Raw genomic sequence first — 110,096 nt, 5'->3', positions numbered from 1 at the left:
TCCCCAAGCTCGAGATCATCGCCAATTTCGGCGTCGGCTACGACTCGATCGACACCAAGGCAGCCAAACAGCGGAACATCCGCGTCACCAATACCCCGAACGTGCTCAACGATGCGGTCGCGGAGCTCACCCTTGGCCTGATGATCGGGCTCGCCCGCCGTATCCCGCAGGGCGACCAGTTTGTCCGCCAGGGCAAGTGGCCGAACTCGGGCTTCCCGCTGCTCACCGAGCTCAACGGCAAGACCGTCGGCATCCTCGGGCTCGGCCGCATCGGCAAGGAGATCGCCACCCGCTGCCAGGCCATGAAGATGCGCGTCGTCTATCACGGCCGCAGCCGCCAGCACGACGAACCCTACATCTTCTACGACAAGCTCATCGACATGGCCCGTGACAGCGATTGGCTGGTGATCATCGCCCCGGGCGGCAAGGGCACCGAGAAGATCGTCTCGCGCCAAGTGCTCGAGGCGCTCGGCCCCGAGGGCTTCATCGTCAACGTCGCCCGCGGCACGCTGATCGACGAAGCGGCGATGCTGGAACTGCTGCAATCGAAAAAGCTCGGCGGCGCGGCGCTCGACGTGTTCGAGAAGGAGCCGCAGGTGCCCGAGGGCTTTTTCGCCCTCGACAATGTCGTGCTGTCGCCGCACCAGGGCAGCGCTACGCACCAGACACGCAACAAAATGGGCGATCTCGTCGTTGCCAATATCGTCGCGCACTTCGCCGGCGAACCCCTGCTCAGCGCGGTGGTCTGATCATGCTGATTGATCTCAAGGGCAAAGTTGCCATCGTCACCGGCGCCGGCCGAGGCATCGGCCGCGTCATCGCACGGACCCTCGCCACCGAAGGCGTCACCGTCGCGATCATCGACTTCCGCCAGGATCTGCTCGACGATGCCGCGATGGAGTGGACCGAGGCCGGTTGGCCCGGCCTCCGTATCCTCTGCGACGTGCGCGAGGCGGTCCAGGTCAACGCCGCGGTGAGCGCCGTGGACGAGGCGTTCGGCCGGGTCGATATCCTCGTCAACAATGCCGGCGTCGCCAGCGGGGCGCGCGTCGACAAGCTGGCCGAGGCGGTATGGGACGCCAATTTCGATACCAACACCAAGGGCACGTTCCTGGTGTGCCAGGCGGTGGCGCCGATCATGCAGCGCCAGGCCTCCGGGCGTATCCTCAATGCGGCGTCATTCGCCGCCATCATCCCCTCGATCGGCAGCGCCGCCTATGCGGCGAGCAAGTCGGCGGTGGTGCAGTTCACCCGCGTACTGGCGGGCGAGCTCGGCCCGTTCAATGTCACGGTGAATTCCTACTCGCCGGGGATGATCCCGACCGAGATGAACAGCTTCGCCAAGCTGCCCGACGCCCGCCAGCAGCGGCTGCTCGACACCCTGACGCTGCGCCAGTGGGGTAACCCCGAGGACGTCGCCAACCTCATCTGCTTCCTTGCATCCGACCAGGCCCACTACATCACCGGCGCTTCGATCGACTGCTCGGGCGGCAAGTACGCCACGCAGTTCCCAGCGGCGGCTTACGAGAGCTGAGACACGGGTGGCGGGGCCGGCCCGGCCCCGCACTCACCCAACACTGGATGTCATCCCTGCGAAAGCAGGGACCCAACTCGCCACCTGAGCCAGCCGATGCCGGACGAGGGCGGAGCCCTCGCCGAGGGGGCCCAGCTTTCGCTGGCATGACATCGCGTTTGTGGCAGATGCAACGACCGGCCGAAGTGCCCGACCTACCAACCACGTTGACCCCGCGCACAGACGGGTATTTGCTTGTCGCGAGATTTCCGTCGGAGTTGGCGCCAATGGAAATAGTCGAGCTGCTGCAGCAGACACCGCTGTTTCACGAGCTGAACGCAGCGGACCTCGAGGAGCTGATCCCGTCGACGCGCCTCGAAACCTACGAGCCGGGGCGGGTCATTCTCCGGGAGGGACGCGTCGGCGCCGCATTCTTCCTTATTGTTTCTGGCAGCGTCGAAGTCATCAAGGCGCTCGGCAAACCGGAGGAAAAGCGCGTCAACGAGCTGGGAGTCGGCGACTTTTTCGGTGAGATCGCCAACATGAAGCACACGACGCGGATCGCCAGCGTCAGGGCGCTCAGCGAGACCAAGTGCCTGATGATCCAGCGGCTGCATCTCGATTCCTACATCGAGCGGTTTCCTGCCGTCCTCGCCAAGGTGGAGCAGGCGGTTGCCGTCCGCGGCGACGAGTGACGGTCAGCCCCGTACCGCCCGTGCATAGTCCGACGGCGCCCGCCCGACGATGCGGCGGAAATCATTGCTGAAATGCGCCTGGTCCGAGTAGCCCGTCGCTACCCGCCAGCCGCTTCCAACTCTCACAGGAAGCGCCAGGCCGCCACTACCGCCAAACCGCCAGCAGCGCCCCCATCAGCACCAGCGCAATCAGGTTGTTGCCGAGGTTGATGGCGATCAGCTTCAGCGAGCGGTTCTCGTAACCCCAGAGCGACACCAGCAGCGTCGCCATGAAGCCGAGCCAGACCCAGAAGCCGGCCAGCCCGCCATTGAGCCAGTCGGCGATGTTGGCGCCGACGATGATGTTGGCGAGCGCGAACGACATGATCAGCGAGGCGATGACATCGACCACCATCGCCTTGCCGAGCCCCGCCTTCATCGTCTCCGGCGTCACCCCGGTGAGCGCCTGCCACGGCTTCAGCAGCAGCGGCGGCGAATACCAGGCAAAGCCCACGGCCATGCGGATGATCGCGGCGACAAGCACGGCCAACCAGTTGATCGGCAGCATTGTTTGAACTCCCCAGGGCGCCCCTCGCGCCCGGATAAATTCTACCGCCGAAGCAAACTGCGCCGCAATCGACGCGGAACCCCCATGCCGTCAAAGCGATTGCCTTTCCGGTGGCCCCTCGCGACACTGCAAATACGAAACGGCGGAGACTTCGATGACGGATTGGTGGCGCGGCGCGGTGATCTATCAGGTCTACCCACGCTCGTTTCAGGACAGCAACGGCGACGGCATCGGTGACCTGCCCGGCATCATGCGCCGGCTCGATCACATCGCCAGCCTCGGCGTCGATTGCATCTGGCTCTCGCCGATCAACCAGTCACCGCAGCGCGACATGGGCTACGACGTTTCCGACTACAAGGAAGTCGACCGCCTGTTCGGCAGCCTCGAAGACTTCGACGACCTGATCAAACGCGCCCACGCGCTGGGTCTCAAGGTGATCATCGACCAGGTGCTGAGCCATTCCTCGGACATGCATCCGTGGTTTCGCGAGAGCCGGCTCAACCGCACCAATGCCAAGGCCGATTGGTATGTCTGGGCCGACCCCAAGCGCGACGGCTCGCCGCCCAATAACTGGCCATCGGTGTTCGGCGGCCGCGCCTGGGAGTGGAATCCCAGCCGCGGGCAGTACTACTTCCACAATTTCCTGATCGAGCAGCCCGACCTCAACTTCCATAACCCCGACGTGCAGGATGCAGTGCTCGACGTCATGCGCTTCTGGCTCGAGCGCGGCGTCGACGGTTTCAGGCTCGACACGGTGAACTACTATTTTCAGGACAAGCAGCTCAGGAACAACCCGCCGGCGCGGCGGCCCAAGCACCTGCCTTATGCCGTCAACCCATACGACATGCAGGACCACAAGTTCGGCAAGAGCCAGCCCGAAAACGTCGGCTTCCTGAAGCGGGTGCGCAAACTCCTCGACCAGTATCCGGGCACCACCACGGTCGGCGAAGTCGGCGACAGCCATCGCGGCCTGCAACTGATGGAGGAATATACCTCCGGCGGCGACAAGCTGCACATGGCCTATACCTTCGACATGCTCGGCCCCGAGTTCACCGCCGAACACTTCCGCACCAAGATGGCGAAGTTCTTCGCCGGCGCGCCGAATGGCTGGCCGTGCTGGAGCTTTTCCAATCACGACGTTAACCGCCACATGACCCGCTGGGCGCCGTATTCACGGAACCCGGCCGATCTCGCCCGCCAGGCGGCGGCGATGCTGCTGAGCTTCAAGGGTTCGGTCTGTCTCTATCAGGGCGAAGAGCTCGGTCTACCCGAAGCCGATATCCTGTTCGAGGAATTGACCGACCCGCCGGGCATCCGCTTCTGGCCCGAATACAAGGGCCGCGACGGCGCCCGTACCCCGATGCCGTGGGAAGAGGGCGACGCCCCCAACGGCTTCTCCAGTGTGAAGCCGTGGTTGCCGGTGAAGCCGAACCACTCGGCTCTGAATGTCGCCGTCCAGAACGCCGACCCGGACTCGACTCTCAGCTTCTACCGCAAGGCGCTGGCTTTCCGCCGCGCCCACCCGGTCTTCGCGTCAGGCGATATCGAATTCCTGAAAGTCGCCGAGCCGTTGCTCGCCTTCCGCCGCACCGGCAAGGACGGCGCCATCACGTGCCTCTTCAACCTCTCCGCCGACCCGCTCACCGTGACGCTCGACGGGGGCGAAGGGCTAGAGCCGCTGGAGCTCTCGCACGGCGCCGAGCGCCGCAAGAGCAAGCTGAAGCTCGAAGCCAACGGCTTCGCCTTCTTTGCGACCGGGGAAATGAAGGTGGCGTTCGGCGGCAGAAGGAGGTCGAAGTAAGCAGCCTGCGGTGCGGGCTGACCCACTGCGACCACCCCAACTACGGTGTCATCCCAGCGAAAGCTGGGACCCCACGGCGAGGGCGCAGCCCTCGTCCGGTTATCCACCTGCTCGGGCTGTGAGTTGGGTCCCTGCTTTCGCAGGGATGACAGCCGGTGGGTGGAGCGAGGCCAAGCCAAGCCAAGCTCAGCTATTGGGCCGGCACGGCCCGGCGATGAAATGCGCTGGCGCGATCTAACCCTCAGTCCACCTGTTCCCAGGTATCGGGGTCATAATAGTCGCTGTGCCAGGTACCATCGGGGTACTGCACGAAGGCCTCGACGCAGCCGTCCGACGCCAAGCTCACCGAGCGGGCGTCGACGCCGCGCCGGCGCAGTTCCATCTTCACGACCTCCTGGTCGAAGCTGTCGCCGTCGCCGCCCGACTTGCCACCCGCCGAGAAGCCGAACTCGATTTTCAGCCCCGGCAGGTTGTCGTTGAGGTTGCAGTTTTCGCGCGCCATCGCCGGGCCGGCCGCGAACAGGGTGGCGGCAACGATGGTGAGGACAAGCGGACGCAGCATCTGAGTCTCCAATGGACCGGGAGGCATGTGCCGGAGGATTTGGGCAGGCTTGCGGCCTACGGCAAGTCCTTGTCGCCTAGGGCAACTCTTTGTCCCGAATAAGCATCGCGACCACCGGGATGGCGAAGGTGAGCATCAGCAGCCGGCTCACATGGTGCGCCGCGATGAACGCCGTATCGAACCCCAGCGCGATGCCGAGCGCCCCCATCCCTTCGAGTGCGCCGGGTGAGAGCCCGAGCCAGATCTGCCCGAACGGCATGTCGACGAACGGCGCCACAGCCAGCGTCACCCCCGTGGCGATGGCGACGGTCAGCGCCGTGCCGGCCAGCCCGCCGATCGCTGCCTGCTTGAACTCGGCGCGGGTGATGCCGTTGAAGCGCGAACCGATCAGTCCGCCGATCAGGATGAAGGTCGCGATCAGCAATGGCTGTGGCATTGCCCCCTCGAACAGCCCGGCGAACTTGGCGCAGATCGCCACCGCCATGGCGCCGAGCACATAGCCGGCCGGAGCGCGGAGCTTGGTCAGGATGAACCCCGCGATGGCGCAGGCGATGGCCACCGGCAGCAGCGTCTCGAACCCCATCGGATCCTGCACCGGCGCGCCTTCGTAGTGCCCGATCGGCAGGAACAGCGCTCCGATCGGCACGCAGATGGTGAGGATCAGGATGCGGATCACCTGGATGATGATGATCTGCCGAGTATCGCCGACGCCCGCTGCCGCAATCGACATCACGAAGCTCAGATGCCCGGGGAAGGAGCTGAGATAGGCGGTGCCGCGGTCGAGTCCGAACAGTTTGCGTAACAGGAACCCGGTGAGCGTGATGATCAGGATCAGCTCCACCGCCAGCGCCGCCAGCGTCACCGGCCATTGCACGATCAGCGTCAGCGAATCGCGCGCCACTGCCGCGCCCATCGACAATCCGGTCAGCACGAAGGTCGCGTCGCGCAGCCAGGTCGGCAGCATCACCTTGACGCCCAGCAGCGCCGCGATCGCCACCGCGAGCGCCCCACCCATCAGCCACGCGGCGGGCAGATTGACCAGCGCCGCCAATCCGCCACCGGCCGCCGAGATCAGCAATGTGACGAGTGTCCGGCGGACAATGGTGCCGGCGGGCAGGGGGGAGGTCATTTGGCGGAACGAGTCGAGATGGCTAGGACGCTAACTATCGACGAGTTTGCCGCGTGGGGGAAGCAGGCCGTTGGGCGAATATCGAGTGCTTGGCGCCCCTCACCCCGCGGTGAGGCCCTTGGCCTCATCCGCCTCCCTCTCCCCAGAGGGGCGAGGGGACGCGTGTGGCACCGCCGGTGAGCCCATCGCCCCCTCGCCCCTCCAAGGGGCGCAATAAGCGCTCCCGGGGGAGAGGGCCGGGGTGAGGGGTAGCCCCAAGCACTGCTATCTCTGCGACGCACCCTCGACCAGCTTCACGAAAAAACTCACCCCAACCGGGATGATTTCGTCGTTGAAATTGTAGGTGTCCGAGTGCAGTTCGGAGCTCGGCCCGTTGCCGAGGAATACATAGGCGCCCGGCCGCGCCTGCAGCATGTAGGAAAAGTCCTCGCCACCCATCTTGGGGTCGACATTGGCGTCCACCCGGTCCTCGCCCACCACGGTCGCGGCGATGGCCGCGGCATAGGCCGTTTCGTCCGGCGTGTTTTCCACCACCGGATAGCCGCGACGGTAGTTCACCTCGGCCTTGCCGCCGAAGGTTTCGACGATGCCCTTGGTCACGGCCTTGAGCCGCTCTTCCATCAGGTCGCGCACTTCGTCGTTCAGCGAGCGCACCGTGCCGGTGAGCTTCACCTTCTGCGGGATGATGTTGAACGCCTCGCCGCCCTGCATCATCGTCACCGACAATACCGCCGAGCGGATCGGATCGATATCGCGGGAGACGATGGTGTGCAGTGCCGTGATCAGCTGTGCCGCGATCATCACCGGGTCCACCGTGTTCTGCGGCCAGGCGGCATGTCCGCCCTGACCCTCGATCACGATGTTGAACTCGTCGCTCGCCGCCATCAGGCCGCCGACCCGCATGGCGATGCTGCCGGCCGCCTGGCCGGGCATGTTGTGCAGGCCATAGACCTCGTCGACGCCGAAGCGGTCCATGATCCCGGCTTCCACCATGGCGCGCCCACCGGCGCCGCCTTCTTCCGCCGGCTGAAAGATCAGCACGGCGTTGCCGTCGAAATTGCGCGTCTCGGCCAGGTATTTCGCGGTACCGAGCAGGATCGAGGTGTGGCCGTCATGCCCGCAGGCGTGCATGCGGCCGGGCGTCTGGCTGGCATAGTCGAGGCCGGTGCGCTCGAGGATCGGCAACGCATCCATGTCGGCGCGGATGCCGATATTCTTGCCCGGTCCACGCCCCTTGATCACCGCCACCACGCCGCTCTGGGCGATGCCGGTAACCACTTCGTCGACGCCGAACGAGCGCAGCAGCTCGGCCACTTTCCCCGATGTGCGGGGCAGTTCGTACTGAAGTTCGGGGTGCACATGGAAGTCGCGGCGCCATTCGGCGACCTCGTCGGCGAATTCCGCGATACGATTGATAACGGGCATGAAAGACCTGAACGCTAGTAAGCGCGCACTGTGCGGGGGAGCAGGGTAGGGCGTCAACCCGCCGAAGGTACGATCTTGCGGATGGGGTGCGCGGACGCCTGGGCCGGTGGCTGCGGACCCCCACCCCTGTCCCCTCCCCGCAAGGGGGAGGGAGACGCATACACTGATGTCAGCGTTTTAGTCGCCCTCCCCCTTGCGGGGAGGGGACAGGGGTGGGGGTCACCACGCGCCGGCCTCTCCTGGAGCGAGAGGCACGCCATTCTCCCAACCCACTCTCCAGTAGTCAGAAATTCCCCGTCCGAACTTGCCCCTCTCCGTCATATTTGCCAAACACCCGGCAACACTGGAGGAACCGATGAAAATCCTCGTTGCCGTCAAGCGCGTCGTCGATCACGCGGTGCGCGTCCGTGTCCGTTCCGATGGCTCGGGCGTCGAGACCGAGAACGTGCGCATGTCGATGAACCCCTTCGACAAGCACGCTGTCGAGGCCGCGGTGCAGCTCAGTGAAGCCGGCCACGCCACCGAGATTGTCGTCGTCTCGATCGGGCCCAAGCAGAGCAACGACGTCATCCTCACCGCCCTCGCCATGGGCGCGCATCGTGGCATTCTGATCGAGGCCGATGGCCGCGTCGAAACCCTGGCGGTGGCCAAGCTCCTCAAGGCCGTCGTTGCCGAGGAACAGCCCGATCTGGTGCTGCTCGGCAAGCAAGCCGTCGACGACGACTCCAACCAGGTCGGCCAGATGCTGGCCGGCCTGCTCGACTGGCCGCAGGCGACCTTCGCTTCGGAGATCAAGGTCACGGGCGACGGACTCGAAGTTACCCGCGAGGTCGACTACGGCCGCGCCACGGTTGGTGTCTCGCTGCCCGCCATCGTCACGGCCGACCTCCGCCTCAACACCCCGCGCAACGCCGCGCTGCCCATGGTGATGAAGGCGCGTTCGAAGCCGCTGGCCGTGCGCCCTGCCGCCGAGTTTGGGGTCGATCTCACGCCGCGGCTCAAGCTCGAGAAGGTGAGCCCGCCGGCCGAGCGCATGGCCGGGCGCCGGGTCGCCGATGCTGCCGAACTGACCGCAGCAATTCAGTCTGAACTTTCCGAGCTGGAGGCGCTCTGATGGCCGTCCTCGTTCTCGCCGAACACGATCTCGGCGTGCTCTCCGCCGCCACGGCCCGTATCGTCGCTGCCGCCGAAACGCTTGGCCCGGTCGATCTGCTGGTCGCGGGACAGGACGTCTCGGCCGTTGCCGCCGAAGCCGCAAAGCTTGCCGGCGTTGAGAAGGTGCTCGTTGCCGACAGCGCCGCGCTTGCCAACCAATCGGCAGAGGCCGTCGCCGCGCTGCTCGCCCGCCTCGCCGAGCCCTACACCCATATCGTTGCCGCCGCTGCCGCCACCGGTCGCGACGCCATCCCGCGCCTCGCCGCGCGGCTCGACCTGATGCCGGTGACCGATGTCGTCGCCATCCACGGCCCGACCCGCTTCGATCGGCCGATCTACGCCGGCAATGCCATCGAGACGGTATCTTCGGGGCAGAGCAAACAGTTGCTGACCATCCGTGCCTCGGCCTTCCGCCCGGCGGCGACAGGCAACAATGCCCCTGCCCATTCCGTCGATGCCGACGTGGCGGCGGTCGCCCGTTTCCTCGCCGCGCACCGCACCGAGAGCGATCTGCCGGAACTCTCGACCGCCCAGGTCGTCGTCGCCGGTGGTGTTTCCTTCGGCTCGGCCGAAAAGTTCGCGCTGGTCTCCGACCTTGCCAAAGTCCTCGGCGCTGCTGTCGGCGCCACCCGCGCTGCGGTCGATGCCGGCTACGCCCCCAATGACTGGCAGGTCGGCCAGACCGGCAAGATCATCGCGCCCGACCTCTACATCGCCATCGGCATCTCCGGCGCGCTGCAGCACCTCGCCGGTATCCAGGGCGCCAAGAAGATCATCGCCATCAACAAAGACCCCGAGGCGCCGCTGATGAAGATCGCCGATATCGCGCTGGTCGGGGACCTATTCGAAGTGGTGCCGCAGCTGATTGCGGGGTTGAAACGGTAGGGCTGGTGTCTGTGGCCCACCCCCACCCTTGATCCCTTCCCCACAAGGGGGAGGGAGACGCTCACGGCAGCGTCGGCTCTTGCCTCTCCCTCCCCTTCAAGGGGAGGGTAGCGCAGCTTGGTCCGTAAGGACCGTAGCGGAGCTTGGTGGGGTGGGGCCACATGCACCAACCCAGACTATCCGCCCCGTTGCAATTCCCCCGCCACCGCCTATAAACACCCCGCTCTCGTTTTCCCCGGACAGACCTGATGTTTGAGACCCTGAAGAAGGCCACGCTCGACAAGATTTTCGTGCTGATGGCCGAGTATGCCGCCGATCCCCGCGACGGAAAGATCGACCTCGGCGTCGGCGTCTACAAAGATCCCAAGGGCGTCACGCCCGTCATGAGTTCGGTGAAAAAGGCCGAGCAGCGCATCCTCGATAGCGCCAAGACCAAGACCTACAAGGGTGTGGTCGGCAACAAGGAATTCTCCGCCGCCATCGTCGATCTGGCGCTGGGTGGTGTCGTCGACAACAAGCGGATCCGCTGCGTCAACGGCGCCGGCGGTACCGGTGCGCTGTCGATCCTGATGAACGTCCTGGGCCGCGCTCGCCCTAAGGGCCGCATCTTCATTTCTGACCCGAGCTGGCCGAACCACTGGCCGATGGCCGAACTCGCTGGCCTGACCCCGGTCTACTACCCGTATTTCGACCACAAGACCCGCATCGTCGATTTCCCGGCCATGCTGGCGGCGCTCGACACCCTAACTTCCGACGATATCGTCTTGCTGCACGGCTGCTGCCACAACCCGACCGGCGCCAGCCTCACCAATGCGCAGTGGGACGAGGTGGTCGAGAGCCTGCAGCGCACCGGCGCCTTCCCGCTGGTCGATCTCGCCTATCTCGGCTTCGGCGATGGGCTCGAAGCCGATGCCTATGGCGTGCGCAAGGTCGTCTCCTCGGTGCCCGAGTCGATGGTCGCCTTCTCGGCCTCGAAGAATTTCGGCCTCTATCGCGAGCGCGCCGGCGTCGCCATCGCTATCGCCAGGGACTCCGAGTCGGCCGACGTCGTCTCCTCGCAGATGCAGAACGTCATCCGCGCCACCATTTCGCAGACCCCCGACCATGGCGCCGAGATCGTCCGCGTCATTCTCGAGGACAAGGAACTGCGCGCCGAGTGGGAAGCCGAACTCACCGAGATGCGGGAACGGATGAAGCGCCTGCGCGTCAAACTTGCCGACGCCATCCGGCAGCGCTCGAACTCGAAGGATTTCGATTTCATCGCCGAGCATACCGGCATGTTCTCGCTGCTCGGCCTGCCTGAGGATGTCGTCACCAAGCTCAAGCTCGACGACGGCGTCTACATGATCAACGACAGTCGCATCAACGTCGCGGGAATCCCCGAGGATCGGATCGGCGAACTCGCCGACAAGATGCTCGCCGCGATCCGCTGAGACCGATCTCTGCTTTGCTGAGACGTTGTCTCGACTGCCGTTTGTGACTACCTAAAGAGCAGCTAACCATCTCCCTTGGAGGGGAACGAAATGAAGTTCTTCGTCGATACCGCCGAGATCAAGGACATCCGCGATCTCTATGAAACCGGCCTGCTGGACGGGGTGACGACGAATCCCTCGCTGATCGCCAAATCCGGCCGCCAGTTCAAGGACGTGATCAAGGAGATCTGCTCGATCGTTCCTGGTCCCGTGTCGGCTGAAGTCGCCGCCACCGACTATGACGGCATGATCGCCGAGGGCCATGTGCTGGCCAAGCTCGCCGAGAACGTCGTGGTGAAGGTGCCGCTGACCATCGATGGGCTGAAGGCCACCAAGACCTTCTCTAAGGAAGGCATCAAGACCAACGTCACGCTCTGCTTCTCGCCCAACCAGGCGCTGCTCGCGGCCAAGGTCGGCGCCACCTACATCTCGCCGTTCATCGGCCGCCTCGATGACATCAACGCCGACGGCGTCGAGCTGATCGAGAACATCCGCACCATCTACGACAACTATTCGTTCGCCACCGAGATCCTCGCGGCCTCGATCCGCACCCCGAACCACATCACCGAGGTGGCTCTGGCCGGCGCCGACGTCGCCACCATCCCGCCGGCGGTGATCTACAAGCTGGCCGACCACCCGCTGACCAAGTCGGGCCTCGAGCAGTTCGTCAAAGACTGGAAGTCGACGGGCCAGTCGATCCTTTGATCGGCTGAAGGCAGGGCGCGCGCCACACACTCGGAGTCATTCCCGCGAAAACGGGAACCTCCGTTTCGGAGCGCGCCGCATCCACTGCAAACAGAGGTTCCCGCTTGCGCGGGAATGACCCGGTGACAGCGGGGAAATTCAGGCAAGGCTTCCCCCATGGCCAATGAACTCATCGCCACCGCCGTCCGCAACGCGCTCGCTTCCGTCGAAATCCCCGGCGGCGGCGAACTGGCGGGCTATGGCGGCTTGAGCGAGATCATCGTCACCACCGGCGCCGTGGCCTTTGCCATCTCGGTTGCGCCGGGTATGGAAGCCGCCTTCGGTCCGGCCCGCGTCGCTGCCCAGGCCGCGGCCGAAAAGGTCGCTGAGGGTCGCAAGGTCATGGTGTCGCTCACCTCCGACCGTGCCCAGGCCGCGACCGGCCAGGCCAAGGCGCAGGGCCGCCCCGGTCCGCCGCCGCGCGAAGCCGTGCCCGGCGTCCGCCACATCGTCGCCGTCGGCTCCGGCAAGGGCGGCGTCGGCAAATCCACCGTCGCGGTCAACCTGGCGCTTGGCTTTGCCGCCGAGGGCCTCCGCACCGGTATCCTCGATGCCGATCTCTACGGACCCTCGATCCCCAAGCTGCTCGGGCTTGAGGGTAAGCCTGCGGTTCGTGACGACGGCATTTTTGCCCCGCATGAGGCCTATGGCCTCAAGGCGATGTCGATCGGCTCGATGCTCACCGCCAACCAGGCGGTGGTGTGGCGCGGCCCGATGGCCACTTCGGCGCTGCGGCAACTGCTGCGCGAGAGCGATTGGGGCGGCCTCGACGTGCTGGTCGTCGACCTGCCGCCCGGCACCGGCGATATCCAGATTTCGCTGGTCCAGCAGGTGCCACTGCTCGGCGCTGTCATTGTTTCCACCCCGCAGGATCTGGCGCTGATCGACGCCAAGAAGGCGATGGACATGCTGCTCCGCACCGACGTGCCGATCCTCGGCCTCATCGAGAACATGAGCTACTTCGTCGCTCCGGACACCGGGAAGCGCTACGACATCTTCGGCCATGGCGGCGCCAAAGCCGCCGCCGACACCTTCGATATCCCGTTCCTCGGCGAAATCCCGCTGGTGATGTCGATCCGCGAAAGCTCCGATGCCGGCCGTCCGGTGGTCGCTACCGATCCCGATAGCGCCGAGGCGCAGGCCTTCCGCGCCATCGTCCGCGCTATTCTCGCCGCCAGCCCGCAGCTGAAACCCTGAGCCATGCTGTCGCTTCGGCTCGCCACCGCAGCTGACATCGACGCGCTCATCGCCATCGACCACGTCGCTGCCCACAGCGCCGACCGCCGCGAAGCCATTACCGAGTGGGTCGCACTGGGCCAGTGCCACCTCGCCGAGCGCGACGGCGCCGTCGCTGGCTATGTCGCATTGACGCGCAGCTTCTTCCGCTCGCCCTTCATCGAAATGCTGATGGTCGGCGCCGCCTTCCGCCGCACCGGCATCGGCCGTACCCTGATCGAGCAGTGCATCTCGATTACGCCGTCCGACCAGAAGCTCTGGACCTCGACCAACGAGTCCAATGCGCCAATGCGTGCCCTCCTGCCGCAGCTCGGCTTCGCGCAAACCGGTCTGTTCGAGCAGCTCGACGAGGGCGATCCGGAGCTGATCTTCCTGAGGTGGCCCTCTAACGTCGGCGCGGGCTGACCCCCACCCTTGATCCCTCCCCGCAAGGGGGAGGGAGACGATCGCCTCGATAGCAGTGTGAGGGTCTCCCTCCCCCTTGCGGGGAGGGGACAGGGGTGGGGGGCCACAGCCACCAGCTTCTCGGTAACACCGGTGACATCCCTTCTTCGCACTGTTATGCAATCGATTACATTGATCCGCGGGCGTCGAGAATCGCCGTCCCTGAACGACCACAACGAGCGCATAAGCGCCGCCCTGTTGAGGAGTGAGAAGTGTTTTCGATTTCGCGTGACGAGCTTGGCCCGAATTTCACTTTCGGCGCCGCCACTGCCGCCTATCAGATCGAGGGCGGCCAGACCGATGGCCGCGGCACCTCGATCTGGGACACGTTTTCATCCACGCCCGGCAACGTGAAGAACCTCGATACCGGCGCCATCGCCTGCGACCACTATAACCGCTGGCCTGGCGACCTCGACCTGATCCGCGATGGCGGCTTCGACGCCTATCGCTTCTCCTTCGCCTGGCCGCGCCTCATCCCCGAAGGGACCGGAGTGGTGAACCCCAAAGGGCTCGAGTTCTATGACCGCCTGATCGACGGCATGCTCGAGCGCGGCATCAAGCCCTACGCCACGCTCTATCACTGGGATCTGCCGAGCCCGCTGCAGGACAAGGGCGGCTGGATGAACCGCGATATTGCCAGCTGGTTCGCCGAATATGCTGCCGTGGTGGGACATCACTTCGGTGATCGCCTCCACGCCACCGCCACCATCAATGAGCCATGGTGCGTCGCCTTCCTCAGCCACTTCCTCGGCATTCATGCTCCGGGCTATCGCGATCTTCGCGCCGCGTCCCGTGCCATGCACCACGTGCTGTTCGCCCATGGCACCGCCATCGACGCGCTGCGCGCCGAGAGCGTCAAGAATCTCGGCATCGTGCTGAACCTCGAAAAGACCGAAGCCGCCTCCGACAAGCCGGAGGACATCGAAGCGCAGAACCTCGGCGATGCGCTGTTCAACCGCTGGTATCTCGATGGCGTGTTCAAGGGCCGTTACCCCGAGGCGCTCACCAGCCGGCTGGCCGAGTACCTGCCCGAGGGCTTCGAGAAGGACATGGAAGTCGTCTCCCGTCCGCTCGATTGGCTCGGCATCAACTACTATACCCGCGGCCTCTACGCTGCCGGCCCCAACGGGCTGTTCGGCGCCGAGCGCCGCTCCGGCGACCTCGAAACCAGCGATCTCGGCTGGGAAATCTACCCCAAGGGGCTCGAGGACCTGCTGGTCCGCGTCAACCGCGACTACACCAAGCTGCCGCTCTATGTCACCGAAACCGGTATGAGCGAGACCAACGACGAGCGCCGGGTGAAATACTACGACGACCATCTGCGGGCCGTCGCCAACGCACAGGGGCAGGGCGCCGATGTCAGGGGCTTTTTCGCCTGGTCGCTGCTCGACAACTACGAATGGTCGCAAGGCTACACCTCGCGCTTCGGCATCGTGCATGTCGACTACGAGACGCAGGTGCGGACGCCCAAGGCCAGCTACCGTGCCTTCCAGGGCATGCTGCACAACACGCGGTGAGCCGCTGCCGCTGAGTCGCGGGTAGACGGATTGAGCCACAAGCTAGATGCGGCACCTCCCCCGTGACGGGGGAGGTTGGGAGGGGGTGTGCGGGAGGCGCGAGACCCGCAGGCTACATCGCCGGCGCCGGCTCTGCCGCATACGTCACCGTGTGCTTGCCGCCCACCCATGCGTAGGTTGCCCAGCAGGCGTCAGCCGCCGTCGCCTTCGGGCAATTGGTGCTGTCGACCCATAGCCGCGCCGTCGTCCCGGTTTCGGCCTGCACCAGCGTCGGCATGCCGCCCAGCGCTTCGATCGGGGCGGCGAACTTTTCCGACGACACCGCGATCTGCACGGCGCAGCCGCCATTGCCGCAGAACGCCGTCGCCGAATTGCTGCACTGCAGCGGCTGCGAGTTGATCACATAATCGGCAATCCCGTCGCCATCGAGATCGGCGCTCAGCAGCCCTGGCCGATCGCCGCCGGCGTTCAGCGTGCCACCCAGCTTGGTGCATTGTTCGGCAAAACCAGCGATCAGCGTCTCCACCCCTTCGGGGATCGGCGCCGTCACCGGCGGCACCTGGTTCTGCAGGTCCGAGAACTGCTGCATCGACGCGCCCAGTTCCGCCTTCAGCGCCGCGATCCGCTCGGCATACACCTTGCGCAGGCAGGTGATGTCGGCGCCGCATTTGCCGCGGTCGGCGAGGAACGCTTCGGCGTCGTCGTGCCGGGCGCCGTTGGCGCCCATGAACATCGGCACCTTGTCGTAGGCGTAGAACAGCCCGGCCATCTCGCTGTCGAGCGCCGAGGTCACGCCGTCGCGGCACACCGCCACTTCATCGGCGGCCGCCGCCTTGCTGCAATCAAAGCTCGCCGCCTGCAAGGGAGAGGCGACCAGCAGTAGAAACATCAGGCTCATGAGGCCCAGAAATGCGCGCATAATTTCACCTGCCGAATGTAAGTTGTTCGAGATACTAGCGTTTTTGACACCAACCGACGACGCAACTCTCCGTGCGTCCTCAACGAAGCCTGAACCGCCGCCTACGGCGCTTGCCATAGTCACCGGCATTGGCCAAGAAGCAGCACGGCAATCCTGACCACCCCGCGGTGTCGAATGCATGTCTACGTGATCAATCTGGCGCGCCGCCCCGACCGCCGGGCGTTTATGCAGCAGCAGGCCGAACGACTGGGTCTGAAGTTCGACTACATCGACGCCGTCGATGCCCAGACCGACGCCCCCGAGTTCGCCGAGATCGAGGTGCGGGCCGGCGTGCATGGCCGCATCTCCCGCGGCGACCTTGCCTGCACGCTGAGCCACAGGACGTTCTGGCGCCGGTTCCTCGCCTCGGGCGAGCCCTACGCCGTCGTGCTTGAGGACGACGCTATCCTTGCCGACGATTGTGCTCAATTCTTTGCCGACACCGGCTGGATCCCCCCGGGCGCCGATGTCGTCAAGCTCGAACGCTATGGCCGCCATCGCCCGATGTTCATGGATCGCGATACCCGTCAGGCTCACAGCCGCCGAGTCGGCCGCTTCTACGGCAAGTGCGCCGGCACGGCTGGCTACGTCGTCTCCGTCGCCGGTGCCCGCACGCTGCTCGATGCCACCACCTCGGTAGATGACCCGATCGACCAGATGATGTTCAACCCCGGCCGCTCGGCGCTGTTCGGCCGGCTCGCGCCCTTTGTGCTGGAGCCTGCCATCTGCGAGCAGGAACAGGTGGCGGTTCCTTCCGACATCCGCGGCAAGCGCCAGTCGAGCCGTGGCGGTTTGCAGGGTGTGCTGAACGAGCTTCGCGCCGTCCCACGGCAGCTCGCGCACGCCATGAGTCTCGCGCTGCCGCTGCTGCAGGGGCGGCTCGAACGCCGCATCCTGACTTTCCGCCGCTAACGGCTCAAGGCGCTCTACGGAAACACCAGCAGCTTCACCGCCAGCGCGATCGACACCACCACCACCAGCGGTCGGATCAGCCTCGCGCCGAATCGGATGCCGGTGAGTGCCCCGAGATAGCCGCCGATGATCTGCCCCACGATCATCACCCCCGCCACGAGCCACACCACGTTGCCCGAGGGGATGAACAGTGCCAGCGCCCCGAGGTTCGAGGTGAGGTTCAGCACCTTGGTGTGCCCCGCCGCGCGCGTCACCCCGAAGCCGAACAGCGTCACGAAGCCGAGCGTCATGAACGACCCCGTCCCCGGCCCCAGGATGCCGTCGTAGAACCCGACGGCGAACCCCATCAGCGGCAGGAAGATCGCTACGCTGAGCCGGGCGTGGCTGTCCTCGTCGGTGAGCCTGGGCGCAAACGCGAAGTAGAGCGCCACCGCGATCAGCGCCACCGGCACGGCATATTGCAGCACGGTCGTATCGATCGACTTGACCGCCAGCGCCCCGAGGAACGAGCCGCCAAAGGTCAGCGGGATCGCCACCGCCAGCAGTTTCGGCGATACGAACCCCTTGCGCCAGTAGGTGAAGGCGGCGATCACCGTGCCCACTACCGACTGCAGCTTGTTGGTCCCGAACGCGGTGACCGGCGGTATGCCGACCGCCAGCAACGCCGGAATGGCGATCAGCCCGCCGCCACCGGCAATGGCATCGACGAACCCCGCGAGCAGCCCCACGAAGCCCAAGGCGACGAGGATCGTCAGGTCGAAGCTCACAGCAGGGTGGAGATTCCCGGCGGCACCCCGCCCATGATCGACAGCAGCGCTTCGAGCTGCGCCTTCCTGAGCGGCGTCCAGTCGGCAGTACGCGACACGATCAGGTTCGCTTCCGACTTCATGATCAGCCCGTCCTCCAGCACGCGCAACTGGTTGGCGGCGAGGGTGGAGCCGGTCGAAGTAATGTCGACGATCAGGTCGGCCGAGCCGGCTGCCGGTGCCGATTCGGTCGCCCCGGCGCTCTCGACGATGCGGTACTCGGCAATGCCGTATTTGGCGAAGTGCCGCCGCGTCAGGTTCACATACTTGGTCGCGACGCGCAGCCAGCGGCCATGACGCGAGCGAAAATCCGACGCCACATCGGCGAGGTCGGTCATCTGCTGCACGTCGATCCAGCTGTCGGGAATGGCCACCACCACATTGGCTTCGCCGAAGCCGAGCCCGCGCACGAACAGGACGTTTTCTTCGCCGTTCTCGGAGGCCTCGTGGATCAGGTCAGAACCGGTGACGCCGATATCGACACCGCCGAGGATCAGCTCGCGCGCGATCTCGGCCGCCGGATAAAATCGTACCGTCACCTGCGGCTGGTTCTTGATCGAGCCGACATAGGAGCGCGCGCCACCCGGACGGGCGATGTTCATCCGCGCCGTCGAGAAGGCCTTGCGGGTCAGCTCCTCGAGCCGCCCCTTACTGGGGATCGCGAGCGTCAGGCCGCCGGGCAAGGTGCTCATTGTTCGGCCTCCCTCTCGAGCCGGTCGACCCACAGCGCACAGCCCGAGGCCTTTACCGGCTCGCCCGCGCCCAGCCGTTCCAGCATGCGGTCATACTCCCCGCCCGAAGCCAGCACTTCGCCGTCCGAGCCGGTCATCTCGAACACGATGCCGGTATAGTAATCGAGGCGCGGCGAGAAGCTCGCATCGAAGATCACGTCGGCATTGGGCGATAGCGCCGCCAGCGCCGCCGCGTGGTTGCGCACCTGGTACAGCGGCTCGTCGAAATCGAACCCGGCCTGCTTGCACATCTCCGAGATGCGCTCGAATGCCGTCTCGGTGCTCTCGGCAACCGACAGGTAGTTCTGCAAGAGCGCTACCGTCTCGGGCGGGATCGGCGCCGATTCCAGCGCCTGCTTTTCGAGGTAGCGGTCGGCGATCTCTTCCGGCGTGCGGCTGCCGATCAGGCTCAGCCCACCCGACAGCATCGCATCGGTCACGATCTCGATCACCGTGTCACGGCTATCGGGGGCAGGGGCCTCCACCCGTTCTTCCGGGTTGCTGAGCCGTTCCATCAGGCGCTCCAGCGCCTCGGGGTGACCGAAGCGGTGACGGATGCGGCTGCGCCACGCCACCGGGATCTCAGCCGCTTCGAGGAACGCCTCGAACAGCCCGACCCCGCCCAGCCGCACGTTCGGCGCGGTGATGTCGTAGATGGCCAGCGCCCAACGCGCAAAGGTCAGCACCTGGTCGAGCGCGTTGTCGGCGTCAGCCTGGCCCAGGAGTTCGAGCCCAGCCTGCTCGAATTCGACCGGGGTGGACTGGTACTGGCGGAAGATCGGGCCGAGATAGGTGTAGGCCGAGGGGGCGCCGGTCAGCCCCTCCTCGAGATATTGCTGCGCGATCGGCAGCGTGAAATCCGGCCTCAGGCAGTACTCGACGCCGTTATTGGTCGTCGTGAGCAACAGGTTCCGCCCGAATTCCTCGCCCGCGAGGTCGAAATAGGGGCCGGCAGGCAGCAGCAGAGCCGGCGTCGCGCGGGTCACCGTGCGCGACTCGACCAGCCGCACCAGCGCCGCATATCGCTCAGAGGCTGTCTTCACTTGTTGGCTTCCAGGTAGGCGGCCACTGCCGGCAGTTCGGCGATGGCCGCGACGATGGCGTCGAGGTCGCCGTCGCATTCGAACTGCCCCGGCCGCGCTGCCTTGTATTCGGCGTTGTCGGCAATCGCTTTTGCCGCTTCTTTACCGGCGATCAGGTCCTTGATCTGGACCTTGCCGAGTTCGCGCTCCTGCGTGCCTTCGATAATCACCGCCGGCGAGTTGCGCTTGTCGGCATAGGCGACTTGCTTACCGAAGTTCTTGGTATTGCCCATGAACATCTCGGCCCGGATGCCGGCCCGGCGCAGCCGCGAGGTGATCGCCTGGTAGCGCGCCGTCTGCTCCTTATCGAGCACCAGCACCACCACCGGCCCCAGCGGCTCCTCGGCCCCGAGATTGCCGGTCAGTCGCAGCGCATGAGCGAGCCGCGACACGCCGATCGAGAAGCCGGTTGCCGGCACCGGCTCCGAGCGGAACCGGCTCACCAGCCCGTCATAGCGTCCGCCGCCGCCGACCGCGCCGAACACCACATCCTGGCCCTTCTCGTTCTGCACCTTGAAGGTCAGTTCGATCTCGAACACCGGGCCAGTGTAATACTCGAGCCCACGCACCACTGCCGGATCGATCTTGATCCTGTCCGCGCCGTAGCTAGCCGCGTCGAACAGCGCCTGCATGGCGTTGAGCTCGGCAATCCCCTCATTGTGCTCCGGCTCTTCGCCACGCACATAGTTCAGCACCACGGCGCGCTGTTGGTCGCTGAGGCCCGCACCCTTGGTGAAGTCGCCGCTCTCGTCCTTGCGGCCTTCCCCAAGCAGCAGCGCCACCCCGTCGGTGCCGAACTTGTCGAGTTTGTCGATAGCGCGCAGCACCGAGAGTTTCTGCCCCTCGTCGACGACACCCGCCGACGCCAGCACTCCGTCCAGCACCTTGCGGTTGTTGACCTTCACCACGTATTTGCCGGCCAGGCCCAGCGCATCCATGGTGTCGGCCATCATCATGCACATCTCGGCATCGGCCTCGGGCCCCGCCGCGCCGACCGTGTCGGCGTCGAACTGCATGAACTGGCGGAACCGCCCCGGCCCCGGCTTCTCGTTGCGGAACACATAGCCGGCTCGATAGCTGCGATAGGGCTTGGCCAGCTTGTCGAAATTCTCGGCGAAATGCCGGGCCAGCGGCGCCGTGAGATCGTAGCGGAGACTCATCCACTGCTCGTCGTCGTCCTGCAGCGAGAACACCCCGGCGTTCGGCCGGTCGGTGTCGGGCAGGAACTTGCCGAGCGTCTCGGTATATTCGAGCAGCGGCGTTTCGACCGGATCGAAGCCATAGCGCTCGTAGACCGCGCGTATCTTCGCCGTCATTGCGTTCACCGCCGAAATATCGGCGGGCAAACGATCTTCGAAGCCGCGCGGCAACCGCGGCGCGATGAGCTTCTTCTTGTCGGTCATGGTGTCTGCTGGTCAGAGCCCGGAATCTGAGGCTGGTTCCTAACGGAAAGCCCCCGCTGACTCAAGGAAACCACCTGTGTCTTTGCGGCAACAGTATCATGCGTGGTGCGTCAGCCTGTCGCATCCGGGGTTGGCATTGCTTCCGAGTCGGCGTATCAGCCCCTTCGTTCAACGCCAACCAAAGAGGAGGCGACGCATGATTCACTCAATGTTCGCTTCCGGTCCTGGCGTTAACCCAGCTGGTCTCTCTCGCGCCTAACCGGCGCCGACCCCTCCCCGGGGTCCTCTGTTCCAGCCCTTTCTAGCCTCGACTGAACCCCAGCAACCGGCATCGCCATTCGGCGCCTTCGCGTCCGGATTCCGTCGCCACCACCATTGTCTCTCAACCAGAGGACCGGGCCGCATTGCGCCCGGATGAGATCATGACTCTTGAACTCCAGACCCGTGCCCCGGCACGCACCAACCGCGCTCAGGCGCACACCCATGTCGGCGTCGCCGGCGCGCTGGTATCAGCAGCCGTCACGATGCTTGCCAACGCCCAGCTGGCGCGCGCGGCGAGACGTTACAAGTCTCGCGGCTCGCCACCTGTGCCCAGTCATCTCCGTCGCGATCTCGGGCTGATGCCCGAGGTGATGGAGCCGAAAAGCCACTGGGATTATCGGTGACAGCGGCTGCGGTCTTCTCGTGAGGCCGCAGTCCGCCACCGCTGTCCCTCTGCTTGCATCAGAGGACCGGGCTTTGTCCCGGACAGATCAGATGGTTCTCATCGTACGGGACCGCGCCACGTCGCGCATCCTCAACACGCCCGAATTCGACATCGGGCAAATCGGCCTCATCGGGCGGATCCGCCTGTTCATCGCCCGGCGCCGTGCCGATGCGATGCTGCGCCGCGTCCTCCGGCCCTATCGCCGGGGCAGCGCCGCTCCGTTGTCGCCGCACCTGCTCAAGGATATCGGGCTGCCGCCCGACCTCCGCATGTAGAGCACTTCAGGGGCGCCGGCCTCCCGGCGAGGGCTTTGCCTCGTCCGGTCCCGGCGAGGGCTCGCTCTCGTCCGGCCGGCGCCCGTTACCAGTTCAGTCATTCAAGGAGCCGGCGCGTGACGCGTCCGGACACGCACATGTTTTTGTTCAACCGCCCCGGCGACCGACGTCGGCAGCCAGATCTCGGCCGGCCCCTGCCGCCTCGCGAGAGGCAGAGGGACGGCCTGCCGCTGCTCGGCAACATCACCGGCCTCGAACTCATGGCCCTGTTCATGAGCCGTTGACCGCAACCCATCCTGAGGGAGCCGGCGCGTGACGCGTCCGGATACGCAGATGTTCTTGTTCAAACGCTCCAGCGACCGTCGCCGGAACGCCATTGTCGACGAACCGCTTCCGCCCCGGGAGCGGCGGAACGACGAGATGCCGCTACCCGGCAACGTCACCGGCCTCGAACTCATGGTGCTGTTCCTGAGCCGCCAACAGCAAACCCGATATTGAGGGAGCCGGCGTAACGCCGCCGGACGACACGATGTTCTTTCCACGCAAACTCGGCCTTCGCCGCAACGCGCAAAAGCCGAAACAGCAGCTCAACCCGAGCGATGAGCTGCGCCCGAAGCTCAAGCTGTCCAAGCTCGAGCTGATGGCGCTGCTGCTGATCAGGTAAGAGCGGGGCCGGTGCCACGCGCCCCGGCCCCATCTCCCCCTCGGCGGGGGGCGGTCGGTCGAGTTGACGTGCTGCTTTTGCCCCCAACTCGATGACAGCTGGTGGTGGAGGTTCGATAGTGCCCGAAGCACCGCCGGACAGAGAGAGGTGAGGCTATTTCGGTCGCTTCAGCGCATTCCGCTCAGCTGCCGCCTCGGCCCGGCAAAAGCACCCGTCGACGTGGTCGTTCACCAGCCCCATCGCCTGCATGAACGCATAGCTCGTCGTCGGGCCAACGAACGAGAACCCGCGCTTCCTCAGGTCCTTACTCATTGCCTTGGACGCCTCGGTCTCCGCCGGGATACTCCCCGAGACGATCGGCCCCTCAACCGGCTCGGGCTCAAAACTCCAGAAATAGGCGGCCAGTGAGCCGAACTCCTGCTGCAGCTCCAGCGCCCGCTTGGCGTTGTTGATGGTCGAGGCGATCTTGCCGCGATGCCGGATAATGCCGGCATCCTTCAGCAACCGCTCGATATCGGCCTCGTCCATCGCTGCGACCTTCTTGAGGTCGAAGCCATGGAAGGCCGCGCGGAAATTCTCCCGCTTCCGCAGAATGGTGATCCACGCGAGGCCCGACTGGAACCCCTCGAGGCAGAGCTTCTCGAACAACCTCACGTCGTCCGTCACCGGCCGTCCCCATTCGCGGTCGTGATAGTGCTGGTAGAGCGCGTCGCTCCCCGCCCAGCTGCAGCGCGTCACCTCGGTCGGCGTTGACATGGTTAACTCCCGGTAAATAGATGAGCCCGCATAGCGATCAGGAGAGGTTGTAGACCTTCCGGTTCGATCTCGCGTCAAGCTAGCAAGATTGGAAGTCCGCACGCTTCCGATCTCGCGACAATCATAACTGGCGAATCGGCTGGGGGGCCAAACGCCAATGATCCTGCCACAGGACTTGAAGGCGCTCGTCGTCGACGACAATGCCTATGCGCGCGCCGCAGTGGCGGCAACCCTGCGCAAGCTCGGCCTGGTTTCGATCGATGAGCTCCCCGGCGCCGCGCCCGCCGTCGGCGCCATCCAGGCGACGCGCTACGATATCGTGTTCATGGATTGGTACATGCCGGAAATGAACGGCGCGGCGCTGCTCGAGGTGATCCGCGACCCGCGCTTTTCCGCCAATGGGCGGGTCCCGGTGGTGATGATCACTGCCTACCCCAACCGCGAAACCATCGCCCGCGCCAGGGAACTGGGGGCCAGCGAAGTGCTCACCAAGCCCTTCAGCCTCGCTCACGCCGCCGCCGCCCTCGGCCGCCTCCTGCCCGACGGCTGGCAGATCCCCGACGAACCGGAGGCCGGGCAGGTGCTGTTGTAGCGGGTGTGATCCTCCCCCGCGTGGCGGGGGAGGGGGCCCATGCGAAGCATGGTGGAGGGGGCGGCGAAATCATCAGTCTTGACCATCCATAACCAGAACGTTATAGAACACTAAGGTTATAGATGGAGACTCAGCATGCCCGCAGCCCTGACAATCACCCACCCCTCTGACAACGCCGTCACCGTGTCGCGCAGCTTCGACGCGCCTGCGGACCTGGTCTTTGCCTGCCATACCAAGCCGCAGCTAGTGCAGCGCTGGCAGCTCGGCCCGCCGGGCTGGAGCATGCCCATCTGCGAGATCGACCTGCGCGTTGGCGGCACCTACCGCTACATCTGGCGTAGCGACGCCGACGCCTCCGAGTTCGGCTTCACCGGACGCTACCGCGAAATCGTCGTCCCGTCCCGTATCGTCCATACCGAGGGGATGATCGGCACACCCGGCGAGGCGGTGGTCACCACCACCTTCGAGGAACGCGGCGGCCGGACCGCGCTTACCCTCACCATGAGCTTCGACAGCCAGGAGGTTCGCGACCAGGTGCTGCTCACCGGCATGACCGACGGCATGGCTCAGAGCTACGACCGGCTGGACGAGCTACTGGTCGAGCAGGTGGCGTAGGCTATTCGCGTCCGCGCCCCGGTGCAAAATGTTCGCCGGGGCGCTCGGACAACAACAAACCCAGCTCGCCGGCTCACCTTCACTTAACCAATTTCCTTCACGTCGCGTTCGATATTGTCATTAATACTGCGCGACGCCCGACCTCCCTCGGGCGTCCGCGTACCAATGATGAGTGTGTGCCATGCTGCGTTCGTCCCGGGCGGTGCTCGCCGCCGCTGCCTGCCTCGTGTCCTTGTCCGTCTTTGCCGATACGGCCAACGCCGCGCAGGGCCTGTTCATGTTTGATCTGCAGTCGCGCCCGTCGCTGCACGATTCCAAGCCCCGTCCGGGCTACAAGCTGAAGAGCAACAAGGTGCGCCTCGCGCCCGAGTTCCGCCGGCAGATCGTCGCCTACAAATCCAACCAGAAGGCCGGCACCATCATCGTCAACACCGGCGAGAAGCACCTCTACCTGGTGCTCGGCGACGGCAAGGCGCTGCGCTACGGCATTGGCACGGCGCGTGACGGCTTCGAGTGGAGCGGCACGCACAAAGTGTCCAACAAGCGCGAGTGGCCGGGCTGGACCCCGCCCGCCGAGATGAAGGTCCGGCAGCCGAACCTGCCCGACTACATGCCCGGCGGCATCAACAACCCGCTCGGCGCCCGCGCCATCTATATCGGTTCTACCCTCTACCGTATCCACGGCACCAATGAGCCCTGGACTATCGGTCAGGATGTCTCGTCGGGCTGCATCCGCATGGTCAACGATGATGTCGAAGACCTGTACGAGCGCGTCAAAATTGGCGCCAAGGTGATTGTGCTTTAGTTAGGATTTTCAGCGACACTGGCGCCGGAATTCTGGGGGTCTTCCGGCGCTATGCGCGGCATTTTCGAGCTTTTCAAACGGTTCCACGCCGATGAACGCGGCGTCTTCGCAGTCATCTTTGGCCTGCTGGCCATCGTCCTCGTCGCCATGGCCGGCGCCGCCGTGGACTACACGTCCATGGAAACCGCCCGCACCAAGATGCAGATCGCCCTTGATTCTGCAGCGCTCGGCCTGGCGCCCAAGATCTACAGCCAGACCGAAGAGCAGCTCCGACTCTCTGCCGAAGAGCTCGTGCTCGAGCGGCTGAATGATGACAGCCTGACGGTCACCGTGGACTGGGCCGACGCCACTACGACCACCGGTACCCTCAAGCTGAAGGGAACGATCACCGTCCCGATGGCCTTCGTGCAACTGGTCGGCGTCACTGACATGACCACCAGCATCCTGTCCGAGGCGACGCGTGGCTCGGTCAACCTCGAGGTGGCGGTGGCGCTCGACACCACCGGCTCGATGGGTACCGACGGCATCGCGACCTTGCAGACGGCGCTCGCAACACTGATTCCGCTGGTCGTCAAGGACGAGCAGTCTCCAACCTATTCCAAAATGGCGCTGGTGCCGTACTCGACCGCCGTGAACGTTGGCGCCGCCTATGCGGTAGAAGCGCGTGGCGCGATCCAGGGGGCAAAGCCAGCGACGTCTGTCGCCTGGTGGAACCTCGAGAAGGATATCAGCGGGGCAAGTCAGACCCGGCCAGTGAAGATCACTCAGAATGCCCATGGCTTCAACAATGACGATGTAATTTACATCACCGGCGTCAAGGGCATGCTCGATCTGAACGACAAGATCTACGTCGTCAAGAACAAAACGGCAAACGACTTCGAACTATACACCACCGGCGGTTCGCGTGTTGATGGGCGAGGCTACGCCGCATATCAGACCGGCACGACCGACAAGATGAAGCGTTGCGTTATTTCTAGCTGCAATATTGTGTTTACCGTCGCAGCTCATGGATACGCGACCAACGATTACATCAGAATCACCGACGTTTCATCCGGAATGTCGTCTCTGAACAATAAGAACTACACGATCACCAAGGTAACGAACGACACCTTCTCGCTCCCGGTCTACGGCCCCGGCACGACATACGTCCAGCCCGTGACGACGGGCAAGTCCTGGTGCACCAAGTATGGCTGCGAGTATTACCGGATCGGCACCGGCAGCACGCTCTATCGGCCCACTCCTTCGTGCGTCACCGAGCGCATGACCGACAGCTTTACAGATATCGCGCCCAGCACCACGCCGCTGTCGATCAACTACACCAGCAATGCGAGTTGCGCCGGCAATCCTGTCAAGATCCAGCCGCTTACCGCCGATAAAGCCAAGCTCGAGGCTTATACCGTGCAGGGCGCGCTGCTACCCAGTGGAGGTACCGCCGGGCAGATTGGTACGGCGTGGGCCTGGTATCTGGTATCGCCGAATTTCGCCGAGCTGTTCGATGATCCGGCGGCGACGGTGGGTGGGGATTTCGAGTCGAAGCCCGCCTCATACACCGCGCCTAACACGCTGAAGATTGTCATCATCATGACCGATGGCGTGTACAACACCGAGTACTGCAAGGGCGTCGACGTCGATAACGTAAGTTGCAGCGCGCCGGATGGCACCTCGGGCAGTATGGCCGGCCCGCTCGGCCAGGCTGAAGACCTATGCGCCGAAATGCAGAAGCCCGCCACGGATGTCGTGGTCTACACCGTGGGCTTCAACCTGCCCGAGACCGGCACGGCCGTTGACCTGTTGAAGAAATGCGCATCCGAGCCGAAGAACTTCAAGCTGGCGAGCAACAACGCGGACCTCATCAAGGCCTTCCGCGAAATCGGTGAGAACATCTCAGACCTGCGGCTGTCGCAGTAACTCAGCCCTGCAGCATGAAGCGCTTGCCGCCCGGGAAGGCGGCGAGCGCCGCCTGCTGCTCCACCGCGGTCAGCCCCTCGAAGCTGACGACCATCGGCAGCTCCGGCGCGTCAATCGGCGCGATCGGGTTGGTCGGCCGCAACCGGGCGTCGTGCGCCGCAGCCAGCCATGACTTCGCCCTGCGGCTGGCAACTGGGGACGTCAGTCTGTAGGCGCGGTGATCCATTCTGAATACTCCGTGCACGCGTAACCGCTCAATAACGCGGGGATGGTAAGACTGGTTGCTGGGCATCCCTCGCATTTTTCAGTCAAATCCGCGTCAGCTCGAACTTCTGGCAGAGCGCGCCCTTGCAGCCGTTGATGGTCATGGTGTTGCCGTCGACCAATGTCAGCGTGCCCTTGACCACTTCGCCCATGTATTCGGCGCTGCCGCGCCACTTGTTCTCGAGCGCCCGCTTGGCGCCCTTCAGCACATACGAGTTGAGGTAGCTGAGGTTGTCGGCGGTGCGCGCATCGTCGCGCAGCCACACCAGCCTGGCGCAGACCTCGGTACCGTCACCGCACAGCGTCACTTCGAACCGCGACTCGCCGCTGACCGTCTGCCAGGTCCCGGCTGGGGACTGCGCGGCAAAGGCCGGAGCGATAGCGAGGGCAGTGGCGACGATGGCGGTGGCAATGAGCTTGAACGACTTCGGCATGCGGGAGCCCCTCGGCAACATGGTGAATGCAATGTTGCCGTTCCCACTGCCATCAGGTGCTTGAACCCGTCGCGAACGCTTCGTTCAGTCAGGGTTCATCGTCGCGGCGGCCGGGTGGCCGATCAGCGACGGCACCATGGCGACCCGCTGGTTGACTGGCAGGGCAGGGATCCGCACCAGCTCAAACCCGAACCGCTCATACGCCTCGACGTGAAACCGCTCGAACCGCATCGAATCCGCGAGGCTGATCCGCCGGGCCTCCGTATTGGTGATGAAGCCCAGCAGCTCGACGAACAGCACCTGCCGCTCGTACTGCCCCGACGCCAGCATCGAACGGATTGATTCGGCGAGCACTTCCGGTACTGGATGGCCCAGGTATTCCGCCAGCGCCAGCGTGCAGACCAGCGACCGGTCCGCCACCCGCACCGCCCCTGTCGCAGGCCGCGCCGCCCGCAGCAATTGCAGCCGGGTGATGTCGCTGATGAACTCTGGCCGTCGCCACGACTCCTCGATGCCGCGCCCCTGGTCGAGCGCGATCACATCGGTTGCCGCCTCCTCGACCACGTCTACGCCTTGGGCTTCAAGCGCCCTGAGGATAACGGTTTTGCCGGCACCCGGGGCACCAGTCAGGATGAACTCGCGGGCCATCGCCTCGCTCCATGTGAGAGGGACGCCGGGCCCGGATGGGCCAGCGTTACTCAGTGTCTGCGGGGGGATTTGCTTGGTGCCGGGCCAGTGCGGGAGTGGTACCGCCTCCCCGGATCGAACGGGGGACCTCTAGATCCACAATCTAGCGCTCTAACCAACTGAGCTAAGGCGGCCCGGCAAGCGCGGCGGACCATAGTTTCACTTATCGCTGCTGGCAAGCGTCGATTTGAGCCTGTTTTTCATCCCCTGTTGACGGCCGCGGGCTTAACCATCGGCAGCGAATGCCGGCCGCTCACGTCCGCGCGATATGGACCGGGGAGGGGCCCCGGGATATTTAGAGAAGATTAAATTCCGAGTTCGCTTTGTGTCGAATTGGCACGAGGCAGGAAAAGAGTACGCGTGCGCGCTGAGTGGATCAAATCGCCGACGGCCCGGCTGGTGCTGGTGCACTGGGCCGACGCGCGCCCCGCCTGGCTATGGTCGCAGGATGGCGAAACCCTGCTCTGGCGCAACGACGCGGCGCGCTACTTCCATGGCAAGATCAAGAAGCATGGGCTGAAGCTGGCGCCCGAGGCGGTGCCGATCAAGGGCCAGATCGCCCGCTTGATCCGGCTCGGCTCGATGGGACGCTCGAGCCTCAGCCGCATCCAGTTCCTCGCCGGCGAGCGGCCGATCTCCACCACCTGCACCTGCACGCCGCTCGAACTCGAAAACGGCGACACGGGCCTGTTGATCGTTGGCGTCGACCCGATCGAACCCGAGCTGCTCGAGGCGCACGATCCGATGCAGGTCGATGCCCTGACCGCGAGGCTCTTGCCCGATGGCGCCGAGTTCCTGCTGGTCAGTGAAGATGGACAGATCGCCGGCGGCTCGCGCCATGCGCTCGAGCACTTTGCTCCGATCATCGAGAGTGAAGGCCTGCCGCACGACGCCGAAAGCGCCGAGATCACCCTGGCCGGCGACAAATTGCAGCTGACCCGCTTCAAGGCCAGCCCGCACGACGCCATGCTGCTGCTGTTCGAGCACCACGCAGCGCCGCTCGCGACCACGGCCCAGATATCGGATGTGCGGGCGGAGGAGGGCGTCATCGCTCGCGAAGACGCCCCCGCGCCGCCGCGCTTCGTCCCCGAACCCGAACCGCTGCTGCCGATGGGGCTGCCGCCGCTCGAGCGTGCCGACGACGAGCCGGTGATTGCCGAAGAAGACAATTGGGTCGAGCCGATTCCCGCCGCGCCTGAGGTGCCGGGTACGCTCGCTTCGTTGTTCGACCGGCTCGCCGACGATGGCGGCCTCTACACCGCGCTCAGCCCCGGCGACGAGCACTTCGCCGGTCCGCCGCCCGAGCAGGTGGATGAGCCGCTGGTGCCCGACCCGGTCGAGGCTGACGAGACCCTGCCATTGCCCGAACTGTCGCCCGAGACGGCGCCGTTTGCGATTCCGCTATCGCCCGAACTCGACGTTATCGGCGCACTGATCGACTTCGCCGACGAAGAAGAGGCCGCAGAACAGCTCCCGGTCGCGGAACATCACCCGGCCGCAGAGGCGATCGCGCACGAGGAAGCGATCGCGCACGAGGAAGTGGCTGTCGCCGAAATCGACACGGCTGCCGAGCCGCAGCCCGAGCCGCTCGCTGCCACAGCCTGGCGCGTCATCGGCCGTGGCTTCGAGGCGCTCGCACCGGAACTGCCCGCCGACGACGAACCGGCCGAGACCCTCTCCGCCATCCCCGATGCCGAAACCGTCGAGCGCGTTTCGCGCTACAATTTCGATGAGCTGAGCCGCATCCTCACCGATCGGGTCAGCGCCCATCCTTCGGCGCCGCCGGCCGAAACGGCCGCGCCGCCTACCACCGGCAACGAAGGCGCGCTGATCAACCTCAATGGCGAGACCTTCATCCTCAACCGGCTGCCGCTCGGCATCCTGGTGTTCCGCGATCAGCAGGTTCTGTTCGCCAACCGGGCGCTGACCGATCTCGCCGGCTACGAGTCGATCGAGAGCCTGCGTGCCGCCGGTCTCACCGCTATCTTCCCGTCCGAGGACAGCGCGGTCGCTGGGCCCGTGACCCAGCTGGTGCGCCGCGATGGCAGCCTCGCCTCGGTGAACGCCCGCCTGCAGTCGATCACCTGGCATGGCCGTCCGGCTCTGATGCTGTCGGCCGGTATCGCCGAGAACCGCATCGGCCATGAGGCTGCTGTCCGCAGCTTCGCCGAGCTCGCGGCCGAAACCAGCGACGACGGCTTCATCACTGCCGACCGGTCCGCGACCATCACCACGGTGTCGCTGCACGGCCGCATCGTGCTCGGCCATGTCGAAGAAGATATCGTCGGCAAGCCGCTGGCGAGCTTCATCGAGCCTTCGCAACTGGGCGACCTCAAGCGCTTCCTCGAACGCCCGGCCCGCTTTGCCGAAACGGCGCGTCCGGCCATCACCTTCACCGGGTCGGTGCCCAACACCCGCATCACGCTGTTCGCCGAAGGGCAGGCTGGCATCATCGCGGGCTACTATGCCTTCGTCCGTAAGGCCGCCTCGCCGATTCCGCCGGCTCCTGTGACCAAGCCTGCCGACGACATCGAGCCCTCGATGCTCACCCGCATCAGCCGGGGCGTGCGCCGACCGCTCAACACCGTCATCGGTTTCGCCGACCTGATCCGCTCGGCGTCGTTCGGCTCGATCGAGAACCAGCGCTACCTGGAATATGCGCAGGACATCAAGACCGCCGGGCAGGAGATCGCTCACCTCGTCGACGAGCTCGACGACTATAGCCGCCTGCGCGAGGGCCGTTACCCGGCCGAGGCCAACGACATCGACCTCGTGGCGCTGCTCGAAAGCTGCCTCGCCCGCGTCCGCGGCCAGGCTGGCGAAGCCCGCGTGCTGGTGCGCAACGCCGTCTCCGAGCGGCTGCCACGCATCACCGCGGACACCGCCTCCCTGACCCAGGCGATCCTCAATCTGCTGGCCAGCTCCATCGATCAGACGCCGGTCGGCGGCTCGGTCATCCTCTCCGCACAGCAGGAGGACGACGGCGCCGTGATCGTCAATGTCCGCGACGGCGGTGAGGCCCGCCGCGATCTCGGCGAGCGTTTCGTGGTGTTCCGCGGTGGCGTGGGCAAGGACGGCGAAGCCCTGCAGCCGGTGCGCTCCAGCGTCGGTCTGGCGCTCACCCGCTCGCTGCTGGCGGTTAACGCCCTGTCGCTGTCGGTCGATCCGGCCGTTGGCGTCGGCACCATGTTCTCGCTGCTAATTCCCGCCGACCTGGTCCGCGAGACCAGCCAGTGAGCCGGGAGATCCGGCTTGTTGGCGCCATCGCGGTCCGTCCTGTAATCCTCGCGCTGATCCCGGAGTTCGAGGCTGCCACCGGCCATACCGTGGCGGCCCGCTGGGAGCTCAACCCGATCGTCAAGCAGCAGATCGAAGCCGGTGAACCCTTCGATCTCGTCATCATCAATCCCAATCTGGTCGAGGCTCTCGCCGTACTGGGAAAGCTCGATCCCGCAAGCCAGGTGCCGTTCGGGCGGATCGCCATGGGCGTCGCTGCCAAAGCGGGTCGCCCGCTGCCTGACCTCGGCACCGTAGCGGCATTCGAGCATGCGCTGAAGAGCGCGGCCTCGATCGCCTACGCCAATGAAGGCACCAGCGGCAGCTATTTCATCGGCCTGCTGGAGCGCCTCGGCATTGCCGGCGAGGTAAAGCCAAAGCTCGTGGCCACCTCCGGCGGGCAAACCGCGGCTGCCGTGGCCCATGGCGAGGCCGAACTGGCTGTGATCCCGTCAGTTCCATCCTCGCCGCTGCTCCCGATGTCGTGCTGGCCGGCCGTTTTCCGTCCGAGCTGCAAAGCTACATCGACTTCGCCATCGGCATCAGCGCCGCCGCCCGCGATGCGAAAGCTGCCAGGGTGCTGTCCGCCTTCCTCACCTCGGCCGCATCGGACGAGGTTCTCGCCGCCAGGGGCCTCGAACGCCACTGAGCCGCTTCACGATCCGGTTTGTTGACTTGGCGGCTCAGAAAAAGCAGAACCACGCCTGAGCGGGAGCTTCCCGCGACCTGGAATATGATCATGAGCTTGCTTTTGCGCTTCGGCACTGCCCTCCTTCTCACGCTGGCGGCCGGGCCCGCCCTGGCGCAGAGCGGCGAGGTCAATGTCTACTCCTACCGCGAGCCCGGTCTGATCCAGCCGCTGCTCGACAAGTTCACCGCCGAAACCGGCATCAAGACCAATGTGCTGTTCGCTGGCGATGGCCTGCTCGAGCGCGTTGCGGCCGAGGGCGAGCTGTCGCCCGCCGACGTGGTGCTCACCGTCGATATCGGCAACCTCGCCAACGCCAAGGATTTCGGCATTACCCAGACCATCCCGGCCGAGGCGCAGGCCCGCGTGCCGGCCGCCTACCAGGATCCGGATGGTCAGTGGATCGCCCTGTCGCTGCGCGCCCGCGTCTTTTACGCCAGCAAGGATCGTGTCCCCGAGACGGCGCTGACTTATGAGGATATCGCCAAGCCCAAGTGGAAGGGGCGTCTTTGCACCCGCTCCGGCCAGCACGTCTACAATATCGGCCTTATCGCCACCCGCATCGCCCACTGGGGCGTCGACAAGACGCGGAACTGGCTGACCAAGGTCCGCGACAACCTCAATGGCCCGGTCTCCGGCGCCGACCGCGACCAGGTGAAGAAGATCCTCGACGGCAGCTGCGACCTTGCCATCGGCAACACCTATTACATGGGCCTGATGCTCAATAACGACGCCGAGCCCGAGCAGAAGACCTGGGCCGCCGCCGCCCGCATCATCTATCCCGATACCGACGGCGACGGCACGCAGGTCAACGTCTCGGGCGCGGTGATCGCCAAATATGCACCCAACCAGGCCAACGCCCAGAAGCTGGTCGAATTCCTGCTCTCCGACGAGGCACAGCACCTCTATGCCAGCGGCAACTACGAATTCCCGGTGGTCGCCGGCGTCGCCCCGTCGGAACTGGTCGCCAGCTGGGGCAAGCTCAAGGCCGACAAGACTCCGCTGACCGAGATTGCCGCGCACCGCAAGGAGGCCAGCGCACTGGTCGACGAGCTCCGCTTCGACGAAGGTCCGCAGAACTGATCGGACACGTTGCCGCAGCGCTCCGGCTCGCCGGCAGCGCCGAAACCTGCGGCTTGGCTGGCGACTTCTCCGGCGTTCTGGAACGGTTCTAAAAGACATTCACAAACCGGCAACATTCCGCTGCCCCGCATTGTTGACTTTGTTGCTCAGAATTCGTGATTGCAGCCGGTCACCGGTGGCCTGAGGGGCCGCCGATAACGGGAGTTTGCCATGACCATGACGATGCGACTGTCCGCTGCGCTGCTTGGCGCCGCGATGATTGCCGGCACCGCCGGGCCGAGCTTTGCCCAGAGCGGCGAAGTCAATATCTACAGCTACCGCGAGCCCGGCCTGATCCAGCCGCTGCTCGACAAATTCTCCGCCGCCACCGGCGTCAAGGCCACCGTGCTCTACGCCGGCGATGGCCTGCTCGAGCGCGTCGCCGCCGAAGGTGAACTGTCGCCCGTCGATGTGGTGCTCACCGTCGATGTCGGCAACCTGGTCGGCGCCAAGACGCAAGGGCTGACCCAGCCGATCACCACTGCGGCGCTGACCGAGCGCCTGGCGCCGGAGTTCCGCGACGAAGAAGGTCATTGGGCGGCGCTGTCGCTGCGCGCTCGCGTCTTCTACGTCAGCAAGGACCGTGTCGACGCCACCGCGCTGACCTATGACGATATCGCCAAGCCCGAGTGGAAAGGGCGCCTCTGCACCCGCCCGGGTGATCACGCCTATAATATCGGCCTCGTCGCCAACCGCATTGCGGCCTGGGGTGAGGACAAGACCCGGACCTGGCTCACCGCCGTGCGCGACAACATGTCGGCCCCGCCGGCCGGCAATGATCGCGCGCAGGTCAAGGCCATCCTTGAGGGTTCGTGCGACCTCGCTATCGCCAACACCTACTATATGGGCCTGATGCTGACCAACGAGGCCGAGCCCGAGCAGAAGGACTGGGCGGCATCCGCCCGCATCGTCTACCCTGACGCTGACGGCGAGGGCACCCAGGTAAATGCCGCCGGCGCCTTCATCGCCAAGTACGCCCCGAACCTGGAAAACGCCAACAAGCTGGTCGAATTCCTGCTCTCCGACGAGGCACAGCAGCTTTACGCCGATGCCAACTACGAGTATCCGGCGGTAACGAGTGTCAAGCCGGCCGAACTGACCCAGAGCTGGGGTATTCTCAACCCCTCGAAGGTCTCGCTTACCGCCACCGCCGAATTCCGCGACGAAGCGGCGGCGCTGATCGATGAGCTGAAGTTCAACGAAGGCGCACAGGCGCAGTAACCAGCGCGGAGGCTGAGCATCAGCCGGACGACCGCAGCATCGATGAAATCCGAAACCGGCGGGAGGAAGCTCCCGCCGGTTTCGGCCATCCTGCTGCTCGCCCTGATGGGCCTGCCGATTCTCTGGCTCGCCCTGGCCGCGCTCGATACCACCGGCGCCGGCGGTCTCGCCGCCGCCATGCTGCCGACAGCCTTGCGCGAAACCGCGACGCTGATGGCCTGGGTTGGCTTGATCACCGGCGTACTCGGCCTCCTGTCGGCCTGGCTGGTGACGCATTTCGACTTTCCCGGCCGCCGTATCTTCGAGTGGGCGCTGGTGCTGCCGCTGGCCATTCCGACCTATCTCGCGGCCTACACCTACGTCGAGTTCCTCGATTTCACCGGTCCGATCCAGCAGGCGTTGCGCGCCGTCATCGGTGGCGAAACCATCAAAGACTACTGGTTCCCGCAGATCAAAAGCCCTTCCGGCGCCGCGTTCGTCCTCTCGATGGTGCTCTACCCCTATGTCTACGCCTCCTGCCGCGCCTTCTTCGTCATGCAGTCGGGTTCCATCTCGGCTGCGGCGCGCACCCTTGGGGCAGGGGGCTTCCGCGCCTTCTTCTCGGTCACCCTGCCGCTGAGCCGCCCGGCGCTCGTCGTCGGCATCACCCTCGCCATGATGGAGGTGGTGAACGATCTGGGCGCCGTGCAGTATTTTGGCGTCAACAGCCTCACCGCGGTGATCTATTCCACCTGGATCAACCGCTCGAACTTCGGTGGCGCCGCACAGCTGGCGGTGATGATCGTGCTCATCATCGGCCTGCTCATCCTGCTCGAGCAATGGGCGCGCCGCGACCGCGTCTACGCGCTGCATCGCGACAGCCGCGTCGCGCCACCGCGTGAGCAACTGGTCGGCGCGGAGCGCGCCCTTGCCATCGGCTTCTGCACCGTGCTGCTGCTGCTCGGCTTCGGCGTCCCGGTCGGCGAACTGCTGGTGCTCGCCATCCGCAATCTCGGCCCCGACGCATTCGGCCTCACCGTCAATGCCGGGCTCACCACCGTGACCCTGGCGTCGCTCGGCGCCCTCATGACGGTGATCGTCGGCCTTGCCGCTGCCCGCATCGGCAAATCGCGCGCTGCGCACGGCCTGATCCGCATCGCCACCCTCGGCTACGCCATCCCCGGCACGGTGCTGGCGCTCGGCCTGCTGCAGCCGCTCGGGCAGGCCGACCTGTGGTTCAACCGGATGACCATGGCGGTGGCCAATTGGCGCCCCGGCCTGATCCTTTCCGGTTCCATCGCCGCGCTGCTTTATGTCTATGCCATTCGCTTCCTCGCGGTGTCGCATTCGACCATCGATGCGGCGATGAAGAAGCGCGGCGATACCATGCTCGATGCCGGTCGCGTCCTCGGCGTCACCGGCTGGCGGCTGTTGTTCCGTGTCGATCTGCCCACGTTGTCGCCGGCCTTGCTGACCGCCGCGACGCTGGTCTTCGTCGAGATCGTCAAGGAACTGCCGGCAACGCTGTTGCTGCGGCCGCTTGGCGTCGAAACACTGGCCACCGTGGTCTATGCCCGCGCCAATGTCAGCCTCTTCACCGAATCGGCGCTTCCGGCGCTGACCATCGTCTTGGTCGGTCTGGTCCCCGTCATCCTTTCGACCCGGTTCAGCGATCGCCGCTGAGGCGATACATTGGAAATTAACCGGTCATTGACTAAGCATTAGCCGGTTGGGTCTTTCCTTCATTTGATTGGTTGTTGGGGCGTCGGGGCATGAGAGACTACGTCCTCACGCGGCTCGTGTTGGCAGTCGGAGCGGTCCTCGGCGCCGCCGTGCTGCTGTTCCTTTTCCTTGACGTCCTGCCCGGTGCCGGCGGCGCCGATCGCCCCGCCTGGGCTCGGTTCCTCGGCCTGTTCGTTGGCGACACCGGTGCGCCTAACACCTTCGGCGAGCGTCTCGCCGTCACCCTGCCACTGGCGCTGCTGGCGCTGCTTGTCGCTGGCGCAGTGGGGGCAGGCCTCGGCCTTGCCGCCGGCCGCTATCGCGGCTTGGTCGATCGGCTGGTGCGCGTCCTCTCAGGCGTGCTTGCGCTGTTGCCGCCGTTCTGGCTCGGCATGCTGCTGGCGCTGCTGTTCGCGGGTCTGCTGAAGCTGCTGCCTGCCAGCGGCTTCGTCCCCTGGAGCAACCCACTGGGCGCGCTCGCCTCGCTGCTGCTGCCGTCGCTTGCCCTCGGCCTTCCCTATGCCGGCCAGCTCGCCCTGCGCATTCGCCGCGATCTCGGCCGCGTGGCCGAGCGTGACGTGCAGCGCCTGCGCGCCGATGGCATCGCTGCCTTCGAGGCGAGCTGGCAGCTCGGCCTCGCCCGCGCGCTGGCCGAGTTGCCGCAGGCGATGGCGCGCACCTTCGGCGCCCTGTTGATCGGCGCGGCGCTGGTCGAGAGCGTCTTCTTCCTTCCCGGCCTGGGCCGCCAGATTCTCGGCGCCGCCGAGCAGCACGATCTGGCACTGCTGCGCGGCGGCTTGCTGCTGCTGATCATGGTCGCCGCCTTCGGTATGCTGCTCCTGGCGCTGCTGCGTGTGCTGGTCGATCCCGCCTTTCGCGCGGAGTTGCGGCCATGACCCTCGAAGCCGCCTCAGTCCGGCCCGGCATCGACCTGCGCGTCGTCCTCGGCGCCGCGCTTGCGCTGATCATCGCCATCCTCGCGCTGACCTCCCTCGCCTGGACCCCGCATGGCGCCGCCAGCCTGACCCCGCTCGCCGAGCCCGACGCCATCCACTGGATCGGCACCGACGCCACCGGCCGCGATGGCGCCTCGGTGCTTATGGCCGCAACACTCACGACGCTCCTGCTTGCCATCTTCGGCACGCTTGCCAGTCTGTTCGTCGGCATCCCAATGGGCGTTGCGCTCGCTCTGCGGCTGCCGCCCTCCAACCGCACGGCGCATGCCATCGGTATGCTGCCCCCTGCGCTGCTCATCGGTGTGCTGGTCAGTGGCCTCGCCGCGCCCGCCAACCTCACGCTGTTTCTCGCCATTGCGCTCCCCGGCGTGGTGGTCGCCGCCGTCATCACCCGCCGCATCCTCGCGCCGTTGTGGCACCGCGACTATGTCACCGCGGCGCGCCTCGCCGGCCTCCGCCCGCTCGCCGCCGCACAGCGCCATGTGCTGCCGCGGCTGCTGCCGCAACTCGTTGCGCTTGGCCTCGAGCTCCTGGCCGTCGCCATCCTCATCGAGGTCAGTCTTTCCTTTGCCGGCCTGGGTGTGCTGCCACCCGGCGCCAGCCTTGGCCTGATGCTGCGCGAGGCCCAGCAGTTCATGACCATCCGCCCGCTGCTGATCGTCGTTCCCGGCGCGGTCGCCGTGGTCACCGCGCTGGCCCTGATGCTCGCCGCCAGCGGCCTCAGAGGAACGCGTCATGGCGCTTGAGCTCGCCGGCCTCGACCTCGCCATCGCCGGTAGCCATCCCATCGCCAGCCTCGACCTTGTGCTGGCCGATGGCGCTGCCCTCGCCATCGTCGGTCGCGCCAACAGTGGCAAGACCCTACTGGCCCAGGTCATCGCCGGCCTGCTACCGGCCGGCGTCACCGTTCATGGCACCGGACTCCCCGGCAAACGCCCTGGCGTCATCGGCGCCGATGCCGATCCGATGGAGCTTGGACGCTGCCTCGATCGCGGCGTCGATCTCATCGTCTGCGACGAGCCGGGCAGGGCCCTCGACCCTGCCGCGCAACGCGAACTGCTGACCGCGCTGCTCACCGCCAACCGCGACCGCGGCGTGGCGTTGCTGATCCTCACCCGGGACTTCCGCCTGCCGCTCGCCATGGGACTCGAGACGGCTATCCTCTCGGGCGGTAAGCTGGTCGAGCGCGGCCCGGCCGCCGCGTTGCAGGAGCGCCCGCAGCACGCCGCGACGCGCGAATTGGTGAGCGCCGGCAGGCCCCGCACCCGCACCATGGCTCGCCCGCCCATCGGCGAGCCGCTGCTCGAGCTCCAGGGGCTCGGCAAGCGTTTCGCCGATCCCACCTCGCGGCTCTGGAAGCGCAAGCCGCCTATCGCGGTGCTTGAGAACATCACCCTGTCGGTGCGCCGCGGCGAGGCCGTCGGCCTGCTCGGCGCCGCCGGGGCTGGTAAGTCGGAGCTGCTCCGGCTGGTTGCCGGGCTCGGACGCGCCAGCGCCGGCCAGCTGGCGTTCGATCGCACGCCCTATCGCGGCGACGATCTTGCCCGCGAGGCGCGCGCCCGCATCAGCTTGCTGTTCCCTGATCCGCGCGCGGCCTTCAATCCGGATCTGGCGGTGGGACTATCGCTCACCGAGCCGCTGCGCGTCGAAGAGCAATTGCTGATCGACGAGCAGGCCGATCGCCTGGTCGAAGCTGTTCGCGTCGTCGGTCTCGCGCCTGATGTGCTCGATCATCTGCCCGGCCAGTTCACCACGGCAGAGTTGCAGCGCCTCGCTTTGGCGCGCGCGCTGGTCAGCCGCCCCAGCCTCATCGTCCTCGATGAGCCGACCGCCGCGCTCGATCCGGTCGAACAGGCCGAATTTCTCGTCTTATTCAACCGCGTCCGTTCGGACTATGGCCTCACCGTGCTCTGCGCCAGCCGCGAGTTCGACGTGCTGCGGCTCGTCGCCGACCGTATCCTCGTGCTCGACGCCGGTCACATCGTCGAAGGCGGCAAGCCGTCCGAGCTGGCCGAGATTGGCCACCATGTGGCTACCCAGGCGCTGCTCGCCGCCCGCTATCCCGAGCCGCTGTCGCCGGCGCCCCCGGTGGTCGAGCCGCCGCCCGCGGCACCCGAGCCGCCAGCGCCTCCCGAAGCGCCACCAGCGCCTGTGCTAGAGCACAGCCCCGACGAACCCGGCGAAAGCCGGCAGGGCGAGGTCGCCGTCACCGACGGGGGCAGCGACCGAGCCGGGAGCGTCGATCCCCTTGACCCCGAGCCCGTCGGGCAGGCGGACGACGACCGGGCCGCCAGTCATGTTGAAGGCACAAAGTAGCGTCTCGCTGCCGGCCGTCCGGGTGAACATCAGTACCCCCTCCGGCGCGTCGAGCGTCCGGATCGTCCCTTTCACCAGCGCCTTGTGCTGGCGCCGGAACTTCAGCGTTGCCCGGTAGTGGTGCAGCAGCGAGTCGTTCTGCTTCTCCTGCAGGTCCGGCGCTTTCAGGAGGTGGTCGCCCGGCACCGGCAGCCAGGCCCGCGGTGCGGTCGAGAAGCCGCCCAGATGCGCCGAGGACTGCCAGACCATCGGCGTCCGGCATCCGTCGCGGCCTTTGAACTGTGGCCAGAACTCGATGCCGTAGGGGTCCACCAGGTCCTCGAATGCCAACTCGGCCTCGGTAAGCCCCAGCTCTTCACCCTGGTACAGGCACACCGAGCCGCGCATCGTCAGCAGCATCGTCGCCGTCAGCTTGCCGAACGCCTCGCGGTCGCCATGGCTCATCCAGCGGCTCACATGCCGCACCACGTCGTGGTTGGAGAAGGCAAGACAGATCCAGCCGTCGGGCGCGTCCTTTTCCGTCAGGTCGATCGACGTCTTGAAATGCCGGGCGTCGAATGCCCCACCGAGATAATCGAAGGTGTAGGCCATATGCAGCTTGTCGGTGCCCGAGGTGTACTGCGCCATCACCTCGAGCTGATGCTGGCTGTCGCCGATCTCGCCCACGCTGGTCCGCCCCGGGTACTCATCGAGCAGGGCGCGGATGCGGGTCAGGAATTCGAGGTTCTCCGGCCGGCTCTTGTCGTAGAGGTGCTCCTGGAAATTATAGGGGTTCACCGCCGGCGCCGTCGAAGCATTGAAATCCTCCGGTTTCACCACCGGGTTGGATTCGAGCCCCAGCGAGGCGAAGTAGAAGTTCACCGTGTCGAGCCGGAACCCATCGACCCCGCGCTCCAGCCAGAACCGCATATCGCTGAGCACCGCGTCCTGCACATCCGGATTGTGAAAGTTGAGGTCGGGCTGCGAGGTGAGGAAATTGTGCATGTAATACTGCATGCGCCGGCTGTCCCACGCCCAGGCCGAGCCGCCGAAGATCGACAGCCAGTTGTTGGGCGGCGTCCCGTCGGGGTTGGGGTCGGCCCACACATACCAGTCGTGCCGCGGGTTGGTCCGGTTCTGCCGGCTCTCCGAGAACCACGGGTGCTTGTCCGAGGTGTGCGAGATCACCTGGTCGATGATCACTTTCAGCCCGCGCGAATGCGCCTTCTCGAGCAGCCGGTCGAAATCCCCGAGCGTGCCGAAGATCGGATCGACGTCGCGATAGTTGGAAACGTCGTAGCCGAAATCCTTCATCGGCGAGGTGAAGAACGGGCTGAGCCAGATCGCGTCGACGCCGAGGTCGGCGACATAGTCGAGCCGCTCGGTGATCCCGACGAGGTCGCCGACGCCGTCGCCGTTATGGTCCTGAAACGAGCGCGGGTAGATCTGGTAGATCACCGCGCCACGCCACCAGTCCTTGTCGAGAGGCTGCTCGGGCGTCGACTTCTGCTCCGTCATCGGCGGAACGGCCATCATCGGCGGCACAACGCTCATGCTGAAACTCCCTGGGCTGCTCTCGCGACGTTTGGCGCGAGGGCAGGGCCGGAGTCAATCGCCGGCCGATGCGGAGGAGCCTTGCGCGATACTGAAAGCTCGATGCTCAGTTCCCCACCGAGCCACCCACCCGGTAGTAAGAGACTTCGTCGCACAACACCGCCATCATGCACACCTTGAGGTCGAGCTGCGTGATGTTGGGTAAAGTGATGGTCGCCGGCAGCGCGCTGCCGTCCCCGGTGAGGATTTGCCCTGCCCAGCCGCCTCTGATCGGCGCAAAGTTCACCCCCACCAGCTTGCCGGCGAGGCTGGGCTCGCCCGCCGCGGGCTTATCGGCAAGTACCGTGGCGCACAACGCCCCGGCCATGTCCGCACAACCGGCGATCTCGATCACGCTGCTGCGGTCGGCCGAAGTCCAACGGCCCGCCAGCGCTGGCTCCTCGGCTTTCGCCCACTCCGGCACCATAGACAGCAGCATGGTGACCAGGCCCCAGGCAATGGCTTTCAGCATGTGCCGCTCCTCGAGCCCGTAGCGGCTGCAGCCCCGATGCCGGTGAAAACGAGCGCGAACGCCAGCGCGCCCGCGGCGGATGCCGTGAGACGAGAGATCATTATCAGTACCTCGAAAGCTGCCCCCCGCACGCCAGCGGGGCAGGTGCGTATGAAGCGATCCTGCGTGCAGACCTAGAGATGCCGCATCACGTATCGATAGTCAATAACAATATCACGATAATCGTGAAATCAATCGTCGTCAGACAGATCGTCCTCGGGCCGGCGCTCATAGGCCAGCAGGTCGCCTGGCTGGCACTGCAGCACGTCGCACAGCCGGTTCAGCGTCGAAAACCGCACCGCCTTGGCTTTGCCGGTCTTGAGCACACTGAGGTTCTGCATCGAGATGCCGACCGCGTCGGCAAGATCGCCCAGCCGCATCTTGCGGCGCGCCAGCATCACGTCGAGGTTCACGATGATCATCGCCAGCGCCTAGATCGTCAGCTTGGCGTCTTCGGCGACGCGCGCAGCTTCGTCGAGCACCAGGCCGACGACGTAGATCACCCCTGCCGGCAGCAGGTTGGCGAGGTCGATGCTGATCGAGAAACGGCCCAGCTCATTGGCCATCAGGTCAGTCAGCGGCCCGATCACGCTGGAGCCGGCCGTGGCGACCAGCAGCGCTATGCCGGCCCGCCGGATGGCGCTCGCTGCGCCGCGCGTCAGGATCTGGCCCGCCGCCCACAGGCCGAACAGCTGGCGCAGGAAGTAGAGCGGCACGAGATAGAGCCCGACGCTGAGCAGCGCGCCGGTGCCGATCAGCACGGCGCTGCCCAGCGATACCGTCGACAGATCCACCGGGTCGGGCGGCCCGATATAGACGTCGCCGCCAAACAGCCGGCTCGCCAGCAGCGCCGCCAGCGTTCCCACCGGCAGGGCGATTATCACCAGCAGCAGCCCGACGCCGAACCGTCGGCTCCAGGTCCGGATCGCCCCGATTCGCTCAGTCGTCGATCGCGCCATCTGCTGCCCCATCGCAGTTTCCGGCGCATATTCCATGCGCCGCGCTATCACGTAAAGCGATGAATCGTTCGCGACAAACGAGAAATAGGCGTCCGCTGTTGTCAGCCGGCCTTGCTACGCCGCGAGTTCCTTGCGAACTGCAGAGGCGATGAACGCGGACCGTGTCTGCTTGCGGTGCTTTGCTGCGGCGTCGATGGCCTCCAGCAATCCTAGGTCGAGCGAGACGTTGATACGCGTCGTGGAGCCGAGATCGCGGACTAGGGGGATCAGGACGAGCACCGCACCTCGGCGGTCTTCCGCCAGCGCGGGGTCTGCAATGATCTGGTCGGGTGGACGGGGGGCAGGGACAATGTCGCCGTCTGCCTCCATCCAGCGCACGAAGGCACCGAGCCCTTCAGTGGCGTTGCGCGTCGCCTCTTCAACGGTGTCGCCCGCCGAGTAGCATCCCGGCAAATCGGGAAAGCTCACGCCGTAGGCGGAGTCAGGGTCCTTATGCATCAGGGCGACATAGTGCATCTTTAGTCTCTTTCTAGCAGACCCGCGTCCCGCATGATGCTGCGCGCTGTGCCAAATGGCAGGTCCTTGCGTGGGTGCGGTACCTGGATCTTTCCCGGCTTGGCTGGATGCTTGAAGTGATGGTGCGATCCCTCGACACCGACTTCGTACCAACCGTCGGCCTCCAGCAGCTTGATCAGCTTGCGGCTGTTGGTTTCGACGCGCATGCGCACTCCTTCCCTTGACGAGTACGAAGCACTTCATGCGCAACGCGTGTAACATAATACACACCGCATTGCGGTTCAATACAGGACCTGTATCGGCGCGCTTCAGGGGCAGCGGTACCACCGGCGACTGCGCGTCATCCTAAAACGAAAGGGCGGCCCAGTGGACCGCCCTCCCGTTCGTGACCTTCGTGAGAAGATCGGATGTGTTGGCTGGAAGCCGGACTTAGAAGTCCATGCCGCCCATGCCGCCCATGCCACCGCCGCCCGGCATTGCCGGAGCTGCGTCCTTCGGCACCTCGGCGATCATCGCCTCGGTGGTGATGAGGAGCGAGGCGACCGAGGCCGCATCCTGCAGCGCCGTGCGAACCACCTTGACGGGGTCGACGATGCCGAGCGCGATCATGTCGCCATACTCGCCGGTCTGGGCGTTGTAGCCGAAGTTCGGCGAGGCGTTCTCAAGGATCTTGCCGACCACAACCGAGCCTTCATCGCCGGCATTGTTGGCGATCTGACGGACCGGCTCCTGCAGAGCGCGACGGACGAGGGCGATACCGGCCTGCTGGTCGGGGTTCGCGCCCTTGACGGTGATGGCGTTCGAAGCGCGCAGCAGCGCGACGCCGCCGCCCGGCACGATGCCTTCTTCAACCGCAGCGCGGGTAGCGTTCAGCGCGTCGTCGACGCGATCCTTGCGCTCCTTCACTTCGATTTCGGTCGAGCCGCCGACCTTGATCACCGCAACACCGCCGGCGAGCTTGGCCAGGCGTTCCTGCAGCTTTTCCTTGTCGTAGTCCGAAGTGGTCTCTTCGATCTGCGACTTGATCTGGGCCACGCGGCCTTCGATGTCGGACTTCTGGCCGGCGCCGTCGACGATCGTGGTGTTCTCCTTGGAGATTTCCACGCGCTTGGCAGTGCCCAGCATGTCGAGGGTGACGTTCTCGAGCTTGATGCCGAGATCTTCCGAGATCACCTGGCCGCCGGTCAGGACGGCGATGTCCTCGAGCATGGCCTTGCGGCGATCACCGAAGCCCGGAGCCTTGACGGCAGCGACCTTGAGGCCACCACGCAGACGGTTCACCACGAGCGTCGCCAGAGCCTCGCCCTCGATGTCCTCGGCAACGATCAGCAGCGGACGCTGCGACTGCACCACGGCTTCGAGAATCGGCAGCATGGCCTGCAGGTTCGAGAGCTTCTTCTCGTGCAGCAGGATCACCGGATCCTCGAGCACCGCAACCATCTTCTCGGCGTTGGTGACGAAGTACGGCGAGAGGTACCCGCGGTCGAACTGCATGCCCTCGACGACGTCGAGTTCGGTCTCGGCGGTCTTGGCTTCCTCGACGGTGATCACACCCTCGTTGCCGACCTTCTGCATCGCGTTGGCGATCATCTCGCCGATGGCGGACTCGCCATTGGCCGAAATGGTGCCGACCTGCGCGACTTCGGCGTTGGACGAGATGATCTTCTTGGCCGCGTTCAGGTTGGCGACGACTTCGGTCACGGCGAGGTCGATGCCGCGCTTCAGGTCCATCGGGTTCATGCCGGCGGCGACGAGCTTGACGCCTTCGTTGACGATGGCCTGGCCGAGCACGGTCGCGGTGGTGGTGCCGTCACCGGCGATGTCGTTGGTCTTGGAGGCCACGGCGCGCAGCATCTGGGCGCCCATGTTCTCGAACTTGTCCTCGAGCTCGATTTCCTTGGCGACGGTGACGCCGTCCTTGGTGATGCGCGGCGCGCCGAACGACTTGTCGATCACGACGTTGCGGCCCTTCGGACCCAGCGTGACCTTCACCGCGTTGGCGAGGATGTTGACGCCGCGGACCATCTTGTCGCGGGCATCGGTGGAGAACTTTACGTCTTTCGCAGCCATGAGAGGCGCTCCTTACGAGTTGAAAGGGGAGAGATCGGAACCGGCGGAACGCCTGGTTATGAGATCACGCCCATGATGTCGGATTCTTTCATGATCAGCAGATCCTTGCCGTCGAGCTTCACCTCGGTGCCGCTCCACTTGCCGAACAGGATCCGGTCTCCGGCCTTGACGTCCAGCGCCACGACCTTGCCGCTCTCGTCACGGGCGCCGGGGCCGACGGCCTCGACAATACCCTCAGAGGGCTTTTCCTTGGCGGTGTCGGGGATGATGATGCCGCCAGCCGATTTCTCTTCGCTGTCGACGCGCCGGACGACCACGCGGTCGTGCAGGGGACGGAAAGCCATTTTTGCTCCTATCAGCAATCAAGTGATTTCGCCTCTGTTAGCACTCGTGATCGAGGAGTGCTAACAGCTGGAAGGGGATATAGGAGAGCCCCCAAAGCGAGTCAAGGACGAGGCGAGCCATACGATGACGATGTGGCGGCTATGCGACGAACGCATGAAACGGGCCCGCTGTCGCCACGTTTGTAGTGCCGAGAGAACCGCAAGCCGCCTTGATGGTAAGTTGCAAAGCGCCCGGCTTGGCAGTACCTGAAGCGCCTGAGATACCTTCGGAGCAGACGTGACCGTCGTCCAGTTCGATAGCCACCCCCGCAAATCCCCCGAGGCCTGGGTCGCCCCGCAGCTCGCGGTGATCGTCCCCAGCTACAATGAGCGCGATAACGTCGCGCTGTTGTACGACAAGGTCACGGCCGCCCTCGGCGCCACGCCGTTCGAGTTCATTGTCGTCGACGACAATTCTCCCGACGGCACCTCCGAAGTGGTGCGCGACATGTCACGCCGCCACCAGAACGTGCGCGGCATCCACCGCCTCGGTCGCCGCGGCCTGAGCTCGGCGGTGGTCGAGGGCATCCTCGCCAGCGCCGCTCCCTACTTTGCCGTCATCGACGCCGATCTGCAGCACGACGAAACCATCCTGCCGCAGATGCTTGAGAAGGCCATCGCCGGCGATCACATCGTCGTCGGCACCCGCTATAGCGGGGAAGGCAGCGTCGGCGACGGTCTGTCCAGAACGCGCGAAGCCGGCAGCCGCTTTGCCACTAGGCTCTCGAGCCTAGTCACCGGTAAGTCGCTCAGCGACCCGATGAGTGGCTTCTTCCTGATGCGACGGAGCGTCTTCGACGAAATCGCTCCCTCGCTCAGCGATGACGGTTTCAAGATCCTGCTCGATATCATCGTCTCGGCCGGCCGCTCGCGCGCCCGCCAGGGCAAGGAGCTGCGCATCGGCGAGGTGCCCTATACCTTCCGCCCGCGCCACGCCGGCGAGAGCAAGATGAGCTCGATCGTCGTGGTGCAGTTCCTCGGCCTGATCGTCTCCAAGCTCTCCGGCGGTCTGCTGCCCACCACTTTCCTGCTGTTTGCCCTGGTCGGCGGCCTCGGCGTCGTGGTGCATATGGGGACGCTGTGGTTCACCCATGAGGTGCTGAGCTTCAACTTCGTCTGGTCGCAGGTCGCGGCAACGCTCCTCGCCATGACCTTCAATTTCATGCTCAACAACGAGCTGACCTACGCCAACAAGAAGCTGCGCGGCTGGCGCTATCTCACCGGCATGCTCACCTTCTATGCAGTCTGCTCCATCGGCGCCCTCGCCAACGTCTCGGTTGCCAGCTGGATCTATGCCTATGATGGCCAGTTCTATGTGGCCGGCCTGCTCGGCGTGCTGATGAGCGTCGTCTTCAACTACTCCGTTACAAAGGTGTTCACATGGCGGTAAGCGCAGAACTCGAAATCAAGCTCCGCCGCACCGGTGGCGTCGGCCCCAACACCAAGTGGGACTGGAGCCTTGTCGACGCCAGCGGCACCGTGGTGAAGAAGGGCTCAGCCCTCGGCGAAGAAGCCCGCGCCTTCGCCACGGCCAAGAAGGCCCGCGATAAGCTGAAGGGCTAAACCCTCTGTAAGGGCGCGTTCTAAGCCGCGCCCTTCTTGCCTTCGAGTTCCGCCCAAGCCTGCCGCTTGCGGTAGATCGTCGAGGGGCTGAGCTCCAGCGCTGCGGCAGCGAGCGCGATGTTGCCCGCAAAACTCTCGATCGCGTCCTCGATGATCCGCTGTTCCTGTTGCCACATCGGCAGCACGGCCGGGCGCATCGGCGATTCCGTCGAAGCGGCGCGTCGTTCCGTCTCGCCGCCATCGAACATCGCGACGATTCGGCGGGCCACGCCTTCGAGGTTTTCTGCGCTCCCCGGCAGGTCGCGCGCCACGAAGTCGAGCACCGTCTGCAGCTGGCTGGAGGCATCAATCAGCCCGGCCACACGCTCCCGCTCCACCGGTCCGCGGAACGCTCCGGCGATGGCTCGGCCATGCCGATGTGCCAGCTCGCCGAGCCGCGCCGACAGCACCGCGCCATCGACCGGCCGGGTCACGTGCTCGTGCGCGCCTGCCTGCAATACCGCGAGCGTCGCTGATACCGAAGCCCCGTCGGAAAGCACCACCACCAGCGATCCCGACGCCAGCCGCGCCAGCCGCGCCACCGCGTCCTCGGGCTCCGCTGAGAGGTCGCAAAGGCTGTCGAGGTCCGCCAGCAGCAGGTCGTATGATGCGAGGCGCAGCCGGTCTGCCGCCTCGCGGCCGCCGCAAGCCAGCGCGATCTCGGGTGCGATGATGAATCCCTGATCGAGCATCTCGATCAGGCTCCGGGCGCCGGCCTCGTCGCGCTCGACGAGCAGGATACGGACGGCGTTATCCAGGCCGAAGCCGGGAGCGGGCATGGTGACAAGTCCTTGGGCACGTGGCTGTGCTGAATGGAGTGTTGACGAACTGGGTAAATAAAGCGTTCCAGCCGATCCGTGCGCAAACCCGCCGAGCCCGCGGTTTGCCACAGCTCCCGCATCCCCGCGCCTTTCGGCAGGGCCCGCCCGATGCTATGACGGGATGCGTTGAATCCCGTTGGCCACTGTGGGAGCCCGAGCGTTAAGTGCAAGGCCTCGTCTACATCTTCATTGCGCTGGCCACGCTTGGCGTTGCGGCGGCGGCCTATTTCGGGCTGACCTTTTCGCCGATCGAAGCTTTTGTTACCGCAATTGCCTTTGGTGCGCTCGCCGTCATGCTGATGGAGCGCCGCCTGCGCCAGCGCTCGGAAGCGCGGCTCGAGCGCGCCGTCGAGGATCTGGCGCGGCTGCTGTCGACCGATGCCAGGGCCGGGCAGGTGCTGAGCCAGCGCGTCAACGCCATTGCCGATACCAATGTGGGTAGCCGGCTCGACGGCATCGAGGCCGATATCTCGGTGCTCGGCACCGTCACCCGGCAGCTCGCCGAAGCGCTGGCCGAATTCGAGGAGGCCCGGCGCACCGATGGTGGTTCCCGTCTCGCCGAAGCGATGGCAGAACCGGCAGAGCCAGACGACGACATCTTCCTCGATCCGATGATTCCTGAGGCTGAGGTCCGCGCTGCGCTCGATTCCAACCGGCTGGTCTTTCACATCGAGCCGGTGGTCAGGCTACCGGCCAGGAAACCGCTCGGCTACGACCTCGTGCCGCGCTTGATGCAGGATGCGGGCGGGCTTGCCGATGCGCCCGATTTCATGCCGCGCCGCGGCGGCGAGGACCTGATCCGCCGTATCGAAGCGATGGCGCTCGAGGAAGCCGTCACCATCGCGCGGCGGGCCAAAACCTCCGGCCAGCCGATCACCCTGTTCCTGCCGTTGAGCCGCGCCACCATCCTCGACAAGAAGGGGCTCGAGCAGGTGACGGCGACGCTCGTCGCCAACCAGGCGATCACCGCCTCGCTGAACTTCGCCATCCGGCAGACCGAGTGGAAGCCGCTCGGCCCGACTGAGAAGCGCGCGCTCTACGAGTTCCGCAAGGCCGGCGCCGGGTTCGTCCTCACCGACGCCACCTCGCTGCGCTTCGACTTCGCCGAGCTCGAGGGCCTCGGCTTCAGCGACGTGCGGTTCGATGCGACCCGCTTCCTGTCGCAGCCGCAAAGCTTCACCGATTTCCACACCGCCGATATCGCCCCCTACGCCAAGCGCTTCGAGATCGAGCTCTGCGGCACCGGGGTGATCGATGAGCAGCAGTTGCTCAGCCTGTTCGAAGATGGCATCAGCCTCGTGCAGGGACCGCATATCGGCCGGCCCGGCCCGGTTCGCCCGGATCTCGTTGCCGAGCGTCCGCGCGATGCCGAGCGCCGCATCGAGGCGCAAGCGTAATAGGATAGACTATGCAGGCACTTGCCGGACTGAGCGGGATCGCCCCCCGCTACGATGTGGTTTTGAGCGACATCTGGGGCGTCGTGCACAATGGCATCGCCGCCCACCCGACCGCCGTCGAGGCGCTGGTCAACTATCGCCGCAATGGCGGCCGTGTCGTCTTGATCAGCAATGCTCCGCGTCCGCACGGCCCGATCATCGAGATGATGGATCGGCTCGGCGTCTCGCGCGAAGCCTATGACGATGTGGTGACCTCGGGCGACGCCACCCGCGTCGTGCTCGAGCGTTATCGCGGCCAGACCGTTCACTATGTCGGCCCGCCGCACGATAATGACAGCCTGTTTGAGGGTCTCGACATCACCATCGGCCGCGCCGAGGATGCGAGGGCCATCGTCGTCACCGACCTCGATACCGACCACGACACGCCGGACATGTACAATGACCGGATCACCCTGTGGCTCAGCCGCAATCTGCCGCTGATCGCCGCCAATCCGGATCGGGTGGTCGAGCATGGCGACCAGATCCTCTATTGCGGCGGCGCTCTCGCCGATCTCTATGAGGCCCGCGGCGGCATGATCGTCATGGTCGGCAAGCCCTATAAGCCAATCTATGCCGAGGCCCTTCGCCTCGCCGAAAAGGCTGCCGGCCGCCCGGTCGACCGCACGCGCATCCTCGCCATCGGCGACTCGGTGCGCACCGACGCCATCGGCGCCGCCGGCGCCGGGCTCGACCTGCTGTTCGTCACCGGTTCGATCCATGCCGCCGAACTCGATGCTTTCGGCAACCCGGACCCCGAAGCCATCCGTCGCCTGGTCGAACCGAGTGGCGCCAATGTCGCTGGATTCATGCCGCGGCTGAGCTGGTAGCCACCGGGCCCCTCGGTCATCTCACCCGCCAGGGGGAGCGTTCCGCATAGCAGCCTCCAACCTTAGCTGCCTTGCAACCCATCCGGTTTCTTGCCATATCGCCATCACTCTCAAGGCGGGTACGAATTTGAGCGGCTTCATCAGGCTCGCTGGACTCGACCAGGTTCCGGCGTCGCTGCGCGGCGCCATGGTCGCGATCGGCAATTTCGACGGCTGCCACCGCGGTCATCAGCACGTGTTCCGGGCGCTGAAGGCCCGCGCTGCCGCGCTTGGCGTGCCGGCGCTGGTCCTCACCTTCGAGCCGCACCCGCGCGACGTGTTCGCGCCGGCGCCGTTCATGTTCCGTTTGACCTATGCCGACCAGAAGGCCGAGATCGCCGAAGCGCTCGGGCTCGATGGCATCGTGGTGATGCCGTTCTCGCTCGAATTCTCCCACATCGTCGCCGAGGACTTCGTCACCCGCTTCCTCGTCGGGGCGCTCGGCGTCACCGGCGTCTCGGTCGGCGCCGATTTCCATTTCGGCTACAAGCGCCAGGGCACTCCGGATTTTCTCAGGGACGCCGGTGTTCGCCATGGCTTCGAGGTCGAAATCCTCGATATGCTCGACGAGGGCGACGACCATATCTCGTCCTCCCGCATCCGCGCCCTGCTCGGCGAGGGCGATGTCGCCGGCGCGGCGCAGCTGCTCGGCTACCACTGGTTCCTCTCCGGCGTCGTGGTGAAGGGCGATCAGCGGGGCAGGGAGCTCGGCTTCCCCACCGCCAATACCGCGAGCCCCACCGGCTTTGGCCTCTTGCAGGGCGTCTACGCCGTGCGCGCCAAGCTCAATGGGCGCCTGCTCGATGGTGTCGCGAGCTACGGCAAGCCGATGTTCAACAACGAGCGCCCGCCCTTCGAAACCTGGATCTTCGATTTCGACGAGGACATTTACGGCGAGACGCTGGAAGTGGCGCTGCTCGGCACCGTGCGCGGCCAGGTGAAGTTCGCCGGCCTCGACGAGCTGATCGCTGCCGTCAACAATGACGCCGCCCAGGCCCGCCTGCTGCTGCAGGCCGCGCTACCGGTTTCCGAACTCGACGAGAAGCTGGGTTTTTTCCGCACCTGATGTAGAATCGTTGTGCCTTGGGGGAGGCGACACAATGGATGGCACCGCATCGCGGTCGACAAAGGTTCCGGCCGCGACCGGTGTAAGTGTCGTAGTAGTTATAGCACTAGGCCTGCGCGTGGCGTTCGACCTGTTCGTCGCGCCGATCGGCGACGAAGCCTATTACTGGCTTTGGGGCCAGCGGCCGGCCCTCTCCTATTTCGACCATCCACCGCTTCATTCCTGGTTGCTGGGCCTTGCTTCGCCACTAGGCTGGAACACGCTGGTGCTGCGGCTGACGGCCTGGTTGACGTTCGCCGGAACACTTGCACTCGCTGCCCGGTTGGCCTTGCGGATAAACCCGGAGCTTGGTTCGCGCGCTGGTTGGCTGGCGGTGGCGATCTGTATCACCTCGCCCGTCTGGTTCATCATGACGACGCTGGCGTTCCAGGATCACCTGATGATCCTGTTCTCGATGCTGGCGGGTTACGTGTTCGTCGACATCTTTGCCACCACACTCGCCGGCGACCGGCCGCGGGCCGCGCGCTACTACCTCGGCGGCGCGGCCATCGGACTGGCGGTTCTGAGCAAGGAGAATGGCGTCTTCATCGGCGTGGCGATCGCGGCAGCGATTCTCGCCACCCGGGCGCTCTGGCCGCTGCTGCGGGTGCCGCACCTTTATCTTGCGGCGATCCTTGCGTTGCTTCTGCAGTTGCCGGTGCTGATGTGGAACATCAGCAACGACTTTGCCTCGTATCGCTTTAACCTGGTCGACAGGGTCGACTGGCTGGACAATGTCAATCTCAGCCGGCCGGCAATTTTTATCGTCCTCGCCACTTTGACGTTCTCACCCTTCGCACTGGCGGGAGTTGTGAGCTTGGTGCGTCGCAACCCCGGGTTGCCGCCGCTTGGCCAGGCGTTGCGGTTGCTCGCGCTGTGGCTGTTTGCGGCGTCGAGCCTGGGCATGCTGGTCCTGTCACTGTCGACCTTCGTGCTCTACTACTGGAACATCGCTGCCTACGTGCTCGTGCTGCCGGCAATCGCCGCGCTGCGACCAGGCTGGCGCTTGTTCTGGCCGCATGTCGCGTATGGTCTGCTGATCACGGCGCTGATTGTGGTGAATTATGCCGCTGTTCCACTCTCGGCGTTTGTCGGCAAGCCCGATTGGGAGTCGAGCGTGGTCTATGGCTGGGATGATGTGGCTGACAGCGTCCGGGCGCTGCGCTCGGCCGACGCCCCGGATTTCCTCGCTGGCACCCGCTACACGCTCGCTTCGCAACTGGGCTTTGCGCTTCAGACGGCCGAGGTGACGGATCTGTCCGAACGGCACAGTCAGTTCTCGTTCTGGTTCGATCCGAAGGCGCATCTGGGGCAATCGGCGCTGGTCGTCAGCGATGAGACGTTTCCTGTCGATGGCGTCGCGAAGCGGTTCACCGGTGGGTGCGTCGAGGCCGGCCGGGTCGACGTGGAGCGGTTCGGCATTCCGGTACATCGCTTCTTGATCTCTCGGTGCACCGGATTCGCGGGTTAGCACTCCGCGCACTTCGGCCTTTCACCTCGCGCCCTCGCTTGCTACAAGCCCGCAACTTCCCTTGAACATCGATCGATGACGATGAACGACACTGCTCAAAGCGGCGCGGAGACCGATTACAGCGCGACGCTGTTCCTCCCCGAAACCGAGTTTCCGATGCGCGCCGGGCTTCCCGCCCGCGAGCCTGACTGGCTGAAGCGTTGGGAAGAGATGGACATTTATGCCCGCCAGCGCGCCGCCGGTGAAGGCAAGCCGCTGTTCACGCTGCACGATGGCCCGCCCTATGCCAATGGCAACATCCATATCGGCCATGCGCTCAACAAGATCCTCAAGGACCTGGTGAGCCGATCCAAGACGATGCTCGGCTACAACTCGGCCTACGTGCCGGGCTGGGACTGCCATGGCCTGCCGATCGAGTGGAAGGTCGAGGAGCAGTATCGCGCCAAGGGTCAGAACAAGGACGACGTCGAGATCAACGAGTTCCGCAACGAGTGCCGGAGCTTCGCGCAATACTGGGTCGATACCCAGCGCGAGGAGTTCAAGCGGCTCGGTGTGGTCGGCGACTGGTCCAACCCGTATTTGACCATGAGCTTCGATGCCGAAGCGCAGATCGCGCGCGAGCTGATGAAGGTCGCGGCCTCCGGCCAACTCTATCGCGGTTCCAAGCCCGTCATGTGGTCGGTGGTCGAGCGTACCGCGCTCGCCGAGGCCGAGATCGAGTACCAGGACTACGAGAGCGACGCGATCTGGGTGAAGTTCCCGATCCACTCGGCCAACGGCGCCTTCGGCACCGGTTCGTTCGAGGATTTCGGCTCGTCCTACGTGGTCATCTGGACCACCACCCCGTGGACCATCCCGGCCAACCGCGCCATCAGCTATTCGAGCAAGATCGGCTACGGCCTCTACGAGGTCACCGGTGCGCCCGAGGGCAACTGGGCCTCGAAGGGCGAGAAATACGTCCTCGCCGACAAGCTGGCGGCCGACGTGTTCGCCAAGGCCAAGGTCGAAAGCTTCATTCGCCTGCACGATGTCGATTGTTCCAGGATCGTCTCGACCAACCACCCGCTGCGCGGGCTCGGCGGCGGCTATGAGTTCGAGGTGCCGCTGCTCGATGGCGAGCACGTTACCGACGATACCGGCACGGGGTTCGTTCACACCGCGCCCAGCCACGGCCTCGACGATTTCGGCATCTGGATGGAGTCTGGCCGCATGCTCACGGCGCGCGGTATCGACACCACCATCCCCTACGTTGTCGACGACGCCGGCTTTTACACCGCCGCTGCCCCAGGCCTCGAAGGTGCCCGCGTCATCGATGATGCCGGCAAGAAAGGCGATGCCAACAACCGCGTCATTGCCGCGCTCGCCGAGCGCAACGCCATGGTCGCCCGTGGCCGCATCAAGCACCAATACCCGCACTCCTGGCGTTCGAAGAAGCCGATTATCTTCCGCAACACGCCGCAGTGGTTCGTCTATATGGACCGCGACATCGAGGGGAAGAAAGGCGACACCCTGCGGGCCCGCTCGCTCGCTGCGATCGATGCGACCAAGTTCTACCCGCAAGCCGGGCAGAACCGGCTGCGCTCGATGATCGCCGACCGCCCCGACTGGGTGCTGAGCCGCCAGCGCGCCTGGGGCGTGCCGATCGCCGTGTTCTACAACGAGGCGACCGACACCATCCTCAACGACGCGATGGTCAATCACCGTATCGGCCAGGCCTTCGAAGAAGAGGGCGCCGACGCCTGGTTCAAGGCCGGCGCCAAGGAGCGCTTCCTCGGCAACGCCGTGCCGGATCCCGAGAACTGGCAGAAGGTCGACGACATCCTCGATGTCTGGTTCGAGAGCGGCACCACCCATTCCTGGGTGCTTAAGAACCCGCAGAAATGGCCGGACATGCAGTTCCCGGCCGGCATGTACCTCGAGGGTTCGGACCAGCACCGCGGCTGGTTCCACTCCTCGCTGCTCGAAAGCTGCGCCACCAACGGCTTCGCGCCTTATGCGAGTGTCTTGACGCACGGCTTCACCCTCGACGGCGAGGGCAAGAAGATGTCGAAGTCGCTGGGCAACACCACCGCTCCGCAGGACGTCATCAAGCAGTTCGGCGCCGACATTCTCCGCCTCTGGGTCGCGCAGTCCGACTATTCGGACGACCTCCGGATCGGCAAGGAGATCATCAACTCCACCGTCGACAACTATAGGAAGCTCCGCAACACCATTCGCTGGCTGATCGGCAACCTCGCTCACCGCAAGGCTGAGGAAACCGTCGACTACCGCGACATGCCCGAACTGGAGCAACTGATCCTCAGTAAGCTCAAGGATCTCGACGGGCTCGTGCGCGACGCCTACGAGAGCTACGATTACAAGCGCATCGTCGCGGCGCTTTCGAACTTCATGAACATCGATCTCTCGGCGTTCTACTTCGATATCCGCAAGGACGCGCTCTACTGCGATCCGATCAGCTCGGTCCGCCGCCGCGCCAGCCTGACCGTGCTCGACCATGTGTTCGACGCGCTGACCGCCTGGCTCGCCCCGATCCTGGTGTTCACCATGGAAGAGGCGTGGCTCGAACGTCACCCCGGCGCCGATTCGTCGGTGCATCTACGCGAGTTCCCAAAACTCCCCGAGGAGTGGACGGACGCAAAACTCGACGAGAAGTGGGATGCTATCCGCGAGGTCCGCAAGGTCGTGACCGGGGCGCTGGAAATCGCCCGGCGCGACAAGGTGATCGGTGCCTCGCTCGAGGCCGCGCCGAAGGTCTACATCACTGACGAAAAGCTCGCCGCAGCCGTTCGCGGCACCGACATGGCCGAGATCTCGATCACTTCCGACATCGAGATTGTCGAAGGTGAGGGGCCTGCCGACGCCTTCCGGCTCGACGAAGTGCGCGGCGTCGCTGTCGTCTTTGCCAAGGCCGAGGGCCAGCGCTGTGCCCGTTCCTGGCGGATCCTGCCGGAAGTCGGCACGGATGCCGAATATCCGGACCTGTCGCTGCGCGATGCACAGGCGATGCGCGAGTTGAAGGCAGCGGGACGGTAAGGCCGGTGGCTCCCAACCCCCACCCTCATTCCCTCCCCACAAGGGGGAGGGAGGCGCACTTTGCGCGGGCCGTTCCATCGTCTCCCTCCCCCTTGTGGGGAGGGATCAAGGGTGGGGGTGCCCCACGCGCCGGCTTCGGGGGTGGGAAGCCCCGATGCCAGTGACTCGCCCCCACCTCATCGCCTCGCTGCTCGCCGGGCTCGCCGCGTTCACCCTCGATCGCGGCCACAAGTTCCTGCAGGTCAGCTCCGACTGTGTCGGCGCTGCCTCGACGCTCTGCATCGAGCACCTGGGCTTCGTCACTCCGGCCACACCGTTCGGCTGGCAGGGTGGTGAGATCGTGCCGGTCACGCCGTTCTTCGACTATGTGCTGGTCTGGAACACCGGCGTTTCCTACGGCCTGCTCGGTGATCTGCCGGTCTGGGCGCTCGGCGCCATCGCCGTCGTCGCTATCCTGGCGCTCGGCGTCTGGTGGTCGCGCACCTCCGACGTGCTGGTACGCTATGGCCTGATGCTCGCCATCGGCGGCGCCGTCTCAAATGCGCTTGATCGTGTGCTTTATGGCGCCGTTGCGGATTTCTTTCACTTTCATTGGCAGGATTGGTCGTTCTACATCTTCAATATCGCCGACGTGGCGATCACTTTAGGGGTGTTGCTGCTACTCCTCGATTTCGTCGGGATCGGCCGCAGGAAGGCTGCCTGAACGCAAAGGCGCCTCAATCTGGCCTTAGGGCCCGGTTGGGTGGGCAACGAAAGCGATAACAATTCCGAGCGAATTGTTCGTGGGCCTATGATGGTCTATAAGGCCCGCGCGGGGCGCGCACGGGCCGGGGAAAGGGAAGTTTCATGCTGAGTGATTTGACCGGGCGGCGGCCCAACTTCAAAGCCGTGACCCGGGGCGGATTGCTGACCGTTGGTATCGTGCTCGGCCTCGGCCTGAGCGCCTGCACCACCACCGAAGGCACCAATGCCCTGACCGATGTCAGCACCTTCGAGCGCGAAGTGGTGACCGAGACCATGAAGGGCATGGGCATGATGGATCGCGAGGAGAAAGCGGAGAACGCCGAGCGTCGCGGCCCGCTGGTGCTCCCAAAATCCACCGCACTGCCGGCTCCCGCCGATCCGAAGGCGGCCAAGACCGCCCTGATCCCCGAGGATTCGAGCCGCGTGCAGATCGATACTTCGAACATTTCGGAAGCTGACCTGAAGCGGCTGCGTAACGCCCGTGTGGTCGATCTGCGCACCATCGCCGGCCGTCCGCTCACCGAAGTCGAAACCAAGCAGCTCACCGCACGCATGACCGCTGCCAAGCTGAAGGGCGGTCCCAAGCCGCTCTATCTGCCGCCCGATGAGTACTACACCACGGTCAAGGGCCAGGATATGGTCTGCCTGGCCGCCAATGGCGAGCTCGTGCCGCTCACCGACAAATCGTGCCCACCCGACGTCCGCAAGGCCCTGGCCGCGCAGGCGAATTAATCTGAACTCGAAAGATGCGCTGACCCCCCGGGCAATCCTGCCTGGCCCCGGTCCCGCAGGAGTTATTGCATGTCGAATGTCTCAGCCGTCCCGACGGACGGCGACCGCTTGGCCAAGGTCATCGCCCGTTCTGGTCTCTGCTCCCGCCGCGATGCCGAAGGCTGGATCAAGGATGGGCGCGTTACCGTCAACGGTAAGAAGGTCCTGACCCCGGCCTTCAACGTCTCCGAAAAAGACAAGATCAAGGTTGATGGCGAGCCGCTTGCGGCGCGCCAGGGCACCCGCGTTTGGCTCTACCACAAGCCCGCCGGCCTTGTGGTCACCGAGAAAGACCCGGAAGGCCGCCCCACCGTGTTCGAGGCGCTCGAAGAAAAAGAGCTGCCGCGCGTCGTCTCGATCGGCCGGCTCGACATCAACACCGAAGGCCTGCTGCTGGTCACCAACGATGGTGGCCTGAAGCGTGTGCTCGAGTTGCCGGCCACCGGCTGGCTCCGCCGCTACCGCGTTCGCGCCTTCGGCTCGGTCACCCAGGCGCAGCTCGATACGCTGAAAGACGGCATCGAGATCGAGGGCATCCAGTACGGCCCGATCGAGGCCATCCTGGAGCGCGCCCAGGGCTCCAACAGCTGGCTGGTGCTGAGCCTGCGCGAAGGCAAGAACCGCGAGGTCAAGAACGTCCTCGGCGCACTCGGACTACAGGTCAACCGCCTGATCCGCGTCAGCTACGGCCCGTTCCAGCTCGGTGACCTGCCTGAGGGCGAGGTCGAAGTCGTCGCCGCCCGCGTGCTGCGCGAGCAGCTCGGCAAGCGCCTTGCCGCTGAGGCCAACACCGATTTCGACAGCGACATGCCTGAAGTCGCACCCAAGAAGAAGCCGGCGGTCAACCCCAAGCTGCGCGCTGCCGCGCCAGGCAAGGAGCTGAAGAAGGATTCGCCGCGCAAGTCGCGCGACAGCAAGTTCCGCTTCGAGGACGACGAGACCGAGGCCGCAGCTGCTGCCGCACTCGCCGAGCGCCCCCGCCAGGATCGTCCCGGCCGTTTCGACAAGAAGCCGGTCAAGGCGCCGAGTCGCCCGCGTCCGGTCGATCCCTCAGAGATTCGTACGATCCACTTTGAGGATGGCCGCGAGGCCGAGATCCGCGTCAAGCCGCCCCGCCGCGAGGGCGTGGAAGGCGAAGAGCGCAAGCGCTGGAACGACCCCGAGGACAGCTCGGCCAGGAATTTCGGCCGCCCCGCCCACCACGAGGATCGTCCGGCCCGCGCGCCGGGGGCTAAACGCCCGGGCGCCGATGCCGACCGTCCGAAACGCGCCTATGGCGACAAGCCCGCGGGCAAGCGTCCCTACGGTGACAAGCCCCGCGGCGATGTCGGCGATCGTCCGAAGCGTGCCTACGGCGATAAGCCTGCCTATGGCGAAAAGCGCGCCTATGGCGACAAGTCGCGCTCCGCCCGGCCGGTCGGCGACCGGCCTTACGGCGACAAGAAGCCCTACGCCCCGCGCGGCGATGGTCCCGCGCGCTCCTACGAGGGCAAGAAGCCGTACGCGCCCCGTACCGACGCCAGCGACCGCCCGAGCCGCTCGTTCGGCGACAAGAAGCCCTATGGCGCCCGCCCACCCCGCGAAGGCGCAGAGCGTGGTCCGCGCGACGGCGCCGAGCGCGGCCCGCGTGCCGAGGAAAAGCGCCCCTACGCCCCGCGCAACTCCAATACCGGCGACCGCGAGCGCAGCAATAGTCGTCCGCTTGGTGACAAGAAGCCCTATGGCACGCGCCCGCCCCGCGGCGATCGCCCTTCCAGCGATCGTCCGCCCGGCGGCGGTGACCGTCCGGCCCGTTCGTTCGGGGACAAGCCGCGTAGCTTCGGTGACAAGAAGCCGTTCTCCGGCAAGCCCGGCGGCACTGGCGGCAAGCCCTACGGCAAACCGTCAGGTGGCGCCGGCCGGCCGGCCGGCGGTGGTCGTCCCGGCGGCGCCGGCCGTCCCCAGGGCGGCGCTGGCCGCCCCTCCGGCAGCTCCGGCCGTCCTGCCGGTGATCGCCCCCGTGGACCCAAGAAGCCGCGCGAGTAACCGATGCGCATCGTCGCCGGCAAGTTTCGCGGCAAGGCGCTGCTGTCGCCTTCGGACGACAGCATCCGCCCGACCTCCGACCGGGCTCGCGAATCGGTGTTCAACATCCTCGCGAGCCGGATCGGCGTGCATCTCGACGGGCTGAAGGTGCTCGACCTGTTCGCCGGCACCGGCGCGCTGGGCCTTGAAGCCCTGTCGCGCGGCGCGTCGGGCGCGGTGTTCGTCGATAACGGCGCCGAATCCCGTGGCATCATCCGCGACCACATCGAAGCCTTCGGCATCGCTGGCATCGCCAAGCTGCTCCGCCGCGACGCCACGGCGCTCGGCCCCGCCGGCACCATGGGTCCCTTCGACCTGGTGTTCCTCGATCCGCCCTACGCCAGGGGGCTGGGGGAGCAGGCGCTGACCTCGCTCCGCGAGGGTAACTGGCTGGCCAAGGACGCCACGATCGTGCTTGAGGAAAGCGCCGACGTCGAACTGGCGCTGCCCGAAGGCTTCACCCTCGATGATCGCCGCGCCTATGGTGCGGCAGCGGTGCACTTCATCCGCACGCAGTGAGGCGAGCCATGCAGTTCCGCGCCGTCGTCATCCCCTCCGGCAATGCCACCGCCGTCGAAATCCCCGATGAGGTCATGCAATCGCTCGGTCCCGAGGCGCGGCCGCCGGTGGCGATCACCATCAACGGCTACAGCTGGCGCAGCCGTGTCGCCATCAAGAACGGCCAGCGCCTGGTCGGTATCAGCGCCGCCCAACGCACCGCGGCCGGCATTGAAGCAGGTCAGGCAATCGAGATCGACATCAGTCTCGACACCGCGCCGCGCGACGTCGAAGAGCCCGACGACCTCAAATCTGCCCTCGACGGCGATCCGGCCGCCCGTGCTGGCTTCGACAAGCTGCCGTTCGGGCTCAAGGCCAAGCATGTTCGCGATATCGAGGCGGCAAAGTCGCCCGAAGTCCGCGCCCGCCGGATCGGCAAGCTGGTGGAAACGCTCGGTCGTCCCTGAACGCTAGCGCGTTCGTCCGAACAACCGCTCGATATCCGCCTTCTTCAGCTCGACATAGGTCGGCCGACCGTGGATGCACTGGCCCGAATGCGGCGTCGTTTCCATCTCGCGCAGCAGCGCGTTCATTTCCTCGACCCTGAGCCGCCGCCCCGAGCGCACCGAGCCGTGGCAGGCCATGCGCCCGATGATCGCCTCCAGCCGGTCGGCCAATGCCGCCGAGCTGTCCCATTCCGCCAGCCCATCGGCGAGATCGCGTACCAGCCCATCGATATCCGCCTGCCCGAGCAGCGCCGGCGTTTCGCGCACCGCCACCGCGCGCGGTCCGAACCGTTCGATATAGAGCCCCAGCCGCTCCAGCGTCGGCGCCGCGTCCTCGAGCCGCCCGCAATCGTCCTCGCTGAGCTCGATCACCACCGGGATCAGCTGCATCTGGCTCGCCACGGGGCCCGCCGCCATCTGCGCCTTGAACCGCTCGTAGACCAGCCGCTCGTGTGCCGCATGCTGGTCGACCAGCAACAGGCTGTCGCCATTCTGCGCGACGATGAAATTGTCAAACATCTGCGCCCGCGCCGTCCCGAGCGGATACTCCACCGGTTCGACGATCGGCGTCACCTCGTTCACTTCATATCGCGCACTAGGTTCCGCAAAGCCCGCGAACCGTGCAGTCGGCGATCCTCCCCCGCGGGGCGGGGGAGGGGACCCAGCGTAGCTGGGGGAAGGAGCGGTCCAACCCGCCGTCGTCCCGACTGGCGCCGCCTCATACTCCGGCACCCGGAACGCCTGCACCACGTCCTCGGCCACCGTGCTCGCTGCCCGGTGCCCCGCCGCATCCAGCGCCTCGGTGATTGCCCGGATCACCGCGCCGCGCACCGCGCCGGGGTCGCGGAACCTCAGCTCCGCCTTGGTCGGGTGGACGTTCACATCCACCTCTGCCGGATCCACGGCGAGGAAAATCGCTGCCACCGGGAAGCGGTCGCGGAACACGAAATCCGCATAGGCGGCGCGGATCGCCCCCACCAGCACCTTGTCGCGCACCGCCCGGCCGTTGACGAAGAAATACTGGCTCAGCGAGTTGGCCCGCGTATAGGTCGGCAGCCCCGCGAGCCCGGTCACCACCATGCCGTGCCGCATCGTCGCCAGCGGCACGGCGTTATCGCCGAAATCTCCGCCCATCACGTCGCCGAGCCGCGCCCTCAGCGCCCCGTCGCCCTCACGCCCCGGCCAGTTCGAGGTGGTGCGGTCGGCTCCGTCGAGCACGAACTGCACGTGCGGGTTGGCCATCGCCAACCGCTTCACCATGTCGGTGATCGCTCCGGCCTCGGAGCGCTCGGTCTTCAGGAATTTCCGCCGCGCCGGCACATTGCCGAACAGCTCGCGCACCTCGACGATGGTGCCGCGGTTCATCGCCAGCGGCACCGGCCGCGACTTCACCCCGTGCCTGACCGCGATCCGCAGCCCGCTCGCGTCCTCGGCCCGCCGCGACGCGATGCCAAGTTCCGCCACAGCTCCGATCGAGGCCAGCGCCTCGCCGCGAAACCCCAGCGTCCGGATGTCCTCCAGCCCGTCATCGGCCAGTTTTGATGTGGCATGCCGCTCGACCGACAGCACCAGGTCGGCCTCATCCATGCCGACGCCGTCATCCTCGATCCGGATCAGGCTCTGGCCACCGCCGGCGGTGGTAATGTGGACCCGGCTGGCGCCGGCATCGATGGCGTTCTCAACCAGCTCCTTCACCACGCTTGCCGGCCGCTCCACCACCTCGCCCGCAGCGATGCGATTGATCAGATCTTCGGGAAGCTGGCGGATGGGCAAGGCGATTCTCCTGACGGGAGAATGTAGCGATGCACCGCCGCCGCTGCCACGTTCTTCGCCATCACACGGTGGTTGTTCGCAACGACGGATGCTAAACACCCGCCATGCCCACCCCTATGGATCAGGCCCTCGCCCTCGCCGAAGCCGCTGCCACTGCCGGCGAAGCGCCCGTCGGCGCGGTCATCGTTGAAGGTGATCGCGTGCTCGCCGCCGAACGCAACCGCATGCGCGAGCTGAACGATCCCACCGCGCATGCCGAGTTCCTCGCCATCCGCACCGCGCTTGCGGCGCGTGGCACTGGCCGGCTCGATGGCTGCGATCTCTATGTAACGCTCGAGCCCTGTGCCATGTGCGCCGGCGCCATTGCTCATACCCGCCTCCGCCGCGTCTACTACGGTGCCGAAGACCTGAAAGCCGGCGCCGTCGACAACGGCGTCCGCCTGTTCGAAAGCCCCAACTGCCACCACCGCCCGGAAGTCATCGGCGGGGTAGGAGCCAAGCGGTCGGGGGAGCTGCTGAAGACGTTCTTCCAGGGCCTGCGGTAACCCACGCAAGTTTCCCCACCCACCGACATCGAGGGTGTGGTGAATGCGGTGCACTTTAGAAAGGGGGATACTCTACCGAGCCTCGGCGCGCATCGAGTCCTGCTGCTTGGTGAGGAACGACTCGATCCGCCCATCCAGCGCACGCTTGAAGTTATCCTTGTCCTTCTCGACATGCGCCACCAGCTCGCGCACCCGCCAGAACTCCAGCGCCCCGAAGGCGCTGAGATGCGGCCGCACGTAAACGTCGGGCGGATAGGCCGCCATCATGTGCGCCGTCAGCGAGTGCATCATGATCTGCGCCGCGCCGAACCACACATCGAGCGCCTTGTGGTTGGTCTTGTTGAGTTGCTCGGACGGATCGCCATTGACGTCGATGCCGACGAGGATGTCGGTGTCGGCCGCCGCCTGGTCGAGTGGCAACGGGTTCACCACGCCGCCATCGACCAGGAGGTGATTGGCGAACGACACTGGCTTGAACAGGCTAGGAATAGCGATCGAGCCGGCAATTGCCTCGCGCAGCGGCCCCTCCGAGAACACCGCCTGGTGCCAGGACTGAAAGTCGGTCGCCACCACGTAGAACTTGGTTCTGAGGTCCTTGAATTCGAGCGGGAACGGGTCGGGCAGGAACGCATCCACCACCTGGCAGGCGTCGAGCTGCACGTTGAAGCCGGATTGGAAGAAGTTGCCGAGGTTGCGCACCTGCGCCCCCCACAGCCGTCCGGCAATGATCCGCATGGTGCCCAGCACCGAGAACGAGTGCTCGCGCAATTCCGCCCCGGTCATCCCGCTGGCCCAGCCCGAGCCGATCAGCGCCCCGATTGAGGTGCCCGAGATCACGTGCGGCCTGAGCCCCATCTCGTCCATCGCCTCGATATAGGGGATGTGGGTCAGCCCACGGGCCGAACCGCCGCCAAGCGCTACGCCGATCCGCGGTTCCGGCGGCGGGGCCTGACCATGGGTGTGCTCGCGAAACTCGCCGCGCAACCGATCGACAATCTGCTGCCCCCGCCGCTGCAGCGGCGTCGGCTCGATCGGCGTTGTCATCTCATGGGTCACGATAAGGAGGTAGGATACGCTCTTCTCGTTTATAAGATGTTCAGGCGGGTTTCAGTTCCCTCGCCACGGCGCGCCAGCCGATATCGCGCCGGCAGAAGCCTTCCGGCCAGTCGATCCGGTCCACTTCCGCATAGGCCCGGTCGCGCGCCTCGCCGACTGTGCGGCCGAGCGCCGTCACATTCAGCACCCGCCCGCCATTGGCGATCAACTTGCCGTCGCGGCGCAGCGTGCCGGCATGAAACACCATCAGCCTGTCGTCGTCCTGGCCGTCGATCCCCAGGATCTCGCTGCCCTTTTCGGGATTGACCGGATAGCCCTTGGCGGCCAGTACCACGGTCAGCGCCACGTCGTCGCTGAATTCCGGTTTCGCTGTCTTCAGCGTGCCGCGCGCCGTCGCTTCCAACAGGTCCAGCGCATCGGATTTGAGCCGCAGCATCAGCACCTGGCACTCCGGATCGCCGAACCGCACGTTGTACTCGATCAGCTTGGGCCCCTTCGGCGTCACCATGATCCCGGCGAACAGCACCCCGGTGAACGGCGTACCGCGCTCCGCCATCCGGCGGATCGAGGGCAGGATGATTTCGTTCTCGACCTGCGCCGTCATCTCCGGCGTCATCACCGGGGCAGGGGAGTAGGCTCCCATACCGCCGGTGTTGGGGCCGCGGTCGCCGTCCCACACCCGCTTGTGGTCCTGCGCGCTGGGCAGCATCACGACGCTCTCGCCGTCGCAGAGGGCAAAGATCGAGGCTTCCTCGCCTTCGAGAAATTCCTCGATCACCACCGTCGAGCCGGAGTCGCCGAAGGCGCCCGAGAAGCAGTCGCGCACCGCGTCCGCCGCCTCCTGGACAGTCATCGCCACCGTCACACCCTTGCCGGCCGCGAGGCCATCGGCCTTGATCACGATCGGCGCGCCCTGGTCGTGCACATAAGCGAGCGCATCGCTCTCGTTGTCGAACCGGCCATAGGCGGCCGTTGGCACCTTGGCCTCGTCGCAGAGCTGCTTGGTGAAGGCCTTCGAACCCTCGAGCTGCGCCGCGGCCTTTGACGGTCCAAAACACAGCAGCCCAGCCGCCCGCACATCGTCGCCCAACCCCGCCACCGCCGGCGCATCGGGCCCGATCACTACGAAATCCACCTGGTTGCCGAGCGCGAAATCGATCACCGCCTTATGGTCGGTGATATCCACCGACACGTTCTCGGCGATCTCACCGGTCCCGCCGTTCCCCGGCATCACGAACAGCTTTTCGCAGCGCGGCGACCGGGCAATCGCCCATGCCAGTGCATGCTCTCGTCCGCCCGACCCGATCACCAAAATGCGCATCAGCCATCAGCTCCGATGTTGCCGTTGATCCTCCCCGCGTTGAGGGGAGGGGATGGGGCTGGACGCCTCACCCGAGGGGTGGCCCAGCGTATGGCGCAGGGCCATTTGGCGCCCATCTAGCATCTGCTCGATTGTGCCGCCACCCTTGACGGACTCGTGGCTTTCCCGCACCTCTCACCCATGCCCACACCGCTGACCAACGCCGCCGAGTTCACCGTCTCCGAGATCGCCCAGGCGGTGAAGCGCACGGTCGAAGACGAGTTCGGCCATGTCCGGGTGCGCGGCGAGATTTCCGGCTTCCGCGGCGTCCATTCTTCCGGGCACGCTTATTTCACGCTGAAGGACGAGAACGCCTCGATCGATGCGGTGGTGTGGAAGAGCTCGTGGCCGCGCCTGACCTTCAAGCCCGAGGAAGGCATGGAGATCATCGCCACCGGGCGGCTCACCACCTTCCCGCGCTCGTCCAAGTATCAGATCGTCATCGAGCAGATCGAACCGGCCGGCGCCGGCGCGCTGATGGCGCTGCTCGAGGATCGGCGCCGGAAGCTTGCCGCCGAGGGGCTATTCGCTTCCGAGCGTAAGCGCGAGTTGCCCTACCTGCCGCGCGTCATCGGCGTCATCACCTCGCCCACCGGCGCAGTGATCCGCGATATCCTGCACCGCATCTCCGACCGCTTCCCCAGCCACGTCGTGGTCTGGCCGGTCCGTGTGCAGGGCGAAACCGCCGCCGCCGAAGTTACCGCCGCCATCAATGGCTTCAACGCCTTTGCGCCCAACGGGGCAATTCCGCGCCCCGACGTGCTGATCGTCGCCCGTGGCGGAGGCTCCATCGAGGATCTCTGGGGCTTCAACGAAGAGATCGTCGTCCGCGCCGTGGCTGCAAGCCGCATTCCGGTCATCACCGCCGTCGGCCACGAGACCGACATGACACTGGTCGATTACGCTTCCGATCATCGCGCCCCTACGCCCACCGCCGCCGCCGAGGCCGCCGTCCCGGTGCGGGCCGACCTTATCGGCTATGTCGACGAAATCGGCGGCCGTCAGCGCCACGCCATGCGGCGCACCGCCTCGAACTATCGCGACCGCCTGCGCGCCGCCTCCGCCGGGCTGCCGCGGCCCCTCGATCTCGTCGCCTCGGCCCGCCAGCGCCTCGATCATGCCGCCTCCAACCTTGCGGCTGCTCTGCGCCACGCCGAGCAGAAGAAACGCATCGAGTTCGGCCGCTCGGCCAACAAGCTGACGCCGAACCTGCTCTCCCGCCGTGCCACCGAACTCACGACCCGTCTCGACAATCTCCGCCGTCGCGCCGATACCGCCGCCTCGCGCACGGCCGAGCGGAAACGCGGCCTGTTCGTCGCTGCGGCGGGCCGCCTCTCACCCAAAGCGCTCAACAATGAGATCCGGCATCTGCGCAGCCGCCTCGATCCGCTCGCCGCCGCGCTCCATCCGGCTGTTGCCCGTTTCGTCGATCAGCGCCGCCGCAGCCTCGACCTCGCGGCCCGGTTGCTCGAGGCAGCGGACTACCGCTCGATCCTGCAACGTGGCTTCTCGGTGGTTACCGATGCCGAGGGGCACATCGTCAAGCACACCGCCGAGGTGAAGCCGGGCGATGCCGTGCACATCCAGGTGTCCGACGGCACCATCGGCGCCACCGTCGGCAGCGGCCTGGTCGCCCGCAAGAAGGTCCGTCCGCCGCGCGACGAAGAGGGTCAGGAAAGCCTGTTCTGAGAAACGGAGCCTGTCCTGCGGATCATGCCTGTTCGAGAACCCATGGTCTGTTCTGAAAATCGCCACGAAACCCGTTCAGCTCTTGCCATTGCGCGGTTCGGGATCAGCCGGTTTCCAAGTCAGCTGATCTGACCTATATCTGGTGGTGCCATGAACATTTTCGACAAGAGCTTCAGCCCCTCCGAGGCGCAGGTCCGTTACCTCGATGCCGACTATGTCGTGCTGCGGCCAGGCAGTTTTGTTCGCTGCGCCATCACCGGCGTGCCGATCGCGCTCGACGAGCTGACCTATTGGAACGTCGACCGGCAGGAACCATACGCCAACGCCGACGCCGCGCACGAAGCCTATAAGCGCTACGGCCTCGGCGCCCGCTGAACGGCTTCAATAAGCTGCCGGTTCTCCGCTTCGAAAGCGCCGCGACCTAGGGTCTGAAGCCGCTGGCGAGTCTCATCCGCAGCGGCACCGCCACGCGTCCCGCCTTGCTCAGGCTGATGTCTTCCTGCGGCGCCAGCGCCGCGAATTTTTCGCGCAAAGCCGCATCGTCGTCGATGTGCCCCGGCATTCCGATCAGGATGGCGTTCCACCCGGCATAGGCCTCGGGCGGGTTGAGATAGTCGAAATGTCGCGCGTCGCTGCACAGGCAGAGCACCGGAAGCTGTTTTCCGAACAGGGCGTTGAGCTCACCGGCCCGCACCCAGTTGAACGTCCCGATGAAGGTTCGGTCGTCCGCCGGCAACCCACGTTTCAGCAGTTCCGGACGCACCGCCTCCCAGGACAGCAGTGCGTCCGTCGGGTCGCTCCCGCCGAACAGCTGCAGCGTCTGCGCATCGAAACTGCCCCATCGCGCCTGCATCGTGACCACTGTCGCCAGCGCCGCGAGCCCGAGCGCTGTGATCACCGCGACCGCGACAGCGATCCGCCGCGTGATCCGGCCTGCATGGGCAAGCGCTTCACCCAGCAACGGGATCGCGAACAGCCAACCCGGCATCTGCCAGTGGGGCAGCCCGCGGCCGGTCAGCGTCAGCCCGGTGAAGACGAGGATCGGCAGCAGCGCCAGGCAGACCAGCAGCCAGCGCCGTGCGTTGTTGGGGCCGCTGACCAGGCCGCTCACCAGGAACCATCCCAGCGGCACGGCAATCCAAGGCAGCAGGTACACCGCCTGCGACAGCAGCGATTCGATGGGGCCGAACGGCCGCACGTCGCCTCCGCCGCCGACCCGGCCACGACCGGCCTGGAAGGCGAATGACGCCCAGTCGTGCTGGCCATTCCACACCAGCACCGGCACGAAGCAGGCGACGGCGATCCCCGCCGCCAGCCACGGACCCGGCGTCAGCAGCCAGCGCCGCCCCTCGCGCGTCGTAACGAGAAACAGCAGGATGCCCAGCACCAGCAGCACGCCGTGGTATTTCGACAGCAGCGCCAGGCCCGCCAGCAGCCCGGCCAGCGCCCACAGCCCCAGCCGCCGACCTTCGCCAGGGGCGAGGACGATCTGCGCCACCACCAGTGCGGTTGCCAGCGCCGCAGCGATCAGCGGCCCGTCAGGGAAGATCAGCGCCCCATGCGCCAGCCCGAACACCGGCGCAAGGTTGAAGAGCACCATCGACCACAGCCCGGCAACCGGCCCGAACAGTCGGGCGCCCAGCGCGTAGATCAGCCACGATGACAGCGCACCCAATGCGATGAACGGCAGGCGCAGCAGCAGCAGATCTTCACTGCCCCAGAGCTTCGCCCAGCCTCCGACCAACCACAGATGCAGTGGCGGATGGTCGAAATAGCTCAGCGAAAACTGCCGTGCGATGCCAATGCTATAGGCCTCGTCCACCCCTACCGGGAGCACGGCGGCGAGCCCGATCCGGGCGATCGTCGCCAGCGCGACGACGGCCAGCGCCCAATGCGCCGCGGACGGCGCTTTGATTTCGCCGGCGGACTCGCTGTGGGGAAAGGCAGGCGATTGCATGGACGGTTGGGTCCTCGACCTGCCGCTTACGTCTATCGCGGTGTGGCTAACGATTGTCTGCCCGCAAGTCAAATTACCGTGCGGTAAGGAAAGCTAGCGCGCGTCAAAGCCCTGGGGAAATACTGTCTATCGCGTAGTTCTGCACAACCCGCCGCCGCTGCCACCTCTGGGTCACGCTGCCGCGCCCGCGCCGAAAACCATTCCGAACCGGGCTGATCCGTGGTTAGGGTGCGCCCCTTCGCGTTACTCCCCGAGTCCCATGGCCGCCGAAACCAACATCCCATTCGAGACGCCCGTCCGGACGGGTTTGGTGGGCGCCGAGGTTTTCGCATTGGTGGTGGTGCTGGCGAGCCTTGTCGCCAAGGCCTATGTGGCGTTGAGTGTCGGTCTCGACGGCGACGAGGCGTACTACGCCCTGTGGTCGGCCTATCTGTCGCCGGGTTACCTCGATCATCCACCCGCCGTCGCGCTGATGACGGCGCTCGGCCGGCTCATTGGGGGCGATACGCTGCTTGGCGTGCGCCTGCTGCCATTGCTGGCCGGCATCGCGGTGCTGGCGGCGCTCTATCGCACCGGTCGACTGCTCGTTCCCGGTCGCAGCGCCGCCGCGCTGGCCGTGGCCTGGTACTGCCTCAGTCTGCAGGGCGCCGTGAACTTCGTCGCCACCCCGGATGCTCCATCGACGCTGTTTTGGACCTTGTCGCTATGGGCCGCGGCCGAAGCCGTGACGCGCTCCCGGCCGAACTGGTGGTTGGCCGTCGGCCTGCTTGCCGGGGCCGGCCTTGCCTCTAAATACACCAACGCCTGGTTCGGCATCGGGCTTGTGCTGTTGTTCCTCATCGGCACGGCCGATGGCCGTCGCCAGTTCGGCCGCTGGCAGCTCTGGGCCGGCGGCCTGCTCGCGCTGCTCGTATTTGCGCCGGTGCTGTGGTGGAATTATCAGCACGACTGGCAGTCCTTCCTGTTCCAGGGCGCGCGCGTCGTCTCGTTCGAGGAGGCATTCGGGCGGCTGGTGAGCGAGTTCGTCATCAGCCAGGCCGCGGCGATGGGACCGGTCCTGCTGCTTTGCGCTCTGCTTGCGATGGGTGGTTTCTTCCTCGGCTACGGCAGGCGCGCCGGCGCCAGGCTGGCGCTGCCGGTGCTGACTACGCTGCCGCTCCTCGCCTATTTCCTGATTCACGCTTTGCACGCCCGCGTCGAGGTCAACTGGCTGCAGCCGGTCGCGCCAGTGCTGGCCCTGCTCGGCGCAGCCTTCGTCTGCCTGTTGCCGGCGCGTCCCTTCGGACGCTGGATCGTGGCGGTCGGCAGCGCGCTGCAGCTGGTTTTTGGTTTGGGGCTGATCGGCTTTGCTTACGTGCAGGCGGTCTACCATCCGCTGGATCTGGGCTATGCCGACCGCACCCGCATGCTGCGCGGCTGGGACAAGCTGGCCGCCGAGATACGCCAGCTGGCCGAGGAGACTGGGGCCCAGGTGATCTGGACCGAGGGCAATTACCGCCTCACCGGCGAATTGTTCTTCTATGGCCGCGCCGCAGGAGACAGTCGGCCGGTCCGCGACATCGCTCCTCACCCGCGTTACGACTTCCTGCCGCCCGAAGCCCGCTACCCCACATCGTCGCCCGCCTTGCTGGTGGAAAGCGTGAGGTCCCCGGCGGCGGCCGAAGCCCTGCCGCCGCGTGCGGAGTTCTCGAACACGCGCCTCGTCACCGTGCTGAAGCGCGATGAAGGGGCAGGGCGGGGCGAAGAGTATTACGCCGTGCTTGCCGTCTCCGGCGCCACCGGCGCGTTGCCCCGGGCCGACTGAGCCGGCTCCATCGCCGCCGCCGGGACCCGGACGAAGCCGAGGATCACCATCGTCATGAACGCATATTGCACGGTGTGGAACTCGAAGCCGATCATGATGATGGTCAGCTGGAACACCGCGTAACCGACGCAAAGCGTCACCGCCAGGTAGAGGCGCGGCACGAACAGCTCGTCACGGGGTGTCCGGAACACTGCGATCACCGGGGCCACCGACAGGATCAGGAAACTGATGATTCCGGGAATTCCGGCCCCCACGGCGAAGCTCAGCAGGCCGTTGTGCAGCTGCCGGAAGGTCAGCATGCGCTCTACCTCGCCGCTCGGGACGTAGGGCAGGATCGCCGGCACCATGTCGATCCAGCCATAGCCGAACAAGGGCGCACGCAGGAACGCCTGGTAGCCGCCCCACAGCATGGTCAGCCGCTCCTGGGTCGATTGATCGACAGCACCGCCGGCAATCACGTCCTGCGTCACCGAGAAACCATCCAGCGCGCGGGTCAACCCGGCCTTTGCGGCAACAAACAGCAGGATGGCGGAGAGCACCACCACCGCCCCCGCCACCAGCAGCGTCATGCCGCGATGCCGCGCTGGAGCCTTGGCCAGGGCAAAGGCCAGGGCCACGAAACCCAGCACCGGCGCTGCAATCAGCGCGCCGCGTGTGCCGCTCAACAGAGCGACCAGGATGCCGAACACGGGCCCAAGCAGGTACAGCCAGCGTCCACGTTGCTTGCTGCGGGCGAACAGCCCCACCAACGCCGTGAAGCCCAGCAGCATCGCCGTGTCGGCAAAATGGAACGTGCTCATCAGCGGTTGCCCCGCACGGTCGTAACCGAGCAGCCCGACCTGCACCGCACCCACGATGACTGCGATACCGGCGCCCGCCAGTGACAACCGGCCGATCAGCAACGCGCTGTCGACCTGCGCGTATTTTTCAAGCTGCCAACGCAGCGGCACTGCCAGCAACAATGGAGCAAAGTTGAACGCGTACAGCAGGTCCCCCGCATCTTCCGACGTGAACAGGAACGCAACCGCCGGCAGTGCTGCCGCAGTGACGAACATCACGTCGATCGGGTTGCGGCTGCGCGACCGGAACGCCGCGATCACCGATGGCGAGATCAGTACGAAGATCGCCAACAGCAGCAGGAAATAGGTGGTGAGCCGACCGACGATGCAGGGCAGGGCGAACAAAAACACGATCGTCGCCAGACAGGCCCAGCGGATGTAGCTCGGCGAGCCGCTCTTGACCGCCGCGATCATCGACCGGAGCCTCGGCCCTTGGCGATGGCGTCGAGCGCCACGAGCTCCGCCACCAACCCGTCGATTTCAGTCAACGGGATCATGTTGGCGCCGTCGGACGGCGCGTTGTCAGGGTCTTCGTGCGTCTCGATGAACACCCCGGCAACACCGACGGCTACGGCCGCCCGCGCCAATACCGGCGCGTATTGCCGTTCGCCGCCCGATGATTCGCCGCGCCCGCCCGGTTGCTGTACCGAGTGCGTGGCGTCGAAAATGACCGGCTTGCCGGTCGCGGCCATGATCGGCAGGCCGCGCATGTCGACCACCAGCGTATTGTAGCCGAAGCTCGTGCCGCGCTCGGTCAGCAGCACCCCGGAGGCGCCGGCGCTGTCGAGCTTCTGGGCCACGTTCTTCATGTCCCAGGGCGCGAGGAACTGCCCCTTCTTGACGTTGACCACGCGGCCGGTTTCGGCAGCCGCTACCAGCAGGTCGGTCTGCCGGCTGAGAAAGGCCGGGATCTGCAGGATGTCGACGACTTCCGCCACGGCAGCGCATTGCTCGCGCTCGTGCACATCGGTGGTGACGGCCAGGCCGGTCTCAGCCTTGACCGCCTCGAAGATGCGCAATGCCTCGTCGATGCCGATCCCGCGGAAGCTCTTGGCGCTGGTGCGGTTGGCCTTGTCGAACGACGATTTGTAGATCAGCGGAATGCCACGGCGCTCGCCCAGTTCGGCAAGAAAGCGCGCGGTCTTCAATGCGTGATCGCGGCTTTCGATCACGCACGGGCCGAGAATGAAGGCGAGCGGGAGATCAGTACCAAACCCGACGCGCTGCCCGTTCGGCGCATCGACAAAAACCTGCTGCATCAAAACAAACCTATATCGCCGGGCGTTTCGCCCGGTCGTATGTCCCACCCAACTAGTCGGAAATCGGCCCCGCTGCCGACCTCCAACACACCATAACTTCCTGTACGGAATTTGACGCCGGCACGGTTTTCCCCAGGCTTTAGGCCCATCGCCGCAAGGGCGAACCGCGCTGCTCCATTGCTGGTCACCAGCAGGATCGTTCCGCCGGGCAACTCCTCCGCCGCCCGCTCCACGAACTCCCGCCATGCCGAAAGGCGCCATTGCGCCCCAACCTCCCAGCCTTCTGGCGCAACCCAGTGTGTCTCCCACAGCGTGATGGCGTCGTTACCGATCCGGTCGATAACGGCTGCTTCCGATTGACCTTCATCCGGCCCGTGGTCGATCTCGGTGAGGAATGCCGCAGTTTCGATCGGCTGCCCCGCTGCGATAGCTTCAGCCGTCATCCGCGTTCGCTGCAGCGCGCCGCTCAGCACCCGATCAAACACGATACCGTTCGCCGCAAAATGGCGGGCCAGCGCCTCGGCCTGCGCCACCCCAGCCGCGGTCAGCGGCAGGTCGGTGCGGGCGCCGATTCGACGCGGCGGCTCACCGGCCTCGAAGGTGTTGCCATGCCGGACAATCACCAGCCGGGTCATGCGCGCCAGTCGACGAACGGATCGCCGAGCTCCCCGATCAGCCGCTCCGCCCGCTCCACGTCGGCTGGGCTGTCGACGCCGCTCATGGTGATCCGCCCCGACTTAACGATCACCGCGCGGATATCGAGCCCGAGCTCGATCAGCCGCAACTGCTCCAGCCCCTCGAGCTGCTCGTACGCCGATTGCGGCGCCGCCTCGAAGGCCTCGAGCGCCGGCGTCCGGTAGCAATAGAGCCCGATATGCTGCAGCACCGGCGACAATGGTCCGGCGGCACGCAGCTCGGCTGATTTCCGCATGAACGGCAGCACCGTCTTCGAGAACCACACCGCCCGGCCGGCGCCATCGCGGATGCAGGTCGTGCCGCTCGCCGGTGTCGTCTGCTTATGTTCGATCAGCGCGTCGAGCCGCGCCCAATCCAGTTGCACCACCGGCGTCGTCACGTCGGCCGTTGAACCCCGCGCCGCCTCCACGATCTCGACGATGTGCTCGGGCGCGGTGAACGGCGCATCGCCCTGCAGGTTCACCACCAGCCCGGCCGAGCGCCCGGTCGCCTTGAGCGCCGCCAGCGCCCGTCCGGAGCCGGAGCTGATTGTGCTCGCCGTCATCACCGCCGCGAGCCCGAGGCCGTGCGCTGCGGCCAGGATGCGCTCGTCATCGGTCGCCACCAGCACTTCGGCGTCGCCGAGCTGCCGCGCCGCGGCGATCGCAATTGCCGCCACCCGCTCGAGCAACATCCGACCGGCAATCGGGTGCAGCGGCTTGCCGGGCAGCCGGGTCGAACCATAACGGGCCGGAATGACGATGAGGTCGCTCACCTCAGACGAGGCCGACGCGCAGGCAATCGTGCACATGCACGATGCCGACCGGCCGCTGGCCGTCCATGGCAAAGATCGCGGTGATCCGCGGCGTCAGGGTGGTCATCTGCCGCAGTGCTTCGCTGAGCAAGGCGTCGGCGCCGATGGTGCGCGGCCCGACGGTCATCACCGCTGCCGCCGTTTGCTGCAGCAGTCCGTCCGCCATATGCCGGCGCAGGTCGCCATCGGTGATGATGCCTAGCAGGTCGCCCGCTTCGTCCACTACGCCGGTGCAGCCAAAGCCCTTCGACGTCATCTCGAGGATCGCCGCAGCGACGCTCGCTTCAGCGCCGACCAGCGGCAGCTTGTCATCCCGGTGCATCACCTCACCGACGGTCAGCAGCGCACTGCCGAGCGTGCCGCCGGGGTGGAAGACATGGAAATCGGCGGCCTGGAAGCCGCGCCGCCGGAGCAGCACCACCGCCAGCGCATCACCCAGCGCCGCCATCATCGTCGTCGACGTGGTCGGCGCCGCGGTGATCTCGCACGCCTCGCGCGCCTCGGGCAGCGTCACCACGATATTGGCCGCCCGCCCCAGCCGCGAGTCCGGCCGCGCCGTGAGCAGCGCCAGCGGAATATCGAAGCGCACGCAATAGTTGGCGAGGTCGGACAGTTCGGCCGTATCGCCAGATTTCGAGAACATCACCACCACATCGGCAGTGGTGATCATGCCGAGGTCGCCATGACTGGCGTCGCCGCCATGCACGAACTGCGCCGGCGTGCCGGTCGAGGCCAGCGTCGCTGCAACCTTGCGCGCGATATGCGCGCTCTTGCCGACACCCGAAAGAATGACCCGCCCCGGCGCCCGCTGGATCAGCTCCACCAGCGCCACGAAGGCGCCGTCGAGCCCGGCGGCCAGCGCCTCGAGCCCTTCGGTTTCAAGCCGGATCGCGGCGCGCGCCTCATCGAGAGCGAGCTGCTGCAGACGCGCATCGTTGGCAATAGGATAGCGCACGTGAGGACCCGGCCCGCGCCTTGCTGAAGACATGCCGTGGCTTATCAGCAATCGCTTGGACGTCGCAAGGTTGTGCGCCGCGGGCGGAGCGGCTAGTCAGCAGGGCAGGGCAGTTGGAGTAACCCGCGTGACCGAAGCCGTGCCGTTTCGCTGGAAAGCCTATGGCGGGCTCGTCACGGCGGCATCCTGGCTGCACTACGCCGTGCTGTCGCGCTTTTCCAGCAGCGATGAGGGCGGCGCCGCCTGGTTCGCGAAACGGCTGAACCCCACGCTGCCGCAGCCGGCGGCCGGCAAGCGCATCTGGATTCACGCCGTCTCCGCCGGTGAAACCAAGGTCGCCGAGTTGCTCCGCCAGCACCTGCTCGAGCAGGATCCCAAACTCTCGGTCGTTCTCTCGGCCACGACCTATTCAGGCTACGCCCGCGTCCGCGCCATCGCCGGCGAGGCCGCGAGCTTCATCATGCCGCTCGATACGCTTGAGGCGCAGCGCCGCATCGTCGAGACCATCCGGCCCGATCTGCTGGTGCTGGTCGAATCCGAGTTCTGGCCCGCCCAGTTTGCAGCCGCCGAGGCCGCCGGCGTCCCGGTGGCGGTGGTCAACGCCACCATGTCGCCCCGCAGCTTCGCCCGTCACCAGCGCAACCCTGCCGTTGCCAACCGCACCATCGCCAAAGCGCAGCACATCTATGCGCAGGACGAGGCTATCGCCGCCCGCTATGCCGAACTCGGCGTGCCACGTGATCGCATCGACGTGCTGGGCAACCTGAAGCTTGTGCCGCTCAACCGCGGCGGCGCGGCGAGCAAAGACGCACCGCCACTCATTGTCTTCGGCAACGTCCATCGCGACGAGGTTGGAGTGCTCGCCCCGGCGATCGCCGAACTGCGCGTCAGACGTCCCGAGGCAAGGCTGGTGCTGGTGCCGCGCTATCCCGGCAAGATCCCCGGCGAAGTGCTGAGTGCCAGCTTGGGCGCCGACCTCGCCATCGTTGATAATGCGGCCGCCATCACCGGTGCCGGCGGTCTCGTCTGGCTCGATGAGATGGGAACGCTCGGCAAGGTCTATGCCCGCGCCAGCATCGGTGTCGTCTGCGGCACTTTCGCGCCGATCGGCGGCCACGACCTCGGCGAACCCTTGCATCTGGGCGCCGCCAGCCTTTACGGCCCGCATATCGAGCGGCAGCAGCCGCTGCACGAAGCGCTGTCGGCGATCGGCTGTGCGGTACAGGTCAGTGGGGCGGACGAACTGCCTCAGGCAGTGCTGGACCTGTTGGACGATGAGGCGCGGCGGCGCGAGATGATCGACGCTTTCCGCAACGTGACGGAGCAGGCGACCGAACGGTTGGACGCGCTGGCGTCGAGCCTGGTTGCGCAGGTCGCGAAGCCGGCGAGAGCTGACCCCCACCCTTGATCCCTCCCCCTAAACAAGGGAGGGAGACGACAGTCTCGACGTGAGTGTTTTGGTCTCCCTCCCCATGTTTAGGGGGAGGGGGCAGGGGTGGGGGTCAGCCCGCGCCGGCTAATCAGATCACCCGAAAGTAGCTTACTCGTCGTCTTCCGGATTCAGCAGGCGGTGCAGGTGCACCACGAAATAGCGCATCTCGGCATTGTCCACCGTCAGCTGCGCCTTCTGCTTCCACACCGCGTGTGCCGCGGCATAGTTCGGATAGACCCCGACGAGGTCGACCGCATCCAGGTCCTTGAAGACGATGTCTTCGCCCTTTTCCACTTCGCCACCGATGACGAGGTGCAAGAGCTGCTGCTTGGGCTCGGGTTTCTTGGTCTTGCTCACGGCTTCAGACGCTCCAGATCGACTTCCTGTGGCTGCGGGCAGCCATAGACCTTGACCAGCGCCGCATGTAACGGCGCTTTTAGCGAAGGCTCTGCCAGCGCCGCAAGCGCCCCATGCCGGGTTTCCGGGCGATTGAAGCGCAAGGCACCTATGCAAACATCCTCGAAACCGACCCCGGCCTCGCTGAGAATGCACGCCGCGCCCGCCACGTCCCAGTCCTGCGCGCCGCGCCGCACCACCACGGCATCGAGCTTGCCCGAAGCGACCAGCGCGAGCCGATAGGCCAGCGACGGATAGAACGGCCCGCGCGTATACTCGAGGCCCGCCGCCTGCAGCTCCTGGTGCACCGCGCCCGGCGCCGGGATCAGCGGCGCCGTCCGGCCCGGGTGGCGCTGTCGCACCAGCGGCTTGCCGTTGAGCCGGGCGCCATCGCCGACCGCCGCGTCATACATCTCGTCGCGCACCGGTGCGTAGACCACGCCGGCAATCGCCACGCCGTCCTCGACCACTGCCAGCGACACCGTCCAGCTGTCCTCGCCGCGGATGAAGCCGCGCGTGCCATCGATCGGGTCGACCACGAACACCCGGCGGTGGCTTAGCCGTTCAGGGTTGTCGACGCTCTCTTCGCTCAGCCAGCCATAATCGGGGCGGGCAGTGAGCAGCGCCGAGTTGAGGAACTTGTCGAGGACGATGTCCGCCTCGCTCACCGGCGAGGCGTTCTCCTTGGTCCAGGTTTTCAGGTCTTTGCGGAAATAGCCAGCCGCGATGATCCCCGCAGTGACGGCGGCCGAGCGCAGCAATTCGCGATCGTCGGCAGCAGTAGTCGGGGCGGCGTTGAGCATCAGGTTTCCGGGTTATTTGCTGGCCGTGCTTCTAGGCGCATCCCCCGACCGGAACAAGACCGCAGATGCTGCGAACGCCCGGTTTGCGCCGGCCTGCGACGGATACTTAGCCTCACAACGGGCTTGCCCGCAGCCAAGTGGTTAAAGCTAAGCAAGCACACGCACTTAAGACTGCGTTACACCCGGTGACGACCCGCTAACCCTTCGCAAAACAACCTAAACTTAACCCAGTTTCTTAAGCGGGGTGGCAAGGCGGGCGGGTAGATTGGGGGCATCAAAGAGGGCGGCAAAAACAAGCTCTCGAGAGTTGACAGGAAGGCTTATCATGCAGGGTCGTGTTGGGATCGACGGGTCGTCGGTTGTCATGTTGTTCGGTGAGGGCCGTGCCCCGCGGACACGTCCGCTGACTGCCAAATATTTCGGCCCGGCCAACGACAACGGCCCCAAGGATCCCGTGAAAACCGTGACGGTGCGCAAGACGCTCGAAAAGAGCGGCGTCGCCATCAAGATCAAGGTGCCGGTCAACGAGTTCATCGGCGTTGCCGTCTCGACCTCGATCACCGAAGAAGGTGTGCTGTCGAGCGCCATCGAGCTGGTGCACGGCGATCCCGACCTCAACTACCGGGTGTTCGAAGAGATCGGCAATTCCAGCGTCGTCGCCGAGTGGCAGAACTGGGGCAAGAAGCTCCGCCTGCCACTGTTCATCAAGGCCGGCGACGGCAACCTCCTCCCCTATTCGCAGCAGGTCGATGGTGTCGCCCTCGGGTTGAAGCATGACCGCCGCCGCCTCGCCGCCGACGCCGAGCGCCGCCCGCGCTTCCTCAACCGCCGGAAGCCCGGCGAAGCCTCCTGATGCAACCTTTGCGGCGATGAGCCGTTCTTAGGAAGACAAGCCGACAGCGATCCCATGCACGTTTGAACTGTCGGAAAGACTCGTAGCGACCTCCAAAACTTAAGCTCGAGCCGGGGTCGATCCAGCAATGGATCGGCCCCGCTTCCCATCCTCCCCCGCGTGGCGGGGTCACGGATGAGCGCCACAGGCGCTCACCGTTGGGGGACCAGCGAAGCTGGTGGAGGGGGCGGCCCAGTACCTCGGTTGCGCAGCTAAACCACCAGATCGAGCAGCAGTGCAGCGGTGAACGCCAGCCCGACCCAGTGATTGGCCCGGAACCGCACCAGCGCATTGGCCGGGTTGTGCGGCTCGAGCGTACGGACCTGCCAGCCGAGGATGCCGATCACCGAGAGCATGCCGACGAGGAACGGCCAGCCCGCTCCAACCATCAAGCCCGCCGCCACCCACAGCACCACCGTCGCCGCATAGAACAGTGCCACCAACAGGCGCGCCCGCCGCCCGAACAGCCGGGCGGTGGATTTCACCCCGACCAGCGCATCGTCCTCGATGTCCTGCAGCGCGTAGATGGTGTCATAGCCGATGGTCCACAGGATCCCCCCGACATAGAGCAGCAGCGGGGGCAGGGCGAGCGACCCGGTCTCTGCGGTCCAGCCGACCAGCGCTCCCCAGTTGAACGCCAGCCCGAGGAACAGCTGCGGCCACCAGGTCACCCGCTTCATGAACGGGTAGATCGCCACCAGCACCAGCGACGCCACGCCCAGCATCACCGTGGTCGCATTGAATTGCAGCAGTACCACGAGGCCAACCAGCGCCTGCAGCACGAGGAACAGCGCTGCCTGGCGCTTGGTCACCTGGCCGGAGGGAATTGGCCGCGAACGGGTGCGGGCCACCTTCATGTCGATGTCGGTGTCGACGATGTCGTTGAAGGTACAGCCCGCCCCCCGCATCGCCACCGAGCCGATATAGAACAGGATGAGCGCCCACCAGTCGAAGCCGCGCGCCGGCTCGGCCAGCGCCGCCAGCGCCAGCGCGAAGCCGCACGGCCAGAACAGCAGCAGCAACGGCAGCGGCCGGTCCCAGCGCGCCAGCCGCCCATAGGGCTTCAGCCACTCCGGTGCGTAGCGGTCGAGCCAGTTGCCGCGGCTGGCGTCCGCTACGGTACCTGTTGCTTTTTCAGGGGTTTGCATCGTCGGTCTTGTGTGCCTTGATGGCCGTCGGCCACTTCCTTTGTCACGCGTACCACGATGCCCAGATCGCACAAGACCCTCCCACGCCTCTATATCGAAGCGCCGCTCGCCGCTGGCGCGATGCTCGAGCTCGGTCGCGATCACACCAATTACCTGTTGAGCGTGCTGCGCATGAAAGCCGCCGATGCGCTGGTGGTGTTCAACGGCAAGGACGGCGCCTGGCTGGCGAAAATCGCCGACGATCATCGCAAGGGCGCTACCCTCGAGCTGGTAGTGCAGACCCAGCACCAGACCCCGAAATCCGACCTCTGGTTCGGCTTTGCGCCGCTGAAGACCGGCCGCCTCGACTACCTGGTGCAGAAGGCCACCGAGATGGGGGCCGGCGCCATCCAGCCGGTGATCACCCGCTACACCCAGGTGTCGCGCCTCAAGGCCGACAAGCTCCAGGCCAACATCATCGAGGCGGCCGAGCAGTGTGAAGTGCTCAGTGTCCCGACGCTTGCCGAGGAAATCGGGCTCGCCGATCTTGTTGCCCACTGGCAGCGTGACCACGGTCTCCGCCGCCTGATCTTCGCCGATGAGAGCGCCCCGAGCCACGCCCCCAATACCCAGCTGCTGGACCTCGAGGGCCTGCCCGTCGGCATCCTGGTCGGACCAGAAGGCGGCTTCTCCGACGACGAGCGGATGCTGCTCCTCGCGCAATCCTTCGTCATTCCGATCAGCCTTGGCCCGCGCATTCTGCGCGCCGATACCGCAGCCGTGGCTGCCCTGGCGGTGGTTCAGTCAACCATCGGCGATTGGCGATAAAGCCCATTGCATTCGGAGCGCGGCTCAGTATTGTCCGCCGCGCCCGGCCAGGAGCCCGGTAGTTCTGCCTCACTGGAGTGCCTATGTCCGGCGAAGAAAACGCACCGCTGATTGAATCGCGGGCTGACCTGCTTGAGGTCATGGCCGTCGGCGGCAAGCCGAAATCCGAGTGGCGCGTCGGCACCGAGCACGAAAAGCACGTCTACCGCAAAGCTCCGCTCGCCCCGGTTCCCTATGCCGGCGATGATGGTGTGCACGCTCTGCTCCAGGGCATCGAGGCCCGCACCGGCTGGCATCCGTTCTTCGATCGCGGCAACCCGATCGGGCTGCGCAATCTCGGCGCCGTCGGCGGCATCTCGCTGGAGCCCGGCGGCCAGTTCGAACTGTCTGGCGCTCCGCACCTTACCATCCACGATGCCGCCGCCGAACTCGACGCGCATCTCGAGGATTGCCGTGTCATCGGCGGCCCGCTCAACATCCATTTCCTCGGCCTCGGCGTCACCCCGCTCTGGTCGGTCGCCGAAATCGCCGCCATGCCGAAGTCGCGCTACGGCATCATGACCAGGTACATGCAGGAGGTCGGCAGCCTCGGCACCTCGATGATGTATCGCTCGGCCACCGTGCAGGCGAACCTCGATTTTTCCGACGAAGCCGATATGGTCAAAAAGCTGCGCGTCTCGGTGGCGCTGCAGCCCATTGTCACGGCGCTGTTTGCCAACTCGCCCTTCGTCGATGGCAAGCCCTCGGGCTACCTGAGCTTCCGCTCGCACATCTGGCTCAACACCGATCGCGCCCGCACCGGCATGCTGCCCTTCGCCTTCGAGGATGGCTTCGGCTTCGACCGCTACGCCGAATACGCGCTCGACGTGCCGATGTATTTCGTCATCCGCAAGGGCGAGTACATCAATGTTGCCGGTGAAAGTTTCCGCGCCTTCATGCAGGGCAAGCTCCCGCAGCTGCCGGGCGTCCGGCCGACGGTGAAGGATTGGGAGAACCACCTCTCGACCCTGTTCCCCGAGGTCCGCCTCAAGCAGTTCCTCGAGCAGCGCGGCGCCGATATGGGCGATCGCGGCCACGTGCTGGCGCTCGCCGCCATCTGGACTGGCCTCCTCTACGACAGCGAGCCGCTTGATGCCGCCTGGGACCTGGTCAGCGATTGGACCGAAGCCGAGCGCCAGACGTTGCGCAACGAAGTGCCGCGCACCGCCATCCACACCCCGTTCCGTGGTGGCACTGTCGCCGATATCGCCCGCCTCGTCGTCGATCTTGCCGGCGACGGCCTGCGCCGCCGCAAGCACCTCGCCGCCGGCAAGGACGAGACCAGCTTCCTCGATCCGCTCCATGAGACCCTCGACCTCGGCAAGACCCAGGCCGAGCGCTGGCTCGACAAATACCATGGCGAGTGGGCCGGCGACCTGACGCGGATTTTTGACGAAGCCGAGATTTAGGCTGGCTTGTCGATCCTCCCCGCGTGGCGGGGAGGGGCGGCCGAGCCATTGTGCCTCCAAGACCCCCTCTCTTGCAAAATCTGAGGCTTAGCCAAACGGCTAAACCTAAGATTTTGCTTTCTCCCCCGCCGAGGGGGAGATGATCCGTACCTTCCACTTGCGCCTGGGTATCAGTCGGGACTCTCCCCCTTGGCGGGGGAGAAAGCGAAAACTTGGGCTTAGCGCAGCTAAGTCCTTAGTTTTCGCCAGAGAGGGGGTCGCGCGGAGCCACCGGGTTTGCAGCATCCCTCATCCGGCGCTTCCTATATGCGATTGCCGTCCCCACGGGGACTAGGGGTGGGCGTGGCCACACGCTCGATCCTTGGTGACTGATCGCAAAGAATCATTTGCAAACATTCCTTTGCGATCATAACATCCAGGCATGAAAGCCCCGACCCGCGAGATCACCCGCATCGTCCCCGATGCGACTGCCCTCAAAGCCCTGACGCACCCGGTCCGGCTGCGCATGCTCGGCATGCTGCGGATCGACGGCCCGGCGACGGCCACCGGGCTGGCCGAGCGCCTCGGTCTCAACTCCGGCGCCACCAGCTATCACCTGCGCCAGCTGGCCCAGCACGGCTTTATTGAGGAAGCCGCCGACCAGCCCTCGCGCCGCGATCGCTGGTGGCAGGCTCGCCATGAGTCGACATCATTCTTCGAGCCGGGCGGGACCCAGGAGCAGTTCGATACCAGCGTCGCCTTCGCGCAGGCCGCGCTCTCGGAGCAGGTGAACCTGATGCAGCGGGCCCAGGACGAGTTCGTCCAGCTGCCACCCGACTGGCAGGCCACCACCCAGATCAGCGACTTCACCATCGCCATGACCACCGAGCAGGCCAACGTGCTGAAGGGCAAGTTGCTGGAACTGCTGTGGCAGGCGATGCGCGAGGCCCCGGGTCTCGGGACCAAGCTGCCGCCGGGTACGGAGCTCTACACCGTGATGCTGCACGCCTTCCCGTATCCCGGGCGGCTCACCGGCGGGCAGGGGGGCAAATAAATGAACCGTCGCCCCTTCCTCGCCTTTGCCCTCGCCGAGACCCTGTCGATCTCGGGGACGCGCCTTTCCACCATCGCCATCCCCTGGCTGGTGCTGACCGCCACCGGCAGCCCGGTGCTGACCGGTTTCGTCGCCATGGCCGAGATGCTGCCTTATGTCGTCGCCAAGGCGCTGTCCGGTCCGCTGATCGATCGGGTCGGCCCCAAACGCCTCGCCATCTGGTGCGACCTCGCCTCGGTACTCGTCGTTGGTCTCGTCCCGCTACTGGCCCTCGCCGGTATGTTGAGGTTCGAGCTGCTGCTCCCAATCGTTATCGCCATGGGCATGCTTCGCGGCCCGTCCGACGCCGCGAAAATCTCGATGGTCCCGGATATTGCAAGGCTCGCTGCCGTGCCGCTCGAGCGCGTCACCGGCGTCGCTGGCATCATCGAGCGGCTTGCCTCGACCGTCGGTGCCGCTGTGGCCGGCGGGCTGATCGCCCTGATCGGCCTCGGCATGGCCCTGGCACTGAATGCTGCCACCTTCGCGCTCGCCGCAATAGTGGTCGCCGGCGGCATCCCGGCTATCCGTGCCGAACAGCCCGAAACCCGCGCTCCCTACTTCACCGAACTGCGCGAAGGTTTCGATTTCATCCGCCGCGACGCACTGCTGGTCGGCATCGTGATCATGATCACCGCCACCAACCTGCTCGACGCCGCCTATTCCGCCGTGCTGCTGCCGGTGTGGACGCAAAACTCCGGCCATGACGCCGCGCTGCTCGGCCTGCTCTTCGCCGTGATGTCGGCTGCCTCGATTGCCGGTGCCGCCATCGCCACCGCCGCCGGTGAGCGCCTGCCGCGGCTTACTATCTACATCTTGGCTTTCCTTCTGGCCGGTCTGCCGCGCTTCGCCGTATTCGCCATCGATGCGCCGCTCATTGCCGGTTTCGTTACGCTGGGCGTCGCCGGCTTTGCCTCGGGCTTCATCAACCCGATCCTCAACGCCGTGATCTTCGAGCGCATTCCACCGCCGATGATCGGCCGCGCCAGCGCTCTCGTCGGCGCACTGGCCTGGGCGCTGATCCCCTTCGGTGGTCTGTTGGGCGGTGCTTTGATCGCGCTGATCGGGCTTGGGCCGGCACTGTGGCTCACCGGCTTCGCCTACTTTGCCGCAACGCTGTTGCCGCTCGCCCGGCGCAGCTTCCGCAGTTTCGGAAGCCGGCCGGGCGCGGCACAGTCGGCCTAGTCTATTTTGTCTGCGCCGCCAGCACCCGGCTGCCGACCCAGGCGCCGATCACCACCAGCACCACCGCCAGCAGCAGCCCGATCCACACGATCGGCTCGCCGAACTGCCCCAGGAACACCGCCCGCAGCGCCTCGACGATGTGTTTGAACGGGTTGAAGTTGGCCACCATCTGCAGCCAGGCGGGTGCCAGCGTCATCGGCAGCAGGATGCCCGAGAGCAACAGGATCGGCAGTGCCAGGGTGTTGACCATCGGCGCCAATGCGTCCTCGCTCTTGGTGGCGATGCCGATGGCGTTCGAAATGAACGAGAAGGCCGCGCCGAGCAGCGCCACCAGCACCAGCCCGATCACCAGCGCCCCGACCGGCACGCGCAGCCCCATGAAGAATGCGGCACCGACCAGCACGATCGCCTGCACCGTGATCACCACCACGTCGCGCAGTGTCCGCCCGGCAATGATCGCCGTCCGCGCCGCCGGCGATACCAGCTGCCGGTCGATCACGCCGGACCGCCACTCGGCGATGATGCCGAAACCGACGAACAGCCCGCCGAAAATCCCAAGCTGCACCAGGAGCCCCGGCACGAACACCTGCCAGGCGTCACCCTCAAAGCCGGAGGTCGCCGCAATCGTCTGCAGCAGCGGCCCGAACAGCGTCAGGTAGAGGATCGGCTGCAACAGCCCGATCACCACCCAGAGTGGCTGCCGGAGCGACAGCACCATCGAGCGGCGGAAGATGATCCACGTATCGCGAATGAAGGACATGCTCTTCTCCTCAATCCCTGAGCGACCGGCCGGTCAGCGTCAGGAACACGTCGTCAAGGGTTGGGCGGTTCACATCGACGCCGATCGCGTCGATCCCCGCCTTGGTGAGGTCGCCGAGCAGCACCGGCAGCGCTGTCGCGCCATCGGGGACGTGGAAGCGCACCACGTTCGCCTCGGTCACCGGCGCATCCGCCCCGTTGAGCCGCGCTGCGATCCCCGCCGCGTTCGCAGCATCGGTTTCGGTCCTCAGCGTCAGCGTGATCGTGTCACCCGACACCCGCTTCTTCAGCTCAGCCGGCGTACCCTCGGCGACGATGGTGCCGTGGTCGATGATCAGGATGCGGTCCGAAAGCGAGTCGGCCTCATCCATGTAATGGGTGGTGAGGAACACCGTGGTCCCCAGCTCGTCGCGGAGCTTGCGGATGTGGTTCCACAGGTTCGCCCGGCTCTGCGGGTCGAGCCCGGTCGAAGGCTCATCGAGGAATACCAGCCGTGGCTGGTGGATCAGCCCCATCACGATATCAAGCCGTCGCCGCTGCCCGCCCGACAGCGAGCCGCAGGTGCGGTCCCAGATCTCGGCGAGATCGAGCGCCGCGAGCAGCTCCTTGCCGCGCTGGATCGCCACCTGCTTATCGATGCCGTAGAGCCGCGCGTGGCTGACGATCTCCTCGCCGACCTTGGCCTCGGGCGAGGTGGAGCCCGCCTGGCTGACATAACCGATGCGCCGTCGTACCTCGACCGGGTCGCGCCGAAGGTCGGCGCCCACCACAATCGCCGAGCCATCGGTTGGCGCGAGCAGGGTACAGAGCATCTTCAGCGTCGTGGTCTTGCCGGCGCCGTTGGGGCCGAGGAAGCCGACGATCTCGCCCTCGCGCACGCTCAGGTCGATGCCGCGCACCGCGTCGATCGTCTTGCCCTTGGCGCCGCGCGCCTTGAAACTTCGCTTGAGACCCTTGGCCTCGATGATGGTGTTGGTCACTTGCGCCTCGTTGTCGTTGTTCGGCACGGCGATCAGCTCGGCCGGCACGCGCCGGATCGGCTGGAATGGATGCGATTGCGGTTTCATATGCCGGCCCTCCGGCCGTCATTGTTGCGTAGTCTTGGGTTGCGTGGCCTTCATGCTGGTTTGGCGGTCGGCCAGCTTGATTTCGGTTGCTCGGTGCCGGACGACCGCATGCGACATCCGGGAATCTTGCTTTCCCCGATATCTCATCGTATAATTATCTTATGGATCAAGATATCAACGAGTCAAGAGAAACTGCAGCTGAAGGCTTTGGCCTGCACTTCAAGGAGGCCACCCGTGCCAATCAGGCCGCGACCGACCTGTTCGACGAGACGCTGACGCAGTTCCTCGGCATCAATCGCACCGATGGCCGCTGTCTCGATCTGATCGATCGGCGGGGCAGGGTGAGCGCCGGCCAACTGGCCAATGACAGCGGCCTGACCACCGGCGCGGTGACCGCGGTGATCGATCGGCTGGAGGCCGCCGGCTATGTGCTGCGCACCCGCGATACGCTTGACCGGCGCAAGATCTGGATCGAGCTGACCGAGGACATGAAGGCCATCACCCACCGCATCTTCGGCCACTACGAAAAGACCGGGCCGATGATGCTGGCCCGTTTCTCGCCCGATCAGCTGGCCGCCATCATGCAGTTTCTGGAGATCGGCACATTCCTGCAAACCGAGCTGGCGGCAGCGCTGCGCGAGCATCTCGACCCGCGCGCCACCACTCCCGCCGCCCGCCTGATCCAGGCGCGGGCGTTCGAGCGGGCGGTGGAGGCTAACCGGGGCAGGTTGCAGGCGGAATTGAGTGGGCTGCTCGACAAGGAGAAGTAGCGGAGGCACCAAGCGAGGGGTGCTGGAGGGCACGAACCTTCCTCCAACACCAGCTGTCATCCCAGCGAAAGCTGGGACCCATCTATCGGCTGGCGCTGGCGGTGAGTTGGGTCCCAGCTTTCGCTGGGATGACATCCGAGGTGGGGCGCGTACGGTGCCTCCCATCACCCCGCTTTTCTCCCCCGCCTAGGGGGGACTGGAGGGTACCGAGTTCTTCTGCGGTCGCTACTCCGCCGCCATCGGCAGGCTGTCCTTGCCGTCGAGGTTGCCCATGCTGGCGACGATGTGGCTGGCCAGGGCATCATAAATGCCGCCATAGGCGTGGCTGGCACGCATGATGGCGATCTCGGCATCGCGCAGCCGTGGCAGGTCCTTGTCCTCGGCGATCACTCGCATCCCTGGCTGCAAGGCGCTCTCGGGCAGGAAGCCGACCGCGAGATCGGTCAGCACCGCGCTGGCGATCGCCATGGCGTTCGACGAGGTATAGGCGATGCGATAGTCGCGGCCGATGCGGTTCAGCACCTCGACCGCGTTCTCCTTCCAGCAGCAATGCAGGCCGCCCGCGATCGGCAGCGGCTCGGTGGCAAGCGCCTGCCCACCATGCGAGGCCACCCAGAACATCCGCTCGGTGCGGAACATCTCGCCATATTCGTGGTTGGTGCCCTGGGTGAAGACGATCAGGTCGTAGCGCCCCTTCTTCATCCCGTCGAGCAGCTCTTCCGACGGCTGGCAGCGCACATCGACCACGATCTTGGGGTGGGTGCGCTGGAAGCTGGAGAGGATCACCGGCAGCAGGCGCACTGCATAGTCGTCGGGCACGCCGAAGCGGATCGAGCCCTTGAGGTCGCCATCGGAGAACACGTCCATGATCTCGGCATTGATCCTGAGCATGCGCCGCGCCCGCGCATAGAGCGCATCGCCATACTCGGTCAGCGCCACCGTGCGGCCGTCGCGGCTGAGCAGCGCCTGGCCGAGCCGCTCCTCCAGCCGCTTGATCTGCATCGACACCGCCGACTGGGTCTTATTCACCCGGCGCGCCGCCTCGGTGAAACTGCCGCAATCGGCGATGGCGCAGAAGCTCTGCAGCTGGTCGAGATCGAGGGGAGTGCTCATCCCGCTTCTCCATCACGAAATTTGATGATCGGGATGAAATCTATTTGTTGGACGAATACATGGCAAGCGCTCATATCAGGCGTCATCGGTGATCCCGCGATCGCCAGTGGTGATCCCGAGGTCGCCACCTGGCGCTCCACGATCGCTTGTCCCGCCCCGGCACTCCCTGCCCAGGCAAAGATGAAATTGGAGAAGGACCATGGTCCACTTGCTTTCGAGCGAGCGGCCGTCGATGGCTGCCGCGTCGTCCAACCCGTTGCGCGCTCTGGTGAACTGGTTCGCCAAAGTCCGGGCTGCACGAGCTCGCCGCGTCGCCTTCGAGTCGCTTCTCGACTATGACACTGCCCGCCTCGAGGATCTCGGCATCAATCGCCAGGATCTGTTCGAAGCCCTCGACAGCCCCAGCCAGCGCCCTGGCTACAAGCTGCAGCAGAAGCGCGCCGAAAGCTCCCGCCATTGGCTTAACCCCTGAGGCTTCCGCTAGGGAAGACCATCTGAGCGCGTCCAGGAAGGGTTGCAGCCCTTCCTGGTTCAGCAGTGCGCTCCTCAGGCCTAGCCTCACCCATGGCTCAACCCCAGTTGTGCCATCTTCGGGCCGGCTCACCCGCCGGCTCTGTTTCCTGATGAACTGCCGGGCCCAAGTTCTTCTCACGAAGAGCCGGTCCGGCTTTTTTGTTGGTGGTGCACCAGCAATTCCACATCCGCGATGTCATCCCAGCGAAAGCTGGGAACCAACTCACCGCTGGCTCGGGCTGCGACATGGGTCCCAGCTTTCGCTGGGATGACACCCAGTATGAGGTGCTATCGCGCTTTTCTAACGCGAAGCGTCCAGCCGCTCCGCCACCAGCTCCTGCAGCCGCCACAAATGCGGGTCGTGGATGCCGAGCTGTTCGAGATGGCTCACCGTGTTGAACAAATACTCGACCATCGAACCGCGTGAGCCGACGGCCTTGGCCAGCACATCGGCGATCTGCGCCTCGCTCAGCCCCGAGACATAGCGCCCGCTGTTGCGATCGATGCAGAAGGTGAAGGCTCGCACCGGACCCTGTTCGGTCATCACCGTCACCCAGCGTGGCGGGAATGGCGAGGGTTTGCGGCCCATTTCGCGTCGGCAGAGCTTTTCGATGTTCTCTTCGACGGCGCCCGGCGGCAAGCGGTACAGCGCCCCCTTGCACGAGCCGCCGCGGTCGAGCGCCAGCATCAGCCCGGGATTGGCCTCCGAGCCACGGAACCAGGTGTTCCAGCCCAGGCAGAAGGCGCGATGCCAGCCGCGCAGCAGGCCGGTGCGGATCTCGACGAAGTCGCAGGCCGGCTTCCAGATCAAGGAGCCATAGGCGAAAACCCAGATCTGGTCCGAACCGTCGCTGCCGGCGAGGATATCCTGGGTGAACTGGCGGAAGTCTTCGTCGGTCGCGGTTTCGGCCGGCGGCAACGGCCCATCCGGCGTCATCAGCAGCGCCATCCGGGCCACGTGAGCCTCAGTCAGGCGCATCTGCCGAGCGGGCCGGGGCATTGGGCGCTGTCCTTACGGGAGCTGTGCGAACCCGTCGCCGAAGCCGTTGAGCGATACCGGGATGCCGATGCCTTCCTCGGGCGTCTTGAACACGAAGAAGATGGCGCTCTTGCCGGTGGTCAGCTTGGTGATCAGCTCGTCGTCGAGCACCACCTCGGCCACGCACCCGTTGGGCAGGCAGCGCACGAACGCCACGCGGCCGATATTGGCGCCATCGATATTGAGCCCCAGCCCGTTGGGCAGCAGCACGCCGAGCGGCGCCAGCACGCGCAGCAGCCGCGCCTGCTTGTCGGCCGTCTTCAACACGATCACCGACAGCCCGACATTGGGCTGGTCCTCGGCCGAGACATTCTGGATCAGCGCGCACTGCTCGAAGCTGGCGCCCGGCGGTGTATCGCAGCTCATCTGCCAGTCGCCGTACTGCGCCTTGACCACGCCCTGCGCCAGGGCAGGGGACATCAGCCCCGCGGCAATCGCCAGCGCCGCGAACATCCGAACAACAAGCCCGAGGATTGGCTGCACCGATCCACTCTCTCTATATGTGACATAACGAATCCCACGTTCCCGCGGGCTTTGTAACTTAGTCGTTTAGCCCCGCACGGCTGTCAACAAGCCGGCCAGCGGGAGGCGGCGGATAAACGCCTGCCAATCAAGGCAAGCGTGAGGCGTGCGCGGTTGAGCGCGCCGATTTGCCCGGCGGTGCGTTTTGACGCACGGTGCGACGAGAGGCATGAATTGCCTTGGGTCTGCCGATGTGGTTTAGACACGTTCCAAGTTTCAAGCGCTCCGAGGTTGAGTCGGGGCGGCGTTTCGCTATGCCGCATTTGCCCACCTCAACCCGCGCTAGAATACCGGACCAGACGGGATCTCAAGGGGGTTTTTAGGTGACCGGCAAACTACTGAGTTCGATTGGCTCGCTGGGAGCCGTAGCCCTCGCATCGCTGCCCATGGTGGCGACTGCGCAGGAGCAAGGCCATCCGGTGCCGGGTCAGATCGGGCTGCAGCCCTCCGTGACCCCGATCATGGATTCCATCCACGCCTTCCATGATGGCCCGCTGCTGTGGACCGCCGTGCTGATCGCCCTGCTGGTGCTGGTGCTGCTGATCGTGGTGATCGTGCGCTTCAACGCCAAGGCCAACCCCAAGCCGTCGACGACGACCCACAATACGCTGGTCGAGATCGTCTGGACGGTCGTCCCGATCCTGATCCTGGTGATCATCGCGATCCCCTCGTTTGCGGTGCTGACCGATCAGCTCACCGTCCCCGACGGGCAGCGCAAGTATCTGGGCTCCAACATCTTCTCGTTCGGCGATGTCGAGGTTCCTGCAGCCGAGCTGACGGTCAAGGCGACCGGCCAGCAGTGGTATTGGGACTATGAGTATGTCGATCAGGGCAAGTCGATGTCCTCCTCGATCCTCTCTGAAGAAGCGCGTCTCGCCCAGGTTCCGGTGCAGCCCCGTCTGCTGGCTGTCGACTACCAGTTGGTCGTTCCGGTCGACACCACCGTGCGCATGCAGATTACTGCCGATCCGTCGGGCGTGATCCATGCCTTTGCGGTGCCCTCGTTCGGCATCAAGATCGACGCGGTCCCCGGCAAGCTCAACGAGACCTGGTTCAACGCCCGCAAGACCGGCATCTACTACGGTCAGTGCTCCGAGCTCTGCGGCAAGGACCATGCCTTCATGCCGATCGCCGTGCGCGTCGTGACGAAGGAAGAATTCGCAGCCTGGATGGCAGCGTTCGAGGCGGGTACCGTCGACGACGCCAACGCCACCCTGCCTGCACTCAGCTAAGGACCCGTGCGCGGGTCCTCGACCCGGCGCAGCGAGAATTCGATAAAGGGATCGCTCACTATGGCCGATACTCACGCTTTGGAAGCCCATGACGGCCACGGCCACGCCGCGGCGCATGATCATGGTCATCCGACCGGCTGGCGACGCTACGTCTACTCCACCAATCACAAGGACATCGGCACGATGTACCTGATCTTCGCGATCTGCGCGGGGGTGATCGGTGGCCTTCTGTCCGGTGCCATGCGCCTTGAGCTGCAGGAGCCGGGCATCCAGATCTTCCACGGCCTCGCGGCCATGGTCTATGGCGCCGAGGGCGATGCCGCGCTCGATGCAGGCAAGCACATGTTCAACGTGTTCACCACCGCGCACGCGCTCATCATGATCTTCTTCATGGTGATGCCGGCGATGATCGGCGGGTTCGGCAACTGGTTCGTGCCGCTGATGATCGGCGCGCCGGACATGGCCTTCCCGCGCATGAACAACATCTCGTTCTGGCTGCTCCCGCCGGCCTTCCTGCTGCTCATCCTGTCGCTGTTCTTCGAAGGACCGGCAGGCGCGCATGGCGTCGGCGGCGGCTGGACCATCTACCCGCCATTATCGACATCCGGACAACCGGGGCCAGCGATGGACTTTGCCATCCTGTCGCTCCACATCGCCGGTGCGTCGTCCATCCTTGGCGCCGTCAACTTCATCACCACGATCTTCAACATGCGCGCGCCGGGCATGACCCTGCACCGCATGCCGCTGTTCCCGTGGTCGGTGCTGGTCACCGCGTTCCTGCTGCTGCTGTCGCTCCCGGTGCTCGCCGGCGCGATTACCATGCTGCTGACCGACCGCAACTTCGGCACCACCTTCTTTGCACCTGAAGGCGGCGGCGACCCGATCCTGTTCCAGCACCTGTTCTGGTTCTTCGGGCACCCCGAAGTGTACATCCTGATCCTGCCGGGCTTCGGCATCGTCAGCCACATCGTCTCGACCTTCTCGCGCAAGCCGGTCTTCGGCTACCTCGCGATGGTCTACGCCATGATCGCCATCGGCGGCGTCGGCTTCATCGTGTGGGCGCACCACATGTATACCGTCGGCATGTCGCTCGACGTGCAGCGCTACTTCGTGGCCGCCACCATGGTCATCGCGGTGCCTACCGGGGTGAAGATCTTCAGTTGGATCGCCACCATGTGGGGCGGTTCGATCACCTTCCGCACGCCCATGCTGTGGGCCATCGGCTTCATCTTCCTGTTCACCGTCGGCGGTGTGACGGGCGTGATCCTCGCCAACGCGGGCGCCGACCGTGCGCTGCACGACACCTATTATGTGGTGGCGCACTTCCACTACGTGCTGTCGCTGGGTGCGGTGTTCGCCATCTTCGCCGCCTGGTACTACTGGTACCCGAAGATGTTCGGCATCATGTACAACGAGACGCTGGCCAACATCCATTTCTGGATCACCTTCGTCGGCGTGAACGTGATCTTCTTCCCGCAGCATTTCCTCGGTCTCGCCGGCATGCCGCGTCGTTACATCGACTATCCGGATGCCTTCGCGCTGTGGAACCGCGTCTCCTCGATCGGCTACTACATCACCTTCGCCGGTCTGGTGCTGTTCCTCTACATCCTGTTCGAGGCTGCCCGTAAGAAGCGTCCGGCCCCGGCCAATCCGTGGGGTGATGGTGCGACCACGCTCGAGTGGACGCTGCCCAGCCCGCCGCCGTTCCACCAGTTCGAGACGCTGCCGCGTATCGGCGCCGACACGAAGCACTGACCAGAGACTGTGCGCGGGGCCTTCGGGTCCCGCGGCAACCAAGGCGAGAGACATTGGCCTACGTGCACCACAGCAATGAGATATCGGCCCGCACCCATGAGGCGCGGGTCGAGGACTATCTCGCGCTGCTGAAGCCGCGGGTCATGTCGCTTGTGGTGTTCACGGCTCTCGTGGGCCTGCTGCTCGCACCGGGCGGCATCAATCCCTTTATCGGCGCCGTCGCCATCCTCTGCATCGCCATCGGGGCAGGGGGCTCGGGCGCCCTGAACATGTGGTACGACGCCGATATCGACGCGGTGATGAGCCGCACTGCCAACCGGCCGATCCCGGCCGGCCGCATGGAGCGCGATCACGCGCTGGCCTTTGGCCTGGTGCTCTCGGTGTTTTCGGTGGCGCTGCTCGGCCTCGCCACCAACTGGCTGGCTGCGGGCCTCCTCGCCTTCACCATCTTCTTTTACGCCGTGATCTACACGATGTGGCTGAAGCGCTCGACGCCGCAGAACATCGTCATCGGCGGCGCTGCCGGCGCCTTCCCGCCCATGGTCGGCTGGGCCGCCGTCACCGGCACGATCAGCATCGAATCCGTCGTGCTGTTCCTCATCATCTTCCTCTGGACCCCGCCGCATTTCTGGGCGCTGGCGCTCTACAAGCAGTCCGACTATGGCGCTGCCGGTATTCCCATGCTTCCCAACGTTGCCGGCGAGAAGGCCACCAAGGTCCAGATCCTCGTCTATTCGGTGCTGCTGGTCGCCTCGACGCTGGTCCCGAGCTGGATCGGCTTTATGGGCCCGATCTATACCGTCGCCGCGGTCGCCACCGGCACCGGCTTCCTGTGGTTCGCCTGGGCGCTCTTCCGCACCACCGAAACGGTGGCAATGAAGAAGGCCGGCCGGACGCTGTTCACCTATTCACTGAGCTATCTAGCCGTGATCTTCCTGGCGCTGATCACCGACCACGTAGCCAACATGCTGGGATGGCTCTGATGGTCGAACCCGTAAAGCGCGACGAAGAGGCCGAGGCCGCCGCCCGTCGCCGCCGTCGCTCCGTGGCCCTGGGCCTGGCGCTCGCTGCCTTCGTCATCATTGTCTACGTCCTGACCATCGTGAAGATGGGGCCAGCCGTGCTCGATCGGCCGCTCTGATGACCGACGCGTCCCTGCCGCAATCGCCGCCCAATTCGCCTCGCAACCGTCGCGTCGCGATCACGCTGCTGGTGCTGGTCGCTGCCATGGTCGGCGCTGCTTACGCGGCCGTCCCGCTTTACGCCCTGTTCTGCCAGGTCACCGGCTTCGGCGGCACCACACAGGTCTCTGCCGGCAACCTCAAGGGCGCCATCGCCCGCGAGATGACCGTGCGCTTTGATTCCAACGTCGAGGGCGCGCTGCCGTGGACTGTGGTTGCCGCCAAACCGGTCACTGACAAGATCGGCAACGTCGAGACCGTGGTCTTCAAGGCCCACAACTCGTCCGATAAGCCCGTCACCGGCCAGGCGATCTTCAACGTCACGCCCGAGCAGACCGGCATGTACTTCAACAAGATCGAGTGCTTCTGCTTTACCGAGCAGACGCTGCAGCCCGGCGAGACCGTCGAGATGCCGATCGTCTTCTTCGTTGACCCCGATATCGCCGAGAACCGCGATCTCGACACCATCCGGGACATCACCCTGTCCTATACATTCTACGCCGTTAAGAGCGAGGGAACCTGACCATGGCTGCGCACGCCAAGCCCAACCACGACTATCACCTGGTAAACCCCAGCCCCTGGCCCTTCGTCGGCTCGGTCTCGGCCTTTGTCATGGCCGTCGGCGCCGTGCTGTGGTTCCACGAAATCACCTCGTTCTGGATCCTGATCGCAGGCTTCGTCGGCGTGCTCTACACCATGTATTCGTGGTGGAGCGACGTCATCAAGGAAGGCAAGGCCGGTGACCATACCCCGGTGGTGATGATGCATCACCGCTATGGCATGATCCTGTTCATCGCCTCCGAAGTGATGTTCTTCGTCGCCTGGTTCTGGGCCTATTTCGACGGCTTCTTCAACCAGGAAGCACACGAGCAGTATGCGCGCATCGCCGCCATGGGGCCGACCTGGCCGCCCACCGGCGTCGAGCTGTTCAGCCCCTGGCACCTGCCGCTGTTCAACACGCTGATCCTGTTAACCTCGGGCACCGCCGTCACCTGGGCCCACCATGCGCTGCTGCACCGCGACAAGCGCGGCCTCGTCTGGGGCCTCGCCATCACCATTGCGCTGGGCGTGCTGTTCACCTGCGTGCAGGCCCTCGAATACTCCGAGGCCGGCTTCCAGTTCAGCGGCAACCTGTATGGCGCCACCTTCTTCATGGCGACCGGTTTCCACGGCTTCCACGTGCTGATCGGTACGATCTTCCTGATCGTCTGCCTGATCCGCGCCATGCGCGACTCGTTCACGCCCGAGCATCACCTCGGCTTCGAGTTCGCCGCCTGGTACTGGCACTTCGTTGACGTGGTCTGGCTGTTCCTCTTTGCCTCGATCTACGTCTGGGGCAGCTGGGGCGTCACCCTGAGCCATTAGCGAGATCAGGAAAAGTTGCAGACTTTTCCGGTTCGATCTCGCGCCAGGCAAAGAGTTGGCGCTGGAGTGCGGTTCAACGAAACGCAATTCGGCTCCAAGGGCGAGAGCGACCAACAAACTTCCCGAGGGGCGCGGCACAGCTGCGCCCTTTGTTGTTCCGGGGATAGAGATGACTGATCACATCATCCGCGATGTCGCGAGCCTCGAGGCGCTCTATGGCGAAGTCAGCCTCGGCGCCTCACTCAAGGAGATGCCGTATCTCCACCCGCATTATGCCGCGCTGATCAAGGCGTCGCCCTTTGCCATCCTCGCGACCTCAGGCCCAGGCGGCCTCGACGCCTCGCCGCGCGGCGACCCGCCCGGCTTCGTCGAGATTTTCGATGACAAGACCCTGTTGCTCGCCGACCGGCGCGGCAATAACCGCGTCGATAGCCTCCGCAACGTGATCGCCGATCCACGTGTCGCGCTGCTGTTCCTCGTCCCCGGCGTCGGCGAGACGCTGCGCGTCAACGGCACCGCCGAGATCTCGGTCGCCCCCGAACTGATGCAGCGCCTGGCCATCGCCGGCAAAGAGCCGCGCAGCGTCCTCGTCATCCACATCGACACGGTGTTCTTCCAGTGCTCGCGCGCCCTGGTGCGCTCCGAGCTGTGGAATCCGGAACGGCAGGTCGAGCGCTCTGCCCTGCCGAGCCCCGGCCAGATGCTCGCCGCGACCAGCGAGGCCCGCATCGACGGCGAGGCCTATGATCGCGCGCTGCCCGAGCGCCTCAAGGTTACACTGTACTGACCATGACCGAGCCGACCCCCGAACGTCTGCCGTCTCCTTTCGCCACCGGCCTCGCCTGCCGTTGTCCGCGCTGTGGGGAAGGGCCTTTGTTCTCCGGCTTCCTGAAGCCGGTGTCGCGCTGCGAAAGCTGCGGCGAGGACCTGAGCTTTGCCGCCGCCACCGAAGGGCCGGCGGTGTTCATCATCCTGATCGTCGGCTTCGTCATCGTCGGCGCCGCTGCGACGGTCGAGGGGTTGTTCCATCCGCCGCCGTTCGTCCACCTGCTGCTCTGGCTGCCCAGCACCATCATCCTGTCGCTGCTGCTGCTCCGCCCGCTGAAGGCGACGATGGTGGCGCTGCAGTACCATAACCGCGCCGGGGAAGGCCGCCTCGATGGCTGACGACATTCGTCCCGGCCGGCCTGCGCGCTGGTCGTTCTGGGCCTTTATCGGCTTCATGCTGGTGCTGATGGGTCTCTTCGTGACGCTCGGTATCTGGCAGGTCGAGCGGCTCGGCGAGAAGGAGCGCCTGATCGCCAATGTCGCCTCGCGCATGACCCTTGCGCCTGAACCGTTGCCGCCGGTCGGCGAATGGGGCGCCTTCGATGCTGACGCCTGGAACTACCGCCCTGTTACCGCCGCCGGCACCTTCCGGCCCGAGCAGACAGTGCTGGTCTTCACCAGCCTCGCCGACCAGCGCGGCAAATACTCCGGTCCCGGCTACTGGGTCATGACGCCGCTTGAACTCGCAGCCGGCGGCACCGTGTTCATCAACCGTGGCTTCGTCCCTGAGGAGTCCGCCGAGGCCTTCGCCGCCGGGGGGGCCGCCGCGCCGGGTCTGGTCAGCCTCGAGGGTGTCGCTCGCGCCAGCGAAGAGATCAACAGCTTCACCCCGGCGCCCGATACCGCCAAGCGCATCGAATGGGTCCGCAACACCGAGCGGCTGGCATCGCTCGCCGGCCCGGTTTCGCAGCCGGTTGCGCCGATTTACATCGATCTGCCGGCACTGGGCGATGGCACCCTGCCGCAAGGCGGCGAGACCGTCGTCAGCTTCCCCAACAACCACCTCGGCTACGCCATCACCTGGTTCGGTTTCGCGACGCTGGTGCCGTTCCTGCTGTTCTTCTGGGCCCGCCGCCAGCGGGCGCCCAGGCCAGCCAAGCTGCCACCCAAGCCATGAAACTTGCGGCGCAGCCGCAGTTTCACTAGGGTGCGGCGCAATCCCAAACCGCGTGCGCAGCAGGCACGTGTGAGAACAAGGCGGGGCGCTTTCCCTACATGCAGTTCGTTTCTACGCGCGGCGGGGCGGTCGTGCCCGGCTTCTCCGATGCAGTCCTCGCGGGTCTCGCAAGTGACGGCGGCCTTTATGTCCCAGAGCACTGGCCGCAGATCACCCCCAGCGAGATCGCGGCCTACGCCAATCGGCCCTATGCCGAGGTCGCCTTCGACATCATCCGGCGCTTCGTCGATGGCGAAATCCCTGATGCCGAGCTGAAGCAGATCATCGACGGGGCCTACGCCACCTTCCGGCACCCCTCGGTCGCCCCATTGGTTGAGCTCGAGCCCGGCCACTTCGTGCTCGAGCTGTTCCACGGCCCCACGCTGGCGTTCAAGGACGTCGCCATGCAGTTCCTTGGGCGGGTGATGGATCACATCCTCGCCCGCCGCGGCAGCCGCGCCACCATTGTCGGCGCGACCTCCGGCGATACCGGTTCGGCCGCCATCGAAGCCTTCCGTGGCCGCGAGGCCACCGACATCTTCATCCTCCATCCCGAGGGCCGCACTTCCGAGGTGCAGCGCCGGCAGATGACCACGGTGCTCGACGCCAACGTCTACAACATCGCACTGCGCGGCACGTTCGATGACTGCCAGGACATCGTGAAGGGCCTGTTCAACAATCGCGGCTTCCGCGAGACGACGCACCTGAGCGGCGTCAACTCGATCAACTGGGGCCGCATCGTCGCGCAGATCGTCTACTACTTCACCGCCGCCGCCTCGCTCGGCGCACCTGAGCGGGAAGTGATCTTCACCGTCCCCACCGGCAATTTCGGCGACATCTTCGCCGGCTACTGCGCGGCGCGCATGGGGCTGCCGATCAGGACGCTGGCCATCGCGACCAACTCCAACGACATTCTCGCCCGCGCCATCGAGACCGGGCGCTACGAGGTCACCGGCGTCACCCCTACCATCAGCCCGTCGATGGACATCCAGGTCAGCTCGAACTTCGAGCGGCTGCTGTTCGAGGCCGTCGATCGCGACGCTGATGCGGTCAAGTCGATGATGAGCGGCCTGAAGCAATCTGGCGGCTTCTCCATTCCCGACACGGGCATGGCGGCCATCCGCCGGCAGTTCGTCGCCGGGCGCACCGATGAGGCCGCCACAGCGGCCACCATCAAGGCGGTTGAGACCGGCTCGGGCTACCTGCTCGACCCCCACTCCGCTGTCGGCGTCGCCGTTGCCCGCACCCTCGTGGGCGGCACCGCCCCGGTGGTCACCCTTGCCACCGCGCACCCGGCGAAGTTCCCGGCCGCGGTCAAGGCTGCGGCGGGCATTGAACCCGCTTTGCCGGCGTGGTTGTCTGATCTTTATGAACGAGAAGAACGCTACACGGTACTGAACAACGATCAGTCCGAGGTTGAGCAGTTCATTGCGGCACGCACCCGTGCCGGAGGAGCATAAGTGACGGTTCGGAGTACGACGCTTCACAACGGCATGACCGTTCTCACCGACGACATGCCGCACCTCGAAAGCGCGTCCCTTGGCATCTGGGTCAAGGCCGGGTCACGCAGCGAAACCGAAGCCGAGCATGGCATCTCGCACATGCTCGAGCACATGGCGTTCAAGGGCACCAAGACCCGCGATGCGCTGGAGATCGCCTCCACCATCGAGAATGTCGGCGGCGATCTCAATGCCGCGACCTCGGTCGAGCACACCGGCTACTTTGCCCGCGTGCTGAAGGAAGATGTCGCGCTCTCCGCCGACATCCTCTCCGACATTCTGCAGAACTCGCAGTTCGAGCAGCATGAACTCGATCGTGAGCAGCAGGTGATCGTCCAGGAGATCGGCGCGGCGCGCGACAATCCCGACGATCATGTGTTCGACCTGTTCCAGCAGGCCGCCTTTCCCGATCAGGCGATCGGCCGCACCATCCTCGGTACCGTCGAGTCGGTGAACAGCTTCGGGCCCGATTCCATCCGCGCCTATATGGAGCGCAACTATGTGGGCGACCACATGGTGCTGTGCGCCGCCGGCAACGTCGATCACGACGCGTTGGTTGATATCGCCAATAACCGTTTCCACGACCTGAAGCCCACCGGCGCCCCGCCGCCGGACAAGGCGGCCTATGTCGGCGGCGAGCAGCGGCTGGTTTCTGACCACGAGCAGGCCCACATCGTGCTCGGCATGGAAGGGCGCGCCTACAATTCGGACGGCTTTTATGCCGTGCAGATCCTCGCTTCGATCCTCGGCGGCGGCATGAGCTCGCGGCTGTTCCAGGAAGTGCGCGAGAAGCGCGGCCTCTGCTACTCGGTCTATGCCTTCCACTGGGCCTTTGCCGATAGCGGCATCTTCGGCGTTGCCGCCTCTACCGGCGAGGACGAGGTGGCCGAGTTGCTGCCGGTCGTCCTCGACGAGCTGCGCAAGGCCACCGAGACCATCTCTGACGAAGAGGTGATCCGGGTCCGCAACCAGATCCGCGCTGGCCTCTTGATGTCGCTCGAGAGCCCGTCATCACGCGCCGGACAGCTGGCGCGCCAGCAGATCCTGTGGGGCCGCACGATTCCGCTGCAGGAGACGGTCGATCGCATCAACCGCATCACTGCCGATCGGGTGAAGCAGATTGCCCGGCAGATCTTCGAAGCTGGCAAGGTGTCGCTGGCGGGTATCGGCCCGGTCGCCAAGCTCCCCGACTATCGCGACATCGCGGCACAGCTGAAGAACTGAGGGCTTGGCGGCGTCATCATGATGCTCACCTGGTTTGCGCGCGACGATACCCCGGTGCTGACGGGCCAGCGCGTGATCCTGCGCGCGCCGCGCCCGACCGACTACACCGCCTGGCGCGACCTGCGCCGCGCCAGCCGCGATTTCCTTCGGCCCTACGAGCCGCGCTGGACCGACTCGGACCTCGGCCAACGGGTCTATGCCGCGCGCCTGAGGCGCGGCCGTGAGGAGGCCAAGGCGGGCACCGACTACGCCTTCTTCATCTTCACGCGCAGCGACGAGGAGCTGGTGGGCGGCATCACCCTCTCCAACGTGCGGCGCCGTGCCGCGCAGTTCGTCAACCTCGGCTACTGGATGGGGCACAGCTTCGCCGGCAAGGGCTACATGACCGAGGCGGTGAGCCTCGTGATCCCCTACTGCTTCGAAACCCTGGGTTTGCACAGGATTCACGCGGCTTTCCTGCCCGACAACCAGGCCAGCCGCCGCGTCCTTGAAAAAAACGGATTCACCGAAGAGGGCTACGCCGAACACTACCTCCAGATCGACGGCAGGTGGGCAGACCACGTGCTGTTCGGCCTTACCCGAGAGCGCTACGACGCAGCCGTTAGGCACGGCCGCCGGTGAATGCTTGTCCCAAGGGGGAAACCCCGTTACCTAGGTTCCCCAACCATGACTGCGGCAGGGCCATTTTTCAGCTAATGCGTCACATCCTCTACCTCGCGATGTGTATTGCGTTTGCGCTGGTCGGGACCCTTCCCGCTGCCGCCTTCGACGTCATCACCGCCCCCGAGAACGTCAACGCCGTGAACCTCACCGGCGTGGTCGATATCGTTCCCGGCGACGCCGGCAAGGTGCAGCTGTCCACCGCCGCCGGTGAAGATGGCATCATCCGCCGCATCGAGGTGCTGGCCTCGGTCGGCGGCTCCAACCCCAACTGGGCGCTGTTTGCGCTGCGCAACGATTCCGACGTGCAGCTCGAACGCCTGCTGGTTGCGCCTTATTTCCGCCTGCCGGGCTCCGGGGTGTTCCGGCCCGATCTCGGCGCCGAGCGCATCAAGGTGCTGACCCCGAGCGCCGGTCTCCGCCCCACACGCCTCACCGACCGCGAAGCCGACGTGTTCGAAGTGGTGATCGATCCCGGCGCCACTGTCACGTTCGTCGCGGAACTGTCGAGCGGCGCGCTGCCCGAACTCTACCTCTGGAAGCCCGACGCCTACCGCGACTACGTGAACTCGTTCACCCTGTTCCGCGGCGTGGTGCTCGGCGTTGCGGCGCTTGCCGCGGTGTTCCTCACCATCATGTTCGTGGTGAAGGGGCGCGGTATCTTCCCGGCCACCGCAGCCTTCTCCTGGGCCGTGCTGACCTACCTGCTGGTCGATTTCGGCGTGCTCGGGCCATTGCTCGGGATTTCCAATGGCGCGATGCAGCCGTTCCGCGCCGCCGCCGAGGCCGGCATCGCCACGACCTTGTTCGGCTTCCTGTTCATCTACCTGAACCTCCATCGCTGGCACCTGCGCTTCATCCATCTGGCGCTGGCGCTGGTCGTGGTGTTCCTCGCCTTGTTCGGCTTCGCCTTCTTCCAGCCCTCGATCGCCGCGACGGTGGCGCGGCTGGTGCTGGCGCTGCTCGGTATCACCGGCTTCTTCCTGATCCTGCTCCTGGCGTTGCGCGGTTACGACCGCGCCGTGCTGCTGGTGCCGACCTGGATCATCTATATCGCCTGGCTGTTCTACGCCTGGCTGGTGGTCACCGGCCAGGTCTCGAACGACGTGGCGCAGCCCGCCGTCGCCGGCGGCCTCGTGCTCATCGTCATGCTGTTGGGCTTCACCTCGGTGCAGCACGCCTTCTCGGAAGGGCAGGTGTCGATCGGCACCCTCTCCGAAGTCGAGCGCCGCGCCCTGGCGCTCACCGGCTCGGGCGATTTCGTCTATGACTGGAACATCGAGCGCGACCGCGTCGCCGTCTCCGATGAGCTCGGCACCCGTCTCGGCGAGCGCCGCGGTGCGCTGCGCGGCTCGATCAAGCGCTGGCTCGACCGCGTCCACCCCGAAGATCGGGATCGCTTCCGCACCGCCTTCGACACCCTGGTCGAACTGCGCCGCGGCAAGGTTTCGGCCGATGTCCGCCTCACTGCCCATGACGGCAGCTTCCGCACCTTCCGCATGCGGGTGAAGCCGGTGCTGGGCGGCGACGGCCAGGTCAACCGCATCGTCGGCACCCTGCAGGACGTCAACGAGGACCGCGCCAGCCGCGAGCGCCTGCTGCACGACGCCGTGCATGACAGCCTCACGGGCCTGCCCAACAAGCAGCTGTTCCTCGACCGGCTGGAGCGCGCTTTGGTGCGCGCCCGCCTGCCCAACGGCACCAAGCCGGCTGTGTTCCTTATCGATATCGACCGCTTCACCGAGCTCGAGGAGCGGGTAGGGCACTCCGCCGCCGATTCCGTGCTCTTGGCGATTTCCCGTCGCGTCGCCCGCGTCATGCGGCCGCTCGATACCGTCGCCCGCCTCGGCGGCGACCAGTTCGGCGTCATCCTTGCGTCCGAGCAGGCCGCCGGCAAGATCGCCGAAACCGCCGAGCAGATCCGCAAGGCGCTGAAATCGCCGTTCAACTTCGGCGAGCGCGACCTGAGTCTCACTGCCTCGATCGGCGTCACCATCTATGACGGCAACCCGGTCGCCGCGCCCGACGTGCTGCGCGATGCCGAGCTTGCCATGTATTACGCCAAGCGCCTGGGCGGCGACCGCATCGAAGCCTTCCGCGCCTCGGCCCGCTCCATCGCCGCCTATTCGAAGGCCGGCGAAGAAGATCTCGATCGCGGCCTCCGCCACGGCGAGCTGGCGGTGCAGTTCCAGCCGATCATGGACATCCATTCGGGCACCATCGCCGGTTGCGAGGCGCTGATGCGCTGGAACCACCCTCAGCGCGGCGTGGTGGCGCCCGAGGAGTTCGTGCCGCTGGCCGAGCGCACCGGGCTGATCGAGCGCCTCGGCCGCGTCGCCTTCGAACAGGCCGCCGGCCAGGCCCGTGAATGGGCCGCCTCGCTGCCGCTACCCGAGGATTTCTTCGTTTCGGTCAACCTCTCGCCGGCGCAGCTCGCCACCGAGTCATTGCTCAACGACATGCGCGCGCTGGTCTCCGACCACCGGCAGATCGCTCGGCACCTGAAGCTCGAGATCACCGAGAGCCAGGTGATGAGCAACCCCGAGCACTCGGCCTATGTGCTGAACGCGCTGCGGGCCCTCGGCCTTCGCCTGGCGCTCGACGATTTCGGCACCGGGCATAGCTCACTGAGCTATCTGCACCGCTTCCCGTTCGACACCATCAAGATCCCGGCCGCCTTCGTGCAGCTGGGGGATGACACCGGCATGAGCCACACCCAGGTGCCAATCATCCGCGCCATCATCACGCTCGCCACCGAGCTCGATCTCAGCGTCATCGCCGAGGGCGTCGAGACCATCGAGGAAATCGAGCGCCTGCAGCAGCTCAACTGCCAATACGCCCAGGGCTACGCCTTCGGCGCCGCGATGAGCGGCCAGGAACTCGGCAAGCGTCTGCAGAGCCAGTTCAGCGGGAAGTAAGTCGGGGGTCGTGAGGGCGGCCCGTCAAGCCCGCATCGCCATGGCCGGCCTGAAGCGGTCGTCAGGGTCGACGCCGATTGGCACTTCGGCATAGTGGCTGAACCGCATGCTGTACCGGCCGGCGCCGCTGCCGATGGCGCGCAGCGAACTGGCATATCCGAACATCGTAGCGAGCGGAACGACAGCCACGACCAGGCAGTCGCTACCTTGGGCCTCGGTCCGCTCTATCCCTCCCCGTCGCGAGTTGAGGTCGCCGATCACGTCACCAACGACGGCTTGTGGCACCAACGCCTCGAGCCACATGATCGGCTCGAGAACTCTCGGGCCAGCCCGCTCGATGGCCTCGCGGAACCCGGCGCGACCGGCGATCTCGAACGCGAGGACCGAGGAGTCGACGTCGTGATAGCCGCCATCCAGCAACGTGAACCTGACGCCGACAAGCGGAAACCCGATCACCGGGCCAGACCCCATGACCGATGCCACGCCCGTCTGCACGCCGAGGATATATGCCGCCGGCAGGTTGCCTTCGGCGACCGCTGCGATGAACTGCGGGCCGTTGCCTGGTTCGATGCGGAACAGGATGCGGGCGAACTCGCTGCCGCCGTGCGACTGCTTCCTGTGGAAATAGTCGCGCTCAACCCTGCGCGTGATCGTTTCGCGATACGCCACTTGCGGAGTGCCCACGTTCATTTCGACGCCAGCCGCCTTCAGGCGTTCGATCAGTCCTACGAGGTGGTGCTCATCCTGGCCCGAAACTACGACCTGGCCACTCTCAACATCGATCCTCACGCGGCAGTCCGGATCATCGTCCGCTACTCGCGCAAGCGCCTTGCTCAGCCGATCACGGTCGCTCGAATGGCGCGGCTCGATGGCGATATCGACGAGGGCTTCACCCATGCCCCGCCGTCGCACTCAGCGACGCGCGCGTGATCCCGAGGCTGGCGAGCGCCGCGTCGTAGCGGTTCTCGATCGGCAGCCCGAACAGCAGCTCGCGCGAGAACGGCACGGTCAGCCAGCCATTGCCCTGGATCTCGGTCTCGAGCTGCCCCGGGCTCCAGCCGCAATAACCCAGCGCGAACAGCGCGTCGCTCGGTGAATTCTTGAACGCCATCGCCTTGAGGATGTCGAGCGTCGCGGTGAGGCAGATGTCTTCGGTGACCTCGTAGGAGTTGCCGACGCGGAAATAGTCCGACGAGTGCAGCACGAAGCCGCGGCTCTTCTGCACCGGGCCGCCGCGCAGCACCTTGCGATTGCGCACTGCGTCCGGCAGCTGGATCAGCTCGTCCTTCTCGCCCAGCTGCAGCTCTTCAAGGATATCGGCAAACTTCATGTCCTCGAGGCTCTGGTTGATCACCAGCCCCATGGCGCCTTCGTCGCCGTGGCCGACCAGATAGATCACGGTCTCGCGGAAGCGGTCGTCGCCCATGTCCGGCATGGCGACGAGAAACTGGCCCCTGAGCGACTCCATATCCCACACTCCTGGTACCGGCGGAGCCGGATCGGGCTAGTTTAGACTCAGCCCGGGCGCTCTGCCTAGCTTCACGAAGACCTGATCCGCCTTTCTATTTGGGGTGCGCTCGGCTATCCGGAAACCCATGCGCATCCCGGCACTTCTGCTTATCCCCATGCTTTTCACCCCTGCCGTCGCGGCCGAAACGCCGTGGCAGGAAGTGGCGCCCGGCGCCAAAGTCCGGCTGATCTCGTCCGACGTCCTGAAGCCTGACGGCACCACCATGGTGGCGCTCGAGATCGACATGCCCGAGGCCACCAACACCTATTGGCGCGTTCCCGGCGAGACCGGCATTCCCACCGAGTTCGATTTTGCTGCCTCGACGGGTGTCAACGGCCACCAGGTGCTGTGGCCGTTCCCGTTGATCGAAACCAAGACCGGCTATGTCGATTTCGTCTATCGCGGCCCCACCGTGCTGCCGGTCGAGCTGAGGCTCGACGGCAACGCCGCCGACATCAAGCTTGGGGTGATCATGGGCGTCTGCTCCGATATCTGCGTGCCGGTGACCGCCAGCTTCCAGCTGCCACTGGCCTTCGCCGCCCCGGACCGGGCGCAGGGCCTTCGCATCGCCCAGGCGCTGGCTTTGACGCCGATGCCCTGGGACGACCCGCGCGACCCCATCTCCTGGGTCGGTTTTGATCAGGCCGCTGACGCATTGGCGGTGCGGCTCGACGACGGCAAGGTCGATCCACAATCGCTGATCGCCGACACCGGCGAAGCCGGGCAACTCTTTGGTGCGCCGCAAAAAAGCCCGGATGGAAAACTAGTGCTCCTGCCACTGCTCGGGGGAGAAAGTAGCCGCGGCGTGGAGGGCATGCCCGTCCGGCTCACATTCATGACCGAAATGGGTCCGTTCTCGGTGGAACGGCGGATTTCGTCCGCCGGGTCGACTGCGGCGGGCGACTGATCTAAGGTCCGTCGCGCCTGGGCAGAGGGTGTACGTTCGATCATGGGAGCTTTCACGCAGATGACCATCCAGCGCGGGGACAGGATTCCGTCCGTCCCGGTCAAACTCGTGGGTAATGGCGACACCGTCGACACCACGTCCGATGCGGTTCTGGGCACCGGCCGGGTGGTGTTCTTCGCCGTTCCGGGCGCTTTCACCCCGACCTGCGACACCTCGCATCTGCCGGGCTTTGTCGCCAATGTCGGCAAGTTCAGGGCGTTCGGCGTCGACCGGGTCGTCTGCGGCGCCGTCAATGATCACCACGTCACCAAGGCCTGGGCCGAGCGCTCCGAAGCGATCGGCAAAGTCGAGTTCATCGCCGACGGCGACGGCAACCTCGCCGATGCGCTGGGGCTGTCCAAGCAGATCGCTGGCATGGGCAAGCGCTTCGCGCGTTTCGCCATGATCATCGAAGACGGCATCGTTAAGGACCTCTTTGTGCAGGATGTGGCAGGAGTGACCGTCAGCGGCGCGCCGGCGGTTCTGCTGGCGCTCGAAGCGTCGCGAGTTAGTGCGTAAGGAGCAGTCGCATGGGGTTTGTTGAGTTGGCGGCGACGCGCGGCGCAAAACTGGTTTCGATGGGCGCCCTGGCGCTCGCTCTTTCGGCCTGCTCGATGGGCAACATGTTCGCGCCCGCCGCGAGCGGCCCCTCGCCGATGGCCACCGCCAACCCGACGCAGCAGGAACTGGCGACCGCCAGCACCAACGCGCTGCCCGCCATTGCCACCGAATGTCCGCCGATCAAGGTGCGCAATGGTGGTGAGGCGCTGTTCTACTACGGCAAGGGCAAGGTCGGCGACGCGCGTTCGCTGAACTACCAGGCCGTCATCGAGAAGCAGTCGCGCAACTGCGTGGTGTCCAATGGCCTGATCACCGTGAAGATGGGCATTGTCGGTCGCCTGCTGCTCGGCCCCGCCGGCAACCAGACCAACGTCAACGTGCCGGTGCGCTTCGCGGTCGAACGCGACGAGGTGCCCCTGTTCTCCGAGCGCTACGAGATTCCGGTCACCATCACCCCGCCGAACCAGTCGGAAGAGTTCGTGAAGGTGGTCGAGAACGTCGCCATCCCCTATACCGGCGGCGAGCAGATCGTCATCTGGGTCGGCTTCGACGGCAAGTAGCCACCCGCTTCCGACGAGCCCAAACTCGATGTCATCCCCGCGAAAGCGGGGATCTTCGTTTCTGGCGGTGAGGCACGCGCCGCAACGATGGTCGTCGGCCCTGTGGCCCGTGGCACTCCGCGATTGACTTCGTCGTGCAAACCCGGCTTAGCATAACCCCAACAGCGGGAGAGTCCGGTTTCGAGCCGGCGCCGAAGGAGCAACCGCCCCGGAAACTCTCAGGCACCCGGACCGCTGTCGTACTGAACTCTGGAAAGCAGGCGATCTCGCCTCACCGAAGGAGCAACTGGCCCATAGGCGGTCAGGAAATCTCTCAGGTTAGCGGACAGAGGGGGCACCGACGCGAGGGCGTTCGCTCGCGCGTTGTTGTGCAACAAGCCCCTGGTGTCCCAATGGCCGATCAACCGGCAGACGACCTCAAGACCGTAGTCCTCAACGACAAGCATGTGGCGCTCGGCGGCCGCATGGTGCCGTTCTCCGGCTACTCACTGCCCGTGCAGTATCCCGCCGGCATCATCGCGGAGCACAAATGGACCCGCGAGCATGCCGGCCTGTTCGATGTCTCGCATATGGGCCCGAGCTTCCTCGTCCTCGACAACAAGTCGGGCGATAGCGAGGCGGATCACGCGGCAGTCGCTGAAGTGGTGGAGCCGCTGATCTGCGGTGACATCAAAGGGCTGAAGCCCGGACAGATCCGCTACACGCTGCTGCTCAATGAAGTGGGCGGCACCTATGACGACCTGATGATTGCCCGCCCGGCCGCTGCGGGCTGGGGCGGGGCGCTTTACATCGTCGTCAACGCCGGCACCAAGGAAGAAGATTTCCAGCGCATCGCCACCGCCGCACTGGGGCAGGCGACGCTCAACCGCTCCGACCACTGCGCGCTGCTGGCGCTGCAGGGGCCGGAAGCCGCCGCGGTGATCGATGCCATTGTGCCCGCCGCCGCCGAACTCGGCTTCATGCACTACGCCTCGTTCGACTGGCGCGACACCAAGCTGGTGATCTCGCGCTCCGGCTATACCGGCGAGGACGGCTTCGAGATCCTCGTCGATCCCGAACACGCCGCCGCCTTCTGGGACACGCTGCTCGCCGACAATCGGGTGAAGCCGATTGGCCTCGGCGCCCGCGACAGCCTGCGCCTCGAGGCCGGGTTGCCGCTCTATGGTCACGACCTCGACGAGACCATCTCGCCGGTCGAGGCCGGGCTCAACTTCGCCATCTCCAAGCGCCGCCGCGAGGCCGCCGATTTCCCCGGCGCGCAGCGCATTCTCGCCGAACTCGGTGGGGTGCTCGAGCGCGTCCGCATCGGCCTGACCGTCGAAGGTGCGCCAGCCCGCGAGGGCGCAGCGATTCTCGATCAGTACGGCGCCGAGATCGGCGTCGTCACTTCGGGCGGCTTTGCTCCCACTCTCAGCCGCGCCATCGCCATCGGCTTCGTGCCGCCCGATCACGCCGCGCCGGGCACCAGGTTGCAGGTGCTGGTGCGCGGCAAGACCCAGGCGGCGGAAGCCGTCGCCACACCATTCGTCCCCCATCGCTATGTCCGGAAGGCCAGCAAATGACCAAGTTCACCAAGGACCACGAGTACATCACTGCCGACGGCACCGTGGGCATCACCCCCTATGCGCAGGAGCAACTGGGCGACATCGTCTATGTCGAGCTGCCCAAGGTCGGCCAGAAGCTCAAGGCCGGCGACGAGGCTGCGGTGGTCGAGTCGGTGAAGGCGGCATCCGAGATCTACTCGCCGGTCTCCGGCACCGTCACCGCCGTCAATGACGCGCTCTCGGGGGAACCGGGGCTCATCAACTCGTCGCCCGAAACCGACGGCTGGATCTTCAAGCTGGGGCTCGACAACCCGTCCGAGCTCGATGGCCTGATGGATGCCGACGCCTACGCCCAGTTGACCGCCTGAGGACTTCGATGCGCTATCTCCCCCATTCCGAGCACGAGCGGGCCGATATGCTCGCCGTGATCGGCGCCCGGACCGCCGAGGATCTGTTCGCTCGCGTCCCCCGCCATGCCCTGCTGCGCGAACCGGTGAACCTGCCGCGCCATTCGCCCGAGTTCCTCGTCGAAGC

Annotated in this window: 111 protein-coding genes, 1 tRNA gene, 2 pseudogenes and 1 riboswitch (2 of these 115 cut by a window edge); of the genes and pseudogenes, 72 read left to right on the top strand and 42 right to left on the bottom strand. The window is 65.6% G+C overall.

Annotated elements, in window-relative coordinates; translation table 11 throughout:
- The 3 genes from ACSQ23_RS20425 to ACSQ23_RS20415 all read left to right on the top strand — a co-directional run.
- Positions 1–749 carry the 3' portion of a 2-hydroxyacid dehydrogenase gene (locus ACSQ23_RS20425; protein WP_055884735.1) on the top strand. Its footprint begins 181 nt before the window's first position, so only the last 749 of its 930 coding nucleotides appear in the window; the start codon falls outside the window, past its left edge; it ends in the stop codon at positions 747–749.
- 2 nt (positions 750–751) lie between these two features.
- Complete coding sequence (locus ACSQ23_RS20420) at positions 752–1,534, top strand: SDR family NAD(P)-dependent oxidoreductase (protein ID WP_055884738.1); 783 nt, start codon at positions 752–754, stop codon at positions 1,532–1,534.
- A gap of 266 nt (positions 1,535–1,800) precedes the next feature.
- Positions 1,801–2,208, top strand: coding sequence for a cyclic nucleotide-binding domain-containing protein (locus ACSQ23_RS20415; RefSeq protein ID WP_055884740.1), 408 nt, complete (start codon positions 1,801–1,803; stop codon positions 2,206–2,208).
- A 145-nt stretch (positions 2,209–2,353) separates the two neighbouring features.
- Here the strand turns inward: ACSQ23_RS20415 and ACSQ23_RS20410 are convergent, their stop codons facing one another.
- Entirely contained in the window at positions 2,354–2,755 is a 402-nt protein-coding gene (locus ACSQ23_RS20410) for a DUF1761 domain-containing protein (protein WP_436091682.1), read from the bottom strand.
- 154 nt (positions 2,756–2,909) lie between these two features.
- Here ACSQ23_RS20410 and ACSQ23_RS20405 point away from each other — a divergent pair, with 154 nt between their 5' ends.
- Positions 2,910–4,556: an alpha-glucosidase family protein gene (locus ACSQ23_RS20405; protein WP_055884746.1), complete on the top strand. Its 1,647-nt coding sequence runs from the start codon at positions 2,910–2,912 to the stop codon at positions 4,554–4,556.
- 241 nt (positions 4,557–4,797) lie between these two features.
- Here the strand turns inward: ACSQ23_RS20405 and ACSQ23_RS20400 are convergent, their stop codons facing one another.
- The 3 genes from ACSQ23_RS20400 to ACSQ23_RS20390 all read right to left on the bottom strand — a co-directional run bounded on the left by ACSQ23_RS20400 (position 4,798) and on the right by ACSQ23_RS20390 (position 7,672).
- Positions 4,798–5,118, bottom strand: coding sequence for a hypothetical protein (locus ACSQ23_RS20400; protein ID WP_055884749.1), 321 nt, complete (start codon positions 5,116–5,118; stop codon positions 4,798–4,800).
- Between the two features lie 76 nt (positions 5,119–5,194).
- Positions 5,195–6,247 carry an AbrB family transcriptional regulator gene (locus ACSQ23_RS20395; protein WP_436091681.1) on the bottom strand — a complete coding sequence of 351 codons (1,053 nt, stop codon included), beginning with the start codon at positions 6,245–6,247 and terminating at the stop codon, positions 5,195–5,197.
- Between the two features lie 264 nt (positions 6,248–6,511).
- A complete protein-coding gene (locus ACSQ23_RS20390; RefSeq protein WP_436091680.1) occupies positions 6,512–7,672 on the bottom strand; it encodes a M20 aminoacylase family protein in 1,161 nt (386 codons plus the stop codon).
- A 355-nt stretch (positions 7,673–8,027) separates the two neighbouring features.
- Here ACSQ23_RS20390 and ACSQ23_RS20385 point away from each other — a divergent pair, with 355 nt between their 5' ends.
- From ACSQ23_RS20385 to ACSQ23_RS20355, 7 genes are all read left to right on the top strand, one after another.
- A complete protein-coding gene (locus ACSQ23_RS20385) occupies positions 8,028–8,786 on the top strand; it encodes an electron transfer flavoprotein subunit beta/FixA family protein (protein ID WP_055996877.1) in 759 nt (252 codons plus the stop codon).
- Entirely contained in the window at positions 8,786–9,712 is a 927-nt protein-coding gene (locus tag ACSQ23_RS20380) for an electron transfer flavoprotein subunit alpha/FixB family protein (protein WP_055996880.1), read from the top strand. Before ACSQ23_RS20385 ends, ACSQ23_RS20380 begins: the two co-directional genes overlap by 1 nt.
- Positions 9,713–9,960: 248 nt before the next feature.
- The gene (locus tag ACSQ23_RS20375) at positions 9,961–11,145 is read left to right on the top strand and encodes an aromatic amino acid transaminase (protein ID WP_055996883.1); all 1,185 of its coding nucleotides are present in this window, start codon (positions 9,961–9,963) and stop codon (positions 11,143–11,145) included.
- 90 nt (positions 11,146–11,235) lie between these two features.
- On the top strand, positions 11,236–11,889 hold the full coding sequence (fsa, locus tag ACSQ23_RS20370) for a fructose-6-phosphate aldolase (protein WP_055884767.1): 654 nt from the start codon (positions 11,236–11,238) through the stop codon (positions 11,887–11,889).
- Between the two features lie 156 nt (positions 11,890–12,045).
- Positions 12,046–13,125: an Mrp/NBP35 family ATP-binding protein gene (locus tag ACSQ23_RS20365; RefSeq protein ID WP_436091679.1), complete on the top strand. Its 1,080-nt coding sequence runs from the start codon at positions 12,046–12,048 to the stop codon at positions 13,123–13,125.
- 3 nt (positions 13,126–13,128) lie between these two features.
- On the top strand, positions 13,129–13,569 hold the full coding sequence (locus ACSQ23_RS20360) for an N-acetyltransferase family protein (RefSeq protein ID WP_436091678.1): 441 nt from the start codon (positions 13,129–13,131) through the stop codon (positions 13,567–13,569).
- 251 nt (positions 13,570–13,820) lie between these two features.
- Positions 13,821–15,125 (top strand): GH1 family beta-glucosidase, encoded by a 1,305-nt coding sequence (locus ACSQ23_RS20355; protein WP_436091677.1) that lies wholly within the window; start codon positions 13,821–13,823, stop codon positions 15,123–15,125.
- A gap of 112 nt (positions 15,126–15,237) precedes the next feature.
- Here the strand turns inward: ACSQ23_RS20355 and ACSQ23_RS20350 are convergent, their stop codons facing one another.
- Positions 15,238–16,044 (bottom strand): lysozyme inhibitor LprI family protein, encoded by an 807-nt coding sequence (locus ACSQ23_RS20350; RefSeq protein WP_197421382.1) that lies wholly within the window; start codon positions 16,042–16,044, stop codon positions 15,238–15,240.
- A gap of 174 nt (positions 16,045–16,218) precedes the next feature.
- On the opposite strand from ACSQ23_RS20350, the gene ACSQ23_RS20345 reads away from it, so the two are divergent.
- On the top strand, positions 16,219–16,995 hold the full coding sequence (locus tag ACSQ23_RS20345; RefSeq protein WP_055884778.1) for a glycosyltransferase family 25 protein: 777 nt from the start codon (positions 16,219–16,221) through the stop codon (positions 16,993–16,995).
- A gap of 14 nt (positions 16,996–17,009) precedes the next feature.
- On the opposite strand, the gene ACSQ23_RS20340 is transcribed toward ACSQ23_RS20345, so the two are convergent.
- Genes ACSQ23_RS20340 through hisS form a run of 4 tightly spaced genes read right to left on the bottom strand, consistent with a single transcriptional unit; the run spans position 17,010 to position 21,017 of the window.
- Positions 17,010–17,762: a TSUP family transporter gene (locus ACSQ23_RS20340; protein WP_436091676.1), complete on the bottom strand. Its 753-nt coding sequence runs from the start codon at positions 17,760–17,762 to the stop codon at positions 17,010–17,012.
- Complete coding sequence (hisG, locus tag ACSQ23_RS20335; RefSeq protein WP_055884785.1) at positions 17,759–18,493, bottom strand: ATP phosphoribosyltransferase; 735 nt, start codon at positions 18,491–18,493, stop codon at positions 17,759–17,761. The genes ACSQ23_RS20340 and hisG overlap by 4 nt, the downstream gene beginning before the upstream one ends.
- Positions 18,490–19,575, bottom strand: coding sequence for an ATP phosphoribosyltransferase regulatory subunit (locus tag ACSQ23_RS20330; protein ID WP_055884788.1), 1,086 nt, complete (start codon positions 19,573–19,575; stop codon positions 18,490–18,492). The genes hisG and ACSQ23_RS20330 overlap by 4 nt, the downstream gene beginning before the upstream one ends.
- Entirely contained in the window at positions 19,572–21,017 is a 1,446-nt protein-coding gene (hisS, locus tag ACSQ23_RS20325; protein WP_436091675.1) for a histidine--tRNA ligase, read from the bottom strand. Before hisS ends, ACSQ23_RS20330 begins: the two co-directional genes overlap by 4 nt.
- 422 nt (positions 21,018–21,439) lie before the next feature.
- On the opposite strand from hisS, the gene ACSQ23_RS20320 reads away from it, so the two are divergent.
- The 5 genes from ACSQ23_RS20320 (at position 21,440) to ACSQ23_RS20300 (ending at position 22,662) form a co-directional block, all read left to right on the top strand.
- A complete protein-coding gene (locus ACSQ23_RS20320; RefSeq protein WP_069908658.1) occupies positions 21,440–21,682 on the top strand; it encodes a hypothetical protein in 243 nt (80 codons plus the stop codon).
- A gap of 91 nt (positions 21,683–21,773) precedes the next feature.
- The gene (locus tag ACSQ23_RS20315) at positions 21,774–21,998 is read left to right on the top strand and encodes a hypothetical protein (protein WP_055996901.1); all 225 of its coding nucleotides are present in this window, start codon (positions 21,774–21,776) and stop codon (positions 21,996–21,998) included.
- A gap of 137 nt (positions 21,999–22,135) precedes the next feature.
- Positions 22,136–22,282, top strand: coding sequence for a hypothetical protein (locus tag ACSQ23_RS20310; RefSeq protein ID WP_436091674.1), 147 nt, complete (start codon positions 22,136–22,138; stop codon positions 22,280–22,282).
- 49 nt (positions 22,283–22,331) lie between these two features.
- Complete coding sequence (locus tag ACSQ23_RS20305) at positions 22,332–22,496, top strand: hypothetical protein (protein ID WP_436091673.1); 165 nt, start codon at positions 22,332–22,334, stop codon at positions 22,494–22,496.
- 31 nt (positions 22,497–22,527) lie between these two features.
- Positions 22,528–22,662, top strand: a complete 135-nt coding sequence (locus tag ACSQ23_RS20300; protein WP_436091672.1) for a hypothetical protein — start codon at positions 22,528–22,530, stop codon at positions 22,660–22,662.
- 153 nt (positions 22,663–22,815) lie between these two features.
- On the opposite strand, the gene ACSQ23_RS20295 is transcribed toward ACSQ23_RS20300, so the two are convergent.
- Positions 22,816–23,418, bottom strand: a complete 603-nt coding sequence (locus tag ACSQ23_RS20295; protein ID WP_436091671.1) for a DNA-3-methyladenine glycosylase I — start codon at positions 23,416–23,418, stop codon at positions 22,816–22,818.
- A gap of 157 nt (positions 23,419–23,575) precedes the next feature.
- Between ACSQ23_RS20295 and ACSQ23_RS20290 the strand changes: the two genes are divergently transcribed.
- The 4 genes from ACSQ23_RS20290 to ACSQ23_RS20275 all read left to right on the top strand — a co-directional run bounded on the left by ACSQ23_RS20290 (position 23,576) and on the right by ACSQ23_RS20275 (position 27,338).
- A complete protein-coding gene (locus ACSQ23_RS20290; RefSeq protein ID WP_055884799.1) occupies positions 23,576–24,010 on the top strand; it encodes a response regulator in 435 nt (144 codons plus the stop codon).
- 135 nt (positions 24,011–24,145) lie between these two features.
- The gene (locus tag ACSQ23_RS20285; RefSeq protein WP_436091670.1) at positions 24,146–24,625 is read left to right on the top strand and encodes an SRPBCC family protein; all 480 of its coding nucleotides are present in this window, start codon (positions 24,146–24,148) and stop codon (positions 24,623–24,625) included.
- Between the two features lie 181 nt (positions 24,626–24,806).
- Positions 24,807–25,430, top strand: coding sequence for a L,D-transpeptidase (locus ACSQ23_RS20280; protein WP_055884805.1), 624 nt, complete (start codon positions 24,807–24,809; stop codon positions 25,428–25,430).
- Between the two features lie 51 nt (positions 25,431–25,481).
- Positions 25,482–27,338: a TadE/TadG family type IV pilus assembly protein gene (locus tag ACSQ23_RS20275; protein ID WP_055996915.1), complete on the top strand. Its 1,857-nt coding sequence runs from the start codon at positions 25,482–25,484 to the stop codon at positions 27,336–27,338.
- Between the two features lies 1 nt (position 27,339).
- On the opposite strand, the gene ACSQ23_RS20270 is transcribed toward ACSQ23_RS20275, so the two are convergent.
- The 4 genes from ACSQ23_RS20270 to ACSQ23_RS20255 all read right to left on the bottom strand — a co-directional run bounded on the left by ACSQ23_RS20270 (position 27,340) and on the right by ACSQ23_RS20255 (position 28,857).
- Complete coding sequence (locus tag ACSQ23_RS20270; protein WP_156387437.1) at positions 27,340–27,480, bottom strand: hypothetical protein; 141 nt, start codon at positions 27,478–27,480, stop codon at positions 27,340–27,342.
- A gap of 166 nt (positions 27,481–27,646) precedes the next feature.
- Positions 27,647–28,036, bottom strand: coding sequence for a DUF2147 domain-containing protein (locus ACSQ23_RS20265; RefSeq protein WP_055884813.1), 390 nt, complete (start codon positions 28,034–28,036; stop codon positions 27,647–27,649).
- 84 nt (positions 28,037–28,120) lie between these two features.
- Positions 28,121–28,684, bottom strand: a complete 564-nt coding sequence (locus tag ACSQ23_RS20260; RefSeq protein ID WP_436091669.1) for an AAA family ATPase — start codon at positions 28,682–28,684, stop codon at positions 28,121–28,123.
- 96 nt (positions 28,685–28,780) lie between these two features.
- Positions 28,781–28,857: transfer RNA gene (locus ACSQ23_RS20255), tRNA-His, on the bottom strand.
- Between the two features lie 226 nt (positions 28,858–29,083).
- Between ACSQ23_RS20255 and ACSQ23_RS20250 the strand changes: the two genes are divergently transcribed.
- From ACSQ23_RS20250 to ACSQ23_RS20215, 8 genes and pseudogenes are all read left to right on the top strand, one after another.
- Positions 29,084–31,960 carry a histidine kinase dimerization/phospho-acceptor domain-containing protein gene (locus tag ACSQ23_RS20250; RefSeq protein WP_436091668.1) on the top strand — a complete coding sequence of 959 codons (2,877 nt, stop codon included), beginning with the start codon at positions 29,084–29,086 and terminating at the stop codon, positions 31,958–31,960.
- Positions 31,957–32,648: pseudogene (locus tag ACSQ23_RS20245) on the top strand (molybdate ABC transporter substrate-binding protein). The gene ACSQ23_RS20250 and the pseudogene ACSQ23_RS20245 overlap by 4 nt, the downstream one beginning before the upstream one ends.
- An 84-nt stretch (positions 32,649–32,732) precedes the next feature.
- On the top strand, positions 32,733–33,770 hold the full coding sequence (locus ACSQ23_RS20240; protein WP_436091667.1) for an extracellular solute-binding protein: 1,038 nt from the start codon (positions 32,733–32,735) through the stop codon (positions 33,768–33,770).
- Positions 33,771–33,980: 210 nt separating this feature from the next.
- The gene (locus tag ACSQ23_RS20235) at positions 33,981–35,030 is read left to right on the top strand and encodes an extracellular solute-binding protein (RefSeq protein ID WP_055996928.1); all 1,050 of its coding nucleotides are present in this window, start codon (positions 33,981–33,983) and stop codon (positions 35,028–35,030) included.
- A 42-nt stretch (positions 35,031–35,072) separates the two neighbouring features.
- Positions 35,073–36,692 (top strand): ABC transporter permease, encoded by a 1,620-nt coding sequence (locus tag ACSQ23_RS20230; RefSeq protein ID WP_436091666.1) that lies wholly within the window; start codon positions 35,073–35,075, stop codon positions 36,690–36,692.
- Between the two features lie 89 nt (positions 36,693–36,781).
- Positions 36,782–37,627 carry an ABC transporter permease subunit gene (locus ACSQ23_RS20225; RefSeq protein ID WP_082533259.1) on the top strand — a complete coding sequence of 282 codons (846 nt, stop codon included), beginning with the start codon at positions 36,782–36,784 and terminating at the stop codon, positions 37,625–37,627.
- Positions 37,624–38,433 carry an ABC transporter permease gene (locus ACSQ23_RS20220; protein WP_055884832.1) on the top strand — a complete coding sequence of 270 codons (810 nt, stop codon included), beginning with the start codon at positions 37,624–37,626 and terminating at the stop codon, positions 38,431–38,433. The genes ACSQ23_RS20225 and ACSQ23_RS20220 overlap by 4 nt, the downstream gene beginning before the upstream one ends.
- Positions 38,423–39,508: pseudogene (locus ACSQ23_RS20215) on the top strand (ATP-binding cassette domain-containing protein); the annotation flags it as partial. The gene ACSQ23_RS20220 and the pseudogene ACSQ23_RS20215, both read left to right, overlap by 11 nt.
- 333 nt (positions 39,509–39,841) lie before the next feature.
- On the opposite strand, the gene bglA reads toward ACSQ23_RS20215, so the two are convergent.
- The 8 genes from bglA to ACSQ23_RS20175 form a co-directional block, all read right to left on the bottom strand.
- Entirely contained in the window at positions 39,842–41,500 is a 1,659-nt protein-coding gene (gene bglA / locus ACSQ23_RS20210; RefSeq protein ID WP_436091792.1) for a beta-galactosidase BglA, read from the bottom strand.
- Positions 41,501–41,642: 142 nt separating this feature from the next.
- The gene (locus ACSQ23_RS20205; protein WP_436091665.1) at positions 41,643–42,047 is read right to left on the bottom strand and encodes a hypothetical protein; all 405 of its coding nucleotides are present in this window, start codon (positions 42,045–42,047) and stop codon (positions 41,643–41,645) included.
- A gap of 230 nt (positions 42,048–42,277) precedes the next feature.
- A complete protein-coding gene (locus tag ACSQ23_RS20200; protein ID WP_055884837.1) occupies positions 42,278–42,508 on the bottom strand; it encodes a helix-turn-helix domain-containing protein in 231 nt (76 codons plus the stop codon).
- A gap of 9 nt (positions 42,509–42,517) precedes the next feature.
- Positions 42,518–43,045 (bottom strand): hypothetical protein, encoded by a 528-nt coding sequence (locus tag ACSQ23_RS20195; protein ID WP_156384555.1) that lies wholly within the window; start codon positions 43,043–43,045, stop codon positions 42,518–42,520.
- Positions 43,046–43,159: 114 nt separating this feature from the next.
- A complete protein-coding gene (locus ACSQ23_RS20190) occupies positions 43,160–43,561 on the bottom strand; it encodes a type II toxin-antitoxin system HicB family antitoxin (RefSeq protein WP_436091664.1) in 402 nt (133 codons plus the stop codon).
- Between the two features lie 2 nt (positions 43,562–43,563).
- Positions 43,564–43,767 (bottom strand): type II toxin-antitoxin system HicA family toxin, encoded by a 204-nt coding sequence (locus ACSQ23_RS20185; protein WP_055884848.1) that lies wholly within the window; start codon positions 43,765–43,767, stop codon positions 43,564–43,566.
- A 223-nt stretch (positions 43,768–43,990) separates the two neighbouring features.
- On the bottom strand, positions 43,991–45,631 hold the full coding sequence (gene groL, locus ACSQ23_RS20180) for a chaperonin GroEL (RefSeq protein WP_436091663.1): 1,641 nt from the start codon (positions 45,629–45,631) through the stop codon (positions 43,991–43,993).
- 56 nt (positions 45,632–45,687) lie between these two features.
- Entirely contained in the window at positions 45,688–45,975 is a 288-nt protein-coding gene (locus ACSQ23_RS20175) for a co-chaperone GroES (RefSeq protein WP_055884854.1), read from the bottom strand.
- Between the two features lie 277 nt (positions 45,976–46,252).
- Here ACSQ23_RS20175 and ACSQ23_RS20170 point away from each other — a divergent pair, with 277 nt between their 5' ends.
- Together ACSQ23_RS20170 and ACSQ23_RS20165 are read left to right on the top strand one after the other, a co-directional pair.
- Positions 46,253–47,404, top strand: coding sequence for a glycosyltransferase (locus tag ACSQ23_RS20170; protein ID WP_055884855.1), 1,152 nt, complete (start codon positions 46,253–46,255; stop codon positions 47,402–47,404).
- The gene (locus tag ACSQ23_RS20165; protein ID WP_055884859.1) at positions 47,395–47,577 is read left to right on the top strand and encodes a hypothetical protein; all 183 of its coding nucleotides are present in this window, start codon (positions 47,395–47,397) and stop codon (positions 47,575–47,577) included. Before ACSQ23_RS20170 ends, ACSQ23_RS20165 begins: the two co-directional genes overlap by 10 nt.
- Positions 47,578–47,597: 20 nt before the next feature.
- Here ACSQ23_RS20165 and ACSQ23_RS20160 read toward each other — a convergent pair whose 3' ends face one another.
- On the bottom strand, positions 47,598–48,395 hold the full coding sequence (locus ACSQ23_RS20160; protein WP_436091662.1) for a helix-turn-helix domain-containing protein: 798 nt from the start codon (positions 48,393–48,395) through the stop codon (positions 47,598–47,600).
- A gap of 206 nt (positions 48,396–48,601) precedes the next feature.
- Here ACSQ23_RS20160 and ACSQ23_RS20155 point away from each other — a divergent pair, with 206 nt between their 5' ends.
- The 10 genes from ACSQ23_RS20155 (at position 48,602) to ACSQ23_RS20110 (ending at position 60,892) form a co-directional block, all read left to right on the top strand.
- The gene (locus tag ACSQ23_RS20155; protein WP_436091661.1) at positions 48,602–49,834 is read left to right on the top strand and encodes an EAL domain-containing protein; all 1,233 of its coding nucleotides are present in this window, start codon (positions 48,602–48,604) and stop codon (positions 49,832–49,834) included.
- A gap of 11 nt (positions 49,835–49,845) precedes the next feature.
- Complete coding sequence (locus ACSQ23_RS20150) at positions 49,846–50,700, top strand: TIGR01459 family HAD-type hydrolase (protein ID WP_055884875.1); 855 nt, start codon at positions 49,846–49,848, stop codon at positions 50,698–50,700.
- Positions 50,701–50,827: 127 nt separating this feature from the next.
- On the top strand, positions 50,828–51,805 hold the full coding sequence (locus ACSQ23_RS20145) for a bifunctional riboflavin kinase/FAD synthetase (RefSeq protein ID WP_055884878.1): 978 nt from the start codon (positions 50,828–50,830) through the stop codon (positions 51,803–51,805).
- Positions 51,806–51,923: 118 nt separating this feature from the next.
- Complete coding sequence (locus ACSQ23_RS20140; protein ID WP_436091660.1) at positions 51,924–53,315, top strand: ArnT family glycosyltransferase; 1,392 nt, start codon at positions 51,924–51,926, stop codon at positions 53,313–53,315.
- A gap of 81 nt (positions 53,316–53,396) precedes the next feature.
- Positions 53,397–56,348, top strand: coding sequence for an isoleucine--tRNA ligase (gene ileS / locus ACSQ23_RS20135; RefSeq protein ID WP_436091659.1), 2,952 nt, complete (start codon positions 53,397–53,399; stop codon positions 56,346–56,348).
- A gap of 154 nt (positions 56,349–56,502) precedes the next feature.
- The gene (gene lspA / locus ACSQ23_RS20130; RefSeq protein ID WP_436091658.1) at positions 56,503–57,051 is read left to right on the top strand and encodes a signal peptidase II; all 549 of its coding nucleotides are present in this window, start codon (positions 56,503–56,505) and stop codon (positions 57,049–57,051) included.
- Positions 57,052–57,194: 143 nt separating this feature from the next.
- Positions 57,195–57,824 carry a hypothetical protein gene (locus ACSQ23_RS20125; RefSeq protein WP_436091657.1) on the top strand — a complete coding sequence of 210 codons (630 nt, stop codon included), beginning with the start codon at positions 57,195–57,197 and terminating at the stop codon, positions 57,822–57,824.
- A 69-nt stretch (positions 57,825–57,893) separates the two neighbouring features.
- A complete protein-coding gene (locus ACSQ23_RS20120) occupies positions 57,894–59,888 on the top strand; it encodes a pseudouridine synthase (RefSeq protein WP_436091656.1) in 1,995 nt (664 codons plus the stop codon).
- Positions 59,889–59,891: 3 nt separating this feature from the next.
- Positions 59,892–60,446, top strand: coding sequence for a 16S rRNA (guanine(966)-N(2))-methyltransferase RsmD (gene rsmD, locus ACSQ23_RS20115; protein ID WP_436091655.1), 555 nt, complete (start codon positions 59,892–59,894; stop codon positions 60,444–60,446).
- An 8-nt stretch (positions 60,447–60,454) separates the two neighbouring features.
- Entirely contained in the window at positions 60,455–60,892 is a 438-nt protein-coding gene (locus ACSQ23_RS20110; protein ID WP_055996948.1) for a YdeI/OmpD-associated family protein, read from the top strand.
- Between the two features lie 3 nt (positions 60,893–60,895).
- Here the strand turns inward: ACSQ23_RS20110 and mutL are convergent, their stop codons facing one another.
- A complete protein-coding gene (mutL, locus tag ACSQ23_RS20105) occupies positions 60,896–62,704 on the bottom strand; it encodes a DNA mismatch repair endonuclease MutL (protein ID WP_436091654.1) in 1,809 nt (602 codons plus the stop codon).
- A 104-nt stretch (positions 62,705–62,808) separates the two neighbouring features.
- On the opposite strand from mutL, the gene ACSQ23_RS20100 reads away from it, so the two are divergent.
- Positions 62,809–63,249, top strand: a complete 441-nt coding sequence (locus ACSQ23_RS20100) for a nucleoside deaminase (protein ID WP_055884897.1) — start codon at positions 62,809–62,811, stop codon at positions 63,247–63,249.
- Between the two features lie 72 nt (positions 63,250–63,321).
- Here the strand turns inward: ACSQ23_RS20100 and ACSQ23_RS20095 are convergent, their stop codons facing one another.
- Positions 63,322–64,293: a patatin-like phospholipase family protein gene (locus ACSQ23_RS20095; RefSeq protein ID WP_436091653.1), complete on the bottom strand. Its 972-nt coding sequence runs from the start codon at positions 64,291–64,293 to the stop codon at positions 63,322–63,324.
- 52 nt (positions 64,294–64,345) lie between these two features.
- Complete coding sequence (gene purD, locus ACSQ23_RS20090) at positions 64,346–65,626, bottom strand: phosphoribosylamine--glycine ligase (protein ID WP_436091652.1); 1,281 nt, start codon at positions 65,624–65,626, stop codon at positions 64,346–64,348.
- Between the two features lie 180 nt (positions 65,627–65,806).
- Here purD and xseA point away from each other — a divergent pair, with 180 nt between their 5' ends.
- Both xseA and ACSQ23_RS20080 read left to right on the top strand, forming a co-directional pair.
- Positions 65,807–67,354, top strand: a complete 1,548-nt coding sequence (xseA, locus tag ACSQ23_RS20085; RefSeq protein ID WP_436091651.1) for an exodeoxyribonuclease VII large subunit — start codon at positions 65,807–65,809, stop codon at positions 67,352–67,354.
- Positions 67,355–67,504: 150 nt separating this feature from the next.
- A complete protein-coding gene (locus ACSQ23_RS20080; protein WP_436091650.1) occupies positions 67,505–67,729 on the top strand; it encodes a DUF2093 domain-containing protein in 225 nt (74 codons plus the stop codon).
- 46 nt (positions 67,730–67,775) lie between these two features.
- Here ACSQ23_RS20080 and ACSQ23_RS20075 read toward each other — a convergent pair whose 3' ends face one another.
- Positions 67,776–69,311, bottom strand: coding sequence for an ArnT family glycosyltransferase (locus tag ACSQ23_RS20075; protein ID WP_436091649.1), 1,536 nt, complete (start codon positions 69,309–69,311; stop codon positions 67,776–67,778).
- A 310-nt stretch (positions 69,312–69,621) separates the two neighbouring features.
- Here ACSQ23_RS20075 and ACSQ23_RS20070 point away from each other — a divergent pair, with 310 nt between their 5' ends.
- Positions 69,622–71,115 (top strand): ArnT family glycosyltransferase, encoded by a 1,494-nt coding sequence (locus ACSQ23_RS20070; RefSeq protein ID WP_436091648.1) that lies wholly within the window; start codon positions 69,622–69,624, stop codon positions 71,113–71,115.
- On the opposite strand, the gene ACSQ23_RS20065 is transcribed toward ACSQ23_RS20070, so the two are convergent.
- The 5 genes from ACSQ23_RS20065 to ACSQ23_RS20045 are packed head-to-tail and all read right to left on the bottom strand — an operon-like array spanning position 71,061 to position 75,657.
- Positions 71,061–72,368: an O-antigen ligase family protein gene (locus tag ACSQ23_RS20065; protein ID WP_436091647.1), complete on the bottom strand. Its 1,308-nt coding sequence runs from the start codon at positions 72,366–72,368 to the stop codon at positions 71,061–71,063. The genes ACSQ23_RS20070 and ACSQ23_RS20065 overlap by 55 nt on opposite strands.
- On the bottom strand, positions 72,365–73,213 hold the full coding sequence (kdsA, locus tag ACSQ23_RS20060) for a 3-deoxy-8-phosphooctulonate synthase (protein WP_436091646.1): 849 nt from the start codon (positions 73,211–73,213) through the stop codon (positions 72,365–72,367). The genes ACSQ23_RS20065 and kdsA overlap by 4 nt, the downstream gene beginning before the upstream one ends.
- Positions 73,213–73,848 carry a histidine phosphatase family protein gene (locus ACSQ23_RS20055; RefSeq protein ID WP_436091645.1) on the bottom strand — a complete coding sequence of 212 codons (636 nt, stop codon included), beginning with the start codon at positions 73,846–73,848 and terminating at the stop codon, positions 73,213–73,215. Before ACSQ23_RS20055 ends, kdsA begins: the two co-directional genes overlap by 1 nt.
- Complete coding sequence (gene kdsB, locus ACSQ23_RS20050) at positions 73,845–74,663, bottom strand: 3-deoxy-manno-octulosonate cytidylyltransferase (protein ID WP_436091644.1); 819 nt, start codon at positions 74,661–74,663, stop codon at positions 73,845–73,847. The genes ACSQ23_RS20055 and kdsB overlap by 4 nt, the downstream gene beginning before the upstream one ends.
- Before the next feature lies 1 nt (position 74,664).
- Positions 74,665–75,657 (bottom strand): KpsF/GutQ family sugar-phosphate isomerase, encoded by a 993-nt coding sequence (locus ACSQ23_RS20045; RefSeq protein ID WP_436091643.1) that lies wholly within the window; start codon positions 75,655–75,657, stop codon positions 74,665–74,667.
- A 127-nt stretch (positions 75,658–75,784) separates the two neighbouring features.
- Here ACSQ23_RS20045 and ACSQ23_RS20040 point away from each other — a divergent pair, with 127 nt between their 5' ends.
- The gene (locus ACSQ23_RS20040) at positions 75,785–77,065 is read left to right on the top strand and encodes a 3-deoxy-D-manno-octulosonic acid transferase (RefSeq protein ID WP_436091642.1); all 1,281 of its coding nucleotides are present in this window, start codon (positions 75,785–75,787) and stop codon (positions 77,063–77,065) included.
- A 132-nt stretch (positions 77,066–77,197) separates the two neighbouring features.
- Here the strand turns inward: ACSQ23_RS20040 and ACSQ23_RS20035 are convergent, their stop codons facing one another.
- A complete protein-coding gene (locus ACSQ23_RS20035; protein ID WP_055884928.1) occupies positions 77,198–77,446 on the bottom strand; it encodes a DUF4170 domain-containing protein in 249 nt (82 codons plus the stop codon).
- The gene (locus ACSQ23_RS20030) at positions 77,443–78,288 is read right to left on the bottom strand and encodes a 3'(2'),5'-bisphosphate nucleotidase CysQ (protein ID WP_436091641.1); all 846 of its coding nucleotides are present in this window, start codon (positions 78,286–78,288) and stop codon (positions 77,443–77,445) included. Before ACSQ23_RS20030 ends, ACSQ23_RS20035 begins: the two co-directional genes overlap by 4 nt.
- A 325-nt stretch (positions 78,289–78,613) precedes the next feature.
- Between ACSQ23_RS20030 and ACSQ23_RS20025 the strand changes: the two genes are divergently transcribed.
- Complete coding sequence (locus tag ACSQ23_RS20025; protein WP_436091640.1) at positions 78,614–79,141, top strand: DUF6101 family protein; 528 nt, start codon at positions 78,614–78,616, stop codon at positions 79,139–79,141.
- 251 nt (positions 79,142–79,392) lie between these two features.
- On the opposite strand, the gene ubiA is transcribed toward ACSQ23_RS20025, so the two are convergent.
- Positions 79,393–80,328 carry a 4-hydroxybenzoate octaprenyltransferase gene (gene ubiA, locus ACSQ23_RS20020; RefSeq protein ID WP_436091639.1) on the bottom strand — a complete coding sequence of 312 codons (936 nt, stop codon included), beginning with the start codon at positions 80,326–80,328 and terminating at the stop codon, positions 79,393–79,395.
- A 57-nt stretch (positions 80,329–80,385) separates the two neighbouring features.
- Between ubiA and ACSQ23_RS20015 the strand changes: the two genes are divergently transcribed.
- The 4 genes from ACSQ23_RS20015 (at position 80,386) to ACSQ23_RS20000 (ending at position 84,840) form a co-directional block, all read left to right on the top strand.
- Positions 80,386–81,135, top strand: a complete 750-nt coding sequence (locus ACSQ23_RS20015; RefSeq protein WP_436091638.1) for a 16S rRNA (uracil(1498)-N(3))-methyltransferase — start codon at positions 80,386–80,388, stop codon at positions 81,133–81,135.
- An 83-nt stretch (positions 81,136–81,218) separates the two neighbouring features.
- On the top strand, positions 81,219–82,583 hold the full coding sequence (locus ACSQ23_RS20010; RefSeq protein ID WP_436091637.1) for a glutamate--cysteine ligase: 1,365 nt from the start codon (positions 81,219–81,221) through the stop codon (positions 82,581–82,583).
- A 421-nt stretch (positions 82,584–83,004) separates the two neighbouring features.
- A complete protein-coding gene (locus ACSQ23_RS20005; protein WP_436091636.1) occupies positions 83,005–83,616 on the top strand; it encodes a helix-turn-helix domain-containing protein in 612 nt (203 codons plus the stop codon).
- Complete coding sequence (locus tag ACSQ23_RS20000; RefSeq protein WP_436091635.1) at positions 83,617–84,840, top strand: MFS transporter; 1,224 nt, start codon at positions 83,617–83,619, stop codon at positions 84,838–84,840.
- Between the two features lies 1 nt (position 84,841).
- Here ACSQ23_RS20000 and ACSQ23_RS19995 read toward each other — a convergent pair whose 3' ends face one another.
- Together ACSQ23_RS19995 and ACSQ23_RS19990 are read right to left on the bottom strand one after the other, a co-directional pair.
- Positions 84,842–85,600 carry an ABC transporter permease gene (locus ACSQ23_RS19995; RefSeq protein ID WP_055884947.1) on the bottom strand — a complete coding sequence of 253 codons (759 nt, stop codon included), beginning with the start codon at positions 85,598–85,600 and terminating at the stop codon, positions 84,842–84,844.
- 10 nt (positions 85,601–85,610) lie between these two features.
- Positions 85,611–86,666: an ATP-binding cassette domain-containing protein gene (locus tag ACSQ23_RS19990; protein ID WP_197421385.1), complete on the bottom strand. Its 1,056-nt coding sequence runs from the start codon at positions 86,664–86,666 to the stop codon at positions 85,611–85,613.
- A 161-nt stretch (positions 86,667–86,827) separates the two neighbouring features.
- Here ACSQ23_RS19990 and ACSQ23_RS19985 point away from each other — a divergent pair, with 161 nt between their 5' ends.
- Positions 86,828–87,436, top strand: coding sequence for a MarR family winged helix-turn-helix transcriptional regulator (locus ACSQ23_RS19985; RefSeq protein WP_055884950.1), 609 nt, complete (start codon positions 86,828–86,830; stop codon positions 87,434–87,436).
- 225 nt (positions 87,437–87,661) lie between these two features.
- Here the strand turns inward: ACSQ23_RS19985 and ACSQ23_RS19980 are convergent, their stop codons facing one another.
- A complete protein-coding gene (locus ACSQ23_RS19980; RefSeq protein ID WP_055884953.1) occupies positions 87,662–88,549 on the bottom strand; it encodes a LysR family transcriptional regulator in 888 nt (295 codons plus the stop codon).
- A 199-nt stretch (positions 88,550–88,748) separates the two neighbouring features.
- Between ACSQ23_RS19980 and ACSQ23_RS19975 the strand changes: the two genes are divergently transcribed.
- Positions 88,749–89,021: a hypothetical protein gene (locus ACSQ23_RS19975; protein ID WP_055884955.1), complete on the top strand. Its 273-nt coding sequence runs from the start codon at positions 88,749–88,751 to the stop codon at positions 89,019–89,021.
- A gap of 342 nt (positions 89,022–89,363) precedes the next feature.
- Here ACSQ23_RS19975 and ACSQ23_RS19970 read toward each other — a convergent pair whose 3' ends face one another.
- Entirely contained in the window at positions 89,364–90,062 is a 699-nt protein-coding gene (locus ACSQ23_RS19970; protein WP_082528422.1) for a gamma-glutamylcyclotransferase, read from the bottom strand.
- Positions 90,063–90,074: 12 nt separating this feature from the next.
- Positions 90,075–90,554 (bottom strand): invasion associated locus B family protein, encoded by a 480-nt coding sequence (locus ACSQ23_RS19965; RefSeq protein ID WP_055884960.1) that lies wholly within the window; start codon positions 90,552–90,554, stop codon positions 90,075–90,077.
- Between the two features lie 392 nt (positions 90,555–90,946).
- Between ACSQ23_RS19965 and coxB the strand changes: the two genes are divergently transcribed.
- From coxB to ACSQ23_RS19900, 13 genes are all read left to right on the top strand, one after another.
- The gene (gene coxB, locus ACSQ23_RS19960; protein ID WP_055884962.1) at positions 90,947–91,855 is read left to right on the top strand and encodes a cytochrome c oxidase subunit II; all 909 of its coding nucleotides are present in this window, start codon (positions 90,947–90,949) and stop codon (positions 91,853–91,855) included.
- A 60-nt stretch (positions 91,856–91,915) separates the two neighbouring features.
- Complete coding sequence (gene ctaD / locus ACSQ23_RS19955) at positions 91,916–93,610, top strand: cytochrome c oxidase subunit I (protein WP_055884964.1); 1,695 nt, start codon at positions 91,916–91,918, stop codon at positions 93,608–93,610.
- Positions 93,611–93,663: 53 nt separating this feature from the next.
- On the top strand, positions 93,664–94,593 hold the full coding sequence (locus ACSQ23_RS19950; protein WP_436091634.1) for a heme o synthase: 930 nt from the start codon (positions 93,664–93,666) through the stop codon (positions 94,591–94,593).
- Complete coding sequence (locus ACSQ23_RS19945; protein ID WP_197421386.1) at positions 94,593–94,751, top strand: hypothetical protein; 159 nt, start codon at positions 94,593–94,595, stop codon at positions 94,749–94,751. The genes ACSQ23_RS19950 and ACSQ23_RS19945 overlap by 1 nt, the downstream gene beginning before the upstream one ends.
- The gene (locus ACSQ23_RS19940; RefSeq protein WP_436091633.1) at positions 94,751–95,314 is read left to right on the top strand and encodes a cytochrome c oxidase assembly protein; all 564 of its coding nucleotides are present in this window, start codon (positions 94,751–94,753) and stop codon (positions 95,312–95,314) included. Before ACSQ23_RS19945 ends, ACSQ23_RS19940 begins: the two co-directional genes overlap by 1 nt.
- Positions 95,315–95,316: 2 nt before the next feature.
- Positions 95,317–96,156 carry a cytochrome c oxidase subunit 3 gene (locus ACSQ23_RS19935; RefSeq protein ID WP_055884970.1) on the top strand — a complete coding sequence of 280 codons (840 nt, stop codon included), beginning with the start codon at positions 95,317–95,319 and terminating at the stop codon, positions 96,154–96,156.
- A 169-nt stretch (positions 96,157–96,325) separates the two neighbouring features.
- The gene (locus tag ACSQ23_RS19930) at positions 96,326–96,943 is read left to right on the top strand and encodes a pyridoxamine 5'-phosphate oxidase family protein (RefSeq protein ID WP_055996989.1); all 618 of its coding nucleotides are present in this window, start codon (positions 96,326–96,328) and stop codon (positions 96,941–96,943) included.
- A 2-nt stretch (positions 96,944–96,945) separates the two neighbouring features.
- Positions 96,946–97,323, top strand: a complete 378-nt coding sequence (locus ACSQ23_RS19925; RefSeq protein ID WP_436091632.1) for a DUF983 domain-containing protein — start codon at positions 96,946–96,948, stop codon at positions 97,321–97,323.
- Complete coding sequence (locus tag ACSQ23_RS19920; RefSeq protein WP_436091631.1) at positions 97,316–98,101, top strand: SURF1 family protein; 786 nt, start codon at positions 97,316–97,318, stop codon at positions 98,099–98,101. The genes ACSQ23_RS19925 and ACSQ23_RS19920 overlap by 8 nt, the downstream gene beginning before the upstream one ends.
- Positions 98,102–98,199: 98 nt before the next feature.
- Entirely contained in the window at positions 98,200–99,600 is a 1,401-nt protein-coding gene (gene thrC / locus ACSQ23_RS19915; RefSeq protein WP_436091630.1) for a threonine synthase, read from the top strand.
- Entirely contained in the window at positions 99,601–100,863 is a 1,263-nt protein-coding gene (locus ACSQ23_RS19910) for a M16 family metallopeptidase (protein WP_156384556.1), read from the top strand.
- A gap of 18 nt (positions 100,864–100,881) precedes the next feature.
- A complete protein-coding gene (locus ACSQ23_RS19905) occupies positions 100,882–101,484 on the top strand; it encodes a GNAT family N-acetyltransferase (RefSeq protein WP_055884987.1) in 603 nt (200 codons plus the stop codon).
- A 74-nt stretch (positions 101,485–101,558) separates the two neighbouring features.
- Positions 101,559–104,441: an EAL domain-containing protein gene (locus tag ACSQ23_RS19900; protein WP_055884989.1), complete on the top strand. Its 2,883-nt coding sequence runs from the start codon at positions 101,559–101,561 to the stop codon at positions 104,439–104,441.
- Positions 104,442–104,465: 24 nt separating this feature from the next.
- Here the strand turns inward: ACSQ23_RS19900 and ACSQ23_RS19895 are convergent, their stop codons facing one another.
- Complete coding sequence (locus ACSQ23_RS19895; RefSeq protein ID WP_436091629.1) at positions 104,466–105,338, bottom strand: hypothetical protein; 873 nt, start codon at positions 105,336–105,338, stop codon at positions 104,466–104,468.
- Positions 105,331–105,909 (bottom strand): YqgE/AlgH family protein, encoded by a 579-nt coding sequence (locus ACSQ23_RS19890; protein WP_055884994.1) that lies wholly within the window; start codon positions 105,907–105,909, stop codon positions 105,331–105,333. Before ACSQ23_RS19890 ends, ACSQ23_RS19895 begins: the two co-directional genes overlap by 8 nt.
- A 157-nt stretch (positions 105,910–106,066) precedes the next feature.
- Here ACSQ23_RS19890 and ACSQ23_RS19885 point away from each other — a divergent pair, with 157 nt between their 5' ends.
- The 6 genes from ACSQ23_RS19885 to gcvPA all read left to right on the top strand — a co-directional run.
- A complete protein-coding gene (locus tag ACSQ23_RS19885; RefSeq protein ID WP_436091628.1) occupies positions 106,067–106,858 on the top strand; it encodes a protein-disulfide reductase DsbD domain-containing protein in 792 nt (263 codons plus the stop codon).
- 60 nt (positions 106,859–106,918) lie between these two features.
- Entirely contained in the window at positions 106,919–107,416 is a 498-nt protein-coding gene (locus ACSQ23_RS19880) for a peroxiredoxin family protein (protein ID WP_055885000.1), read from the top strand.
- A gap of 11 nt (positions 107,417–107,427) precedes the next feature.
- On the top strand, positions 107,428–108,018 hold the full coding sequence (locus ACSQ23_RS19875; protein WP_055885003.1) for a hypothetical protein: 591 nt from the start codon (positions 107,428–107,430) through the stop codon (positions 108,016–108,018).
- A 155-nt stretch (positions 108,019–108,173) separates the two neighbouring features.
- Positions 108,174–108,262: riboswitch (glycine riboswitch) on the top strand.
- A gap of 148 nt (positions 108,263–108,410) precedes the next feature.
- The gene (gene gcvT, locus ACSQ23_RS19870; RefSeq protein WP_436091627.1) at positions 108,411–109,580 is read left to right on the top strand and encodes a glycine cleavage system aminomethyltransferase GcvT; all 1,170 of its coding nucleotides are present in this window, start codon (positions 108,411–108,413) and stop codon (positions 109,578–109,580) included.
- Complete coding sequence (gcvH, locus tag ACSQ23_RS19865; RefSeq protein WP_436091626.1) at positions 109,577–109,930, top strand: glycine cleavage system protein GcvH; 354 nt, start codon at positions 109,577–109,579, stop codon at positions 109,928–109,930. The genes gcvT and gcvH overlap by 4 nt, the downstream gene beginning before the upstream one ends.
- A gap of 8 nt (positions 109,931–109,938) precedes the next feature.
- A protein-coding gene (gene gcvPA / locus ACSQ23_RS19860) for an aminomethyl-transferring glycine dehydrogenase subunit GcvPA (protein ID WP_436091625.1) crosses the window boundary here: on the top strand, positions 109,939–110,096 show its beginning. The gene runs 1,198 nt beyond the window's last position; 158 of the gene's 1,356 nt are visible here — the first part of the coding sequence; its start codon is at positions 109,939–109,941; the stop codon falls past the right edge of the window.

Source organism: Devosia sp. LjRoot16 (assembly GCF_964252795.1).
Lineage (GTDB): Bacteria > Pseudomonadota > Alphaproteobacteria > Rhizobiales > Devosiaceae > Devosia_A.
Note: the sequence above shows the minus strand (reverse complement) of the source record. Positions and strands in the feature narration are given on the sequence as shown.

What these genes read in the sequence shown, in the direction of transcription:
- ACSQ23_RS20010 (WP_436091637.1), top strand. Translation starts at nt 81,219, where the DNA reads ATGTCCGGCGAAGAAAACGCACCGCTGATTGAATCGCGGGCTGACCTG.
- ACSQ23_RS20315 (WP_055996901.1), top strand. Translation starts at nt 21,774, where the DNA reads ATGGTTCTCATCGTACGGGACCGCGCCACGTCGCGCATCCTCAACACG.
- ACSQ23_RS20150 (WP_055884875.1), top strand. Translation starts at nt 49,846, where the DNA reads ATGCAGGCACTTGCCGGACTGAGCGGGATCGCCCCCCGCTACGATGTG.
- purD (WP_436091652.1), bottom strand. Translation starts at nt 65,626, where the DNA reads ATGCGCATTTTGGTGATCGGGTCGGGCGGACGAGAGCATGCACTGGCA.
- ACSQ23_RS20400 (WP_055884749.1), bottom strand. Translation starts at nt 5,118, where the DNA reads ATGCTGCGTCCGCTTGTCCTCACCATCGTTGCCGCCACCCTGTTCGCG.
- ACSQ23_RS20290 (WP_055884799.1), top strand. Translation starts at nt 23,576, where the DNA reads ATGATCCTGCCACAGGACTTGAAGGCGCTCGTCGTCGACGACAATGCC.
- ACSQ23_RS19905 (WP_055884987.1), top strand. Translation starts at nt 100,882, where the DNA reads ATGATGCTCACCTGGTTTGCGCGCGACGATACCCCGGTGCTGACGGGC.
- ACSQ23_RS20000 (WP_436091635.1), top strand. Translation starts at nt 83,617, where the DNA reads ATGAACCGTCGCCCCTTCCTCGCCTTTGCCCTCGCCGAGACCCTGTCG.
- ACSQ23_RS20225 (WP_082533259.1), top strand. Translation starts at nt 36,782, where the DNA reads ATGAGAGACTACGTCCTCACGCGGCTCGTGTTGGCAGTCGGAGCGGTC.
- xseA (WP_436091651.1), top strand. Translation starts at nt 65,807, where the DNA reads ATGCCCACACCGCTGACCAACGCCGCCGAGTTCACCGTCTCCGAGATC.
- ACSQ23_RS20065 (WP_436091647.1), bottom strand. Translation starts at nt 72,368, where the DNA reads ATGATCGCGGCGGTCAAGAGCGGCTCGCCGAGCTACATCCGCTGGGCC.
- ACSQ23_RS20390 (WP_436091680.1), bottom strand. Translation starts at nt 7,672, where the DNA reads ATGCCCGTTATCAATCGTATCGCGGAATTCGCCGACGAGGTCGCCGAA.
- ileS (WP_436091659.1), top strand. Translation starts at nt 53,397, where the DNA reads ATGAACGACACTGCTCAAAGCGGCGCGGAGACCGATTACAGCGCGACG.
- ACSQ23_RS20005 (WP_436091636.1), top strand. Translation starts at nt 83,005, where the DNA reads ATGAAAGCCCCGACCCGCGAGATCACCCGCATCGTCCCCGATGCGACT.
- ACSQ23_RS20015 (WP_436091638.1), top strand. Translation starts at nt 80,386, where the DNA reads ATGCCCAGATCGCACAAGACCCTCCCACGCCTCTATATCGAAGCGCCG.
- ACSQ23_RS20285 (WP_436091670.1), top strand. Translation starts at nt 24,146, where the DNA reads ATGCCCGCAGCCCTGACAATCACCCACCCCTCTGACAACGCCGTCACC.
- ACSQ23_RS20415 (WP_055884740.1), top strand. Translation starts at nt 1,801, where the DNA reads ATGGAAATAGTCGAGCTGCTGCAGCAGACACCGCTGTTTCACGAGCTG.
- ACSQ23_RS19965 (WP_055884960.1), bottom strand. Translation starts at nt 90,554, where the DNA reads ATGTTCGCGGCGCTGGCGATTGCCGCGGGGCTGATGTCCCCTGCCCTG.
- ACSQ23_RS20265 (WP_055884813.1), bottom strand. Translation starts at nt 28,036, where the DNA reads ATGCCGAAGTCGTTCAAGCTCATTGCCACCGCCATCGTCGCCACTGCC.
- kdsA (WP_436091646.1), bottom strand. Translation starts at nt 73,213, where the DNA reads ATGCAGCAGGTTTTTGTCGATGCGCCGAACGGGCAGCGCGTCGGGTTT.
- ACSQ23_RS20405 (WP_055884746.1), top strand. Translation starts at nt 2,910, where the DNA reads ATGACGGATTGGTGGCGCGGCGCGGTGATCTATCAGGTCTACCCACGC.
- gcvT (WP_436091627.1), top strand. Translation starts at nt 108,411, where the DNA reads ATGGCCGATCAACCGGCAGACGACCTCAAGACCGTAGTCCTCAACGAC.
- ACSQ23_RS19945 (WP_197421386.1), top strand. Translation starts at nt 94,593, where the DNA reads ATGGTCGAACCCGTAAAGCGCGACGAAGAGGCCGAGGCCGCCGCCCGT.
- ACSQ23_RS20260 (WP_436091669.1), bottom strand. Translation starts at nt 28,684, where the DNA reads ATGGCCCGCGAGTTCATCCTGACTGGTGCCCCGGGTGCCGGCAAAACC.
- ACSQ23_RS19975 (WP_055884955.1), top strand. Translation starts at nt 88,749, where the DNA reads ATGGTCCACTTGCTTTCGAGCGAGCGGCCGTCGATGGCTGCCGCGTCG.
- ACSQ23_RS19980 (WP_055884953.1), bottom strand. Translation starts at nt 88,549, where the DNA reads ATGAGCACTCCCCTCGATCTCGACCAGCTGCAGAGCTTCTGCGCCATC.
- ACSQ23_RS20185 (WP_055884848.1), bottom strand. Translation starts at nt 43,767, where the DNA reads ATGCGCGTCGAAACCAACAGCCGCAAGCTGATCAAGCTGCTGGAGGCC.
- ACSQ23_RS20175 (WP_055884854.1), bottom strand. Translation starts at nt 45,975, where the DNA reads ATGGCTTTCCGTCCCCTGCACGACCGCGTGGTCGTCCGGCGCGTCGAC.
- ACSQ23_RS19925 (WP_436091632.1), top strand. Translation starts at nt 96,946, where the DNA reads ATGACCGAGCCGACCCCCGAACGTCTGCCGTCTCCTTTCGCCACCGGC.
- ACSQ23_RS19935 (WP_055884970.1), top strand. Translation starts at nt 95,317, where the DNA reads ATGGCTGCGCACGCCAAGCCCAACCACGACTATCACCTGGTAAACCCC.
- ACSQ23_RS20380 (WP_055996880.1), top strand. Translation starts at nt 8,786, where the DNA reads ATGGCCGTCCTCGTTCTCGCCGAACACGATCTCGGCGTGCTCTCCGCC.
- ACSQ23_RS20350 (WP_197421382.1), bottom strand. Translation starts at nt 16,044, where the DNA reads ATGCGCGCATTTCTGGGCCTCATGAGCCTGATGTTTCTACTGCTGGTC.
- ACSQ23_RS20240 (WP_436091667.1), top strand. Translation starts at nt 32,733, where the DNA reads ATGATCATGAGCTTGCTTTTGCGCTTCGGCACTGCCCTCCTTCTCACG.
- ACSQ23_RS19940 (WP_436091633.1), top strand. Translation starts at nt 94,751, where the DNA reads ATGACCGACGCGTCCCTGCCGCAATCGCCGCCCAATTCGCCTCGCAAC.
- ACSQ23_RS19930 (WP_055996989.1), top strand. Translation starts at nt 96,326, where the DNA reads ATGACTGATCACATCATCCGCGATGTCGCGAGCCTCGAGGCGCTCTAT.
- ACSQ23_RS20095 (WP_436091653.1), bottom strand. Translation starts at nt 64,293, where the DNA reads ATGACAACGCCGATCGAGCCGACGCCGCTGCAGCGGCGGGGGCAGCAG.
- ACSQ23_RS20420 (WP_055884738.1), top strand. Translation starts at nt 752, where the DNA reads ATGCTGATTGATCTCAAGGGCAAAGTTGCCATCGTCACCGGCGCCGGC.
- ACSQ23_RS20360 (WP_436091678.1), top strand. Translation starts at nt 13,129, where the DNA reads ATGCTGTCGCTTCGGCTCGCCACCGCAGCTGACATCGACGCGCTCATC.
- ACSQ23_RS20110 (WP_055996948.1), top strand. Translation starts at nt 60,455, where the DNA reads ATGCAGTTCCGCGCCGTCGTCATCCCCTCCGGCAATGCCACCGCCGTC.
- ACSQ23_RS20410 (WP_436091682.1), bottom strand. Translation starts at nt 2,755, where the DNA reads ATGCTGCCGATCAACTGGTTGGCCGTGCTTGTCGCCGCGATCATCCGC.
- ACSQ23_RS20345 (WP_055884778.1), top strand. Translation starts at nt 16,219, where the DNA reads ATGCATGTCTACGTGATCAATCTGGCGCGCCGCCCCGACCGCCGGGCG.
- ACSQ23_RS20075 (WP_436091649.1), bottom strand. Translation starts at nt 69,311, where the DNA reads ATGCAATCGCCTGCCTTTCCCCACAGCGAGTCCGCCGGCGAAATCAAA.
- ACSQ23_RS20125 (WP_436091657.1), top strand. Translation starts at nt 57,195, where the DNA reads ATGCTGAGTGATTTGACCGGGCGGCGGCCCAACTTCAAAGCCGTGACC.
- ACSQ23_RS19895 (WP_436091629.1), bottom strand. Translation starts at nt 105,338, where the DNA reads ATGGGTGAAGCCCTCGTCGATATCGCCATCGAGCCGCGCCATTCGAGC.
- ACSQ23_RS20200 (WP_055884837.1), bottom strand. Translation starts at nt 42,508, where the DNA reads ATGATCATCGTGAACCTCGACGTGATGCTGGCGCGCCGCAAGATGCGG.
- ACSQ23_RS19970 (WP_082528422.1), bottom strand. Translation starts at nt 90,062, where the DNA reads ATGCCCCGGCCCGCTCGGCAGATGCGCCTGACTGAGGCTCACGTGGCC.
- ACSQ23_RS20025 (WP_436091640.1), top strand. Translation starts at nt 78,614, where the DNA reads ATGCAGGGTCGTGTTGGGATCGACGGGTCGTCGGTTGTCATGTTGTTC.
- ACSQ23_RS20080 (WP_436091650.1), top strand. Translation starts at nt 67,505, where the DNA reads ATGAACATTTTCGACAAGAGCTTCAGCCCCTCCGAGGCGCAGGTCCGT.
- ACSQ23_RS20030 (WP_436091641.1), bottom strand. Translation starts at nt 78,288, where the DNA reads ATGCTCAACGCCGCCCCGACTACTGCTGCCGACGATCGCGAATTGCTG.
- rsmD (WP_436091655.1), top strand. Translation starts at nt 59,892, where the DNA reads ATGCGCATCGTCGCCGGCAAGTTTCGCGGCAAGGCGCTGCTGTCGCCT.
- ACSQ23_RS20300 (WP_436091672.1), top strand. Translation starts at nt 22,528, where the DNA reads ATGTTCTTTCCACGCAAACTCGGCCTTCGCCGCAACGCGCAAAAGCCG.
- ACSQ23_RS20395 (WP_436091681.1), bottom strand. Translation starts at nt 6,247, where the DNA reads ATGACCTCCCCCCTGCCCGCCGGCACCATTGTCCGCCGGACACTCGTC.
- ACSQ23_RS20120 (WP_436091656.1), top strand. Translation starts at nt 57,894, where the DNA reads ATGTCGAATGTCTCAGCCGTCCCGACGGACGGCGACCGCTTGGCCAAG.
- ACSQ23_RS19875 (WP_055885003.1), top strand. Translation starts at nt 107,428, where the DNA reads ATGGGGTTTGTTGAGTTGGCGGCGACGCGCGGCGCAAAACTGGTTTCG.
- ACSQ23_RS20295 (WP_436091671.1), bottom strand. Translation starts at nt 23,418, where the DNA reads ATGTCAACGCCGACCGAGGTGACGCGCTGCAGCTGGGCGGGGAGCGAC.
- ACSQ23_RS19995 (WP_055884947.1), bottom strand. Translation starts at nt 85,600, where the DNA reads ATGTCCTTCATTCGCGATACGTGGATCATCTTCCGCCGCTCGATGGTG.
- ACSQ23_RS20310 (WP_436091674.1), top strand. Translation starts at nt 22,136, where the DNA reads ATGTTTTTGTTCAACCGCCCCGGCGACCGACGTCGGCAGCCAGATCTC.
- ACSQ23_RS20055 (WP_436091645.1), bottom strand. Translation starts at nt 73,848, where the DNA reads ATGACCCGGCTGGTGATTGTCCGGCATGGCAACACCTTCGAGGCCGGT.
- ACSQ23_RS20165 (WP_055884859.1), top strand. Translation starts at nt 47,395, where the DNA reads ATGGCGGTAAGCGCAGAACTCGAAATCAAGCTCCGCCGCACCGGTGGC.
- ACSQ23_RS19880 (WP_055885000.1), top strand. Translation starts at nt 106,919, where the DNA reads ATGACCATCCAGCGCGGGGACAGGATTCCGTCCGTCCCGGTCAAACTC.
- ACSQ23_RS20195 (WP_156384555.1), bottom strand. Translation starts at nt 43,045, where the DNA reads ATGGCGCGATCGACGACTGAGCGAATCGGGGCGATCCGGACCTGGAGC.
- fsa (WP_055884767.1), top strand. Translation starts at nt 11,236, where the DNA reads ATGAAGTTCTTCGTCGATACCGCCGAGATCAAGGACATCCGCGATCTC.
- ACSQ23_RS20235 (WP_055996928.1), top strand. Translation starts at nt 33,981, where the DNA reads ATGACCATGACGATGCGACTGTCCGCTGCGCTGCTTGGCGCCGCGATG.
- thrC (WP_436091630.1), top strand. Translation starts at nt 98,200, where the DNA reads ATGCAGTTCGTTTCTACGCGCGGCGGGGCGGTCGTGCCCGGCTTCTCC.
- hisS (WP_436091675.1), bottom strand. Translation starts at nt 21,017, where the DNA reads ATGACCGACAAGAAGAAGCTCATCGCGCCGCGGTTGCCGCGCGGCTTC.
- ubiA (WP_436091639.1), bottom strand. Translation starts at nt 80,328, where the DNA reads ATGCAAACCCCTGAAAAAGCAACAGGTACCGTAGCGGACGCCAGCCGC.
- bglA (WP_436091792.1), bottom strand. Translation starts at nt 41,500, where the DNA reads ATGACGGAGCAGAAGTCGACGCCCGAGCAGCCTCTCGACAAGGACTGG.
- ACSQ23_RS19990 (WP_197421385.1), bottom strand. Translation starts at nt 86,666, where the DNA reads ATGAAACCGCAATCGCATCCATTCCAGCCGATCCGGCGCGTGCCGGCC.
- ACSQ23_RS20375 (WP_055996883.1), top strand. Translation starts at nt 9,961, where the DNA reads ATGTTTGAGACCCTGAAGAAGGCCACGCTCGACAAGATTTTCGTGCTG.
- ACSQ23_RS20220 (WP_055884832.1), top strand. Translation starts at nt 37,624, where the DNA reads ATGACCCTCGAAGCCGCCTCAGTCCGGCCCGGCATCGACCTGCGCGTC.
- hisG (WP_055884785.1), bottom strand. Translation starts at nt 18,493, where the DNA reads ATGAGCACCTTGCCCGGCGGCCTGACGCTCGCGATCCCCAGTAAGGGG.
- gcvH (WP_436091626.1), top strand. Translation starts at nt 109,577, where the DNA reads ATGACCAAGTTCACCAAGGACCACGAGTACATCACTGCCGACGGCACC.
- ACSQ23_RS20320 (WP_069908658.1), top strand. Translation starts at nt 21,440, where the DNA reads ATGACTCTTGAACTCCAGACCCGTGCCCCGGCACGCACCAACCGCGCT.
- ctaD (WP_055884964.1), top strand. Translation starts at nt 91,916, where the DNA reads ATGGCCGATACTCACGCTTTGGAAGCCCATGACGGCCACGGCCACGCC.
- lspA (WP_436091658.1), top strand. Translation starts at nt 56,503, where the DNA reads ATGCCAGTGACTCGCCCCCACCTCATCGCCTCGCTGCTCGCCGGGCTC.
- ACSQ23_RS19985 (WP_055884950.1), top strand. Translation starts at nt 86,828, where the DNA reads ATGGATCAAGATATCAACGAGTCAAGAGAAACTGCAGCTGAAGGCTTT.
- ACSQ23_RS19920 (WP_436091631.1), top strand. Translation starts at nt 97,316, where the DNA reads ATGGCTGACGACATTCGTCCCGGCCGGCCTGCGCGCTGGTCGTTCTGG.
- ACSQ23_RS20205 (WP_436091665.1), bottom strand. Translation starts at nt 42,047, where the DNA reads ATGCTGAAAGCCATTGCCTGGGGCCTGGTCACCATGCTGCTGTCTATG.
- ACSQ23_RS19885 (WP_436091628.1), top strand. Translation starts at nt 106,067, where the DNA reads ATGCTTTTCACCCCTGCCGTCGCGGCCGAAACGCCGTGGCAGGAAGTG.
- ACSQ23_RS20100 (WP_055884897.1), top strand. Translation starts at nt 62,809, where the DNA reads ATGCCCACCCCTATGGATCAGGCCCTCGCCCTCGCCGAAGCCGCTGCC.
- ACSQ23_RS19900 (WP_055884989.1), top strand. Translation starts at nt 101,559, where the DNA reads ATGCGTCACATCCTCTACCTCGCGATGTGTATTGCGTTTGCGCTGGTC.
- ACSQ23_RS20305 (WP_436091673.1), top strand. Translation starts at nt 22,332, where the DNA reads ATGTTCTTGTTCAAACGCTCCAGCGACCGTCGCCGGAACGCCATTGTC.
- groL (WP_436091663.1), bottom strand. Translation starts at nt 45,631, where the DNA reads ATGGCTGCGAAAGACGTAAAGTTCTCCACCGATGCCCGCGACAAGATG.
- ACSQ23_RS20280 (WP_055884805.1), top strand. Translation starts at nt 24,807, where the DNA reads ATGCTGCGTTCGTCCCGGGCGGTGCTCGCCGCCGCTGCCTGCCTCGTG.
- ACSQ23_RS20365 (WP_436091679.1), top strand. Translation starts at nt 12,046, where the DNA reads ATGGCCAATGAACTCATCGCCACCGCCGTCCGCAACGCGCTCGCTTCC.
- ACSQ23_RS19890 (WP_055884994.1), bottom strand. Translation starts at nt 105,909, where the DNA reads ATGGAGTCGCTCAGGGGCCAGTTTCTCGTCGCCATGCCGGACATGGGC.
- ACSQ23_RS20230 (WP_436091666.1), top strand. Translation starts at nt 35,073, where the DNA reads ATGAAATCCGAAACCGGCGGGAGGAAGCTCCCGCCGGTTTCGGCCATC.
- ACSQ23_RS20275 (WP_055996915.1), top strand. Translation starts at nt 25,482, where the DNA reads ATGCGCGGCATTTTCGAGCTTTTCAAACGGTTCCACGCCGATGAACGC.
- ACSQ23_RS20160 (WP_436091662.1), bottom strand. Translation starts at nt 48,395, where the DNA reads ATGCCCGCTCCCGGCTTCGGCCTGGATAACGCCGTCCGTATCCTGCTC.
- ACSQ23_RS20385 (WP_055996877.1), top strand. Translation starts at nt 8,028, where the DNA reads ATGAAAATCCTCGTTGCCGTCAAGCGCGTCGTCGATCACGCGGTGCGC.
- ACSQ23_RS20190 (WP_436091664.1), bottom strand. Translation starts at nt 43,561, where the DNA reads ATGCACTATGTCGCCCTGATGCATAAGGACCCTGACTCCGCCTACGGC.